We start from the raw sequence: 115343 nt of genomic DNA on the forward strand, positions 1-115343 counted from the left end.
CCCATATTACTAAACAGCAACAACTGACAGCTAAATGGTTTAACGAACACCTGACAAGATATTGACGGACAACACAGGACTTGGATTCCTAACAAACTGTCCGAGTCGGGGAACGGGAAAGCGGGAAAGTGAACAGTCAAGAGTCAACCGCTAAGAGTTTAAATGGGTGACACTCTCGCCTTCTCCCTCCCCCGCTCTGCCATAATGAGTCATTTATAGGCGTAGCAGCTTTATTGGTCTTCGCTCAACTCAGCAAATATTAAATTATATAAATAAAACTTGACTTGCGGTCATAAAAAAGTTACATAAAGCTTTTTCATGGAAGACAAATCGATTTTTTTGCTATATTGACCTGCAATTAAGATAATGATTGTGGTTAAGTGAGGAGTTGAACGGATGAAAAACTTGAATTGCTGGAACAAACCCGCCGCATTGCTGGGCGCGATCGCGATCGTAGCCGGAAGTTTGCAGGCGAATGCCATCGGTGTTGCTGCCCCATCAACATCCACTGTCAGTCAAGATGCTGAAAATATTTCCTTTGAAGATAGCGCCACGTTTCAAATAGCCCAGGCTGGCAACCTTTGCCGCAAAGTGACTCCCAAAGAAGGTTTGACGGTTCGTCAGAACCCAGACCCCAAATCCCCTAGAGTTGGCGGGGTACCACTTAACACGCAGGTAATGCTCTCCCAAGGCGCTAGTTCTGTTAAAGCCTCCGACGGTCGCCTCTGGATTCAAATTAGCGCTCCCGTCACAGGGTATGTGGCTAGCGGCTATCCCAACGACGAAAGTAATTTAGGTTCGTGCACAATTAGTCAAGCTCCTTCCCCAAGTCCGGCACCAGCACCAGCACCAGCGCCTGCACCAGCACCAGCGCCTGCACCAGCACCTACGCCAGCACCAACACCTACGCCAGCACCAACACCTACGCCAGCACCAACACCTACGCCAGCACCAACACCTACGCCAGCGCCAGCACCTGCACCTGCACCAGCAGCTACGCCAGCGCCAGCACCAGCACCAGCGCCAGCACCAGCACCAGCACCAGCACCAGCACCAGCGCCAGCACCAGCACCAGCGCCAGCACCAGCACCAGCACCAGCACCAGCGCCTGCACCAGAACCAGCACCAGCACCAGCGCCTGCACCAGCACCTGCAACGGGCCCCGTAAGTCTGTGCCGCCAAGTAGAACCTCGCGTAGCGCCGAGGGGTCTAGCTATCCGCACGGAGCCTTCAAAGACTGCTGCGGTTAAAGGTGGCGTAGCTGCTAACGGTCAAGTAACGCTTGTACCGAATTTCCAGTTAGTGAGAGATAAGAATGGAGAAGACCGCAATTGGGTTGAGATTTCAGCCCCTGTGGCCGGATTCATCTCGGCTGGAAATTTGATCATGTGCAAGTAAACTTGTGAGTTCGATCGCTCTTTTAGTCAAAAAGAGCGATCGACATCGACACCGAAAATAGTTTTAAGATTGTGGCGCAGCCGGGGAACAATGCGGAGCCCCGACTGCTTCCTGGACTTACGCATGAATAACTTATTTTTGTCGGGAAGCAGCGGTAGGGAATCTTTCTGGGCCTCTGTTTTTCGTCGGTGGCGTCAAGCCCTAGCTTGGTTCCTCGCAACGCACGCGGGATGGATGAATTTAAGCAAAAAGCCGATCGACCTTTCTACTGACAGCGCCCGCGGGCCCAATTTTGGTGTCCGCGATTTGGTTGACACTTCGATTGTCGGCCAATCCAGACAATTTCCCACTTATTTTGCCTGATTCTGAACTCAATGCGGTGTCGCATTGCAGCAAGAGAATCGTCAGCTAAACCGATGACTGTATGCACAATTACTGCTGCTTTTCGCGTCGGATATTCAACCGAAATTTGGTCGCTTTTTCTGCCTTCAGATTCTTGGTCACTGCTAAAGAGTTTTACTGCGAGATCTTTGGGATTGGAGACGGTAATTTTGCGATCGCCCAGGAACTGTTTGACGTTAATTGATTCGTAGTTCGCTCGGTCGGCGGGCTGCCCCATTGCTGCGATGGGAATTTGGATGCAGGTAAAAACAGCTAGGAGAAAGAGCGATCGCTTGAGACTTGATTTGTTCATTAGGCTTCAGATTGTGCCAAAAATTTTTGTCTCCGAGATGCGAAAGCCGCCAAGTCTGCCTCCGTGAATTGAGTTTGCTGCCACGAGGGGCGGGCAAGCAGGCGATCGCACCAAGCTTGAATTTTAGGATAGCCGTCTAGGGAAACATCAACCCAAGATAGCAAAGGCACGACAGTGCCGGCAACGCACTCGGCAAACGTGACACTGTTGCTAGCGAAAAAAGGGCGATCGTCCAGTAAGCCTTCAAAGAATTTCAACACAGTATTGACTTTTTCCTTAGCCTTTGCGATTTCCTGGGGTTGGGGAGTTCCCCATCCCATTTTTTCACTGCTTAGGGGGTAAAGTCCCGGCAGAAGTTCGTTAACCGTGACCAATTCTACCATCCTCACAACTGCCAAATCTTTCGGTTCTTTTGGCAGCATTGCCGGTTCGGGATACTTGGTTTCTAGATAATCAAGAATTGCTAGAGACTCGACGACAGTGAAGTCATCATCCACCAAAACAGGGATGCGGTGAAAAGGATTCATTGCCACAAATTCTGGATCTAAGTGATCGCCGTCCAAGTGGATTTCTACTAATTCAAAGTCGAGGTTTTTTTCGATGAGGGCTACCCACGCGCGGCGGGAGTTGGGGGAAATGGGAGTGTGGTAAAGTTTCATGGCAGGTGGGGGTGGTTATTCCAAGGTAATAAAAGCCACATTTTGATTATGCACTTAGGCGGATCAGTTTTTGCTGCCTTCTCTCAAAGTTATTCGAGAGCTTGTCGGAAATTACTCTGATCCTTTTACAGGCTTCCTCCGCCGTCATCGCCTCGCTAGTTTCCCACTCTGCAAAAGTCACTTCTAGGGCTTCAAATAGCGCTTGTTCATAAGCGATATTTTCCCGTCCAGTATTCTGAGCTAAACTTGTCGTCATGTCTGCGAGGAGAAGCTCTAAAAATTTAATATCATTCCCTAGATCGGCAGCCTCATCCTCATCTACATCTTCTATTACTTGCCAACGTTCTTTATAGGCATTTATTTGATGTTCAATGGCTTTTATAATAAATCTTAAATCTTTAAATGATAGATTCATATTATTTCCATTCCCAAGGAGGAATATTTAGAAATCCCTAACTAGGCAGTTGCTTGAAGAAGCATATCCTCTACTTGTCTAATTTGCTCCCAATCAATTTCTGCCACCCAAAGACTTTCCTCTTCAGAATATTGCACCACGCCATCTACTTCTAATTCTTCGCTATAGAGGGTGAGCAATTGACCATTTTGCAATTTAATATTTTGGCGACTCAAATCTTCAATTGTACCCACACAATTCAGACGAAGGCGACTCTGTTCATCAGCATTATGAAAGTCTGCAAAGATTCTAGGAGAACTCATATTTTTTACTACACTTAAGATGAATTTTTTGATGGGGGGAGTTACGCAACTGACTCACTTAGATGAGCTTGTAGGGTGCGTCAGACGAAGTGATGGATTAATATAACCAAGGTTTGAGGGTCTGACGCACCCTAATCTATGTGCCAGTTGCCTAAGTCCTAGATGGGTTAGGAATCGTTGGTATCAGCAGAAGACTTGTTTTTTCTGGTGTTAAGCCAGTCAGAGTTGCATGATTTAAACTTCTGCCAGAAGTACGGATGACATCTCCACCTTCCGAGCGAACCTTACTCACTGTGGTAAGACCAACTTGTCCATGAGGGATTGCTAATGCTAATTCTGCTACAGACAATTCTACTGCACATTCTACAGAAATTCCCGTGATGCCGCTGGGGTGGGTTCCTATAGCACGTTGAATATCTTCTGGATGATTACGACCACCACGAACTACTAAGGCTTCGTTGGGAATTATCTCTACATTTGTTTTAGTCATGTTCAAATTTGATTAAAATTTCTAGTTTTAATGTCACCGCAGGGTTGGGCTATTAGGTTGTGACCTTGCGTTTTGAGTAAAAAAATATATTATTTAATATCTCTGAAAAAAGTATTTAACTTATCTTCAGAGTTAAAGTCATGCGTACGCTAAAAGCACTTCCAAATATAACAGGGCGGACATTATTGCCCGCCCCATCAAACTAGCGATTAGTCATCAAACGATCGACTTAGTAATCGAAGTCGCCGCCGCCCATGCCGCCGCCAGCGCCAGCTGCAGCAGCGCCATCCTTCGGTTCAGGCTTGTCAACGACGATACACTCGGTTGTCAGCACCATACCAGCAATAGATGCGGCATTTTGCAGAGCAGAACGAGTCACCTTCGCAGGGTCAACAATACCAGCTTCAAACATATCGACAAACTCATTTGTCGCTGCGTTGAAACCAACGTTGAACGGCTTTTCTTTGACGCGCTCAGCAATCACAGCGCCATTCAAACCAGCATTTTCAGCAATCCGCTTCAGAGGAGCAGCCAAAGCCCGTGCCACAATCAAAGCACCGGTCAATTCTTCGCCCTTCAGGCTGCTGTTAGCCCACTCTTCCAATTGAGGAGTCAGGTGAGCCAAAGTTGTACCGCCACCAGGAACAATTCCTTCTTCTACAGCAGCTTTGGTTGCGTTGATCGCATCTTCAAGACGCAGTTTGCGATCCTTCATTTCTGTTTCGGTAGCCGCGCCAACTTTGATGACTGCGACACCGCCAGCCAATTTGGCCAAACGTTCTTGCAGCTTTTCTTTGTCGTAGGAAGACTCGGTTTCGTCCATTTGACGGCGAATTTGTTCGCAGCGGGACTTGACGGCGGCTTCGTTACCTTCGGCAACAATTGTGGTGCTGTCTTTGGTGATGGTGATGCGGCGAGCTTTGCCGATCATGTCGAGCTTGGTGTTTTCCAGTTTCAAACCGGCATCTTCGGTGATTAGTTGACCGCCGGTCAATACGGCGATATCTTCTAACATGGCTTTGCGTCGATCGCCAAAACCGGGTGCTTTAACAGCAGTCACGTTCAACACACCGCGCAGTTTGTTGACAACGAGGGTAGCTAAAGCTTCTTTCTCAATGTCTTCTGCAATGATCAACAGCGGGCGGCCGGAACGAGCTACTTGTTCGAGCACGGGTACTAAATCTTGTACCAGAGCAATTTTCTTGTCTGTCAGCAAGATGAACGGTTCTTCTAGAATCGCTTCCATCCGTTCGGTGTCGGTGACGAAGTAGGGAGAAATGTAGCCTTTGTCGAAGCGCATCCCTTCGGTGATTTCCAATTCGGTGGTCATAGACTTCCCTTCTTCCAGGGAAATCACGCCTTCTTTGCCCACCTTGTCCATTGCGTTAGCAATCATTTGACCGACTTCATCGTCGTTACCAGCAGAGATGGAGCCGACTTGAGCGATCGCTTTGGAATCTTCTACTTGTTTGGCGTGTTCGGCAATTTTTTCTACCAAAAACGTGGTTGCTTTGTCAACACCGCGTTTGAGGGCGATCGCATTTGCGCCGGCTGCTACGTTACGCAGACCTTCTTTGACCATTGCGTGAGCCAAAACGGTAGCAGTTGTGGTACCGTCGCCTGCTGCGTCGTTGGTTTTGGAAGCTGCTTGACGAATTAGAGCAACGCCTGTATTTTCTACATGGTCTTCTAGTTCGATTTCTTTGGCGATGGTTACGCCGTCATTGACGATCTGAGGAGCTCCGAATTTCTTTTCGAGAACCACGTTACGGCCTTTGGGGCCGAGGGTTACGGCCACTGCTTCGGCCAAAATGTCCATACCGCGTTCGAGGGCGCGACGTGCATTTTCGTTGTAGATAATACGCTTAGCCATAGTTTTTGGGGATGAGAGGGTTTGAGATTTTGGATTGGGGATGATGGATTTTAGTCATTTGTCCCGTGTCATTAGTTGTTTGGCGGCGTTCGCTTTAAACTAATGACTGATGACTAAGGACTGATGACTGATGACTAATGATTAATTAGTTAACGATCGCCAGAATGTCTTTTTCTGCAAGCAAGACGTATTCATCGGTGCCGAGTTTGATGTCGGTGCCGGCGTACTTCGAGTAGAGAACTTTGTCGCCGACTTTGACTTCCATTTCAGTGCGGCTGCCGTCGTCATTGCGCTTGCCGGGGCCCACAGCCGCGACTTCGCCTACTTGGGGCTTTTCCTTAGCTGTGTCGGGCAGAAGGATGCCGCCGGCGGTTTTTTCTTCGCTAGCGCTTACTTTCACGAACACGCGCTCGCCTAACGGTTTAACGGTAGAAACACTCAGTGATACTGCTGCCATAAATAAATCTCCAGATTACAGATCCTAGTCAGTCAGCGGTCAGGGTCGCTATAAAAGCAACAGCCGACTGCTTACAACTGACATATTAGCACTCTCGACTCCTGAGTGCTAATTTAGCTTTAGTCAGGGGCGATCGCAACTTAGTTGTCAGTACGGGTTCCCGAACAGAAAATGAGTTGGAGGGAAGCAGAGGGGGGAGTCGGGGCTGTGGTGATGACTTTAGACCGCTAACCAATTACTTTTGACTGATGAATACAATGACCGAAAATAACCAGGAATATTGCAGCCAAGGCTTGAGCGCTTGCGTCCAAAGCCTGGGAATCGCTCAAATCGAGCGACATATTTTTATCTGTGCCGACCAAACCGTGCCCAAGTGCTGCGATCGACAAACGAGTCTGGTGGCGTGGAATTACTTAAAAAAACGCTTGCAAGAATTGGGGTTGGACAAGCCAAGTGCCGATCGACCAGCCTGCGTTTTTCGCACCAAAGCCAATTGCCTGCGAGTGTGCGCGTCTGGCCCGATCATGGTAGTCTATCCAGACGGAGTGTGGTATCGCGACGTTACTCCCCCCGTCATTGAGAGAATTATTCAGGAACATCTCCTAAACTCAAAGGTAGTTCAAGAGTACGCTTTCTTGACTCATCCTTTGCCTGTGCCTGCTGAGGCGGAGCAAAACATCTAATTATAGCGCTGTTAAAGTACATGGGTATAATTAAAGGTTAAATTTAAGGTTAAGGGTGAGAATTTGAGACAGTTGGGCGTCGGGGCGATCGCACCTGCTACAGCTCAAAAAAACTGTAGTTAGGTGATTGTCTTCGTGCAGCTTCCCGTGTTCCTTGTGTTTCTCAAAAGGTACACCAAAAAAAATCGATCGGAGGAACTGTGAAATTTTGTGCAAAAATTTCTCAGTGGCAGACACTAAGCAGGTTGCCAAACTACACTAGAAACAGTTAAATACGTAAGTAGGGAGTCTGCTTAAATTTCTCTATATCAGAAGTATCATTTAAAACCGGGGCATTAACCTGAAATTGAACCGATCGAGATTAAATATTTAACTTGGGCTCTGTTAGGGAGTTTCCAATCAATCAAGGCTGATCTTGGTAGGGCGATCGTCCATTACAGGTTTCGGCTGCATTCCAGGTCGTAAGACACTCACGAACAGCCGTCAATTATAGGTTGGAAAGCGGTAATACCCGCCCCGCTTTCCCTCACCGCGATCCCTTCAGCCGACCGTCGTCCTCCACCCCCAGCCTGGTGGCGGGGGACTGACGGAAAAAACAGAAGTGAAAACAAGGAAGCGTGCGGGATACTTTAGCGGGAATAAACATGACAAAGGACAATAATTCAGGAGAGCAAAAACGGCTGATGCTGGTTGACGACGACCCCAACTTGATCTTGCTCGTCAAGGACTACTTGGAGTTTCGGGGTTACAACGTCATTACAGCAGAAAACGGCAGAGACGCTCTGGAAAAACTAGAACAAGAAGTTCCCGACTTGATTATCTGCGATGTGATGATGCCGGAAATGGACGGCTACACTTTAGTCAAACACATCAGAGAAGACCCTCGCACTAACTGGATTCCGGTTCTTTTCTTGTCCGCAAAAGGTCAAAGTTCAGACCGAGTAAAAGGCTTGAGCACTGGGGCTGACGTTTATATAGTCAAGCCTTTTGAACCAGAAGAACTGGTAGCCCAAGTGGAATCTTCTCTGAAAGCAGCATCGCGCTTGATTCGCCACTCAAATCCCGGTATGGAGAGTGGCCCAAAAATTAAGGCGCGCCGCAATGTCGAATTGACTCCCACTGAGTTAAAGGTGGTACAGTTGCTAGCCCAGGGTATGGCAAACCGCCAGATCGCAGACGTGATGAATGTCAGCCAGCGGACTATCGAAAGCCACGTCAGCAATATGCTGGGCAAAACAGGTCTGCACAACCGGACAGAGTTAGCTCGCTGGGCTCTTGAAAGCAAAAAGGCTTGAGCGGAGGTAGTCTGCGCTATGAAATCAGGGGAGCAAAATCTACTGCTATGCGCTTCGGTATGCCTGCTTGGCGGTACGGCTGTACGGCGGTAGTTTGAAGGCGCTATTAACCTTGACACGGCAGCCGGTATTGAGTTACTAGGCGTATAGTTTGTGAGGAACCCTCGCTCAAATGCAAGCAGGCTTAAAAGAACCCTCTGGCGGTAGAGCCGAAAATATGAAATACTGGGGAAATGGAGTTTTCTGAAGTTTAATCTATTGCCTCAGTTAGCTCCATGTTGCTAAAATGTGATATTTAGATTAACTTCTTTCTACAATTATTAGGTCTAAGTTTCTATGACAAACTTAATGAACCGCCTTTCTATTTTTGTGGACGGGAACAATATGTTCTACGCTCAACAAAAGAACGGTTGGTTTTTTGATCCTCGCAGGGTGCTCGAATATTTCAAAACTTCGCAGCCGAATGTCATCTTGATCAATGCTTTCTGGTATACGGGTCTGAAAGACCCCCAAGATCAAAGGGGATTTCGAGATGCTTTGATCAGTCTAGGTTACACGGTTCGCACTAAAATTCTTAAGGAATATTACGACGATGCTTCTGGCAGATATTCTCAAAAGGCTAATTTAGACATAGAAATTGTGGTTGATATGTTTAATACTGTGGATCAATACGACCAAGTTGTGCTGTTTAGCGGGGATGGGGATTTTGAGCGGGCGATCGAGCTGCTACGATCGAAAAATACTCATATTACTGTGGTATCAACCGAAGGAATGATTGCTAGAGAGTTACGAAATGCTACAGATAGGTATATAGACCTAAATGAAATTAGGGAACATATCGAGAAGATGGATTATTAGTCAGTAGTTATTAGTCATTAGTCATTAGTTATTAGTCATTAGTCATTAGTCAGCAGTCATTAGTCAGTAGTTATGGGTTAGGGGTTATTAATTATTCGTTATTGGCGCGAGACAGGGGACTGGTGACTGGAGGCTAAAAATCCAGAAAAACGGACAAGTAAAAATCAGGAAAACACTTTTTTAGAGCTATGAAAACTCAACCAAGTCAAGACCGGATTATTATTTTCGATACGACTTTGCGGGACGGAGAACAATCTCCGGGTGCATCTTTGAATGTGGACGAAAAGCTGACGATCGCTCGCCAGTTAGCGAGATTGGGCGTGGATGTGATTGAAGCGGGTTTCCCTTTCACCAGCACGGGAGATTTCGAGGCAGTCCAAAAAATAGCCCGCTCGGTTGGCACGGAAGATGGGCCGACAATTTGCGGTTTAGCACGGGCGAGAAAGGAGGATATTAAAACAGCAGCAGAGGCTCTGAAACCAGCAGTAAATTCGCGAATTCATACGTTTCTGGCTACGTCCGATATTCACTTGGAGTATAAGCTGAAAAAGACGCGGGCTGAGGTTCTGGAAATTGTGCCGGAAATGGTGGCTTACGCTAAGTCTTTTGTGGATGATGTGGAGTTTTCGCCGGAAGATGCTTGTCGATCGGAACCGGAGTTTTTGTATCAGGTTCTAGAACGGGCGATCGCAGCGGGTGCGACTACTGTTAATATTCCCGATACTGTCGGCTACACGACTCCGAGCGAGTTTGGGGCTTTGATTCGGGGAATTAAGGAAAATGTGCCGAATATCGATCGCGCCATTATTTCGGTGCACGGTCACAATGACTTAGGATTGGCTGTTGCTAACTTTTTGGAAGCCGTAAAAAATGGCGCCCGACAGTTAGAATGCACGATTAACGGGATTGGCGAACGGGCGGGAAATGCGGCTCTGGAAGAGTTGGTGATGGCGCTTTACGTGCGGCGTCAATATTATAATCCGTTCTTGGGCCGGCCTGCGGATTCTGAGGAACCGCTGACAAATATTGACTCGCGCCAAATTTACAAAACTTCGCGCTTGGTTTCCAATTTGACGGGGATGTTGGTGCAGCCAAATAAGGCGATTGTGGGGGCAAATGCTTTCGCTCACGAGTCGGGAATTCACCAAGACGGGGTGCTGAAAAATAAGCTGACATACGAGATTATGGACGCTGAGTCGATCGGCTTAACGGAAAATCAAATCGTCTTGGGCAAATTATCCGGCCGCCACGCATTTCACACTCGCTTGAAAGAGTTGGGTTTTGAAATGGCCGACGATGAGCTAAATAAGGCTTTTATCAAGTTCAAAGATTTAGCGGACAAGAAAAAAGAGATTACGGATTGGGATTTAGAGGCGATCGCCAATAACGAAGTGCACCAAGCACCGGAACTTTTCCGGTTAGAATTGGTGCAAGTTTCCTGCGGCGACAAATCTCGCCCGACAGCAACTGTCACTGTGCGGAATCCGGCGGGCGAAGAATTGACCGATGCTGCGATCGGCACCGGGCCTGTGGATGCGATTTACAGGGCAATTAACCGGGTGGTAAACGTACCGAACGAGTTGATCGAGTTTTCTGTACAGTCGGTGACAGCAGGCATAGATGCGATCGGCGAAGTAACAATTCGCTTGCGGCACGAAGGCAAAGTATTTTCCGGTCACTCAGCAAATACCGACATTATCGTAGCGTCTGCAGAAGCATACATCAGCGCTTTAAATCGCCTGTATCAGGCCTTGCAGCATAGTGCTGAAAAATCCTCGGAACAGCCAACTCAGATCAGAAATGAAGTTGTTGCAGAAGCACAGCGCTGATAAATTTCTTGTCAGCCATTTTTCTTGAAACAAACCGCAGACGAACCCAGATCGAAGCAGATAACTCTCAATTTATCTGCGTTGTTCCGGGTTTATCTGCGGTTTAAAATTACTTTTTTTTACTAATAACCAACTCTTGAAAAATGCAAGACGAAACTTTAAAAAAAGAGCGACAATTCCACGATGCTTGGGCATCTACAATCGATATTGACGGCATTCGAGTTAATGATTACTTTGAAGCTTGTACCGCCCCAGAAAATAGATTTATCGTCCAGCAAATGGGCGATATTACAGGCAAACGCCTGTTAGATTTAGGCTGCGGCGCGGGAGAAAATAGCGTTTATTTTGCTAAAAAAGGTGCGAATTGTGTGGCTGCGGACTATTCTCAGGGCATGGTAGAAGTTGCTCTGAAATTGGCTGAGAAAAACGGCGTCAAAATAGAGGGCTGCACCGTGAATGCAATGGCGCTGGATTTCCCGGACAATAGTTTTGATATTGTTTACGCTTCTAATTTGCTGCACCATTTGCCGGAACCTGAAAAGGCAATTCGTGAAATGCACCGCGTGCTGAAGCCTGGGGGTAAAGCTTGTTTTTGGGACCCGATGAAGCACAATCCCGTGATTAATGTTTACCGCAGGATGGCGACTGAGGTGCGGACGGAGGATGAAAGTCCTTTGGATATTAATATTGTGAATTTTGTCAAGTCTTTGTTTTCCGAGACGGCTTACGATACGTTTTGGCTGACATCGCTTTGGATTTTTTTGCGCTTTTATTTAATCGAAAAAGTGCATCCGAATGAGGAGCGTTATTGGAAAAAGATTATCATTGAACAAGAGAGATTGAAACCGGAATACTCTCGTTTAGAAGGGTTGGATGGCTTTTTGAAAAAGTTGCCTTTGATGAAGCGCTTGGCTTGGAATTTGGCTGTGGTGGCAACGAAGTAGTTACAAGAAGTACAATAAGTCAAAGCATTTAATTAAGAGGGTAATTATGCCAGAAACTATTACTGCTATCTACGAAAACGGGGTTTTTCGTCCCCTGAGTCCTTTGTCATTAAATGATGGGGAAACTGTGCAAATCACAATTGTAGCGGAAGTTTCGCAGGAAGAAGTCAAGGGCGATCGCGAAAAGGCGATTAAGTTGATGGATGTACAAAAATTGATGGGTTTGCCAACAAAACAGTTTAAGCTAGATGCAGCCGCAGAACAAAAGCGGCGCGAACTGTTTGAAAAACTAAAGGGAAGAGTGGGAAAACCTCTTTCTGAAATCGTTATTGAGGATCGTGGCCCGTGGTAAATGCCTATTTCTTAGACACCAGCGCTTTGGTTAAACGGTATGTGCCTGAATTGGGAAGTAATTGGATTCAATCAATTACTGTTCCTGCAGCAGGTAACTTTCTCGCGATTTCTCAAATTACTTGGGTGGAGGTATGCAGCGCTTTTTCACGCCGTCAACGAGAGGGTACTCTATCTGTCGATGAGGTTGACCAACTTATGGGAGATTTTCGCACGGATTTTGACAACCAGTATGAAGTTCTTGAAGTCGATCGCACTTTGATAGAAACAGCGGGCGCACTGGTGATACAAAACCCGCTGCGGGCTTATGATTCTCTGCAATTAGCGTCAGCTTTGCGCGTTCAATCTACTCTCGTTTCCGTGCCAGATACTCAACTAATTTTTGTTTCGGCGGACAATCGATTGCTGAATATTGCTCATTCAGAAGGGTTGGCGATTGATAATCCTAATAATTATCCGTAATCAAGCTGTGTGTAGTCAGGAATTCAAGTCCTCATAAAAATCAGAGAACTAAAGTCATTACTAGAAACTACTTTTAGTGCGATCGTTATTTATAGGATTTCTTTCAAAGTTTTAAGTAATATTTGATTCTGTTCCTCTGTACCTACACTAATCCGCAATTTGTCTTCTAATCGCGGCTGATTGAAGTATCGAATCAATATTCCCCGTACTTTCAGTGTTTGATAAATTCTTTCTGCATCGCCGTTTGGTGGTCGCACTAACAAAAAGTTGGTTTGCGAGGGCCAAACGTCAAACCCTAATTCCTTGAAGCTAACGGCTAGTTTTACTCTGGAAGCCTTAATCTTTTCCGCGTTGGCTATTTTGTGGTCTTGATCTGCGATCGCACCCGCCGCCACTGCATAGGCTAAAGCGTCCACATTATAGCTGTCTTTAATTTTATTTAATTCTGCCAGCAGCGCCGGATTTGCTATGGCAAAACCCAGCCTCAATCCTGCTAGGGAATAACCTTTTGAAAGCGTCCTCAAAACTATAACATTACTGTACTTTTTTGTCAAGTTCAAAGCATTGTCTTCGGCGAAATCTACATAAGCTTCATCGATAACAAGAATGCCCGATAACTCTTTAGCCAGTTTCTCCAAATCTGCAACAGATATGGCTGTTCCCGATGGACTATTGGGTGAGGCTACAAAGGTCACTGCCCCTCTGGCTGCTATTAGCAAATCGACTGGTAACTTGTAGTCATCTGGATAAGGAACTTCCACAAATTCTGCATCTTGAATTTGTGCCAAAGTGCGGTACAAGACGTAGGTAGGCGCAGGACAAACAATCTGTTTACCTGATTCCCCCACCGCGCGAACTATCAAGTTTAATAAATCGTCGCTGCCGTTACCTACAACAATCCAATCGTCAGCAACTCCAAAAACTTTACTAGCAGCGATGCGAAAACTTTTGCCAGTTGGATCTGGATAGCGCCGCAGCATTTCTCCGTCTATTTCCTGAAGCACGTTTAAGGCTTTCGGAGAAGGCGGATAGGGATTTTCATTAGAATTTAATTTAATAATTTTTGTGCCTAGCGGTGGCTGTTCCCCCGGCACATAGCCAGACATTTCGTGGATGCTTGTGCGAAAGTAATTCATCTATTAATTGAGTTTTGTGGAACGGGCATCTTGCCCGTTCTTGATAATGGTGCAAGATATCAAGTTAAACAAATTATATCAAACAATTAGTGACGATCCGCGTTATACCCAAATCAATTAACTTTTGCATATCTGCTCGATCGTCCACCGTCCAGGCCACAATGTCAACTCCCTGACTCCGGCTTTCTTGAATTAGTGCGGGGTTGTCCAGCAACACGCGATACTGGCTGCTAATCAAATTATCGTGATGCGTTACAGCTTGAGCTAATTGAGTTTTGTACGCTTCTAGATTAGCAACAATATGCCCGATCGCCAAATCGCCAGATAGCCGCCGCACTTGTTCCAGAAATCCAGCTTTAAAGGAGGTAATAACGCATTTGTGTTGGATTTCTTCGCCCTTCAAAGTATTGACAAAAGCCGCGACATCTGCGTCAGACCACTCGCAGTGAGGTTTCACATCAAAGTAAAGAAATTTGTCAACATTTTTGAGTATGGTTAATGATTCTTTTAAAGTAGGAATTTTTTGTTGTGAAAATTCATCGCTAAACCATTTTCCCGCATTAAGTGTCTGCAATTCAGACAGGGTTGTTTCCCTAACTTGGCCAGAAACTCCAGTGATTCTATCTAATGTGGCGTCGTGAAAAATCACTGGTACGTTGTCGGCGGATAGCTGGATGTCAAATTCGATCGAATGAGCTCCACGGGCGATCGCCCGTTCAAAAGCTGCTAAAGTATTCTCGGGGGATCTCGCCGAAAATCCCCGATGTGCGATAATTTCTACATTCACTGTCTTGTACCCTCTAAAAACTCTGCCACAGTTTGATTAAAAGTTTCTGGTTGAGTCAAAAAAGACCAGTGATTCCCCGGTACTTTTGCAACGGTAAGATTTTTTAAGTATCTATGGTATGGCTGCATTTGCCAAGCCATGCGATTTACGCCTTTTTCCGGCTGTACAAACAAAGTCGGGATATCAATATTTTCCGTTAAACCGGCAACTTTCATCACTTCCGCAAATATCTGATTTCTGGCTGCAATCGTAAATTTACTGCCCCAATTTCCGTCTGATTTTTGTTCGATTTGGTGTTGGAATACCATTTGCTGCACATCACTCCAATCTGCATATTCTCCCGATTGTTTGGCTGCTGCTTCTGCTTGGGCTAAAGTCGCAAACGGGCCCACACATTTGAGACAGTCTAATTTTCGGTAAACAATTGGTAGGGTGAGTTTCATCGCGGCGGGCAGTTTGGTGATGAAGATGGGGTCTACTAAAATCATACTGCAAAAGCGATCGGGGTTTTGCCTCGCCCAAATCGCTGCTAGTTTTCCCGTCCAAGAATGTCCTAAAATGTGTGCGTCAGGCCAGTTGAGATGTGCCATCAAAGCTTCTAAATCTGCGATCGCACTTTCAAAAGTATAGCCTGTTTTAGGTTTGCTACTTTCTCCGTGACCGCGCATATCGGGCGCTACAATATGATAGCGGTTCGACCAATAATCGCCCAAGCTACTCCAGACACACGCACTATCTGCTAAACCGTGTAACAACAGCAAACGCGGAACTTTTTCTAGCCCTGTCTTGGGCTGCCATTCTAGGTAAGACAGTTTGATTTCTGGCAAGTGCAAGCTGTTGCGTCTTGGCATGATTAGGGGGTTTTTTAGTTGGATAAATTTGAGGAAATTTAACCTTATTTATACTATTTTTATGAACAGGCAAGATGCCTGTTCCACAAAAAATGAAGTTGATTGGACTGTTTTCCTCAACAGAATTTGCGACGGATTTCACACATACTAAGTCTTCTTGTGGGGTGGGCTTCTAACCCGCCCTTCTGACCTAATTTTTCCTTTTTAAACTCAACAAAATAAACTGAGTTTTCTGTGCTTCATCGAAATTGTCATCGCTGACCAAAACTACACTCTGGCTGCCGTCTGGCAAGCGTGGCCCGAGGGTCATTCCCTCTAAATTATATAGCGGAATTCCGAGTTGGCTCAAGTCTAGCAGCAACTTTTTCCTAACAGGTTCTATCATTGCAGTTCGCCCTTTGAAACTCTGGATTCTCGAAGTATCTGTAGCCGCCCCAACGGCTACTTGATAAATCCTAGCGCTGTATCCCGACAGCCCAAAAGAACGTTCTAAACTCAGAATCTGACCGCCGCCGATTGTTACTAATTCTGTTAAACCGTTCAAAATAGTCATGGGAACTTGGTCTAGTGTGTAAAGATTTTCTGAGACTAATTGCGGTGTTTTATCGACGATGACATAATGTAAAAGACGGAGTTTGCTTGCCTGTTCGGGGTCTAAATCTTGCATTAACGGCGCTTCCGTAGCTGCGAACAAACGAAACGGATCAAGACCGCCCGGACTAAAGGTTTCTGGGTCGATGGTTAAAGATTCAAAACCTAAATTGTCCACCACTCCTTGCTTCTGTTTTTCATCGCTGGCATCGGGAATATAGCGCTTGGGTATCGGTAAATTTCCCCGCAATTTCCCGGTTTTGATGTCAAATTCTCCGAGGAAAGGAGGGATGCCAACATGAGTAACACCTTCGCTGGCGACAAATACTGAGTTGCGGGGAGAAAGGGCGATGCCTTCGGGATTGATGGAACCCCAAGAGAATGTTTCACCCTCTGCTTTTTTGAGGGATGTAACGCCTTCAACGGTAACTTTTTTCAGGCGAATATTTGCTGGATCGCTTGATGTGAGGTCGAGTCTGAGACTGTAAAATCTCGCTTCTCCGTTTTCGCTGGGGTCGTCGGAAAGAGCGTAAAAGCGATAAGCTTTGGAAGTGACGGCGCTAATACCTTTGGGGTCGTAGGTAATTCCTGATAAACCGCCGACTGGTGCTCCTTCAAAATTCATTTTTGGCAATTGGTACTCGCCCAAAAAGTCCAAGGACATTTCTGGAAAAGAGCGGTCTTTTGCAACTGCGGGAGGGGGGGCGCAAGCTGTGCAAACAGTTAAGAGAATAAGGGCTAGACTAAATAAGCGTAAAATACGTTGGCGAAGCCCTCGAAGAGGATCGCCCAGCGTCTTTAAATCCCAATAATTGCTCAGTGCGGTGACTTTTATTTTGTTGCTCTTGTTGAACAGTTTGCTTTTGTGCCATCTTTGTGACATAATTTATACCGTTTTGTAGATATGCAAAACTTGATGTTTCCAGAAGAGATGCCGAATCGCGGCAACCAAATTTTGAGAATGAGAAGTTCTGTGCCAATTGGGTGCTTGCTTTTCTTGTGGCTGTGTGCTGGTTCTATTGCTAGCGCCCAAACTAATCCACCAGGCCTCGATCAATTTTCTCCTAATCCTCTAGAAATTACCACACCCGATCCCCTAGCTCCCGCTAACGAATCTTTGAGCAGCACTCAGCGGGACGAACTGACAGCGGCTTTGGAGCAGTTAAACTTAGAAGCAGCGGCTAAACTGGAAGCTGGAGACGGCGCTGGTGCTTTTGAAATTTGGTTCCGAGAATTGCGGCTGCGGAGGTATCTGGGCCCGGCGGCGGAAATTGCTGCTTTGAGTCGGGTGGGAAGTGTTGCTTGGAGTAACGGTAAAAACCTGGAACTACAGCTTATTACTAAACGGTTGCAAGCAATTCAAAAAGAAGTCAAATCTCAAGAGTTGCTCCCCGCCTTGGCTGCGGCTTTTCAGCAGGTGCGCGCTAAAGGCCCAACTGTAGAAGTTTACCAAGAAATTCTCGAAAATGCGCGCCAAAACCAAGATATATTGGCTCAAGGTCAGATTTTGAAGGCGATCGGGCTAATTCACATCAATTGGTTGAGTTACGATAAAGCGGCTCCGGTGTATGAGGAATTGGCAACTTTAATTCAGGAAAACCGCGCTTTATTTGCTGCTAATTCTGCTGTGCAAAATTCTGCTGTAGTTGCGGGAAACGGCGCGCCACCACAGCCTGTAACTCCTCCAACAGAGGTAGATGCTCTGAGACAGTTAGCTTACGTTTACCAGCAGTCGAAACAACCCCTAAAGGCGATCGCAGCCAGGGAAAAACTAGGATCGGTGTATCTTAACTTACAAAACCCGAGTGCTATACCAGCGCTCAAAATTGCGATCGCCAGTGATTACCAAACCATAGGTCAAATCAATTTAGCAGCTCAATACTATCAGGAAGCCTACAATTTAGCCGTTCCCATTCAACAGTATGCCCAAGCTAGCGAAGCTTTGGATAAATTAGCTTTACTTTATCGATCGCAAAAGCAATGGGAGCCGACTTTGCGGATTTATCAAATGCAGTTGCTGTTAGAAGAGCGGGCTTACAATTTCTACGGATTGATGAATACTTATGACAATATTGGTCAAGTTTATCAAGAGATGAAGGCTTACGATAAAGCTTTGGAATCCTATCAAAAAGGGTTGGACGTGGCTAAAAGATTGGGACACAGACAAGAGTATTTTGCTAAGAAAATTCAAAAAGTTAACAAGCAATTGCAAAGGACTTCGTAGTTGTCAGCAGGCAATAATGCCAATTGGCGATGCGAGGAATTTAAATGCAGTAAGGTGCGCCTAGCGCACCCTACAAAACTACTTTTGATTGGTAACTTTCTCGCGAGAGGGAATAATATACTACATCTGTTTCGTAGTAATGAGCATTTTTTTCATATTTCATGCCAACTTTCTGTATCACCCGCTGCGAGGCGATATTTTCTGGGCGGGCGATCGCAACTATTCTATCAAGCTGTAATATTTTAAATCCATAATTTAGACTAGCCAAAGATGCTTCTGTCGCCAATCCTTGATTCCAATAAACTTTGTCTAGTGCATAGCCCAGCTCAACTTCCGGTGTTTTGTCCAGAAAACCCAGTCCGCAGCGACCAATCATTTTACGGTCTATTTTATGCACTACCGCCCACATTCCAAAGTTATTTTCTTCCCAACGTTTGAGCATGGTATGAATGGCGATTTCTGTTGCTTCTCTACTTCTAACTCCTGTGAGGTATTTCATGATTTCCGGATCGCTATAGATGCGGGAAAGATCGTCTAAGTCGTCTGGCGTAAATTGTCTCAGATACAATCGGGCTGTCTCTATCTTTTGCATGATTAATATAATTTTTACCACTAGATTATGATACGAGTTTTGATAAGTCTTGCTACCAACATTGTGGTGGGATTTCCTTCTAGGTAAAGTATGAGAGTCTTGCGATCGAATAATATACTCGATGGCGAGCGCGATTGTCAAAGTTATGCTGGTATTTCATCCCCATTTTTTCCATTACCCGCCGCGAGGCGATGTTTTCGGCATCTGCAACTGCGATAATTTTTTCTAAATTCAATACTTCAAATCCATACTTGATGCTGGCCGCTGCAACTTCCGATGCTAAACCTTTCCCCCAATACGCTTTTGCTAACACGTAACCGACTTCTACTTCAGATGTTTCGCGTAAGAAGCGAAGCCCCCCGTCGCCGATCAATTGGTTATTTTCTTTATTGACAACAGCCCACAAACCGAAAGCGTGTTTTTCCCAATCAGCGATTATCTGAAATAAATCTGCTGCTGTTTCTTCTCTATTTCTGACGCCTTCGCTCAAATACTTCATCACTTCTGAATCGCTGTAGATGCGGTACAGCTCATCTAAGTCATTTGGCGTAAATTGTCTCAGATACAATCGGGCTGTCTCTATTTCTTGCATAAGTTATACCAAAAAAGTCTAATACACTTTCATTGGGGCGACGGTGAAAGGTAAAATCAATTTCTTCAATGCAGTGAACTGCATTTTGAAAACCCAGCATTTGACCCAGCAAATAAAAGCCGTGGAAAACTCTATGTCTAAAGGCATAAAGTGGCAAGTAGCGGGTATCCGCAATTCTAATAAATATGCGTGACTGAGCGCTGTATGGTTGGATAATTTGCTAGAGCTGTAGAAGATTTCCTACTTTGACTGACTCTATTTGCTACAATTATTAGTTGGATATATTGTACAGCTTTTTTGCTCAAAGCTGAGCGAACTGATATCGCCAACCCGCCCTACAAGCCGCGCAGCGAAAAAAAGCTCCATATCCTCAGCCAAAGTCCCCAAATTTAGCAGCATAATAGCTTCTGCAATCTAAAATCTAAAATCGAAAATCGAAAATCGGATGACAATTTCCTCACCAGTAGCAGACACCAAAAACAAATCCGGCCAGGAAACAGACTGGCGGTTATTTCTGAGGTTGGCATCTTACGCAACCCGCAGCAAACGCTTGCTGATTATTTCGATCGCACTATTAGTACCGCTAGCAGTCTCAGGAGCAATTCAACCGATTCTCATCGGACAGGCAATTTCGGTAATTCGCTCGGAACCTACCTACGAATTCTTGCGGGGAGTGCCTCTATCTGGTGCATTGAATATTTTGGCTATTTTGCTGATGCTAACTATAACACTTAGATTAGCACTGCAATCACTTCAAGGCTATTTAGTCACGAAAGTAGGGCAAATAATTACTACAGATATTAGAAATGATTTGTTCGCCCACGTCACATCGCTAGCAGTAAGATTTTTCGATCGCACTCCTGTCGGTAAATTGATGACTCGCCTCACCAGCGATGTAGAAGCTTTGGGAGAGGTTTTCTCTTCAGGGGCGATCGGCATTGTCAGCGATTTATTTTCAATTTTAGTAATTGCCATTTTCATGTTTACCATGCAGTGGCAACTAGCTTTAATGTTGGTGCTGATGATGATACCAATTACCGCAGTCATAATTTATTTCCAGTACCAATATCGCATAGCAAATTACAATACCAGAGAAGAACTTTCCGAACTCAACGCCCAACTGCAAGAAAACCTGACGGGTATTGGTGTAGTGCAGCTATTCCGCCGCGAAAGATTCAACTCACAATTGTTTCGCGTCACCAATAAACGCTACATTAAAGCAGTTGACAAAACTATATTTTACGACTCAGCCGTATCTGCGACATTAGAATGGATTGCTTTAGTGGCGATCGGCGGGGTTTTGTGGATGGGCGGCCAAAGAGTTTTAGCCGGTAATCTTAACTTCGGTACTCTGTCTGCATTCATTTTATTTGCTCAGCGTCTCTTCGATCCGCTGCGGCAATTTGCCGAGAAATTTACTGCAATTCAAGCAGGATTTACCGCCGTCGAACGGATTAGCGATATCCTCAACGAACCGATCGAAATTAAAGATCCAACCAGCGCGAAGAAGGAAGAAGGAAGAGGGAAGAGGGAAGAAGGAAGAGGGAAGAGGGAAGAAGGAAGAAGGGCAGGTTATTCACCATTGTTGATAACTGGACATCCAGAGGCAACTGCTTACAACTTGTCTCCGTTCGATCGAGAATTGGCAGATAATCATCAAAATGGAGCAAGTTCAGAATATCGTTTATTGCCTAACAATCCCAAATTACCCCCCAACCCCCCGAAGCTTCGGGGAGGAGAAAATGCCAAATCGCAGAATTCTGAATCGGGAGAAATCCAATTTGACAACGTGTGGTTTGCTTACAAAAAAGACGAATATGTCCTGCAAAACCTCAATTTCACCATCAAATCCGGCGAAAAAGTAGCATTAGTCGGCCCCACCGGTGCGGGCAAAAGTTCGATTATTCGTCTCCTGTGTCGCCTTTACGAACCTAGCCGAGGACGGATTCTGGTTAATCATGTCGATATTCGGGATTTGCCTCAAGCAGAGTTACGCAGACATATAGGGGTAATTATCCAAGATGGCTTTCTATTTGCTGGTGACGTGAAGAGCAATATCAGCCTGGGAGAAAGTTACTCGATTGAGGAAATTCAAGCAGCAGCAGAAAAGACAAATGTTGCCCGTTTAATCGAACAGTTGCCTCAAGGTTATGACACGCAATTGCGGGAACGGGGGACGAATCTTTCGGGGGGACAAAAGCAATTATTAGCGTTTGCTCGCGCCGCCATTCGCAATCCCAGTATCTTAGTTCTAGACGAGGCAACTGCTAGTTTGGATGTAGGGACGGAAGCTTTAATTCAAGAAGCTCTAGAGCGTTTGATGGCGGACAGAACAGCGATAATTATTGCCCACAGGCTCTCGACTATCCGAAATGTCGATCGTATTTTAGTGCTCAAACGCGGGCAGTTAGTAGAGTCTGGCAGCCACGAAGAATTGTTGCAGCTAGAAGGTTTGTATGCCAGTTTGTACAAGTTGCAAATGCTGGGAAGTTAATATACTGAGATGTTGCACCCTTCTCAATAAGCTTTTTATGAACAGGCTTTCCGGCCTGTTCCACAAGACAATTCACTCTTTGTGGAACAGGCCGGAAAGCCTGTTCTTGAGAATGGTGCAAGATGTGAGTATAGGAAGGAAAGCACGACACGGATTTTTACACAGATACACGGATGAATTATCGATCAGATGGCCAATTATCCGAATACGCAGATACCCGACTTCTTCAAGAAGTCGGGTATCTAAAAGAATTTGAAATCTCAAATCTCAAATTTGAAATCTCAAATCGGCTCACTTGCCCGAAATCATTTTCCCCAGGGTTTCCGGCAGGTGAATTATATGTTGAAACAACTGGTTGGGCCCGATGCCAAACAATAGCTGCATCGCCAGAACAATTGCCGCTAAACCAATCGCTGTCCCAATGCTGGCTTTCAACACTTTAAACGCCCAATTAAAGACTAGCCAAGATACAAGTAACGAAGCAATTAAGATAATTAGTTCTATTGGCATATAACATTTTTAACTCTATTTAAAGTCTACATAAATTACGTATCAATACCATAGAAACCGGGTTTTTTATCGGGGTTAAAGGTTCAAATGCAGTATTTCGGTAAATACCCGGTTTCTGGTTCAAGACTACTCTACTTATTACTTTAAGCAATACTGCCGCGCTTCCGTGTTTCCTTATAAGAAATTCCGACATTTTTTAAGCCGGCTTTAATCATTTGCTGCTCTAACAAAGCGAAAAAGCGACTTCGATCGCCCCCCGTGACTACCGCTTGATTATGAGCTTCTGCTAGCGTCACCGGATAGCCGCCGCCTTTGTGTACTTGAGCCAGCATCATTCCTAATGCTAAATCTAGCTGTGCTGTATCTTGTGCTACCCATTCCGGCACTTCTATTCTAGCAATTTCTGTGCCAACGTGAACGTAACAGAAATAGACGGAATTAAGACCGTACAAATCTAAAATTCGAGCTTGGGATTTCCACAAAGGGCTTCTTTGTCCGGGTGACAGGATTGTTGCCCACAATATGGCATCGCGCAAAGGTTCAAATTCTTGACAAGGTGCTTTTTCGGCGAAAGAAATTGTGGCGGCAAATCCGACGTTCGGGCAATTTGTCATGCAGTCTGGTACTTCGTGGGTGCAAGCTTCAAACCGTAAAAAAGATAAGCTTTCGCTGCTGCGAGAAGCGCTTAAGTATCCTAACAGCGGAATTCCTGCTAAACGCAACTTGTCCCAAGCTTCTAAAATTGGCAGCAAAATTTGATCGCGCGCTTCGCTGGGTAACTGTTCCAAAAACCAATAAATCAGGGAACCGTCTACCATTGCTAAAGCTGGCGCGGGCAATTTATTGTCGTTAACTTTTGCCCAATTGCAGCCCATTTCTGCTAAGGCAATTGCTTCGGAAACTGCTCGCCGGTATCCCATCCATTCTTCGGTTCTAATTCCCCACTGTCGCGAACCGTACAAGTCTTCGGGTTTGTAGAAAACCTCGGGTACGCTGTCTAAAACTGGGTGGCGGCTTTGTCCGTAGTGCAGCATGACTGTGCCGACGTTTAGCAGGTAACAGTAGGCTATTTCGTGATGGTTGGGGGAAATTTGCGAGCCGTCTGTGGCAAAGACTGTGTGAGCTGCGGGGGGTGCGGTGATGTAGGTGCGCTCGGACAATGGCTCGATCGGGGTGGCAGCATTAAATAAAGTGCGATCGCGCCAATTCTCTTGCAATTCCACCAATTTTTCCTGTTCGCCTGCCGCCTTCAACAGCAAATTCTGAGCCACTTCCAAACGCTGGCGAGCCGCCTGAGCTTCCACATTCAAATGTTGGCTCATTCCCTGCATTGCCTTGGCTGCTTTAGTTAAATCGAGCATTGGTTTTAAGTCTCAATATTAGAAAGCTTTCAAGCTGAGAAATTATCAACACACTTTTCAAATTTTGGATTCCGAAGCTTGCTTTTTTTGTCATCAACCGGGTGTGATAAACTAAAATCTTTCGTGGCCGCCCGCAGAAACTGTAAAAAAATCGGTTTCTCAGGTCAATAGTACCTCCAAGACTGTATAAAAAAAATCAATATAAAAAAATCAATTTTTTTTATCTAGATCCTTGCTTGTGTCGGGAATTCCTGTTATTATATATCTTATAATGGGATGGTTGGATAAATAATACTTTTGCAACCATCCCATTATATTAAAATACCATGCCAGCGCCTCAAAAGTCAACAAAAAAGATGTAAAATTGTGGAATTTTTTTGCCTCTGAAAAGTGAAAAAAATTCCCCCTGCCAACAACTCTAACATCAACATTCGAGCGGCAGCCAATCGGCAAAATCTTCGGCAAACTGGGACAGAGAAAGCAATTGAACTGGTGGATTTTGAGCCACAGATTCCCGTTCGGGCAAAGTATTGTAACCCCAATCAGCCAAAAATAACCTCACCTGAGATAAATCCGGCTGCTGCTTCACCGACAGCAAAGTTTTTAACCGATCTTCCACAAACCAAATAGTCGAATCTTTGCCAGATGCAGCCAAAAATTCCCGCAAGATTTGGTGTTTAGGCTTGTTGTATTCCTTGCCAAAAATTAACTCCGACGGCATTTGTACGCCTGCTAGCTGCAACAGTTCCCGCACAAAACGCCCTTCCTTTGTAGTGACGATCGCCACTTTCACCGAACTCTCCTGCAACGAGTGCAAGCGCTCGGCCACCCCTGGATAAAAGCGGTGCAAAGACAGCCACCCCGATAAATCCTCAGCAATCCAATTATCGCGCAATCCGTCTAACATAGCACCGACAGACTGCGCTTTTAAATTATTTTCGGTCAACAAATACGGTACTATATTGGGCCACTCTAGCAAAATTTGCTCTGGGGAAATTCCTGTCAGTAGGGCGCGGATCAGCAGCGGCATTTCCCAACCGGTTTCGATGGCGGGCCGCACTCGGTAAAAACTCAAAGCTAAATCTGGATCGGGCACTGTTTCGACTGGTTTCCAGATTTGACAGTAGGCACGCCAAGCGGTTTGGAAATATTCGATTAGTCCGTCACAAATCACACCGTCAAAATCAAGAGCAAGAATTGTCGGAAAATTATTAGCCATCAATCGATTTTAGATTTTAGATTTTGGATTTTGGATTTTGGATTGAAGAATTGAAGAATTGAAGAAAGCGACCTTACTGAGGAATACCAGGACTTGTTATCGGATACTATTTTTTGGTTGTACCAGGATAAAGACGGGGGCTTGTACCCTGGCTGGTTTCGGTCACTGGATTAAAGAATTGAAGAATTGACTATGCAAACACTCAGCAGTGATTGGTCAAGAGTCGTTATTCCAAAGACTGAACTAGCGGTTGAGCGGCAATCGATTCTAGTCCTTGGGACTGCAACAATTGCGTCCACTCGGCCGTCAGTCGCGAATCATCGGGGGCGAGGTTCCGCATTTGGGCGAGAGTCGCAAGAGTCTCGTACCAAATCCCGTTCTTAGCATAAGCAATCACCTTAGCCATAGGGTCTGGATTTGCCAAATCGTTCTTGAGATTGGCCTGGGGTTCAATTCGCTGCATCCATCCTTTAACAATATAATCTCCAGAACGCTCCAGAGGATCGCAGGCTAGTGCAAAGGACCACACATATCGCTTACCAACCTCAATATTTTTTGTCTGGTCTTTCTCAGAAAGGCTAACTCCCACAATTCCGGCTTTGTCATTTTTGATAGTAGTTTCGTAGACTACTTCGGATTCATCTTCGTTTAGCAAAACAAACTCTACTTGAGCTGCGGGTTGAGAAACATATACAAAAAATGTTGGCGATTCTGTTAGCGTTAAACCAATATTGCTTTCAGGTATTAAGGGAGTAATGAATAAACCATCCCGTAACTTACAGCCTCGATGCGTCCCCCCTTGCCTGTTGTCGGGGGCTGTTACATCTGGGGGTGTGAAATTAACATTCTGACTCAGCAGAATGGGTGCAGGCACAGCCTGCATCGGTGTAAGCAAACTGGGGAGAGTAACGGCGATCGCCAATACAGTCATCGCCAATGCAGTAAAATGTATAAAACGTTTCATTTTTCCACCAACTTGTATAAATATTTATAGAGCGAATCTCTAATGTTAACCCGGAGTTTTAGCTCCGGGCGCGATCGAGTAAATGGGTCAATTTTCACCTCGCCATCGGCAGACCGACAAAACTTCCAGAAATAGCGAGATTTAAAGAGGCCCAACCAGCGGTTGAGCTGCAACTGATTCTAGTCCTTGGGACTGCAATAACTGCGTCCACTTGGCTGTCAGCGTCGCATCCCCGGGTGTCTGGCGCCGCATTTGGGCTAAAGTAGCGATAGTTTCGTACCAAATCCCATTTTTAGCGTAAACGTTGAGTCTAGTCATTGGGTCGGGATTTGCCAAATCACTCTTGAGAGTTGCCGCGGGTTCAATTCGCTGCACGAACCCTTTAACAACTGAATCGGCAGAGCGGTCTTCGGGGTCGCAAACCATCGAAAATGACCATACATATCGCTTGCCAACTTCAAGGGATTTGTTGTTGCCCACGGTAGCAGGAATACTAACTCCAACAATCCCGGATTTGTCAACTTTAAATGTTTTTTCGTAGACAACTTTGTCTTCCTTTTCGTTGAGCAAAGTAAACTCTATTTCGGGCGAGGTGTTAGGAATATAGACAAAAATTGTCGGAGAATCTGTTACGGTTAAACCGATATTAGTGGGAGGCACTAAAGGAGTAATAGATAAACCCGCTGGACAAAGCTTGCTGCCGCGATGTGTCCCTCCTTGTCGGTTGGCGGGGGCTGTTACGTCAGGAGGCTTGAAATTAACATTTTGACTCAGTATAAGTGGCTGAGATTGTGCGCGCATCGGTGTAAGTGAACTGGGTACGGTAGCTGCGATCGCAGATACGGCGACCGCAAGTGTAGCCCGATGTATAAAACGTTTCATTTTGGTGTACCTTTCACTATAATTCCAAACACAGGCATTCGCTGATGGCGACAAATATTTTTGAGCTGCTAGTCGAGGCCGCAGATACACAATTTAAACCTTGACATATCATCAATAACATTAATTAATTCGAGCGGCAAGTGGATTCTCTGTCGGCACAATCAGGTTGCCTAGGTCGCAAGTATCATTGGATACAGTTGCTCACCACGTAAGGTAAATTTTTGTAACAAAGTGGTCGGAGTTTCCGAGTGTTCTAAGATGGAGAAAGTCTCCAGCAGGCGGCAAAGGTGAAACAACTGCGGTTCCAGAAACAAGTCAAACTTATATGCTGGGATAATGAGTAAAATATCTAAAAAAATTCGATCGGCAGCGGCTCAATTGAGTCAAATGTATAAACCATCACTAGCATTGGCTAAGTCTGTATTAATTGCCAGCGCGGCAGTAACATTATCCTTGATGGGAGCCAGACTGCTAGGAATACTCGAACCAGTAGAATTAAGCGCTTACGACCAAATGGTGAGGTGGCGTCCCGATGAACAGCCAGACTCGCGTTTGCTAGTTGTGGGGATTACCGAAGCAGACATTCAGAAACTGAAACAGTGGCCGATATCCGATCGCAAAATAGCTGAAATCTTACAAAAACTAGAAAAAATGCAGCCGGCAGTCATCGGTTTAGATGTACTGCGAGACGTACCATTAGGAGACGGGCGCGAGGAATTAACTAAAATTTTACAAAAAAGCGATCGCATTATCGGGGTATGTTTAGTCACCGACGGAAGCCCGGACAATCCCGGTTCTCCACCTGCGCCGGGGCTGCCAGAAAACCGGGTGGGATTTGCAGATTTCGGAGTCGATGCCGGGGGCATACTCCGCAAGGCTTTATTATTTATGAAACCGCCGACAATTGAGGGCAACTCCTCTGTCCAAAAACATCTTTGCAATGACAATTCTCAAGTTTTAGCTTCCTTCAACCTCCACATAGCACTCCGCTACCTGCAAGGGGAAAAAATCTATCCTCAACTTGCACCAGATCAATCTTTATGGCTGGGAAAAACCCAATTAAAACAACTAGCAAGCAATGACGGAGGATACACACATACCGATGTCAGGGGATATCAAATATTAATTAACTATCGTTCCAGGCGGCAAGTTGCCAACCAAGTCAGAATTACGGATGTTTTAGAAGGGAAAGTTGACCCGAATTTAGTTAAAGATAAAATAGTGCTCATCGGTTACACCACAGAAAGCGTTAAAGATTTCTTTTATACTCCTTACAGTGGGCGAAAGCAAAGCAACCAGTTCATGCCGGGGATCGTGGCACACGCACAAGTAGTCAGCCAAATTTTGAGTACAGTTTTAGACAACAGACCGATGTTTTGGTTTTGGCCGGAATGGGCAGAAATCTTGTGGATTTCGGCATGGTCAATTGTGGGAGGAACCGTGGCATCGCGGATGGCTCACCCAGCGCAGTTGGCGCTGACATTCGCAGCCATGCTGTGCGGGTGCTGCGCGATCGGGTTTGGGATTTTTCTGTTGGGAGGGTGGGTGCCTGTGGCAGCGCCAGCCTTAGCATTAATCCTAACTGGCGGCAGCATTATATCAGCAGAGAGATTTAATAAAGCCGGATACGCGAAAGCAATTAGCGATCGAGTAAAACAAGTCTTCAAAATCGAAATAGACCAAGCCAAAAAAGAACAGCAAGTTGCAGAAATCACAGAATCGGATTTCTTTAAAGAATTGCAGCAAAAGAAAGATAAACTGAGGATTAGTAAAAAAGAAACCTCTGAAAAAGCACCTTCCGATTCCCAAGAAATAACTGCAGATGCCGCAGAGCTTGCCAAGGCCGAAAGTCAGACAGACGACTACTTAGCTCAGTTGCAGGAAAAAGCCAAACAGCAGAAGCAGCGCGCCGCCGTGAGTGAATCGGAAAGCAGCTCACCAACGGGTGCGATCGATGCCGGCGGCGGTGCTAGTTCAGCCGAAACCAAACCTGATGACGAGTTCAGCGATTTGCAAGCCAAAGCCAAACAAATGCGGCAGCGCAGGGGCGCCCAAAAGAGCATAAAAGATGAAAAAATTGATAGTTTAACTGACAAGGAGGATTTGGGGGGCAAGGAAGAGTGACAGACAACTCGACTGCATCGAGAATTGCATCATAATTATTGATTCTCGCCGTTTCTTACCCTCATACGCAGATCATGTCCAAAATCATCTCTGTCCACTCTTACCGGGGCGGAACTGGCAAATCGAACACGACAGCAAACCTGGCATCTATTATCGCTCGCGGCGGAAATCGGGTCGCCATTGTGGACACAGACATTCAATCACCAGGAATTCACGTGCTGTTCGGTTTCAGCGAGAGCAACATGGATCACTGCCTGAACGATTACCTGTGGGGCCGGTGCCCGATCGCCGATACGGCCTACAATGTGAGTTCGCTGCTGCCCAAATTAGCCACTAACGGCAACCTCTACCTGATTCCTTCGAGCATTAAAGCAGGGGAGATAGCGCGAGTTTTGCGCGAAGGCTACGACGTGGGACTGCTTACCGACGGCTTTGAAGAACTGATCGACGTTCTGAACTTAGACTACCTATTTATCGACACGCACCCGGGGCTCAACGAAGAAACCCTCCTCAGCATCACCATTTCCGACATCCTGCTGCTGATTTTGCGTCCGGATCAGCAAGATTTTCAGGGAACGGCTGTCACGGTAGATGTGGCCCGAAAATTAGAAGTTCCCAAGATTTTGATGACGATCAACAAAGCCCCCGAATCCCTGGATTTCGAGGATTTGAAGCAGCAAGTAGAGAGTATTTACAACATCCCAGTGGCAGGGGTGCTGCCCCACAGCGACAAAATGATGCTGCTCGCCAGCAAGGGAGTGTTTGTGCTGCACTTCCCTAACGACCCTCTAACTAAGGTTGTGGAAGGGATTGCGAAACAGATTGTGGGATGATTGGTGTAGCAAGAGCCGATCGCCCGCTCAGCAGTGAGTGTCGATCTCAATTCCTGCGGAGCGATGTCCTCCTGGGTATCCGGCTGCTAGCGGCGGAGGAACTTTTAAAGCCGACAATATTTGGTTAAAGAGTCATGAGAATGGCGACAAAATGAGATACAAATAGATTATGAGAATTTGTTAAAAAACTTTAGGAGGAGAACTCATGGATTTTGACTTCCGCATACTAATAGTATTGATGCCCGTATTGTTGGCGGGCGGCTGGGCTGCTTACAACATCGGCACTATAGCTCTCAAACAAGTGCAGAAATTTTTGAACAAGCAAGCTTAAACTCAGCCTCTTTTCAGGTAATTTCGCAGCCGACTGTTTTTTGAGATACAAAACAGTCGGCTGATTTGTGCATTGGCTCTGCTTAAGTGATGGGTGATTTTTGGTGGGCAATTTACGACTGCAGAGAGATGGGGCGAAAAAAAAAGAAAAGTTATATTTAAAAATTAAGCAGAAACCGGGTGCGATCAAGCACACTACTTTGTTCCAGCAAACGAGCCTGGGTAAAAAAACCTAGCTGTGAAAGCAGGGCGATCGCGTAACTCCGGATTTTGATGTTTTGGACTCTACTAAAGGGTTGTGAGTAGAGTGCCATAAAAATATTTGGCAAGCACGTTCTGCCAGAAAATATGAGACAATCACAAAAGTATTTGCCCTGACAATTACCCTCAAAACTGCGAAGTTTAACTTGTAGGGAATATCGGTCAAATTGTCAATGTTGAATTCCTATATCTTTAGGTAGATTATGCTTTTTCCCCGATCGAGCGGCATATTACTTCACCCCACATCCTTTCCCAGTCGATTTGGCATTGGGGACTTGGGAATGGAAGCATATCGGTTTATTGACTTTTTAGTAGAGAGTGACCAGCAATACTGGCAGATATTGCCGCTGGGCCCGACAGGATACGGCAATTCTCCTTATTCGTGCTATTCAGCAATGGCGGGAAATCCGCTGCTGATCAACCCAGAACTGCTGCGGAACGATCAATTGCTCGCAGATGAAGACTTCGCTAATTTGCCAGAATTTCCGCTCGATTATGTAGACTTCGAGCCGGCGATCGCCCTGAAAGTGTCTTTGCTCAAAAAAGCTTGCGAAAACTTCAAAGCCAAAGCATCGCCGGTTCAGCAAAGAGAATTCTCAGCTTTTTGCGAAAGCAAAGAGAGTTGGCTGGAAGATTATGCCTTCTTTATGGCACTAAAAGACAACTTTGGCGGTGTTAGCTGGAACAATTGGGAACCAGAAATTGCCCGTCGAGAACCAGAGTCGCTAGAAAAGTGGCGCCAGCAGCTAAATGCTGAGATTTATTACTACAAATACGTCCAGTTTGAGTTTTTTCGTCAGTGGACGGAGTTGAAACGCTATGCCAACCAGCGCAACATTCAAATTATTGGTGACATTCCGATTTATGTAGCTCACGACAGCGCGGATGTGTGGTCGAATCCCCACTTATTCTGCTTGGATGAAGCCAGCAGAGAACCAGCTTTAATGGCCGGAGTTCCCCCTGATTACTTCAGCAGTACAGGTCAATTGTGGGGCAACCCCGTATACAATTGGGAGAAGTTGCAAGCAACTAATTTCGAGTGGTGGGTGCAGCGTTTTGAAGCGATTTTCTCTTATGTAGACGTGACTCGGATCGACCACTTTCGAGGATTTGACGCTTACTGGGCTGTGAAGCGCGGGCAAGAAACGGCGATGTACGGAGAGTGGATTAAAGCGCCGGGAACAGCTTTGTTGGATCTAATTAACGAGAAGTTTGGCAACTTGCCGATTATCGCTGAGGATTTAGGGGTAATTACTCCTGAAGTGGAAGCTTTGCGCGATCGATACGAGTTTCCAGGAATGAAGATTTTGCAGTTTGCTTTTGGCGCTGGTCCGGGCGATCCTTTTTTGCCTTTCAATTACGATCGCAACTCCGTAGTTTACACCGGCACCCACGACAACGACACGACTGTCGGCTGGTTTAATCAACTGCAAAACTACGAAAGAGATGAGGTTTTGCGTTATTTTGGCTGCATCGATCCCCAAGGAATTCACTGGTCTTTAATCCGCATGGGTTGGATTTCTATTGCTAATATGGCAATTGTGCCGTTTCAAGATTTGTTGGGTTTGGGTACAGACGCGCGGATGAATTTTCCGGGGAAACCAGAGGGAAATTGGGGCTGGCGGTATCGGCCCGAAGCTGTGAATTGGGAAGTGGGCGATCGGCTCAAAACTATGACTTACATCTCCGGGCGGGCTCCTAATAAAAATTGATCGTCGGGAAGGGGTAGTTGGTAATGGGTAATTGGTAATTGTTAATGGGTAATATAGCAATCCTTGCATGAGCCGTAATTTTTTTACCCCACCCCAACCCTCCCCGAACCCGCTCTGAGAAAGTAAGAAATTCACCAATGATGCGAGGATTGCTATATCATATCTGTTAGCATCGGAATTATTGCTATCTCTATTCTCGACCTCTGCGTGAATCAGCGTCAATCCCTTGTCATTTGCGGTTAATAAATTATCTTTTTTTTACCGCAGATACAGGCAGATCAACAGGGATTAACCCAAATGAATGCTCTCAAATGCGGTTGCACCATCCCTCCATAATTGTTGACCCTTCGGCTTCGCGGTTCCTGCCCTTCGACTACGCTCAGGAACCGCCCAGTCGAAGGGCAGGGCATCGCTGTTGACTGGATTTGACTATTCCGATGCAACCGCATTGGAGATAAGGGGTAATTGTTAATGGGTAATTGGTAATTGGTAATTAGTGAATCAAGAAGGACATTCTAATTAAAAGCTGTGGACGGCCCGCTATTACCTATTCCCGATTACCCATTAACAATTACCCATTAACACTCAACCTTCATTCTTGGGCGGTGCTGAAGGCTTGAGTTCGTTTGCTTTAAAAACAACTTCTTTGGCGACTCCAGGATCTCCGAGTTGTTCGGCTTCTCCGTTATTAACAGCAATCATTACCCCGCCGGCGTTACCTGCTACCACTACCAATTGCTTTTGAGCTTCCCAAGTGCGAACAGTCCCTGAAGGCAAAATTCCCTCAAACTCTGTTTTGCCATCAACTTCAACCTGCATCCACGATTCTGCTTTAAAAGTGACGCTAACCATCACTGGTTTATTGCCAGATTGATTTAAATTTTGACCGCTTTTTGCTGCTTCCACAGCGGTGTAACTATCCGGTTTCTGATTGTTTGAGGATTTAGATGCCTCAGCAGCTAAACGGGCTTGTTCTTTCTGCCCAAGGGCGAGTTCTTCTGCTCCCGCACCGTTTTTTGCGGTAACAGAACCGCTCATCAACTGAGATAAGACATTGACCGAACAGATAATTAGAAATGTGTAAAAGAGGTAGAGGTGCATCGGCCGTAACTGAGGCCTATCTTGCCAGGATAGCTTGGTTCTCGATCGGGCCGGCGGTTCGATCGGGAAAAATTCGGCAAAGTGACTTGGGTCCAAACCCATTGCTTCAGCGTAGCGCTTGATCAAACCCTGAGTGTAGACGGGTTCGGGAAGTTGGTCGAGTTGACCGTCTTCAATGGCTTGCAGCAGATTCCGCCGAATCATTGTTACCACGGCTACTTTGTCCAAACAAATCGACTGCTGTTCGCGGTACTGGCGGAGTTGAGCCCCAATTTCCGCTAGCTTCTTCTGAGCTGGTTCTGGCTCTTGGGAGTGCAGTTTCTTCTTAGTTGTTTGGAAGAATAAAAACAATAAATTCTTTGTCATATGCTGTGCTCCTGGGAATTTACTGGCACGCTTATTGATGTTAGGTTGACTAGATTCCATAAATAAATAATTTCCGCATCTTCTAGGGGTCGGCAGCAGCCTGGTGGCAATATTGGCGCACCGGGCCGCTGCAATTGAATCGGGCCGATGGCTGTGCGGTGCAGGCGCACCACGGGATATCCCAACTGTTCGGCTGTTCGCCGAATCTGTCGGTTTCTGCCTTCTGATAGAATGACTTCTAACAGAGTTTGGTCTCGCGCGCGATCGAGAACTCTAACTTTCGCGGGCAAGGTCTTTCTGCCTGACAAGACAATGCCCTGACGCCACGTTTGTAGTATGGGTTCCGGGGGATCGCCAGCTACCCAAACCTGATAAGTTTTGGCGATCGAGTGACGTGGATGGGTCAAAGAAAATGTCAGCTTACCATCATTGGTGAGCAAGAGGGCGCCGGTGGAATCTGCATCTAAGCGTCCTACAGGGTGGATGCCTTGACCCGATCGCAATTTGGGCGGCAGCAGGTCGAGAACTGTCGATCGGGCTCGGGGATCGCTGCAAGTAGAAACTACGCCTGCCGGTTTGTTAAGCAACATATAGATCTCTGCCGGTCGATCCGTTGGTTTCACCGGGACTCCATCGACTTGGATGAGATCGCGCTCCGGATTCGCTTTTTGTCCTAAACGAACAATATTGCCATTAACTCGGACTCGTCCAGCTACAATCATCTGTTCTGCAAGACGGCGAGAGGCAATGCCCCACTGGGCGAGGATTTTTTGCAGCCTTTCATCAGACATGACGGGAGTGTGGAAACCCCCAACTCGCGAGCGGTGGGGGAGGAAACACGACACGGTTAATTGCTTAACCTTACTACTAAGGCTCAATTCCTGGTTGGGAATAAATTTATAATGCTGACCAATCATTACAGCACGCCGGGCCTGATGCAGATTGTCCTGATGGCATGACCCTGAATGTTGTGCAAAAACTACGAGGAAAAGACTCGCGGTAGGCACAGGCTTGCACCGTTACTGTGCGGCTGCTTTGAGAGGTGTGGGTTTGACCGGACCCTAAACCAACACTACCATAAATCCCGTACTGCTGGTTAAATTTATACGCTCGAATGCGAATTTTTCCTCCGGAGGGCACAAGTCGCGAACTAAGGAGAGATCCCGAGGGGAAAAGGATGAGAATTTTTCTGCTTCTGTCATTGCTGATTCGAGATATCTGCTTGCTTCTTTCATTAATCGGACTTGAGTTCATCAACCCGGTTTCTACGGCAAATCACACGTTGACGGCGGTAGATCTGTGCAGAAAACGGGTTGATGAGGCCGAAAGTGCAAGTTCTAGTTAAATTTCTGTGCTTGAATATTAAGGTTTATATTCTGAAATTGTTTATGACTGTCGATCGAAACTCTCTTCAATTTGACAATTTAGATAGCGCTGCTGGCTCTGGTGGGACTGTTAATCTCGGCGAGGAGCCGGAGAGACCTTCGCCGAGTCAAGGCAGCCGGATCGCGAGCGCGGTGCTGTCGCCGGCGGTGCAGTTGTGGCTGCGATCGCAAGTTCAGCAGGTGCACGAGTTGAAGGTGAAAATTGAGGGGAGCGATCGACAAATCTTCAGCGGTGCGATCCCCAAAGTCACGGCTACGGCTCGCGGTGCTGTGTATAAAGGACTACACCTAACGGAAGTTGCCATAGAGGGCTGCGGCATTCGCATCAACCTCGGTCAAGCTCTCAAAGGCAAACCCCTGCGCCTCCTGGAATCCGTTCCCGTGGCAGGCGTTTTGAGGCTCAGCCAAGCGGATTTGAATGCGTCGCTGAAAGCGCCTTTACTTGCTGATGCTTTGAGCGAATTTTTGCTGCCAATGGTGCCGCTGACAGATAGGGAGCAGTCGCTGAAGTTGCAAAATTCGCAGATTGTAATTGAGGCGGGTTTGTTGACGCTTTCGGCGGCAATTTTGCGCGCTGGCGGTAGGCAAATTCCTTTGCTATTGCGGACTGGTTTGCGGATGGCCAGCCCTCGCGAATTGATGTTTGAAGCACCAGAAATCGAAGTCGATGGAGAATTAAAGAACAGTGATTTGCATGGTTTTAAAATTGATTTTGGGCCGGAAGTTGAGATAGAAGAATTGATTTTGAGTCCGGGGGAGATTGTTTGTCGGGGGGGAATTAGAGTTTTACCTTAGTTAGTTAACTGTTGACTGTTGACTGTTAACTGTTGACTGTTGACTGTTGACTGTTGACTGTTGACTTTAACCTGGTTCCTCGGCAAAGCGTGGGAATATATACCCCATGCCCAATTCCCCATGCCCAATTCCCAATTCCCAATTCCTAATTCCCAATTCCCAATTACCGATTAATTAAAAAAGAGTCGATCGCGGGCAAAAATAAAGTCACAAAATAGTAGACTAAGGGCGCGGTAAAAACATAACTGTCGGTGCGATCGAGAATGCCGCCGTGACCGGGGATCAACTGCCCCGAATCCTTGACGCCGGCGTCTCGCTTCATCATCGACTCAGTTAAATCTCCCAACAGGCTAGCAACCCCAATCAACAGACCAAAAGCAGCCCCCGTATACGCCCACCCCGGCCAATGTAAATACCAAGACCCAGCGGCGGCGACGGCGATGCTGCCGCAAACTCCAAATATGGCACCTTCAACGGTTTTTTTGGGGCTGATGTGGGACAGGCTAGTGCGGCCGAAGAATTTGCCGACAAAATAAGCCCCAATGTCAGCGGCCCAGATGCAGAGGAAAGCCAGCAGCAGCGAAGTCAATCCTAAAGATATGCTGCTGGAACTTGTCCAAGACGGCGACGGGTAAATGTTAACGGGCAAATTGCTTGCTACTGCTTGCGAAAGTTGGGTTGTAGCAAGATTGGCTGGGTCGAGACCGACTCGCAGCCGTACCCAATAGCTGGGCAAATAACCCCCGTAGAACAATCCTAAAATTGAAGCGGCAATATCGGCGATCGTCGATAATTTAGGTTGGAACAGTAGGTAAAAACAGATGAAGGTTCCAGCGAGGGGAAACATCGCATCTACGAGTTGCGGTGCAAGGGCCGCCGTAATTAGCAGAACTTGACTGACAACTAAGGTAGTTTTGGCAGCGGGTGCAATGCCTTTAGCCCTGGCTAATTGAAAATATTCCAATTGACCTAGGTAAACGATGATCCCGAAGCCGACGCTGAAGTACCATCCCCCCATAATAATCATTCCCAAAGCAAGGGCGATCGCAACTATTCCACTCAGGATACGAGACCAAGGCATAAAATGAATTTCTCTTGCAGACGGCGGTGGGTAATTCGATTTTAGATTTTAGATTTTAGATTTTAGATTCTAGATTTACTCCACAGATGAATCTGGGAGATTGAACTAGAGTCTAAAATTTTGGGTGGTTCACGACGATTGTCGGCGGCTTGTATCCGTTTTTGGGCGGTGTCATTCGACGCAAGGATGCAAGGATGCAAGGATGTAAGGATTGTTAGGGTACGGTTTCCTCCCTTGCACAGCCAAGCCCAATACCCAACTGGCGATGATCCAAAATCTCAACTCAGGGGGTCAATCCAGCTATGGTCGCCCTTATTCTAAGTATGAAGGTTAATTGAACGTAAAAAAGGTTAAGAATTACATTTTGGAATGGGCATAGGGCCTAAAAGCATGGGACATGGGGCATTGGAGGCAGACCCTGGAAGGGGATGGGTAACAAATAACCAATAACAACTCTCAACTCTCAACTGTCAACTAACTTCTAATCGAGCTTTTCGCCACTGAGAATAAATATGGGATTGACGGCGGCAAAGGTTTGACTCAGGCCGCGAGTCTCCAAGCGGTTGACGGCGGACTGGACTACTTCGATGTTGCGGACTTGTAACTCGGCGAACCCTTCGGAAAGGGCGTAAAGATTCTCTAAATTCGATGCTGTGGCGACAACTCTACCGTGGGGTGGCAAGTACCGCCAGACTTCTTGGAGAATGGCTTTAATGGGGCGACCTCCTTCGATGCAGACTCGGTGGGGGGGTTGGGGCAAGTTTGCAAGGCATTCCGGGGCACTGCCTTCTATGACTTCTACGTTGTTGAGCTCGAATCGATCGCAATTTCTGCGAATCAAGCTTGCTACTTCTTCGTCCCTTTCGACGGCAATAATCCGACCTTTGGGACACAGCAAACCTGTTTCTACGGCGATCGTACCAGTACCTGCACCGATGTCCCAGACCACTGAATCTGCTTGCAGCCGCAGGTGGGAGATTAACAGCAGTCGGACTTCTCGCTTACTCATGGGAATGCCCGGTAAACGTTCAAATAAGTCATCCGGGATGCCTGGAGTGACGTAGGGCCAAAGCATAGTTATATTTTTGATTTTTGATTGAAGCAAGACGGCAGTTGGAACTCGTGGAAGAATTAGTAGAAATTCTGCCAATTTCCTCCAAGCCTTAATATTTACTGTCGCACAACCTTGAGAGTTTGGAGGCCGGGATCGCTGCAACCTGTGATTTTTCCGCCGGCGGCAAGGATTTGTTGCAGGTAGTCAACGGCTGCTGGGGTAATGATTTCACCGGGCATCAGGACTGGTATTCCTGGGGGATAGGGACAGATGAGTTCGGCGCTGAGTCGATCGACTGCTTTGTCTGCGGGTACTGTTTCCGCTGGGAAAAAGAAAGCCTCACGGGGGGAGAGTGGGGGAGAGGGGGAGAGTGGGAGATTGGGAGATTGGGCAAATCTTCCATCGGACATCGGACTTCTTCTCTCGGACTTCTTCTTTCGGACTTCTTCCTTCTTCCTAACATCCGTTACATCCGTTACATCCGTTACAGAATCCGTTGCCGAACTTCCTTCTTCCTTCTTCCTTCTTCCTTCTAAAAGAGTACAAGCTCTAACTAAATTGTCAATATCTAATTCTGTATTTCCCAAGCTGATAATAAATGTTAAATGTCTGGGCATGGGAAGTTCTGCGGTGACGCAGAGTTGCGAGTGCAGAATTTCATCGGCTGTAAATCCTGTGATTCCTAAATCCGATACTTTTACTGTTAGCCTCGTTCGGTCTAATGCTGCAAAACCCGGTGTATTTAACGGTTCTAAAACTGATAAGCCGGGAATTTGACTGATGCGCGATCGCGCTTTTTCTGCTAGCTGTAAAGTTTGCGCCATTAACTCTTTGCCGTGGAGGGCGATTTGGTGGCGGGCTGCGTCTAGGGATGCTAATAGTATGTAACTCGGACTGGTAGATTGTACTAGCTGCAATGCTCTATTTAATTTTTGGATATCTATGCGATCGCCCTTGATGTGCAGCATCGATGCTTGTGTCATTGCACCGAGGGTTTTGTGGATTGATTGTACTGTTAAATCGGCGCCGGCTAATAGTGCTGGTTCTGGCAAGTTTGGATGAAAGTTAAAGTGCGCGCCGTGGGCTTCGTCTACTAATAACGGTATGTTGTATTGATGGGTAATTTGGGCGATCGCCCGCAAATCGCCGCAGACGCCGTGATAGGTTGGGTAAACTATCATTACTGCTTTGGCGTCGGGATGTTGTGCTAATGCTGCGGCTGTAGCTTCTGGGGTGATGCTGTTGGCAATATCCCATTCCGGGTTGTACTCTGGATTGACAAAAATCGGAATTGCACCGGATAAAATTAAACCTGAAATCGCCGAGGAGTGGATATTTCGAGGTAGGATAATTTTATCTCCTGGGCCGCAAGTTGCTAAGATGGCGGCGATAATTCCGCAAGTCGAACCGTTGGCCAAAAACCGAGTTGATTCTGCTCCAAATGCTTCGGCGGCTAAGTCTTGAGCTTCGGCAATTGCACCTTCTGGATTAAAGAGATTGTCTAACTCGGGTAATTCGGGCAAATCCGCTCGAAATACTGCCGCACCGAATAAGTCAATTAGGGGTTGAGAGATTCCTTGTCCGCCTTTGTGTCCGGGGGCATAAAATGGGGCGTGCGGCTGATTTGTGCGATCGCGCAAAGCATCTAATAGGGGCGTTTTTGTTTGACAGTTTGCTGGTGACACGATTAATCTTGATTGCTGTATTTGATATTTAAGTAGAGCGATCTGAAAAAACCCTAATATCTTGTAGGGGCGCGTTGATCCAGTATCTTTACTCTCAGGCAGTTTCTTGCTGTACTCACGCGCCCTCCCCATATAATGTTTATTCGTAACCACCTACTTAGTTTAATGCCCCAGGCCTAATTTTAGGCAGACGTAATAGTTAATTATAGCTATTTAGATAGATGTATCCGCCGCCCTCTTGAGTTTAAAATTATAAGATAAAACAATACCACAACTCAGTTATTTTTGTTTGAAAATCTAGCTAGAAGAAGTGGCGACAAAATGTTTTTGGAACATCTCTATTAGCGAGCAAAAAACTAACATGATTTTTCCCAACCCTAGTCCGTTTCCCGGGCCGCAGATTCCCAGTACCGAACCGGGGCTGCCGACTATACCCGCATCGCCACCAGTGCCGGGCCCCGTACCCGAACCGATTCCCGGGATAGTACCGGAACCGGTACCTGCGCCAATTCCGCAGCCAATTCCCGAACCGGTGCCGGAAACTGTACCTTCTCCGATTCCTCAGACAGTGCCGGAGCCTATTCCTCAGACAATCCCTGAACCTGTTTAAATTATGTAGGTAGGACTTACGCACATATTCCCGGTTTTTGCGAAAAATCTGGGGTTTGGCTAGGAGATATTCGCGCAGAAACTGGGTTTCTCACGCCGCGTCCGTAAGTCCTGTCCGATATATTGCTGATACTTATGATATTTTGATACAGTGATATGTTTCTAAATAGCTATGCTTACTGCCGGAATTGTCGGACTGCCTAATGTGGGCAAATCTACTTTGTTTAATGCTCTGGTTGCTAATGCCAAGGCGACTGCTGCTAATTTTCCTTTCTGTACGATCGAGCCAAATACGGGTATCGTGGCAGTGCCAGACGAACGGTTGAAGGTGCTGAGCAATATTTCCAATTCCGTGCAAACTGTGCCGACGCGGATGGAATTTGTGGATATTGCGGGTTTGGTGAAGGGGGCGAGTCAGGGGGAAGGACTGGGAAATCAGTTTTTGTCTCACATCCGGGCCGTAGATGCGATCGTCCACGTTGTCCGCTGTTTTGAGAATGATGATATCATTCACGTTGCCGGTTCTGTCGATCCGATCCGAGATATTGACATTATCAATCTCGAATTAATTCTAGCAGATTTAGCTCAAATTGAACGCAGGCTCGATCGCACTCGCAAGCTAGCCCGCAACAATAAAGAAGCTCAGGCCGAAGTGGATGTGCTCGAAAAATTAGTGGTGGTTTTGAATGCCGGGAAACCAGCGCGGCAGTACAGTTTCACAGATGAAGAATCTGAATTAGTTAAAGGTTTGGAATTACTGACCAACAAACCAATTATCTATGCTGCTAACGTATCTGATGACGATTTAGCAACTGGCAATAGCTATGTCGAACAAGTGCGGGAAGTAGCAGCTAAAGAAAATGCTAAGGTTGTCATAGTTTCGGCGCAAGTTGAGTCAGAATTGGTGGAGTTATCCGAGGAAGAACGAACGGATTTCCTAGAATCTCTGGGGGTAAAAGAAGGTGGTTTGAAATCTCTGATTCGAGCTACTTACGAATTATTGGGTTTGCGGACTTATTTTACTAGCGGCCCAAAGGAAACTCGCGCTTGGACGATTATCGCGGGAATGTTAGCACCGCAAGCTGCAGGGGTTATTCACTCTGATTTTGAACGGGGTTTCATCCGGGCCGAAACTGTAGCTTATGAAGATTTGGTTGCTACGGGCGCGATGAATGCGGCTAAGGAAAAAGGCTTAGTTCGCAGTGAAGGAAAAGAGTATGTTGTACAAGAGGGGGATGTGCTGTTGTTCCGATTTAATGTTTAGCTTTTTTTCCAGGAGATTGGCACATGAATATCGACATCTTTTCGCTGGCAATTGCTTGGCTGGTAACTTCGGTGAGCTTTTTTATTATTTCCAAGTTGCCCATCGGGGTGGACATTGACACTTTTGAAAGAGCGATGATTTCGGCGGCGGTTTTTGGATTGCTGAATGCTTTGGTGCGGCCGCTTTTTGTGGTTTTGGGCTTTCCATTGGTGTTGGTAACTTTTGGTTTGTGGATAATTGTTATCAACGCGATTATCTTTGGATTGGCGGCTTGGCTAGTGGATGGATTTCGCTTGCGGTGGGGAATTTGGAGTGCTTTGCTGGGTGCTATAGCCCTCGGTTTTATCAACTCTTTGCTCTCTGAGCTGTTGCGGACTCTGCCTAGTGTAAGGTAGATCCGGGTAATGCGGGGGGCGGAAGGAAGGGGCGGGTTTATTCATCCTGTTAGTTATGGCAAATATTTCAGGTGAAACCCGCCCCTAAGGCAAATATTTTAGGTTTAATTCCCCCATATCAGGTATGTATTTTTGGGTATTGGTTGAGTTATTAGCCTTCGCAGTAGTCGATAAATTGCTCTGGAACGAGGCGCAATTCCCCCGATCGAAAGCGCTCGCTCGGCATCCAAAGTGCGGTAAATACCCCCTCTCCGTCTGCAAAGGCTAGACTCTCCAATTGATAAAATTTGGGATCGACAAATTCGCACTGATAGAGTTGTATTAGTTCGTGTCCGGCTTGGCCATTAAAAATAAAAAAATTTTCCAAACACGCCAAATATTTGATATTTGTTAACGCGGCTTGAATTTCTTCTTGAAACTCTCTTTGCAAAGCGTCGATGCTGTGTTCTCCGAATTCTATGCCACCGCCCAGAGCTCGGTAAAATGTGTCTTGTTTAACGGGATCTTCGCATTCTGACACGAAAATGCGATCGCCCGATCGAATTAATCCTAAAACAATTACGCGAATTATACCTTTTTGCATAATTAATTATCAGTCATCAGTCAGTCGATTTTAGATTTTAGATTTTAGATTTTAGATTTTGGATTGAGGATTGAGGATTGAGGAGCGTGAATTAAATCATTTAAATAGGCTTGTGGGATGGGCGTCTCGCCCGTCCGTTATAGACGGGCGAGACGCCCATCCCACAAGAACAATCACGCATTGCAGTTTATTTAATTCTCATTCCTTACTTGCAGCATGGAATCTGGGAGCATGAACCTTAGTCTAGGGCTTATGGGAATTTAATTATTTAGGGTGCGGGTTCCGTACCTTACTATTGCAAGTCGCGAGGGCGGGCACGGGGACACCGCCCCTATGGTTAATTATCAGCAGCAAAAGCCTCTCGACGGCGAGTGTTGTCAACGGGCCAGTTTCTATTTTCCCCGCCAATAATGAGTTTTTCAATCGTTACGAATTCTTTGCTGAGTTGCTGGAAAACATTAATCAAAACATCGAGGCCTATCGCATCGCTAGTCCCCAAATCAAACCAGCAGCGAGCCCAAGAACCTTGATACTCCATTTCTCCCATATTGTGCATCAAAGCCATCATGCTTTGGTCGGCTAGATTAACATCGTAATTCATCTGACTGATATCTAAGCCTTCATCTTGAACCTGCAAATTTTCTGCATTAAATCCTCCCAGTTTTCCTAAGAAAAACCAAGAGTCAAACACTTCTTCAACATACTGTTTTTCACCGTTGGAAGGCACGTTGCTGAACTTCAGCCAAATCCAGAGGTCAAAGGGGTTAAACTCGCGAAACTCTACTTGCATAGTTTTTTGGTGTTTTTATAGTGGTGGTAAGGCCGCCGGCCCCCAGACTCCATCTGCATCTCTAATTTTATCGCGCATGGGGTCGCAGGCGCGAGATTGGCTGTCGAGACGGTTACGGGTTCTGCACTGCTGAAAGAAGATTTCGGCTACTAAACTGCGCGGCAGTTGGTCGGGTTTTGCTAAGGCGGCGTCGAAGTTTTTTCGGGCTTCCTCAAGTAAGGTTTTGTTGCCGTTATTCCCCTGGGATTGGGAAAACAATATTTGTGCTTTTAGATAGAGAACTTCTGGATTGTTGGGTGTTTCTGCTAGGGATTTGTTGACAAATTCTAAAGCGCGATCGTACTTTTTTAAGTCTCGATAGCCTACTGCCATGCCGCGATACGCTAAGTAGCGAGGAGAGGCTTTTTGTTCGAGTCTTTGAATGGCTTCGTTGGGGTTGGAAAAGGGCAGGTTTGTGGCTAGAATTAAGTCCATGTAGCCTTTGATCAGGTTGAGTTCGGGGTCGTTGGGCGCTATTTTATCGGCGGCATCTAGGTATTGAAATACTACTCGCAATTTACTCACCGCTTGGGGCGCGCCTTTGGCTGTTCCTTCTTTTGCTATAATGGTCGCCCCTTCTAGAAAGTGGCCTGCTGCTGTGTAAATGTTACCGCGCAATGGATTAGTTTTCGTCAATTTTTCGCCGACTTCGCGGGTTTTCTGTGCGTAGGAATTCATCGAGTTTAAGTCCTGCTCGATATATGATAGGGAGGCTGCCATCGCATAGGCTAGCGGTTCGTTTGGTTCGGCTGATAGTGCTTGTTGAACTTGAGTTTTTGCTTGTTTGTAGTTTCCTTGCTGAAACATTGTTTTGAAAGCGGTTTCGGTATTGGGCCCGATCGCCTGCGGATTGCTGTTGCGAAAGGGATCGCCCGCTACTGCCGAGTTAATGCAGATGCTGAGGGCGATCGCTCCTGCACAGGCGATCGCCCGCACTGTCTGTTTAGAACTTAACATTTGCTTGCCCAGCGATGCTAAAGGAGTTTTCGTCATCGTCAATTCTCTCAATGGAATATACTGTAAACTAGAAACAAGAGAGTTAAATTCTCAAACTCTCGGGCCGCGACCAAAAAAAGAGTGAAATTTGCTTGATTTTTTCTAGCTGTTGCAGTATATTTTAATAATGGAAGTGTCAGTTTTAATATATGAACAGACAGATTTCCATTATTAAAATATACCATAAAAACACTTAAAAATCAAACGCCTATGCTGAAAAAAGCTGAAAAAAAAGGAAATTTTTGTTAAGATTTATGTAAAATAATTGTGTGCGATCGGCAACAACCAGAAACAGCCTTAACTATCAATAGGACAACCAAGAGTTCCCTCATCCAACAATAACTATTTTTCTGACTGCCAACTGCCAACTGCCAACTGCTAACTGCCAACTAACAACTGCCATTAATGCTTTATCTAAAAAACTTAGTATATCATCCTACCGCCTGTCCGAATCCTATTCTGAAAAATATTAACTTAGAACTTGCCTCGCAGCAAATGGGGCTGATTGTGGGTCGCAGCGGTTCTGGCAAAAGTACGCTATTAGAAATATTAGCAGGTTTAGCGGAAAAAACTAGCGGCGACATCCGTTGGCGGGAACAGGAATTAACACCGGAACACTTGCAACAGTTAGGAGGTTTAGTGTTCCAGTTTCCAGAAAGGCATTTTTGCGGAGGCACAATTTTAGAAGAATTGCGGTTGGGGCATCCTGAATTGAGACAAGAACAAATTAACTCAGCAATGGCAGAAGTGGGGCTCGGACATTTACCGCTGGGCGCTTCCCCCCACGCTTTGAGCGGCGGGCAACAGCGCAGGGTAGCCTTGGCGGTGCAGCTAATTCGGCAGCCGCATTTGCTACTTTTGGACGAACCGACGGCGGGTTTGGATTGGTCGATGCGGCGGCAGTTGGTAAGCTTGTTGAGTAAGTTAAAAAGTCACTGGACTTTGTTGATTGTTACTCACGATGCTAGCGATTTGTTGAGCGTTGCTGACCGATTTTGGACTCTAAACCACGGGGATTTGCAGGAGGTCGATCGGGCTAAGTTAGAAGCTAAGGAAACGAGTTGCGTTTGAGTCTTTTGGCGTTTCCAATGGTTTCCAGGCGAATAGAATTCGCGTCTATACAAACGAAGTCCGCCTACGCGGACAGCAAGAAAAAAGTGAGAATCGAACTAGATGATAAATGAGATTAAAATGCCTGTGTTGCCCCAGATGAACGAGTTGTGGCAAAAAACGCTGAATTGGCAGCCGGATGAGTCGCAGCAACAACAATTTCAGCGACTTTATGAGTTAATTGTCGAGGGAAATCGCTCCTTGAATTTAACTCGAATTACGGAGCCGATGGAGTTTTGGGAAAAACATTTGTGGGATTCTCTGCGGGGAATTGCCAGACTGCTGCCCGCTAATCACAATTCGGCGGAAAATCCCGAATTGTCCGCCGGTTCGGTGCAGAAAGCGATCGACATTGGGACTGGTGGGGGTTTTCCGGGGTTGCCAATCGCGATCGCCCTGCCGCAACTATCAGTTACGTTGCTCGATTCTACTCGCAAGAAAATTGATTTCTTGGAAACAGTTTTGCCGTCTTTAGGCATAGAAAATGCTGCGACTTTGTTGGGGAGAGCCGATGAAATTGGCCGACAGCCACAGCACAAACAAGCTTATGATTTAGCCGTTCTCCGAGCTGTTGGAGCCGCTCCTCTCTGCGCTAAATGCGCGCTGCCTCTGCTGAAAAATGGCGGTTTGGCGGTACTTTACCGTGGGAATTGGACGGTGGAGGAAGAAACCGAGTTGCAAAGGGCGATCGAGCATTTGGGCGGTAAAATTGAGTCGGTCGAAGCATTCACAACGCCGACGAGTCAGGGGGCGCGGCACTGCGTTTACTTGCGGAAAGTTGTACAGCAGTTCGATCGTCCCGTGCGCTAGCTATAGCCGTTTTTCCATACTAACTATGCTTGCCAATAAGATTGCACTTGTCATAGGTAGCTCGAAAGGAATTGGTGCTGGCATCGCCCTTGAATTAGCCAAAGCGGGTGCAGATATTTGTGTCAACTATTGCGATTCCCCAACATCTGCACTCGAAGTAGTTAACCAGATTCACTCTGTCGGGCGTCGCGCTATAGCGATTCAAGCAGATGTCTCACAGCGTGACCAAGTGGAAAGGATGGTGGAGACGTGCGAACAAGAACTCGGTCATATCGATATTCTAGTGACAAATGCGATCGCCAGCGTCCGAAACACTTTGCTAGAAACTAAATTTGAGGATTTACAGCGGACACTAGAAATAGGCGTGTATGGTGTGTTTCACATCTGTCAAATAGTCGCCCGCCGTATGGTGGAAAGGAAGGCCCTCGGCTCGATTATCCATATCTCATCCCCGCACGCTCATTTTCCGTATAAGGGTGCGATATAAGGGTGCGATTGACTACAACACCACCAAAGCAGCCTGTCATCACCTCGTTCTTTCGATGGCGAATGAATTGATGTGGCACAAAATTCGGGTCAACCTCCTAGAACCTGGGTGGACTGATACTCCGGGTGAGCGACGCTGGTATAGCGACGAATTGCTTGAGTCGTTCAGCAACCGAATGCCTCTTGCTAGGATGGGATGCCCGGAAGACTTAGGCAAAGCAGCAGTTTTCCTAGCATCTGATGCAGCTAGCTACATCACCGGCAGCGTGTTAAAGGTAGATGGTGGATTGTACATTGAGGGCAGCCCGAGTTTGACAGCAGAATCTCAAGATAAGTAGGTAGGCGGAATCTGAGATCTTGCACCATTCTCAATTACTTGTTTAGGAACAGGCAAGATGCCTGTTCCACAAGAAAACTCATTCTTTGTGGAACGGGCCGGAGAGCCCGTTCTTGACAATGGTGAAACATCTCAGTGGAATTAAACTGAACCATCTAACAATATGGAAACAGGGCTCAGTCAGCCATGCTTAAGGCTCAGGATATTTTACAATCGTTTACTCCATTGCGTTTTACAGCGCCTATCTACTTAAAACCGCGTTTGTTGTTAGGCTATTTGCGATCGATCGCAACAACAAACTTTGTGGAACTAGGCGCTCGCCTGTTCGTAGCGCTTGTTAATTGCCGCCCAATTAACAACATTCCACCAAGCTTTTAAGTAGTCGGCGCGAAGGTTTTGATATTTGAGATAATAAGCGTGTTCCCAAACATCGTTACCCATAATTGGATAGTTGCCATCCATCAAAGGAGTGTCTTGATTTGCCGTAGTTGTAATCTCAAGTTTGCCAGCTTTATTGCGGACTAGCCAAACCCAACCGCTGCCAAAACGCTTAGTGCCGGCATCGTTAAATTTTGTTTTAAAATCGTCAACACTGCCGAAATTTTGCTGAATTGCTGTTGCAATTGCCCCTGTGGGTTCGCCGCCGCCGTTGGGACCCATGATTTCCCAAAACATACTGTGATTTAGGTGTCCGCCGCCATTGTTACGCACGGTTGTGCGAATATCTTCAGGCACTTTGCTCAAATCTCGCAGCATATTTTCAGCACTCATATTTTTGAGTTGCGGGTATTTGCTGACAGCATCGTTAAGGTTTTTAACGTAAGCGGCGTGGTGTTTGTCGTGGTGAAATTGCATTGTCCGCGCATCGATGTGCGGTTCTAAAGCATTGTATTCGTAAGGCAAAGGTGGCAGTGTAAAAGGCCCGGGGGTTTGGGCTATTTTTGGGCTTTCTGCAACTGGACTTGCTTGCGATACATTATTTCCTGACGCTTGGCAAGCACCTGCGGTAATAGCTCCCACGGTGGCAGTCACTAAATACAAGAAATCTCGGCGTTTAAGAGTCATAAAAAGTACCTAAGTGAATTATTAACTGTTTTATCTCAGATTAAAGCAAAATGGGAGTGAGTTGAGAAAAAAAGTGCTATCGCCCGAATGGATGAGACGGATGGGCGATGGTTGTGAGAGTTTCTCAAGTATAGGCTAATTGTGTGCGCGTAACTAACTCACGTGCTCCGGTTCCCAACCCGGTTTCTGTCTCGAAACCGGGTTTTTTTTTGATTATTTTTGGGACAAGCGCTGGATGGCTTCGCCTCCAAAAAGCCGATCGGCTGCTTGAAGAATACCGGGAATTTTAGCAGCGTGGGGACTGTGGGCGAGAGGGCGGCGCAAGTCTAATTCATCGAGGCGATCGGCTTTTTGGCCGGGGAACCAGTGGCCCCCATTACCTAAAAGGTTGTAGCGCATCTTGCAATAGTCGATCGTATCGTAAGCCTGCGCCAAATTCCACAGCAACAAAATCACATAAATATTAATACCTCCGGGAGTATTTTCTATAGTTGGTAAACCGACGTGCCAAGTGTTAAACCAATCTTCTCCTAATTTATCAATGGCTGCTTTTTCTAACTTTTTTAATATCGGTGGCAAAATTTCATCGACTTTATCTAACAATTCTACAGCTTTCAGATGCTCGTTAAAATCTTCAGGTTTGGCTGCGCCTAAACTCAAAGTATGTACTTGCGGCTGCGACAAACAAAACAAATCATTAAACACCATCGGACTCAGCGGATAGCACAAGTCTACCAATTTTTGTGGCGGCCTGTAAAGCTGACCGCCTTTGTCGGAAGGACTGATAATAAAAACGCCCATATCGTGACGTTTAGCAGCTTCAATTGCCTGCCAATTAATTTGATTGATGTAGTACCAATGCAAGTTAAGATAATCGAATTGATTAGTTTCAATTGTTTTGACAATCACATCCGTCGGGCCGTGAGTGGAAAAACCAATAAACCGAACTTTGCCTTCTGCTTGCAACTTTTTCGCCACATCCATGCAGCCACCTGGACGCATAGACTCCTCTAGCAATTCCCATGTATTAATGCCGTGTAGTGACAGTAAATCGACGTATTCTAGTTGCAAATAAGCTAAGGATTTCTCAAATTCTTCGCGAAACTCTTGGGAGTTCGGTTTGGGACTAACTTTCGTTTGCACTATCAACTTTTCGCGGGGAAAGTTCGGCAAAATTCGCCCTAATTGCATCTCGGAAGTGCCGTAACCGCGAGCAGTTTCTATGTGATTGATCCCGCATTCAACTGAGTAGCGAATCGTCGCTTCTAGATTTTGTTGATTGTCTGGGGGAATTTCATTGGCTGGCACGTCTTGCCATTTGTACTGATATCTCATGCCACCGCAGGAAAAGACGGGCATGGATAATTCTGTGCGACCGAATCTGCGATATTGCATTATCATAATCAAAGTTAAAGCTATAGCATAAGGAAGAAGGAAGTTCGGCAACGGATTCTGTAACGGATGTAACGGATGTAACGGATGTAAGGAAGAAGGAAGAAGGGAGAAGGAAGATGTAACAATCGCAAGGGTTTCACTGATTAAGAAATTCTTAATAGTCTTGACGGTTGCTATAGGATAAGAAACCTTGTTTTTGGTATTTTTGCGGGTTGTAACTCCCATATTGCAGTATTTTCCTGAACAGGCAAGATGCCTGTTCCACAAAGAGTTTTTGCAGTATTCTCCTGAACAGGCAAGATGCCTGTTTTACAAAGAGTTTTTGCAGGCAGCATTCTTCTGAACAGGCAAGATGCCTGTTCCACAAAGAGTTTTTGAGAACCAGTGGGCAGTTTTGACTATTTAGAAATCTCCCGTACTACTGGTTTTCCGTCTTTGATTTCCCCGACTAAAACCAAATCTGTACAGTCTACAAACAAACCATTTTCTAACACACCGGGAATGTTGTTCAAGCTTTTTTCCATTTCGCCGGGGTTGGCAATGTCATCAAATTTGACATCAATTACCATATTACCTTGATCGGTAATTACGGGGCCTGCTTTTTTCACACCCATGCGGAGTTCGGGTTTGCCACCCAATTTTTCAATGGCGCGCATCACTGGTGTTAATGCCATCGGTATAACTTCGATGGGGACGCGAAAAGTCGAACCCAATTTATCTACGATTTTGGAACTGTCAACTACTACAATAAATTGAGTGGCGAGGTAATCGACTACTTTTTCGCGGGTGTGGGCTGCGCCGCCACCTTTAATTAAGTTGAGGTGGGGATCTACTTCATCAGCGCCATCAATAGCCACATCAATTCTGTCAATTTCATCTAGTGTTGTCAGCGGTACTCCGTACTGTTTGGCTAACACTTCTGATTGAAAAGATGTCGGCACTCCTTTGATATCTTTGAGTTGACCGGATTTTATGCGATCGCCCAATGCTTGAATAGTATAAGCTGTAGTTGACCCCGTGCCAAGCCCGACAATCATACCAGATTGTACGCGATCGGCTGCAGCAAAGCCGACTTGCTGTTTCATCAATTTTACGGGATCTTGTTCTGTGGTCATGTTCGGTACTCCTTAATAGTTTTAAGATTATACCATTGAATGAAAATCGGATTTCTCGATACCTACACTTGGGATTACAATATTGAAACTCCTTACTGCAAACCTTTGGGTGGTACTCAGTCGGCTATTTGTTACTTAGCTGAGGCGTTGGCTGCACAGGGAAACGAGGTATTTTTGCTCAACAATACTTCCGAGTCGGGGATATGGCGTGGCGTTGATTGCAGGCGCAGGGTGGGGGACAAATCTAATTTAGAATTGCTGCGATCGCTCGATTTTTTAGTTATAGTCAATATAGTCGGCAAAGCGCTGGAAGTTAAGCAGCTTTTGGGGCACCGAACAAAGTTAATTTTGTGGATTCATAACGAACCGGGCTTTGTATTTCTCCAAGATTTCAATAATCACCGAGAAATCAATGCTTGCGATGCTTTTGTATTTGTCAGCGAGTGGCAACGCGAGCAATTTCGCCAGCGCTTTGGGATTGAATTCCATCGCAGTTGTGTTTTAAGAAATGCGATCGCACCGTGTTTTGCTAACATTTTCGCCGATAATATTCCTATCCTCTCTCATAAATCTCGACCGCCCGTTCTAGCTTACACCAGCACTCCATTTCGCGGACTCGATATTTTGTTAAAAGTCTTTCCCGAAATTCGTCAAGCTGTCCCCGGAACCAGATTAAAAGTATTTTCAAGCATGAAAGTACACCAAATAGACGACAATGATAACAAGCTTTTTTTCGGTCAACTTTACCGCCAGTGTCAGGAAACAGAAGGCGTCGAGTACATCGGTTCCGTACCGCAACCCGAACTCGTCCGGCAACTGCGTTCAGTCGCGGTTTTAGCTTACCCGAATACCTATTTAGAAACCTCATCTATTGCGGTGATGGAGGCGATGGCCAGTGGTTGCCGGATTGTAACGAGTGAATTGGCAGCTTTGCCGGAAACAACTGCTGGATTTGCCCGTCTAGTTTCAATGTCAGGGGTGGAAAATTTTGCATCGATAACTAATTGGAAGCGTGCGGGCCAACCAGATTGGGAGGGATATACAAGGCGGTTTTTAGAGGCGATAGTCGGAGTTTTAAATGAGGGCACGGGTGCGGGTGGCGCAACTGCTGAAAATCATCTGAGACAGCAGGTAGAATATATAAATCGAGGGTGTACTTGGTCTGTGCGAGCCCGAGAGTGGGTAGAATGGTTGAATATTATTAGTGTAAAAACTGTAAGAGTGGCAGAGCAAATGATCGGGAATTCTTTAGTAGGTTTAGAGGCAGTGAGAGATTATTTTCAAAAGGGAAATTGGCTGAAAGATCGAGGTGATCTCGGTGGCGCAATCGAGAACTATCAGAAAGCTTTAGAGTTTAACCCAGGAGATGCAGAAGTTCATAAAAAGTTGGCAGAAGTTTATGTTTTGCAAGGAGAATTTGAAAAGGCGATCGCCTCTTGCAATGTCGCTCTTAAATTTCAACCCAATTTTGCTCCTGCTTACTTAACAATAGGCAATGCTTTGCAGAGTCAAGGCAAGCTGGAAATGGCAATTGAAGCTTACTTGCAAGCTTTAGAAATTCAGCCAGAATTTGCTGAAGCCAGCGCGAACTTGGGCAGTATGTATTATAAGTTAGGGCAATTGGAACAGGCGGCAAATCATTACCAAAAAGCTCTGGCGATTAATCCTGAATTGTCTTCGGTTAATATGATGCTGGGCAGTGTTTTGCAGCAGCAAGGAAAGTTAGATGCAGCAATTACTTGCTATCAAAAAGTGCTGCAACAGCAACCGGGAGATGCCAGCGCTGCTGAGAAACTATCGAGTTTGCTCGCACAACAAGAGCAGGAAACTACCGACAGCAACTTTATCGAATTAGAAACAGAATCAGGCGAACAGCAACCAGTATCTGTCAACAAAGATGAAGGCTACGGCTTGCAGCCTTCGAGCATCAATTTGCCGCCAGCGCCCACCACTGAGACTTTAAATACTCCCTTTACAAACCCCGCCGAAGTTTCCCAACAAGTTACCTCGCTCAATGTTCCAGATAGCGGACAAGTTGCTAATTTTCAAGAAGTAGAACCGTACAAAAAACTCGCCGAAAACTTTTTAGTTCAAGGTAAAATTAAAGAGGCGATCGCCGCGTGTCAGCAAGCGATAAAAGTTCGACCCGATTTCCTTCACGCTTACGTCACTTTAGGCAATGCCTTGCAAGCTGAAGGCAAAATAGAAGCTGCGATTCGTTCATATTCTCAAGCCCTAGAATTGCAGCCAAATTTTGCGGAAGTGCGGGCCAATATCGGCAGTATGTATTTCAAAATGGGGCGTTTGGAAGAAGCGATCGCCCATTACCAGCAAGCCATTGCCCTCCGCCCCGATTTAGCGGGAGCTCACTGGAATTTAGGAAAAGTATATCACCAACACGGCAACATTGAAGCAGCGATCGCCTGTTTTAAAAGAACATCCGAACTCAACCCGCAGCTAGTCGGTGCAGACTTCCACTTTAACTTAGGTAATCGACTTTTCAGCCAAGGAAAGCGCGAGGAAGCCATCGAAAGCTACGAAAAAGCGATCGCCATTAAACCGGATTGGGCCGAAGCTTATGGTAACATCGGCAGCGCGCGATCGCAACAAGGCAATCTCGACGCCGCCATCGCTTACTATCAGAAAGCTGTAGCTTTAAAGCCGCAATTAGAAGTTCTGCACTTCAATATAGCCAATTCTTTTTTGCAGCAAAACAAGTACGACGAAGCAATTACTAATTACCACAATACTCTGAAAATCAAGCCCGACTGGCCGGAAGTTCACGCTAACCTCGGCAGTTGTTTTTCCATGCAGGGGCGGCTAGAAGAAGCTTTAGCCAGCTATCAGCAAGCCCTGGCATTAAAACCGAATTGGGCAGAGGTTTACTGCCGGATGGGACACATTCAGAAACAAGATAAGCCGTTGGAGGCGATCGCCAATTTTGAAAAAGCGATCCAATGCAACCCCAAATATAGCGAAGCCTACCAACAATTGTGCGACTTGCTAAGCCATTCCACAAACCTCGCCGGAGCCCGTAGCATAGCCGACAAATACTGCGAAAACTGCGGCGATGTCGCCCCAGTCATGTCAGCCACAGCCTACGTTTTTTCCTACCTGCAATCCGGTGTCAGCAAACAGGCAATTCAGAAACTCGAAGAAATCGAAAAACTCTGCTACGAAAAGGTCGAAAGTTTTACCACAATCGAACTAAAACTGCTCTACGAAATCTTCCTGTTTGCAGTTTCTCACCTGCGAGACAATCGCGAAAAGAATGCCAGTTTCTACAGACTCATTGCAAAAGAATACTACCAAAAAGCCGTCCCTAAGCGCCAGGATATTAACAGAAACAACCGAGCCAATTACCAAACAAAAGAACAGCGTCCTTTAAAAATCGGCTTCCTTTCCAAACACTTCCGCCGCCACTCCGTAGGCTGGTGCAGCGAAGCTTTAATTCGCGAATTAAGCCACATCACCCCCCACGTTCACCTTTACGTCACCGGGAAACTTAACCGAGATGAAGTTACGCAGCGGTTTGAAGATATGGCGGGCAAGTTTTACTGGCCTAAAAAATATCCCAACGGCTTTGCTGATGGCGGTGAAATCTTCGCCGAAGTAGCGCAAGACAACTTGGATGTTTTGATAGACTTAGACTCGATGACAGTCCCAACAAATGTCGAAGTGCTCTACCAATATCCTGCGGGAATTTGCGTGTCTTGGCTAGGATTTGACGCGCCCTACATTTCAGATAATCACTACTTTCTGTGCGACGAACACACTCACCCCCCTGGTGTGGAAAAAAATTACTTAGAACAGTTAGTAAGATTGCCAGTTTGTTCGGTAGCAATTGGCGCACTGCAAAGCATTCCTGTGAATCGAGAGGCGATTAGAAATGCTCTCGGAATTGGCTTGGATAAAATGACTTATCTGTGCGTTGCACCAGGGAGAAAAACTAATCCCGAAATGGTACGAGCTCAAGTTAAAATCCTTAAGGAAGTACCAGATAGTTTGTTAATCCGCAAAGGTCAAGGCGACCCCGATATTATTCACAGCACTTACCGCGAAGAATGTGAAATTCAGGGAGTAGATTTTGGTCGGATTAAGTTTATAGGGCAAACCAGAAGTGAAGAAGAACACCGCGCTATTTATTATGTAGCCGATGTGCTTTTAGATTCCTATCCTTACAACGGGGGGACTCACAATTTAGAGGCTTTGTGGGCGAATTTGCCAGTGGTAACTCGATCCGGCGACCAATATCTTTCGCGCATGGGTTACGCTTTTCTGAAAAGTGCAAATGTTGATGTTGGTGCGGCGTGGACTTGGGAGGAATACACGCAGTGGGGAGTTAAGTTTGGCCGCGATGCTGGTTTCAGAAATGCGGTGAAAGAGCATTTAATAAAATCTAAGCAGCCAGAACATCTCGCACCTTTGTGGAATCCTAAAAAGTTGGCTGAGGATATGTATGAGGTGTTTCAAAAACTTTTGTCAGTTGACGGTTGACGGTTGACTGTTGACGGTTGACTGTTGACTGTTGACTGTTGTCAGTTGTCATGAGAAGGAAAAATTTCCGCATCTCTCAGTCTTCCCCGCTTTCTATTAAGTCTTGTAACAATCTTCGTGGAAATAGGTAAAAATTCCGCGCCGAGTCTGATAGATAAATAGCTGATTCATAGTACCGCGATCGCACTAACTTTATGCCAGTTAGGGCGATCGCTTTTTTTGTGGTGCCAGTTTGAAAAAAGAATGCAACTGTAGACAAGCTTCAAACGACCAGCTTCATCAGTCATTCCCAATTCTAAAATCTAAAATCTAAAATAACCTGACTACTGACTAATCGCCACTCGATCGCGCCCGCCAGACTTAGCTCCATAAAGCGCCTTATCAGCAGCTTCAATCAGCATTTTCGGCGAGTTTTGACCTTCAGAAATCGTCGCCACCCCCATGCTGAGAGTCACGCAATCGCTGACAACAGACTTAATGTGGGGAAGTGCTAAGGCTTTGACGCGACTGCGGATTCCCTCAGCAACAGCCTGTGCAGCCACGAGATCCGTATTTGGCAAAATTACCGCAAATTCCTCGCCGCCGTACCTAGCAGCCAAATAGAGGCGTTCTGGGGGTGCGTTTGTGCAAGCATCCCCGATCGCCCGCGCCACTTGCTGCAAACAAGCATCCCCGGCTTGGTGGCCGTAATTGTCGTTGTAAAGTTTAAAACAGTCAATGTCGCACATAATCAAAGATAGCGGTTCCGAAGAGCTCGACTGCTCCCATTCTCGGTTGATCACCTCGTCAAACCGGCGACGGTTCGCTAGTTGAGTCAGACTGTCCAAATTCGCCAACCCGTCCAACCGCTGGTTGGCAGCAGCTAGCTGCTGGTAAAGTAAAGATTGTTCGATCGCGATCGCCACTTGAGTGCCCAACTGACTCAGCAAATCCACATCAAACTGCTGCCACTGGCGGGGTGCCGAACAGTGGTGGGCTATCAGCAAACCCCACAACTTCGGCACTTGACAAGAACCGTTACCTTCCCTAGGTTCTATTCCCTGCTGGACAATCGGCACTACCAAATTTGCCTTCACCTGACACGCCTCCAAAAAATTAAGGTGACACTGGCTCAAATTAGAAGTGTGAACATCCTCTATGGCGCGAATGCGGCCCTTTAAATACTGTCCGATGTAAGTAGTGGCAAAACAGCAATCGTCAATTCCCATCCCTTTCAGTGGAATCCATCCTTCTGCAACCGACTCCACCACCACATCTCCGTTCCAGTCGGGTCGGAAGCGGAAAATCAGCACGCGATCGGTTACCAAAAACTCCCGCACTTCCGCTACTGTAGTGTTGAGAATATCTTGGAGATCCAGAGAAGAACGGATGCGTGATTGAATCTGTGCGATCAGGCGTTCCCGTTCTATTTGTTGTCGCAGCGCGACTTGGGCTTGCTTACTTTGAGTAATGTCTCGGCCTTCGGGCAGCAACAATACTATTTTGCCCGTTTCATCCGCGACCGGTTTTAGAGAAAAATCAACAGTTGCCGTCCGATTTATACCTTGAACTTCCACTTCATAGCGGACAAATTCACCTTGTGCCGATCGAGAAATCGCCTCTTGCAACTGTTCCTGAACTTCCTCAGAATCTCCCCACCAAGGCAATAGCCAAAACGGTTTATTTGCCACATCCCGCAGCTTAATTCCCGCGAAATCCAGAGAAGTTTGGTTAGCTTCCAGCAGAGTGCCGTCCGGTTTCAACAAGCTCACAAATTGGAAAGAAGAATCAAAAATTGCTCGAAAGCGCCTTTGAGAATCTCCCAACATTGCCGTCACCTTTTCGCGAGAGGTAATATCGCGGAAGCGCCACACCCTGCCAATAATATTTTGTCCGACTCGAATTGGCTGCGTGTAGCGCTCAAAAGTGCGGCCATCTTTAAATTCTAAAATATCGCAACCTTCCGACTCTGCATCGCTATAAAATTCTTTAACTCTCTGCAAAAAAGCCCTCGGATCTTTAACTTGCTTAGTCAGAAATGCCAGTCGCACTGTTCTATCCATTGAGTTTCTAACTTCTTCATAAATTCCCCACATTTGAACTAACTTTTCGTTAAAACTAATCAGTTCTCCGGCGGTAGTAACGGCGAGAATGCCGTCGGCAGTTGCTTCCAAGGTAGCGTGCAGCAGAGAGCGCGATCGTTCTAATTCTGCTGCGGTCAATTTGCGTTCCGTGAGGTCTCGGACTGCTTTCACCTGTACTAAACGACCTTCCCAAAATACGAATTTGCTGCGAACGTCAGCAGGAAAAGCAGTTCCATCTCGCTTAAGAAAAATAGTTTCACAGACGGTATTGCTGGCAGCAGAAATCATTTGCGGCGCCTGTTTGTATGATTTCGGCGACAGTAGTTCCAGCAAGCTCATTCCCACCATTTCCGCAGGTTCGTAACCGAAAAGTTCGGCAAAATTACTGCTAACGCTCAAAATTGTGTCGCGGTCAGCCACGGCAACTGCTTCAAAATAAGCTTCGCATTCGAGCAAGCGCGCTGCTGAGTGGCTGCTGCTATTTTCGCCAGAGGAGTAGCTGTTGTTAATTAGCTGTTGCAGTTGCGTATTTGCGGAGTACAAAGCGGTCATGGCTTGCCTGTACATAGCAGTACGTTTCTCGACTTTTTCTGCGAGGCGATCGCGATATTCTCGCAGTTCTTTTTCGACTCTAATTAAATCAGTAATATCTACTGCAAACACGATGACGCCAGCGACTTGACCTGTTTCGTCGCGGTAAGGTATTTTATCTGTCCGCACCCAGCATTTTTGACCGGAGGCTGTTGGTAGCAATTCGACTTGGCCCTGTTTGGGAACGCCAGAATGGATTACTTCCAAATCTTCTAAATAATATTGCTCTGCTTCGTCTGGATAGATTTCATAAAAAGATTTACCTTCTAATTGAGCTGCGGGCACACCTCTCGATGCAGCGGCGGCTTGATTAATTCGCAGTAGGCGACTTTCGGTATCTTTGAGCCAAATCATCGCCGGCACGGAATCAAAAATAATTTGCTGTTCTTGTTGCTGTCGGCGTATTTCTGCTTCTGCTTGTTTTCTTTTATTTATTTCTTTTTGCAGTTTTTCGTTGGCTTTTTTGAGTTCAGCAGTGCGTTTTTCTACTCTCTGTTCTAGTTGATCGTAGTATTGGGTTAGCAAGTTTTGCTGCTGTTCGTGCCGTATTGTTTCTAATTTTAACTTTTCGCTAGCTGACAAACTTGCGGATACAAAGTCTGCTAATATTTGGGTGAATTCCTGTTCTTCTTCCGTCCAATCACCGTCGGAACCGTGGCGTTCGGCGCTGACTATTCCCGCCATTTGACCTGCCAGCACAATCGGTACGTTTAACAGGGAAGTCGTGTCCCGATCGGCAAAATAAAGACCGACAAGTTCTTGTGTTCTCGGATCATTTTCGGCGGCCACCGTTGCGATCGCCCTTGCGGATTTTAAAGCTTGAAAATATGCCGGACAGTCGGCGGCTGTGATGATTATTTGTACGGAATGGAGTTTAGTATTTTGTTCGTACAGGTCGATGCAGTGAAGCTGCGTTTTGTCTTCGCCGTACAGCCAAATACTGGCTCGATCGCAGTTGACAATACTGACAGCGGTTTCTGTTACTTCGCGGATGAATTTTTCTAGATTGTTGCGTTCTTTAAGTTGACTTTGGGCTAATTTTGCGATCGCCAAAGTTGGACTACGCCAATTTTCTTCTCTGTGCTTGGGCCGCGCCGATAGCGTGAATGACTGCGAAGCCGCATTAATTTCTTCGCAAACTAACAGTACCGCCGGCCGTTGGAAATTGCCAAGTGAGCGACCATTAGTGTTTTCCTCTATTTTCCAATCTACCGCAGGCATTGCGCGCGCGGTTGCTTTTACCCAGATAATTCTGCCGTCTTTGCAAGTCAAGCCGCCTTCCCAATAGGCAACTGTTGGAGTTTGCTTACCGTTTTCCTGCTGTGCCAATCCGGCAAATTCACTTTGCATTTTTCCTTGATATTGGCAGGAAAATATGTTAAAAATTGAATGACAAATTAATTCCTGCGATTTGTAGGCTAGTCTCGCCTCGCCGAATTGATTGAGGGAAAAAACTCTTCCCAAAGCGTCTAGAACAAAGTAAATGCCCGGAAAATTGTCGTAGAGAGTTCTATACCAATCCTGTTCGACTTGTTTGCTGCACGACTGTTTTGCTGCTGCGAACTCGCCGTCAGTGCGGGTCAAGTGAGAATTGTTGGTTTCTGGGTTGCTTGAATTAATTTTTTTAGCAAACACTTTTGGCTTAACTCGACTGTAATTAATTTTACTTTCTGGAATTTAACTTTCTTATGAAAGTAAATTAAACCTGTTGTTTTAAAAAAGTTACAAGTTGTAACAAAATTACAACTTGTCCAGCGTGCTGGTTTTCGCTTCCCAATGCAACCACTTTGTTTGTTTGTAGTTGGTAGACCGTCTCTCGGCAATATTTCCCGCTAGTTGCAATGCCAGCGGGTTTAGCTACAATTACTCGGTCTGTACTTTTAGCATCCTAGACAATGGAAAAAACCGGCAATCAATAGTTTTAAGTATATATGATAACACTCAAATATCTAGTATTGGGACTGACCTATTTGGGATTCGGTTTGGGATATTTGCCGGGGTTGCGAATGAACCGGGCGGCGGTGGCAATTGTCGGGTCAGGTTTTGCGGTGGGTTTGGGAATACTCGACCTGAAAACTGCTTGGGAGGCGATCGACCCCAATACGATCGTTTTTTTGCTGGGAATGATGATCGTTAATTCGGCTTTGGGATCATCGGGCTTTTTTCAACTTGCTTTGGAGTTTTTAACCGGCTTTACTCGTTCTCCTTTCGGCATTCTGGTGGCCGTTACTTTTGGCAGCGGCATTCTATCGGCATTTTTTCTGAACGACACTACTGCTATTTTGCTGGCCCCTTTAACACTCAGTCTGACTCGCTCTTTGTCTCTCAACCCTATCCCTTATCTTTTAGCTTTAGCCGGAGGAACTAATTTAGGTTCGGTGGCGACTGTGAGCGGGAATCCGCAAAATATTCTCGTCGGTTCTTTTTCGGGAATTAGTTATTTGGAATTTGCCCGGTCTCTCGCACCAGTAGCTTTAATTTGTTTGCTGGTTCAAGTAGCTTGGCTATACTTGCTTTATCCAGAACTGCGTTCTTGCAAATCTTTGCCGGAGATTACTCAAGTCCGGTATCGCTTGTTCAAGCCTTTACTGGCAAAAAGTTTGTGGGTGACAGCAGGACTTTTGGTAGCTTTTTTAGTGGGTGCACCTTTAGCAGAATCTGCCTGGATAGCTGCCAGTATATTGTTAATTACTAGGCGTGTCAAGTCCGATCGCATTTTGCAAGGCGTTGACTGGAATTTGCTAGTGATGTTTGCGGGATTGTTTGTGGTGACTAAAGCAACTCAACAACTAGGTTTGTTGGACAACTTAACTCATTTGACTGGTACACCGCTGAGTTTGTTGGGAGTTACCGTAATTCTTTCTAACTTAATTTCTAACGTACCGGCGGTGTTAGTTCTGCAATCAGTGATTGTCAAAACAGATACACAAGCTTGGCTGTTGTTGGCGGCGGGTTCTACTCTGGCGGGGAATTTAACTTTGTTGGGTTCCGTGGCTAATTTGATTGTAGCTGAGGTTGCAGGGAAATCAGGCGATCGGCTGACTTTTAAAGAACATTTGCGCTTCGGGCTGCCGCTGACTTTCGTTACTTTGGGAATCGCTTATTTTTGGCTCTACTAAAAGAGGATAATCATGAGGCTATGATCCTCATACGATAAAATTTTAGCCTCGCGCTTTTACCTGTGCGAACTGGATTGGTTTTCAGGAACCGCAGAGGGCGCAGAGGGGAGAGGAGAAGAGAAGAGATGAGAGAAAAAGATGTAGGTTTACAGCCGATCGCCGATTGCGGTATAAAGTCTTTAGGTATCTGTTTTGGACACAATTGTAAAAGTCGCGATTTTCCAAGGCTCTATCTTAAATCCTCCTCCTTCTGACAACTTTTCCGACAAATTGCCCGGTCGTTCTAACAAATCTACTGGCCCTACAATTTCTAATCCCAAATCACTATTCAATTCTAGCACAGCCTGTTTACCCTCAGATTCGCAACAGCGCAAAATCCACACATTAGAATCCTCTTCCGATTGTTTAAACGCCATCAAAACTAAATTGTCCGCCGACAAATCCAAGAACTTGCCAACTGCGGGTAAACTCTTGTTTCGATTTTCTCCTAACTGCGGCAATACCTTTACTAGCAGCGGCAAATTCAACTCATAGCCGCGCCGAACTGTGCCGGCCTCTTGCCAATTTCCGCTGTGGGGATAGACGGCACAAGTAAATTCGGAAACTCCTACATCTGCTTGTTCGTCCGGCCAAGTCGAACCGCGAAGCAATGTCAGCCGAATTTGATTTGGTTGAAGGTCGCAACCATATTTGCAATCATTGAGCAAACTGACTCCAAAACCGTCATTGCTGATATCAGTCCAGCGCAAAATCGGCACTTCCCATTTGGCTTTTTCGGCGGGCGTCTGTGGTTTAGTTGTGCGTGCGATCGCACCGCCGGGAATTTCGCAAGTTGCAAAATCTGCTTCTACATTTAACCCAAAGGCTGCTTTGACTAAAACGTGAGTTTCTTGCCAATCTGCAACTGTCTTGATTTTCAGCAGCGGCGCCCCTATTTCTACTATATAATCTTGGCAAAACTCCGATTGGCCAATTTGCCGGACTACTCGCAAAATCTGCCGTATTTCTCCCTGTGCTATCCAGGAAATATCTTTCAGTATCGGCGCTGGTAGTTGATGTTTTTCATAATTTGGGTCTATGTTCCAAGCATCCCAATATTGGCCGCTGTCTTGAAATGCTTGCAGTTGATTGCCGCCTGCTGCATTCAAGACTTCTCGATTATTTACTTTATCCCAAATGCTGGATAAATCCCCGGTTTTTCCGTCTACTGTTGCCCGAATAAATTCATTTTCTAATACCATTTCTGTGGCTACAAAAGGCGTTTCTTGACTAACTGTGTTTTTTTGTGCTATACCGTATGTAAGTTTTGATAACTCTGTCTTTTTTTCTGTTTCTGGGCTGGCGGACGCATTATCCACAGTTTGAGCGTCTTCGCGACACAGCCAAAACACCTGGTAGCCAACGGCGGGGAGATTATTTGCCCAGAAGAATAGTTTAGATTGCGATTCGAGTCGATCGCCCCTGACAATCTGCGACACCAATCGCCGTCGGGAAAAATCGTAAATTTGCCAAACTGAATCAGCGGAATCGGGAAGCGGTACAGCGACAACCTCAGAGCGCGACCAATTGAGAGTATTGAAAATCAAAATCGGTTGAGCGTCGGGCTGCGGAGGATTCGGCAGAGAAATTTGAGCCGAGATTGCATCCAAAGATTTTAACAGAATTTCGCGACAAGTACGATCGACCTCGGCAAAGGCTAGATTAGCATCCGCGTAGACTTGGGCGATCGCAGAACCGGGCAAAATATCGTGAAACTGGTTAAACAAAATCTGTTTCCAAGCTGATTCTAACTCGGATTTCGGATAAACCGCACCAGTACAAATCGTTGCCAGCGAAGACAACAACTCCGCTTGGTAGAGCAATTCTTCGCAGCGGCGGTTTTGGCGTTTTTGGTCGGCGCGAGTCGTGTAGCAACCCCGGTGGAACTCTAAGTAAAGTTCGTCTTTCCAAACAGGCAGAGTGCGGGGAAGAGTTTTGAGTTGTGAGATGGGATGATTTGCATCCGAAATTGCCGATAAGTTTGACAATTCTCGCGCCTGTAAATTCTCCTGATTTTCGGATTCGGGAACATAGCTTTCGGACTTAGTTGCCGCAACTTCAGGCAAAAACTGACTCTCAATCAAAGACAAATAATCAACCGCTTTCGCAAACTCCAACTTCGGGAAAAAAGGCGACATTTTCCAGCGTTTCGCCACCTCCAACATATCACGAGTCGGGCCACCGCCGTGGTCGCCAACCCCAGGCAACCAAAGAGCATCTTGCAAACCAGTCTTAGCTTGCCAGTCAAAAGCATAACTTGCCATTTTCACCGATTCTATACTTTCGCCAATTGGAGCAGACATCATGCTAAATATTTTAGTACCGTCCAATCCTTCCCACCAAAATGCACCGTGGGGAAATTCCGTTGTATCATTCCAACGCAACTTTTGCGTCACAAAATAATCCACTCCACCTTGCCGCAAAATCTGAGGTAATTGCCACCCAAAACCGAAAGTATCCGGTAGCCAAGCCACCCGCATCAATTCCCCAAATTTTTCTTTTGCATAATGCTGTCCGTAAAAAACTTGCCGCACCATTGATTCAGCGGAAATCAAGTTTAAATCCGGTTCTACCCACATCCCGCCGACAACTTCCCAACAACCCGCCACCACCTGTTGTTTAATCGCAGCAAATAAGTCGGGCCGATGTTCTTCCATCCAAGCATAAAGCGCCGGAGTTGAATGACAGAAAATTAAATCGGGAAACTCCGATTGTAATTTCAATACCGACTCAAAAGTTCGCTTTGCCGCTTCCCAAGTTTCCGAGACAGGCCACAGCCAAGCTAAGTCTAAATGAGCGTGACCGACCAAATAGATTTTACTTGTATATATAGATGTCAGCTCACCACTTTCTCCTATATATATAGATGTAGAATTGCTATTTTCTCCAACCTCAAAAACCCCCTCCCTTCTTCCTCCCTCTGCGCCCTCTGCGCCCTCTGCGGTTCCCTCATCTAAATCCCCAGAAAAAGATGTCAGCTCGCCACTTTGTCCTATATATATAGATGTAGAATTGCTATTTTCTTCAACCTCAAAAACCTCATCTCTTCTTCCTCCCTCAGCGGCCTCTGTGGAACAGGCGTCCCGCCTGTTAATTTCTGCGGTTCCCTCATCTAAATCCCCCGAAAAAGCCCGCAGATATCCCAGTAAATTGTGCCGCAAAACAGACAGTGAGCGATCGAACTTTTCGCGATCGCCCACGGCCGACCAATCAATCAAATCCATCGCCAAATCAATCTCAGATTTCAGCGTTTCCCCCTTGACAAACCAGGGGCGACTTGCTATTATTTCGGTGGAGAGGTATTGGGAATTTACATTTTCTAAATTTTGAGTTAGCGAATTTTGCAAAATCTCTAATTCGGCAGCCACAAAACCCGGATCAAAACAAGAAGAGTCAGCAGCTTCGTACAAACAAATCGATCGCACTAAAGCACCGTTATCGTGACCGGGACTTACCAATCGCAAAATTACTAAAAATTCATCTCCGGGATTGGCCGACGAACTCAACAAAACTCGATCGGCAAAATCAAATAAATCTCCCTGTCCGACTAACTCCCCGTTCACAAAAATTTGAGCATCTTCTGCCCACCAAGTCAAGCCCAGTAGCAACCGCAAACCAACGACCGGATAGCCGTGCAAATTGTCAGGCATTACAAATTGCTGGCCCAAATACAAAACTTGCTTCCCAGACGGCCAAGCAATATGTCCTTTGCTGTTAAGTTCGGCAACCGGGCTGTTACAAATATTTACCGAAGAGACAGCCGCGTCAGAGGCGCAGTACCTCCAACCAGACTGAACCTCCACTTGGCTGAGGCGCCGCAACTTCTCGACAGTGGCAGAAATATTGTTGCTAGCAGGTGACACAGAAGCGCTCATATTTCGCTAAAATAGAAATTGTGTATTAATCAAAGATCGGATTGAACCGCGAAGACGCAAAGGACGCGAAGAAATAAAGGTTTCAGAGGGTTTGAAGCTGCGATTAAGATCTCGCTTTGATTTTACAGCAATATTTCGCAATGCCGGCGAGAACCAAAAATCTGAATTCAATAATAAAACTTATGTCTAACGGTTACTACGGCCCCTACCAAAGCCGACTATTAAATTTTATATCGAAACAGTCCCGCCAAGTCGCTGACAATTGCGATCGAACTTGGCGTCAAATTAAAGAAGCAACTCTCACCGCTACCCAAATTCTGCTTTATCCCGCTTATTTGCTGGTGCAAAGTTCCCGACTGCTAGGCCGACAGTTGCGGGAATCAAGTCAAAAAGTAGATTTACCGGAACTGCAAGAATTTGTCGGGGACGAAAATCCCGATGGGCAACAAAATTGGTATCAGGGGGAAATTTCCGAGGAAAGTTCGATCACGGAAATTTTACACCTCGCCGAAAATTTACTAAACTCGTCGCAAACAGCGAAAACTTTAGCCACCTTCCCGCTGTTAATTAATCAGGGAAATGCTGCTAACGATTTACCTCCGGCAATCACTTTTAAGGGACAAATCACAAAGCATCAAACCACTTCCGTCTTAGAGTACCCGCTTGCTAAAACTGGATTAGAACCGCAACCGAAAGTTGAGGGAATCGCCAGTTTTATCCCAGCCCGCACTTTAGTATTAGTGGGAAAAGAAAATCAGATTTTAGATATTTTGACACCCGAACAGCAGGAACTGCTCGAAGGTCGCATAACTTGGGAAGTAGCAAACAGCGGGTCCGAACGGCGGGAAATTACCCAAAAAGAATTAAAATTTAATCTCGGTTTGGAGTCGGCAGCAAAAAAAGCGCAGTCGCGGCCGATGCGTCGTTTTTGGGAATTGATGGCCTGGCTTCAGACGAGCCCGGTTGCTCTGAAAAGAAATCAGTTTGGAGAATCAATCCTCGCCGTTAAAAAATCGATCGACCGCAATGCCATCCTAGTTCAAAAAGCCCGCCCGCAAATCGAAGCAAAAACCGCACAGCAGTCAATTGCGGCATCGAATTCGATCGACCACAATACCCCAAAACTAGAAACTAATTTTAACAGCAAGTTCGAGCATCGACCCCCTACTCCTCTCTCCTTTGTTACATTACTCGATCGCGCCGCCGTCAACCTCGAAGAATTTACCCTCCCGCCCTCGGCAAAAACAATCGCCGCACCCACAGAAAACCCCGGAGTCAAAATTGACACATCCGGCACCGAAACCAATTTAGATTTTTCCGCCCGCGACATCCTGGAAAAATACGCTCGAAACATCGAACAAGTTATTTGGTCGTCAGTAGACCACCTCCTGGGCAAAGAAACGGCAGCCAGTGATAATACGGAGAAATCAGTCGCAATTCAGTATTATTTGAAACAGCGACAAGGACAAGAAAACACGCAAATAAGCCCAGAGGTCGATCGACCGTGGCTGAAATGGCAAGACTTATTCGGGGAAGCAGCACCGCAGCATTTAATCGACGCAAGTTCCGAACCTCAGGCAGCAGTGCCAAGCCGTGTAGCACAAGCGGGTTCAAAAGTCAAGGAGGAAATGGCAGAATTAGGAGAATTGGCCGAAGGTCGATCGACCGCAGTGTCAATATCCCCGTACCCCGAAGCACTTCACCGCCTGCTGGGGCAGCTAAAACAGAGCTTGCTGACAAAAAGCCCAAAAAGTCAACCCCAAACAGCATCTGATTTATCTGCTGATTTAGCAGTTACTCAAAAAAATAGCTCTGCACTCGCAGCAGAATCAACCCCAGGGCGCGCGCCGGAAACCCAAGTGCCAAAAAACACAAACCCGAACACCCGACAAAACAACCAATCCCCAGCAGCAATCACCGCGCAAACCCGCAGATACACCCCCGCAACCCCCGCAACCCCCGCCGCAGCCGAACCAAAAAATCAGCACGCAGGCGTCCAACCCGAGGGCGAATACTTAGAAACAAAAGCAGAATCGATGGGATACATTAAGCACCCCCTAGAACAAGTGCTCGAATGGCTCGATCGAGTCATGCTGCGGCTAGAAAACATCGCCGAGCAACTATGGAATTGGGCAAAAATCAACTTGCCAAAAATCCTCAAAAGCAAAGATAAAATTGACTAATCTTTAGCTTATGATAAAAAAGTTGCCGCAACAGCAGCAAATCAGCTCAGTATTATGCCATCTTTGGAGACTCCCACAGTGCTAACCCTCAAAATCGTAGTTAATGTAGTTGTTTTATTTTTTGTTTCCCTGTTCATATTTGGATTTTTGTCCAATGACCCGGCCCGGAACCCCAACCGCAGAGACATGGAATAAACAATTTATCCCGGCCACTTGCTGGGGGCGCGTCACCGCAGCCCCTGCAACAGCCGACAAACCAGCAAAAATTAGTTGAACAAAACTTGACCTCGCACCAGCAGCGAGGTTATCTTGTGGCGAAAGCAAGTTCTGAAAGCAGCCATATTCCGGCGCGCCAAAGCCACTGCAAATTTTAGATATCAGATGAATGTTTAAACAGTTGCCTTATTAGATGCAAAATTTTCAATAATTTGCACCCTATAAAATCTAAAATCTAAAATCTAAAATCGGATGACTTACCTATTGTAACTATGCCCTATCCGGTACCGCCACCAGAACCCTCTGCCCTCATCTACATCGCCAAGCCAAAAAAAGTCGCCCTCACTGTGGCGGCCGGCGATGGAGACACCCCCAGCAACCTCGCAGAAATACCGGAACCCAGCCCAGATATCGTTCAGCCACCGCAGCCACCGGCCCCAGCAGAATCCGCAGCAGCACTCCTCGACACCACCGCAGCCACCGACCAGCCTCTAGAAATCGCCGACCCCCTAGCAGCAGTGGAAAGCGGCGACGCAGTGGTGGGATTTCAGCGTCGGGCTCCTGTGGGAGAAGCCGAAACTGCGGAAACTCCGAAAGATTCCTCGTTTACTGCTTACCAATTGGGCTCGGTAGAAAATGCCGTTGCGATTCGCAATCGAAAACGAACCGCAGAGGCGCAGAAACAACAGGAGAGAAATGTTGTCGGAAAGCAGGAAAGTTGGTATCAGGCCCAAGGCCGGCAGTTAGAAGATAATCCTCCCGAACCTGCGGAGATTCCCGTTCCAGAAGCCGCGCCAGAACCAGCACCAAGCGGGCAACAGCAGTTCGACATTCCCGCACCCAGCCCGGCCCCCGCACCCAGCACGCCCCCTGCGCCGACACCGAAACCTAAACCAGCCGCGCCGGGAGTCCGCACCGCACCTTCTCAGCGGACGGTGCCTTTTCCGGTGAGTCCGGCCGATATTATTGAAGTTAAGGCCGACAGCCAAGAATTCGACGACAAGCAGCAAATTGTGACGGCGGTTGGTAATGTTGTTGTGCGGTTCCGGCAAACTGTGATTGATGCCGATCGAGCGATCGTCAACTTAGTCACCCGCCAAGTGGTAGCATCCGGCAATGTCGCCTATACCCGCGGCCAACAAGTAGTGCGCGGCCAGCGGATGGAGTTCAATCTCGGCCTCAACAGCGGCGCAGTCGAACAAGCCAGCGGCGAAATATTCCTGCCTGCAGCAGGTAGCGAATTGACCCCCACACTGCCGACAGATATTAGTGCTGGAACGATTCTTGAACAGCCGCTGAGCGATCGAATTACCAGCCAGCAGCCCCTGCGCGGAGTCAAATCCCCCGGCGCTGCTACAGTGACTCTCGGCGGTGGCGGACAGCTAGCAGCCCCCCGAGTGACCGGCGCCGTCAACCGCGTCCGCTTTGAAGCAGAACGCATCGAACTGCTGCCAGACGGCGCGAGGGTAGCAACCAACATTCGGATTACTAACGACCCGTTTTCCCCGCCGGAATTTGAATACAGGGCCCGGACGGCGACGATTAGAAGGATTTCGCCCACGGCAGAGGAATTAGTCACAACTAAACCCCGCTTGGTGTTCGACAACCGCGTGAAAATACCCGTGTATCCCCGCAGGCAAGTGTTTGACAGCCGGCAGCAGAGCGGCCCGTGTTTGACTTTTGGCTACGACGGGGGCGAAAGAGGGGGTTTGTATGCCGAGTGCGGTTTTGAGGTGTTGCAAAACGGGCCGGTGCGGCTGACTCTGACGCCACAAATATACCTGCAGCGGGTTGTGGCAGAGCACGGCGGTAATCCGTTTTCTCCCGACAGCTACGGGCTGAAAGCAAGGTTGGGCGCTAGTCTGGGCCCGCGCACGAGGCTGGACGGATCGGCCATATTTCTGAGTTTTGAGAATTTCCCGAACTTGCCGGAAGACAGCTTTAGGGGCAATTTGCGCCTGCGACAGTTGATCGGCACTCACACTCTGGCAGCAGAATACAGTTATCGCGATCGACTGTTTAACGGTTCTCTGGGCTATCAAACCGTGCAGAGCAGCCTCGGGGCAGTCCTCACTTCCCCAGTCATCCCACTCGGAGGCACTGGCATCAATCTCAGCTACCAAGCTGGGTATCAATTTATCAATGCTGACACCGATCGAGCAGACTTGCTCGAACCAGTGCGGGAAAACAACCGCGTCGATCTGGGGCGTTCCCAAGTCAGCTTCGCCGTAAGCCGCGGCTTCAACCTCTGGGAGGGCGAACCGCTGCCCCGCACTCCCACCCAGGGTTTGAGGTATACGCGGACGCCGGTGGTTCCTTTCTTGCAACTGGCCTTGGGACTCCGGGGAGTTGGCACTTATTACAGCAGTGGCGACAGACAAAATTCCCTCGCCGGCAGTGTCGGCATTCAAGGGCAGTTCGGTCATTTCTCCCGCCCTTTCCTCGATTACACTGGGTTTAACGTGACTTATACCCAGGTGGGGCGCGACGGTATCTCGCCGTTTTTATTCGATCGCTTAGTAGATTTGAGAGTTTTGTCTTTTGGGCTTGTCCAGCAAGTTTACGGAGGCTTTCGAGTCGGATTTCAAAGTGCTATTAATTTAGAAAGCGGGGAACCAATCAGTACGAATTACACTGTAGAATACAGCCGCCGCAGCTACGCAATCATTTTGCGTTTTAACCCTGAGCGTCAAGTCGGCAGCCTGACTTTTAGAGTTAGCGACTTCAACTGGAATGGGACTCCCGAACCTTTTTCCGGGGACGCGCGAACTGTAGAAGGAGGCGTGCGTTTATCCGATTAATTCAATGGGCTAATTGGGCATTGGTCATTGGGCATGGCGAATTGGGAATTGGTAATTGGGTAATTAGAACCAAAAGACAACAGTCAACAGTCAACAGTCAACAGTCAACAGTCAACAGACAACAGTCAACAGACAACAGTCAACAGATAACAGTCAACAGTCAACAGACAACAAATGACAGAAGTGACCGCAATATCTGCACAAGCAGCGGCTCTGCTGGTTCACTACGGTTTTGACCTAGGTGGCAAAAAAGCCGAGAAATTGGCGGGTGAATGGCTGACCAAGTATCCCGGCTATTGGCTGCGTTTAGCAGTGGTTGAAGCGCTTTATCAAGGCCGCTATAAGGCTGTTTCTGTGGGACAGCTATTGAGTATGTGGCATCGGATAGGTCAACCTCTCTATCATTTCAATCGCGAGTTTGAACGCTTGGTCTGCAATAATTTTCCTCAAAATTTAAACTGGGAAAGTGCTACTCAACTACCACCGGAAGATATAGTTTTATCGAACCCGGAATCGGAAGTAACTGTCGCAGAGTTAGATTTGCATGGGCCGTCAGAGGCGCAACTTGATGTGGCGCTTCATGCAGAAGTCCCAAACACAGATGCCGAGGAACCAGCCAAATTGTCCGCAACCGACGATCGCACAAAAGAAAATACAGAATTTGTAGTATATGAAGATGTGGCTGTTACCGCCCTCGCCGATCGAGCCGAAGCCGAGCAAAAATTAGAGGATAAACCTGTGGCCAAATCCTTCCCAGTTGTCAAACACACAGATTTTCATACCAAGTTAAAAGCCATTGCCCGAGAAGGCCGAAGAAAGAAGGGAGAAAGCAGAAATAGGGTGTAAACTTTGAGAACTAGAGAGTTATTTGTCACTCTTCAGTTTTGGGACTGACTCCCATCCGAATTTCCGAACAAAAAGATGCTTGTTCGGTACCGTTAGCTTGCTTAACAACGCTCGTCCGCAGTCGCAAGTTAGGCATGAGATACCACAGCCTTTCTTCTGCATGGAGGGTGTCTGATTCTGTAATCAATGTCAGTACGTCGTCGCCCATCACGTAGCGACTGTTACCCTTATCTTGCAAGACTTTGCCTTCGCTGGGATTGTCGGGATTTGGGACTATCGCTAATATTGTAGAACCGATTTGTTTAGGTTTGTCGCGATCGGGAACACCGTCCCAACTAATCCGAACGCTAGTTAGCCCAGTTGAAGCCGGGTTAATCGAGTGTTGTTGGCAAAGTTTGACGACATCTGCATCGCTCGCTGTCAGTATTTCTATTTTGAGGTCAGATTTACCGGCCTGCAATTCCCCAGAATTGAGATTGTGTACGGTACGCTGGGAAAACCATTTGCCTGCACTTAACTCGAAAAACTCGATAACATCCATGAAATTTGTCTCTAAACTCAATAGTGCTTTATTTGCGATCGTGACTTGCGCGCTATGGAGTCAGAAAGCCGCTTTCTTCCTGCGTACCTAGCGGTCAAACCAATGATTTTGTCTAGAAACCCGGTTTAAGAGTGCAAGTCGTTTTCTATATTTTAGAGGAAGGGGGCGCACCTGCAAAGCTTTCTGAGAGCTTTGGGTGAAACAAATTGCAGATGCCGTTGAGGTAGCAAACCCAACCAGGGGGACATCTGCCTCGCTGATGCGGCCGACTTGACAGAAAATTAGAGCATCCGCCATCATGTTTCGTTATAAAAAGTCTTTTTCGCACTTTAAATAAGGATTGCGATACCTAAAAATTATTAAGTTTGACAGTGTTGATCGATCGACTATCGTCGCCCAAATACCAGCTATGCTAAGAAAAACAACGATATATGTGAGCTTTTGTCGATCGATCGGTAAATTGGGCGTTGTTGAGTTGAATTATATTGGCGGCGATTTATTGTAATCGCACTGCTTGAAAATTCTCAAAGCAGACTTCGACTAAAAAACCAGCAATTCATCAAACCATCACCAAACCGAGGACAGCAAGCCCGTAGCACATAGCATTCAAATATGTCATGCTAAGTCAAGAGAAAAGATTCTCGATCGGCTTTTCGGTAGGGTGCAGCTAGCGATCGTATACATTTAAAAAAGACATCCGTAAATTTATGAGCGAGTTTACACAAGGGCTGGATAAAATGCAGCCTGCAGAACAGACGCACTACCTGGGAATATTGCCCAGTCAGTTAGCAGCGACTTCAGACTCCGAAAAATTATACAGCTTACTAACAGATTACAATTTTATTGAAGCCAAGCTGTCCACATCCGGAGTACAAGCACTAATAGAAGATTACGATTTAGCAACAAGTCCCGATATTATAATTTCAGACCAAAAAGCCGAACAACTCAAATTAATCCAAGAAGCAATTCGGCTGTCTGCCCACATTCTAGCCACAGATAAAACCCAACTACCCACCCAACTAATTGCCCGCTTGATGTGCTTTGAAAGTCCAGAAAATCAAGCACTGCTAGCACAGGCACAACACCAAACAACCCCCTGGCTGCGACCGCTAACGCCCAGTTTTACCCCTCCTGGCGGGAGATTGCTACGCACCCTCACCGGACATACAGATTGGGTACAAGCTGTAGCAATCACCCCCGACGGTAAGCGGGCCATTTCTGCTTCCTCCGACCACAATCTCAAAATTTGGCACTTAGAAACAGGAGAAGAACTTTCCACCCTCAAAGGTCATCTTACCTACGTCAATGCTGTAGCTGTCACCCCCGACGGTACTAAAGTAATTTCCGGTTCTTGGGACAATACCATTAAAATTTGGGATTTAGAAACTGGGACAGAAATCTTTACCTTTGCAGGCGATACTTTTGCCGTAGAAGCAGTAGCAGTAACTCCCGACGGCAAGCGAGTAATTTCAGGTTCTTGGGATGGCAGTATTAAAGTTTGGGATTTGACAAGTAGGGAAGTAATTTTTAACTTCAAAGGTCATAGCAGTTTTGTCCAGTCGGTAGCAGTAACTCCTGATAGCAAACGGTTAATTTCCGGGTCGGGAGACAACAGCATGAAAGTCTGGAACCTAGAAACCGGAAGAGAACTTTTTACTCTCACGGGTCATGAAGACTGGGTAAAAAGTGTAGCAGTTACTCCCGACGGCGAACTCATAATTTCCGGCAGTTACGACGGAACTGTTCAAGTTTGGAGTTTGTCTGAAATAAAGCAACTTTTCACTTTAGGAAAACACAGCAGTTTCGTTCAAGCTGTGGCAGTCAGCCCCGACGGCAAACGAATAATTTCGGCTTCCGGCGACAAAACGCTGAAAGTTTGGAATCTGGAAACAAAAGAAGAACTTTTCACTTTTACCAATCACATCGCCCCAGTGAATGCTGTGGCTGTTACCCCCGATGGCCAGCGGATAGTTTCTGGTTCCTCTGACAAAACTCTCAAAGTTTGGCACTTAGAAATAGGCAAAGAAAATTTATCATTTGCAGGTCACGATGACTGGGTAAATGCTGTAGCAGTGACGGCGGACGGTACGAAAGCGATTTCCGGTTCAGGAGACAACAGCATTAAAGTCTGGAATCTCAAAAACGGACAGGAAATTTTTACTATTCCCGGTCATAAAGATTGGGTAAAAGCGATCGCAATAACACCGGATAGCAAGCGAGTAGTTTCGGGTTCCGGTGACAAAACTGTGAAAGTTTGGAATCTAGAAACCGGACAAGAAATCTTTACTTTCACGGGTCATACAGACTGGGTAAATTCTGTGGCAGTCACTGCGGACGGAACGATGGCGATTTCCGGTTCGGGAGACAAAACTATTAAAGTTTGGAATCTAGAAACAGGAGAGGAACTTTTTACTTTTTCAGGTCATGAGGACGGGATAAAAGCTGTGACCGTTACTCCCGACAGCAAGCGGATTATTTCGGCTTCCGGCGACAAAACTCTGAAAATTTGGAGTTTGGGAAAAGAAAAGAATATTTTCGCATATTTATGGAATTTAGCCGTCAAAAATCTACTTTTCACTCTCAAAGGTCATGAGAGTTTTGTGAATGCTGTGGCGGTTACGGCCGATGGCAAATGGGCGATTTCGGGGGGGCGGGAACCCAATTTGAAAGTTTGGGATTTGTCAAGTAGAAAAGAAGTTTTTACTTTGGCAGGTCATGCTGATGCGGTAACATCTGTGGCGACTATGGGAACCAAGGCAATTTCTGTTTCGGACGATAATACTCTCAAAGTTTGGGATTTGTTAAGTCGAGAATTAATTGCTAGTTTCAGGGGAGATAGTGCTTTGAAAGCTTGCGCTATTGCACCTGATGGGGTGACCATCGTAGTGGCGGAAGCTTCGGGACAGGTGCATTTTTTGAGCTTAGAAGAGGGGAAATAGTCATTAGTCATTAGTCATTAGTCATTAGTCATTAGTCATTAGTTATTATGCCGATCGCACTTTTGCTAAAATTTAAAAGTGCGATCGCTCTTTTCCCCCATCTAGTTTACAATTGTTCCGGGTCAATTCCCATCGCTCGCAGTCTTTCTGCCAGTAAAGCAGCCCGCTGTTCGGCTTGTTCTGCCCGCAGTCGTTCTTGTTCTGCCCGCTGTTCGGCTTGTTCCAAGCTGCGAGAAACCTCCTCATAACTTGTAAACGGTTCGCCATCAGGGCGATAAATTTGCAACTCTTCACCCGACAAATCAAAGCGAATTCCCAGTCGGGGACTGACCCAATTTTCGATCGCATCAATTACGTCCAAACGCCCCTCTGAACGCATCCAACCGCTAAAATCGTTGCGTTCCGGGTCGTACAGGTAATATTCCTCTACCCCGTGGCGATCGTAAAATACCTGTTTTTTATTCATTTCTGTTAGCCTGTTACCGGGAGAAAGAATTTCAAACACTACTTGGGGCGCGATATTTTCTTCTTCCCACTGCTTGTAAGAACCCCTATCTCCTTTCGGTCTGCCAAAGACTACCATCACATCCGGGCCGACGCGAATCTTGTTATCTCCTTCGACGGGATACCACAGCAAATCCCCCGCGACAAATACATTCGGGTCATCGGCAAATAGCCAAGCTAAATTTTGTTGGATGATGAGTATCCAGCGAAATTGTTTGGTATTGTCAGACATTGGTTGGCCGTCGCTGTCGGGGTAAATTACATCAGATTTTTGAGGGGATTTGAGTTGAGTTACCATAACTGTTGTCCGGGGTTAAGGACTGTTGAATTTAATTTTAGCTGTTTCGGAAACTAAAAAGTGCGATTCTCTGCGGGATAGCTACGCCGCGCGTGCTTTTTCATCCAACCAAAAACACCCCAATTTCTAAGTTAATTCGTCTGGGTTAATTCCCATTTCTCGCAACCGTTCCACCAAAATCTGCCCTCGGCGCCGTTCCTCTTCTAAAGCAGTTTCTGCAAGTTCTGCCCGCTGGCGTTCTTCTTCTAAACTGGTTTCTGCAAGTTCTGCCCGCTGGCGTTCTTGTGCTGTTTGCTGGCGTTCTTCCTCTAACAGTTGACAAATCTCAACGTAGGAGAAAAACCTCGTTCCATCCGGTCGATAAATTTGCAATTGAGAACCCGATAAATCGAAGCAAATTCCCAATCTAGGACTCGCCCAATTTTCCATTAATGCGATCGCATCTAACCCGTCTTCTCCCCGCAGCCACCCTCTCAGTTGGTTATTGCTAGGATTGTAAATGTAATATTCTTCAACTCCGTGGCGATCGTAAAATAGCAACTTCTTCTCCATTTCATCCTGCGTGTTGCCAGGAGAGAGAATTTCAAACACAACTTGCGGTGCAATTCCTGACTCATTCCACTGCTGGTAAGAACCGCGTCTCCCTTTCGGTGTGCCGAACGCAACCATCACGTCGGGGGCATTAACAATATTCGGTCTTCCCTCGATTGGATACCAAAACAAATCACCCGCTACGAATACCTTCTCGTCATTAGCATACATCCATTCTAAATTTTGTTCGATGACGAGAATCCAGCGAAATTGGTCAGTATTATTTGCCATTGGTAAGCCGTCGCTGTCGGGGTAAATAACTTCTTGCTGAGTAGGGGATGGGATTTGAGTTACCATAACAGTTGTCCGGGGTGAAAGACTGTTGAATTTAATTTTAGCTGTTTGGGAAGGGTTAGAAGCGCGATTCCCTACGGGATAGCTACGCCGCGCGTGCTTTCTCAAGCCAATAGCCTATTCCTCTTTCTCCCCCTCTCTTCCTCTGCGCCCTCTGCGCCCTCTGCGGTAAAAAATCTCATTCACAAAAAAGCACATCGAAAATAGGGCGGACACCGCCCGCCCTACCCAACTACTTCCTCTGCAACTTCACCCCGCGAATCGAATAATCCAAAAGCTCAATTGGGTGCATTAAAGTAACTTCCTTTCCCTGCAACTCCAAATGCTTCTTAATTTGCAAAGAACAACCCGGATTAGAAGAAGCAATCAACTCCGCCCCAGTATTCAGCAAATTCTCCACCTTTTGCACTCCCAATTCATCAGCAATATACGGCTGAAGCATATTATAAACCCCCGCACTCCCGCAGCACAAAGCCGCATCCACAGGTTCTTTTAACTTCACTCCCGGAATTTGTTGCAGCAACAGACGCGGCTGCAAACTAATCTTTTGCCCGTGCAACAAATGACAAGCATCCTGATAAACAATTGTCAAATCTCCATCAATCAAAGGATTGAGTTTCGCCGTAATTCCCGCACTTGCCAAAAACTCTTGCACGTCCTTAACATTAGCAGCAAATTTCTCAGCTTTTTCCCGATATTGCGGGTCATCTGCTAAAATATGACCGTATTCTTTCAAAGTATGGCCACACCCAGCAGCGTTGATAATCACAAAATCAACGCCAGTATTTTCAAAGCTATCAATCATTTGTCTCGCCAAAGCTTTCGCCTGTTCCGCTTGGCCTTGGTGTTCCGGCAAAGCAGCACAGCATCCCTGACTTTTAGGAACCACCACCTCGCAACCGTTAGCCGTCAAAACTCGCACCGTAGCCTCGTTCACTGGCGAAAATAACAGCCGCTGCACGCAGCCTAAAATCATGCCGACTCGATAGCGTTTCTCCCCTTGTGCCGGAATTACCTCTGGTAAATTATCCCGGAAAGAATCGACAGTAACTTTCGGCAAAATTGATTCCATCGCCGCCAAGCGGGGAAATACTTTTTTCAGCAAGCCTGTTTTGCGGACAAGTTTTGGCAGTCCTAATTTTTGATAAATAAACAGCGGTACAAGCAAAGGCCGCAATCTGTGAGGATAAGGGAAGAGATTAAAAATCAGAGTACGAATTACATTGTCCGAAAAAGTGCGTGGCTGATTTCTAGTAACTTGGTGGCGAGTTGCGGAAATTAATTTGTCGTATTGAACTCCAGACGGACAAGCTGTTACGCAGGCCAAACAGCCCAAACAAGTATCGAAATGCTGTGAGGTTGCTTCGTTTAAAGGTGCGTCGCCTTCGTTAATTGCATCCATTAAATAAATGCGGCCTCTGGGCGAATCCATTTCTTTGCCAAGTACGCGATAACTCGGACAAGTTGACAAGCAAAACCCGCAGTGCACGCAAGTATCGATTAATTTCGGATCGGGCGGATTGTTGGCGTCGAAACCTGGGATTTCGAGGGTTTCTAAGTGGGGATTTTGTGCTAGAAAATTGCTTTCTTTGGCAGGTCTTAAATCGTCGCTGGGAACTTGAGATTTTTCTGAAGTTTGCATAATATATTACCTAATTGTTTTGGTTCGTAGTAAGGACTTTAGTCCTTTCAAATTGCCAGCCTAAATCCATCAAGCCAACAAAAACTTCTCTTCTCTTCTTTTCTCTTCCTTCGCGCCTTCGCGGTTTGTTAAAAACAAATCTAATTCACAAATAGACATCTCCCGCCAAGCCAGTATTGAACAGGCAGGATGCCTGTTCCAGAAGAATTACTCCAGAGCTCTAATGATTTAGACCGGAATTCAATAAAAACTGAACTCCTTACTACAAAATTTAAACTAAATACCGCTGATAAAACGATGTGGACTCAAAAGATTTTCCGGGTCAAACTGCTGTTTAATCCGCTGCATTAAAGCGATCGCACTTCCAGTATAGCCCCAAACATCTAACTGTTGCTTGATGTCGGTCGGCGCTGCTAAAACAGTCAGAAAACCGCCTTTCGCTTCGCACCCCCTGCGTACCTGCAACAGCGTTTGGGCCGTCGCCTTCTCAAACCGCAAAACCCCCAAACCGCTGCCTGCATGAATCCAAGCGTCCTGTACCGGCAATTCGTTAAGGGCCGTTACAGCTTCCGACGGTCTGATTCCTATTTTGCAAATAATTGCCGATTTTGTGCCAGAATCCCACATTGTTTCTGGCAATCTTTGCCATAACTGATGCTCATCATTCTCCCAGCAGCTAGCGCCTTGCAAACCAAACTTTTCGCCAACTTCCAGCAAGCGGGCTGATTGTTGTTTAACACTTTCTGCGATACTTTGAAATCTGACGATTAATCCCGTGCCCTTTCCTAAGCCTAATTGTGCTACTAAATCAGGTGACACCAAATCAACGGCTGTCGGAGTCAAAGCAGAGGATAATAAGATTTGAGCCGTTTGGGACAAAGCATTAATTTCCCCTGTCAGCACTACGGTTCCCGAGGATTCAGGCAGCGGATAAACTCGGAAAGTTACTTGACTGATGACGCCCAAAGTGCCGTAAGCACCAGTAAACAGTTTCATCAAGTCGTAACCGGCGACATTTTTAACAACTCGACCTCCGGCTACCGCAATTTTACCGTCCGATCGCACAAAGGTAATTCCCAATAGCAAATCGCGCACCCCGCGATAGCGATGCCGCAAGGAACCCGCATCAGCAGTAGCGACAATGCCGCCCAAAGTTGCCTGTTGCGGATATGCTGGGTCGATCGGCAAAAATTGACCTGCTGCTGCTAAAATTTGCTGCAAATCCGCAAACTTCATCCCCGCTTCCGCAGTCACGGTTAAATCGCCCACAGCGTGCTGTACAAGTCGATTGAGGCGCGAAGTGCTGACAGCCACAAGCCCGGCTGCATCAGGAGATACCCCTAAATCCCCCTTCAAAAGACCCACTTTGACAACATCTTGCTCCCCCCTTGTTAAGGGGGGCTGGGGGGGATCGGAGTCTAATTTTACTAAACCGCCCCAATCAAGTTTGCTGCCACTGCCACAAGGCAAGACTGCACAGCGAGTTTGCCCAGCCCAAGCAATGACAGCCGCCAGTTCTTCCTGAGTATTCGGGTAAACGGTACAATCTATTTTCGTGTCGGGGGCAACTGCTTTTTCTACCCGTTCTTGCCAACATGGCTCTGTATCTTGCCAGCGACAGATGCCAGCAGTCCCGACAATACTTTCTAATTCTTGTGTGCTTACGTAATTTTCGGTAGAAAAAGATTTCATGAAGGTTATCAGACGCCCGGTAAGAAAAATTATCAAAACACTGCCTAAAACCATTAAATATTAATACGGGGCCGATATTCAAAACATGAAAAAACAAATGTCTCAAAACCGAATTTCTCTGGGAATTACCGGTCTCAACGAAGTGATTGGCGGTGGCCTAATTCCTCAACGCTCTTATTTGGTGCGCGGCGGCCCGGGTACTGGCAAGACTACACTGGGCTTTCACTTTTTGGCAGCAGGTGTGGCTGTGGGAGAAACGCCCCTGTTTATTACTTTAGGAGAACCCGAAGCGCAATTGCGGGCCAATGCCACAAGTCTCGGTTTTGATATGGAAGCGATGGCGTTCCTGGATTTGAGCCCATCGTCAGAATTTTTTACAGAAGTTCAGACTTATGACATTTTCTCCCCCTCCGAGGTTGAGCGAGAACCGACTACACAAAAGATTATTGAGCGAGTCCAAGCTGTCAAGCCACAACGGGTGTTTTTGGACGCAATCACTCAATTTCGCTACTTAGCTGCGGATGAGTTTCAGTTTCGCAAGCAAGTTCTGTCTTTTCTGCGGTTTTTGGTGGAAGGGGGGGCGACGGTGGTGTTTACCTCCGAAGGCACATCAAGTGCTCCCGACGACGATTTGCAATTCATCAGCGACGGAGTAATTTATTTAGAACTATTGAAAGAAGGACGCGCCCTGTCTGTCACCAAGCTGCGAGGCTCCAACTTCCGCAGCGGCCGCCATTCGCTGCGCCTGACTCAGGCTGGTATGGAGGTATTTCCGCGACTGCTACCGGACAACTATCAACAGGATTTTGTTGCTGAAGCAATTTCTTCTGGGGTTCCAGAAATTGACGAACTACTGCACGGGGGACTGGAACGGGGGACAGTGACGGTGATTACCGGGCCTAGCGGCGTTGGTAAAACGACGGTGGGCATTCAGTTTATGAAGGAAGCAGCAGGAAGGGGGGAGCGATCGGTAGTTTACATTTTTGAGGAGTCAACTTCAACTCTGCAGCGCCGCTGCGAATCAGTTAACATCCCGGTTGGGGCGATGATGGGGCAAGGAAGTCTTTCCGTGATACCCGTGGAACCTCTGCTGTACTCGCCGGATCAGTTTGCCTGTATGGTACGCCAGGAGGTAGAGCAGGAAAAGACGCGGATTGTGATGATTGACGGTATTTCTGGCTATCAGCTTTCGATGCAGGGGCAAGATTTGGTGCACAATTTGCACGCTTTGTGCAAGTATCTCAAGAATATGGGAGTCACCGTTATCTTGATTAATGAGATAGAAGCCATTAGCGGAGATTTTCGGCTGACCGAGATCGGGATTAGCTATTTGGCGGATAATCTTCTGTTTATACGCTATCTGGAACGCCAACTGGAGAATAGGACAGAAATCCGCAAGGCGATCGGAGTAATTAAAAAACGAGTCAGCAATTTCGAGAGAACTCTGCGAGAACTCCAGATTACTCGCTACGGCATCAAAGTCAGCAAACCGATAGGGGGGCTGCGCGGCATTTTGAGTTCGGCGCCGGTGTGGATTGAGGGGGGAGTAGATGAAGATTGAATCGGGATTTGTGCTGCTGTTTTGGGGCAATTGCAGCTAATTTGGGAGCCGTGAATCTACTAATTAGTAGGGGGGCACCTCACCACTAGCTTTAGTGCGCGCACCGCGCACCTCACCACTCGCCTAAGTTCTGGAAAACTTAAATATATTGGTAAATTTGTGTATTTTTCGACTTTTATAGCAGTTTTCGCTTCTATGAAATACAGTATGGGGACAGGGCGCGGGGCCGTGTCCCGTGTCAGATCATCTGTACTTCACTCAACTGAAAACCAATGTAATCCCTCGCCGGAAAGTAAGCTAATACCAGATAAAAAAAGAATCCAACTTTAGACCACATCCCAACCCATATATAATCAGTCGGGAGCATCTCAATGAAAGCAGCCAAGCCCAAAATTGGAGTTAGGAGCCAGGAGTCAGGAGTCAGGAGGAAAGAGTCAGAAGGAAGCAGGAAGAAGAAGTGTTTTTACAAATATGAGATGCTCCCAATCAGTCACTCCCCCTTCTAAAATCTAAAATCTAAAATCTAAAATCTAAAATGGTTATAACCCGTATTCACAGGAAGCTGATAAATGACTGGCACTTCAATAATTTTAGCCGTAGACCGCAATCAGCGAAACTTGGAACTATTAGCACAATTTCTCAATAAAGAAGGATACCAGATGATCGCGGCTTATAACTTTGAAGAGGTTGCACAAGCTATCAGTCAGCCTGCTAGGATCGGGATGGCTTTAGTAGATATTTCTGGTTTCGATCGCCGGATTTGGGAGTGCTGCGAACAACTGCGAAATCACCAAATCCCTTTTCTGATACTCTCGCCCAAACAAAGCGCTGCTATTCAGCACGAAAGCCTCTGCCACGGTGCTCGGAATATGTTGGTAAAACCTTTGATCGTTAGAGATTTGCTGGGAATTGTTCACAGCTTGCTAGGAGAACCTGCGTGAGTAACATTTTATTGCTTGTCGAACAGAAAGAAAATCGCCGCTTGTTATTAGAATGGCTAGCAGTTTATTATGAGGTAGTGCTGCCAAACTCAACCGAAAATAGTGATGATTTTTTACCCTTTAATCAATCTTTTGACCTGGCGATAATTGACGGTATTGCCCTGAAACGCCATTGGCAATGGGTGGCCGCCCAAAAAGAGGCAGAGCACCCGGTATGCTTGCCTTTTCTTTTGATTACATCACGTTCGGATGTAGGGATGGCAACGCAGTTTATTTGGCAAAGTATTGACGATTTGATTATCGCTCCGATCGAGAAGATCGAATTGCAAGCGCGGGTGGAGATTTTGCTGCGATCGCGCCAGTTGTCTTTAACTCTCAAATTGTCTCACGACCAACTCGATCGCACTCTGCAAACAGCCCAGGAACTCAACGAGATGAAAACATCTTTGCTGTACATGATTGCCCACGACGTTCGCAATCCTTTGAATTTTATTATCGGCACTACACAACTTCTTAAAAAGTACAAATTGACATTAACAGAGGAGAAAACAGAAGAACTTCTAGACAAAACTCAAGCCGCCGCCAAAGGCATCGATCTGTTATTAGATGATGTTCTGCTGCTGGGGCGTGTTGAGTCAGGAAAAACCGGGTTTTCCTTGCTACCGATAGACTTAGCAAAGTTTTGTAATGAGTTAGTAGGGGAATTTCAGAACAGCCTGAAGTTGAAACCTGAAAATGATCGGGTGACGCTAATTTTTATAAATAAGCATCCATCCGCGATGGCGTGTTTGGAGGTAAGCTTGCTCCGGCGCATTCTGGGCAATTTGCTGTCAAATGCTATTAAGTATTCTCCCCCAAATACCGAAGTAATCTTTGAATTAAAAGTTACTGAAACTGAGGCTGTTTTTTCGGTACAGGATGCAGGAATTGGCATACCTGCCGCCGACCAAGAACGGTTGTTTGATTCATTTTACCGGGCTAAAAATGTCGGTCGAATTCCCGGTACTGGACTGGGGCTGAGCATTGTTAAAAAATGCGTGGACTTGCACGGTGGCGAAATTACTTTGATCAGTGAAGAAGGCGTCGGCAGTATATTTACAGTAACCCTGCCGATCGCCAAACCTGCAAAAAATCAACTCTCGCCTGCAACGCCTTAAACTAGATGCAGGCCGTATATTGGGATAGTCATCGATGAATTTGACGATCGGGTGAGGCTATAGGTGGTAGTGTGACCATGAGATGTATCCTCAAAAAACTGATAACAGCCGATCGTCAAGTGATGAAATTGAGCAGCGTCGTTCCAGAAGTGATCAACGAGCGGGATAACTGGCGATCGACGAGCGGGAGAATTGGCGATCTTTCCTCAAAGCTCGATCGACCTCGTAATAAATGTTGAACGCACCCAAAAATAATTAGATACTATACAAAACTTATCCCGAGTTGCCAGACTTTATATTTCTGAAAAAAAGCGACCCAACAACCGTCACATCTTAGAGGATCTGATGAGTATTTTAACACTTTAAAAGTGGTTAATCAACTCTTTTATGAATTATTGTCGGACTACAATCAATCAAGAGTTGAAGAGCGATCGCCTGAGCTTTCAGGCCCAGAGTCCAACTGTTCAACTATTAATGGTTGAAACCTGATATTTCCCGGTTCAATTGGCACTTTTCTCCACCAAGCTGGCAACAAGAGCAGCCAAAACTTACCCAAAGACACAGAACGCTGCTCGCGAACAAAAACCAAGGGCAGGAGAGCCGCCACTCGTAAGACGGCTGAGAGGGCAAACACCCCTGGCAAGCCACCGAGATTGGTCAAAGTGGCGATAAAGCCACCAAGGGTGATTCCGATTGCCCCAGCGACACCAGGAACCGCCGCGGCGATCGCAAAGTATATCGACTGATTCAACAGTGGTGTCACAGACATCATCAAATTACCACTGCACAGGTCGATCGCCGCCCACGTTGCACCGCCGATGATGTGCAACAGCGGGAACCACACCCATATAAAAATTGGAGCCGTTCCAGCTTCTAGCCAGAGCAGAGGGGTCAGAGCCACCAAGATTCCCACTACTATCATGATCGGGCGATTCCCAACCCGGTCAGCCAGTTTGCCCCAAAAAACCAGCAGCAGTAAGTTAGCACCCGCTCCTAAGCTGTTGTAGAGCGTTACCACACTCACATCTATACTTAGGTTATCCAGCAGATAGAGGTTAAAGAAGGGAGCGCTGATGTTAACGGCAAAGCTCCATAGAGCAGAGTAAAGCAAAAACTTTAAAAAATTGGGTTCCTTGAGAAAGCTAAAAATTGTCCCTATGGATGATTTTTCGCCTGTATCTAAATGCGTGACGTGTACAAGCTTTGGGTTCACATCGCTCATAAAGAACTGAAAACCTAGACTGATGATGCCAAGCACAATTCCTAAAACCAAGATGGCACTGTAACCTTGGAGCCTTCCACCGGGCCAGTTCGATACCACTAGAGCCAGCAACGGCACACCAATGAGATTCGTCAAGCTGACAGCACTATTGCGAAAGCCAAAATACCGCCCGCGCAACCGCTGAGGTACTAAAACCGCCAACCAGCTCAAGAAGGAAGCACGACCCAAAGATTCTAAGACTTGAGTTACCCAGATGATTGCCAATGTCAACTGCACTAGCTGAGATCCAGCGAGATGAAATGAGCCTCCCAACCACATTGCTGGCACGAGAATCAGCCACAGCAGTCGCGACATTCCGAAAATCCAGAGGGAATACCAGTGGCGGCTCTGCAGTCGGTCTCCGATATAAGCTCCCAAGGGTTGGAGCAGATTTACCAGTTGAGGAATGGAGGCGAGCATACCAATTTCGACTGGGCCAGCCCCTAAATCCAGCAAGAAATTACTGAGCAACGCACCGCCGATGATGCTGTAAAAAAGCGTAGCGAAGACACTCTCCAAAGTTAGTGCTCTGAGGCTTGACCGAGTTTCAGGTTTGGAAAGTTTTAGAGGCGAATTGGTCAGAAGTACCGTCTCTGGTATGGCTATATCCTCTTGGATTTCCTGAAGAGGGAGAGGATTCGTTCCTACTAAGCTGTAATCTTCTTGTGTTTCGAGCATACTGGATAGCCAATAGATGAGCTGCTACGCAGCTTAATTGTATAATATAAGGTTAAGTATTTTAAGGAACACAGCCTAGAGATGCAAGCTAAAAATCATTTCTCTCAAAAGCCAAAAGAAAGATTACTTAAATAAATTAGAGAAAATAAGAGTGCCCAAATTAGAGAATAATTCTTAATTGCATTATTAATTAATCAATAAAAAGCTAAGTTTTTATGAATTTTCTATGCGCCAGTAGGTTACGGGATTTTTCAGGGTGAACCCGATAAAATAGAGACATTTTCACATGGAAAAAGTCAAGGTAACTCTCAGAGACCTACTTGTTAGTATGAATAAAGGTTGGTAAAAATGAGAACCCAATCAAAGTTCTAAAGGAGCCAGAGCGTTCAATAACTCTTCTAGGATAAATCGCAGCAAAGATTGAGTTGCTAATATTAAACCTAATCGGGATTGGGCTAGTTTGGGCTGTTCTATTTTAACTTCTCCCCAAATTCGACATTGACTGTAAAAAGTCTGAAATGCTTCGCTCAAACACTGGGCTAATTTGAAATAATTGACAGGTTTTTCGAGTTTGTTTATCTGAATATTAGGATATAAATTGTCTAGCACTGTTAACAGTTGGGATATTAAACGGCGTTCTGCTGGGTGCACTAACCGCAGTCGATCGCCCTCGTCAATCCAAGGGATAGGATTTGGACTCGCCAGCGACCAAATTTGCGGCGCTGTAGCCACATCGGGCTGGGCGATCGAAATTATGCGATCGCGGTGGGCCATTCGCAGCAGGGAACAGCAGCGCGCGTGGCTGTACTGAATGGGAAACAGTCGATCGGCACACACAACAGAAGATAATATTTTAGATTCTGGAACTGGGAGGTTCGTTTGAGCTAAACGTTGCAACCAGACGGCTAAACCTGCATCAGTCAACTCCATCTCAATAATTCCCGCCGGCGCGACTTTAACTGCGAAATCTGGGTAGCACAGCGGTTCGAGTGTTTCTGCCAACTGTGCCGCAATTGTCTGCGGTGTCTGCTGCCAAGTTTTAGCCAATTTCAGGGCGATCGCAGACACATACAGCACCCGCGCGCTATCTTTACTTCGATTTAACGGAAATATTGCAGCATTCTCAATAAGCTTGTTATGGGCGGGCAGGATGCCCACCCCACAATCAAATTCACTCTTTGTGGAACAGGCATCTTGGGCGGACAGAATGCCCACCCCACAATCCAATTCACTCTTTGTGGAACAGGCATCTTGCCTGTTATTGAGAATGGTGCCACCTATGAGATTTAAAGGAATTTGGGCCAGTGTTCCCTGCTGGGCGATCGCGCTTTGGAACTTGGAAAGCAAGAAACACTTCAGTGTAACTTCCGGGCACTGCTCCATATTTGCTGTATCCATATCAGCTCATCCTACCGTAAGAGCAATGATCCACTGTTACCGCTTGCACTGTTCTTGTACGTTAAACTGCGGAGGTCAGAGATAGTTGATCGGCTTCCCCAAGCGGGGCTACATCGAATTAATGCGCTTTTTAGCGATTTTTTTGCTAAATAATAATAATTTACGACAAATTTTTTGCTGACCTCTACCATTTTGATGTATTTTTTGCTACATTGAATGTTTCGGTAAAACACAGAAAAGTCAGCACAGTTAAGAAGCGTGCAAGCTCGATCGGGGGTTGGTTGTCTCACTTTGTATCGCACTGCTGGCAGAAGCTGTTTTTCTCACTATTAAATATATCCCAGAGCCTCACTTATGCAATCAACTTCCACATCTGTAGAGAGTATCGATCGACCTTTTATCACTTGGCAGCGAATTATCGACTGGGCCCAGGAACACTACCGCTGCCGCACTTTTAGCAAAGATGAGCGGATTCCGGCAAGACCCGGACTGCTGTATTTAGTCCAGAAAGGTTCTGTGCGGCTCGTAGGTAGCGCTCAAGTTAGCGCTGCTGCGGCGAAGTCAAAATCCGCTGATAAAACTACAGAAGAAGCTTTTTTGGGCTTCGTTGGCGCCGGTCAGCCCTTTGAACTGGTGGCTCAGTCTCCGTTTACTCTCCAAGCTTACGCTCATGCCGATCAAACTCACGTAGTGTGGATGTACTGGCACGACTTGGATAATTGGCCTCACTTTCGTAGGGAAATTTTGGATGCGTTTCGCTACCAGCACCAGCGGAAACTTCTCTGGCTGAGCACTTTGGGACAGCGCCGGACGATCGACCGACTGTTGGGATTTCTCACTTTGTTGATTGAGGAGTTCGGGGAACCTTACGTAGGTGAGGGCGAACCGGATGTGGTTCGGGGCTACCGGCTGCCTTGGGCCTTGACTCACGCTCAAATTGGCAGCGCGATCGGCTCGACGCGGGTGACTGTGACGCGCTTGATGGGTAAGTTGCGATCGAAAGGTTTGATTAATACTGAGGATGATAATTTAATCTGTTTGCCGGCTAAGTCTAACCCCCAAAAGACAAAAAACCAACAGCAGGACTTAGAAGATTCCCTGGAAGATTCTCTGGAAGATTCTCTGGAAGATTCCCTGGAAGATTCCCTGGAAGATGAAGATTCTCTCGAAGAATCTGCATAAAATTCTGCGGGAAATTGCCACCAAACAGCGCGTCACTATTAGTTTCGGGCGTCGCGCTCGTTCGCTCGACAGTGTACGATGAATTGTGTAAATTTTTCCCGTTCTCCAAAGGTGCGACTGACAATGACCGATGACAAGCAAAAATCTTCAATCCCGAACAATCAGCAACGGGTGGTATTCTGCGACTTTGACGGGACGATAACTGTTGAAGAAACTTTTGTCGCAATGCTCAAGCATTTCGCACCGGAACTGTCGTCTCAACTGATGCCTGAAATATACGCTAGAAGGCTGAGTTTGCGATCGGGAGTGCGGCAGTTACTAGAGTCTATTCCCTCTGAACGTTACGGGGAAATTGTGGAATTTTCTAGGGGAAGGCTGATGCGGCCGGGATTGTTGGAATTGCTGGATTTTTTGGACGAGAAAAAGGTAAATTTTGTGATCGTGTCCGGCGGTCTTCGGATTATGGTAGAGACGGTAATGGGCGATTTGGTACACCGGGCGAGCGTTATTTACGCTGTGGATGTGGACGCTAGTGGCCCTCGCTTGCAAGTCAATTCTGAGTTTGAGGGAGATGAGGAATTGGTGTCTAAGGTGCGGGTGATGGGGCAGCACCCGGCCGAAGAACAGGTGGCGATCGGAGATTCGCTGACGGATTTTAATATGGCTTTGCAGGCTTCGTCGGTGTTTGCGCGCGATCGGCTTGCCCAGTATCTAGACGAACAGCAAAAGCCTTATACTAAATGGGATAATTTTTTTGATGTGTTGGAAAGTTTGTCCCAGAAATGGAATTGAAACTATAGCCTTTTTCAACAAAGGCTATATGTGTATTGGTAAAGTGGGCAGTACCCCGCCTAGGTTTACATAAGCCCCCGACTACTATTGTCAATAAGCCTTTCACGGGCGGGCGAAGAAGTGTTCAACCCACAAAAAAAATTACTCTTTGTGGAACAGGCATCTTGCCTGTTATTGAAAATAGTACAAAATTTCACTATTAACCTAAAAAGTAGATAAAAAACTGAGGATTTGTAAACAATGAGTGGCGATTTGAGATCGGATTTAATTGCAGCAGCCAAACATTTTTACGATCGCGGTTGGATGGTTGGGACTGCTGGCAATCTTTCAGCCCGCTTACCAGATGGCAGTTTTTGGATTACTGCTAGCGGCCGCGCCAAAGGGCAGTTAACTGAACAAGATTTTATCAGAATGAACTCAGACGGCGCAATTGTCGAGCAACCTGTTCCCGACAGCCGCCCTTCGGCCGAAACCAGCATTCATTTAGCCGTTTACAATTGTTTTCCAGACGCTAAAGCTTGCTATCACGTCCACTCCATTGAGGCAAATTTAGTTTCTCGGCTAACAGCAGGAGATTCAGTGCCTTTACCGGCGATCGAAATGGTGAAAGGTTTGGGGGTGTGGGAGGAAAACCCGCAAGTGTCGATACCCCTCTTTACAAATTATTTAGAAGTCCCTAAGATAGCCAAGGAAATTTGCGAATTCTTTGCCATTTGTGCGCCCTCTGTACCCGCTTTGTTAATTCGCGATCACGGTATCACAGTCTGGGCAGACTCGCCAGCCGCTGCCTACAATTATGTAGAAATTGTAGAATACATTTTTCGCTATACGATCGCAGCCCGCCAATTAAATTTAGATTTGAGATGGGATAGCTGAGATTGAGCGGTGCATGAAGTTGGAGGCTTGGGAATTTGAGATTAGGAAACGAGCAAACATCGAGAATAGGCAACAATTATGGCTAAATATACCAGAATTTTATCGATAGATGGAGGGGGAATTAGAGGGATTATACCCGCGCAAGTTTTAGTTAGCATTGAGTCAAAGCTGCAACAGAAAAGTGGCAACCCAGATGCGAGAATAGCTGACTATTTTGATTTAATCGCGGGCACAAGTGCGGGAGGCATTTTAACTTGCATCTATTTGTGTCCCGATGCCGAAAATCCCACCAGACCTCGGTGGTCAGCCCAAGACGCTGTTAATTTTTCGATTCAGAGCGGCCGCGACGTTTTTAAGAGTCCATTTTGGAAAAAACTCAGATCTATAGACGGTTTGATAGATGAAAAATATCCCAGCGATAGCTTAGAACAATTCTTTTTGGAAAACTTTAGAGATTGCAAACTCAGCGAACTGCTAAAACCTTGTTTAATTTCCAGTTACGACATCGAAAGGAGAAAAGCTCACTTTTTCGATCAAATAGATGCTCAACAATATCCAGCCGAAGACTATTTTATTAGAGATATCGCCAGAGCCACATCTGCTGCTCCTTCTTATTTTGAAGTTCCCAAAATCTACTCTTTGACAAACGAATCCTACGCTTTAATTGACGGAGGTGTATTCGCAAACAATCCGGCACTTTGTGCCTATGCAGAAGTTAGACATAAATTCAGACTTCCAGACAATGGCCCCGGCAGAGGCCCGACAGCAAAAGATATGGTAATTTTATCGCTGGGGACAGGAGAAGCTCAGAAAAAATTTCCCTATGAAGAAGTGAAAAATTGGGGTCAAGTTGAGTGGGTTCAGCCTTTGATTAATATCATGATGACGGGAGTTGCTGAAACTGTAAATTATCAACTAATCCAAATTTATGATGCGGTTGAAAGACCCAATCAATATTTGAGAATTACTCCCGATTTGATCCACGAACAACCGCTGCCGATTGATGATGCCTCCGAAGAGAAGATATCGGCACTGCTGAGAATTGGCCAGGAGCAAGCCGACAAGAATAATGAAGAGTTGGATAAGTTTATCGACTTATTACTTGCGGAGTAGTCCTAGGGTTTTAGATTTTAGATTTTAGATTGGGAAATGAGTGATGATTACCACACAATCAATCACTGCCAATCTAAAATCTAAAAAGTTAGAGCACACCAACCGCAGGTCAAGCCGACTGAAAATATATGTTGACAAATCGTGCAATAGGCGATTAAAAGTTTTATTTTTGGGTTGATAATTGCCCTTGTCGGTTGCGGTTAGGGATTGACGACGCTGGGCGGAGGGAAAAAAGTAGACCAAGCTGCCACGGCGGCCGCGGTAACTTCTTGGGTGTTGATTTTTGTGGCGGATTTATGTTTATCGCTGTTGATGTTTCACGAGTTGGGGATTCCTAGAAGTTGATAATCTTGGCGATTTATAGCACGAGTCATATCCATTCCGGTTGCACTCCTCATGATTGTTGACTGTTGACTGTTGACTGTTGACTGTTGACTGTTGACTGTTGACTGTTGACTGTTGACGGGCGGGTCGAAAAACTGAATGGTTGAGTGTTAACTGTTGACTCGATTTTATTATTCCGATGCAACCGGAAACGATTCAGGAGTCAAGATGCTTAAATATTAAGGGTTTCAAGAATCATCAACGCCCTACGCCGCCAAGGCGATTGCTATAAAATCAACATGAAGATTTTTTAAACCGCAGATAAACGCAAATAAACCCTGATGCAATTTGATCAGCGTTTATTTGGCTTCATCCGCTGAGCTCTGCGGTTTAAGACTCTCAACTTTAGATGGTAGATTGGAGAAAGGAGGGCGATACACTCGAATTGCCTGAATAGGCACTTTCCCATCTGTTTCGGGGACGATTTCGAGGATGTGTTTGGAGTTGCTCAAATTCTGAGCCAATGTTGTAGAATACTCGCGGCTTGAATCTTTAATTTGTGGAGGAACGTATGAATCCACAAACATTGGTCGCACCTGCCAGGAAATTTCAAAGCCTTTAGGCGTCGGTTTTTTAGAGTATTCATAAGAATTTTTCAGCCACCAGTTTCTCGGTTCAATCACGACGCGGCCCGACTTTGAGACAAACATTTCGTCGTTTGTACCGCTGCCGTCGTAACCTGTTTTAGAACCTACAACGTCAAATTTAAACTTGCTGGCGTCGCTGTTAATCTCAGTAATTATCGCTTTCCAATCTTCGAGGATTAGCGGTTTTTGGCTGGATACTTGGAGAATAGCGGGCCAAGGAACGCCAAGGGTAACGCTAGGTCTGGTGATGCTGTAAAGTTCAGGAAATTCTGAGGGTTTTTTGCCGTCGATCGCAATTTTAGCAGAAATTGCCTTGCCGTTGAAGGTTTTATCGGCGATCGCATCTATTCTATTTCCTTCAAATTCTAAAACCAACTTGCCATCTTGCCACTTAATATCCCTGCCCACTGTATAGGTTTTCACTAAATCCTGCTGCGGTTGAGGAGAATTTGGCTTGTATCGCAGATGCGGTTTTATGAGAGCAGCTAGGAGAAAATTTCCCCAATCGTTGAGGTGAATGTTGTCGCTCAATAGCTGTTTGGGCTGCAAGCCATTATCTTTCAAATACCGCATCCAAGGTTCACGAATTTCGGCGATTTCGCAGCCGTATTTATCGGCCAACTCAGGCAGCCATTTAGTAGAATGAGTGTTGTGCCATTCGTATCGGCTGACTGAATTTGGATCGTCGCTGTTGCCTGTCGGCATCCAGTCGATGTGGTCTGAATGCAAGAGTATTTCGCTAGCAGTGCGGCTGCGGACATTGGCAATTATGGCTTCGTAATCTTCACCGCCTCCGTAGACGTGAAAAATTAGCAAGTCTGGATAAAAAGGATACAAATCGTGTTCGCTGGGACGGATTAAAAGCGGGGCGGCAAATCCTCCGATTGCCCGATTTTCCACAATCAAATCTGCATTGGGAAATCGCTGTCTCAAATCCTTTACTACATCTTTCCACCAATCTTGTTCTGTGATAGATTGACCGTAAAATAGGATACGCACTTGGCGGCGGTCTGTTGGAGTGCTAGCTGCAAGTAGCCCCATCGTCCTTTGAATCCTCGCTCCAAAAGTAGCATTATTTTCAATAGGAGCGGGTGGGGGGAATGGCGTATCGGCCGCTATTTTTTTGATCAGCGGAACTAACAGAAAGCTCAGACACAAAAAAAGCAGCCACAAGTAGCGATAAATCTTGGATTTTCTGCTATTTCCTTGGTGTTTTGCCATTGTTTTATTTTTCCCTGTCTGTTTCACTTCGCTCAAGGCGACTGTGGGATGAATGCTACGCCTCTATCAGTAGCGGTAGCCTGCTTATGGGCGCACCTCACCAGTAGCTGTAGTTTAGCCTGTATGGAAATATATTACCAACTTGAGCCAGACAAAAAGTGATATAATGCCAGCTAATTAATTGCAGGAGATCGATCGCACGTCAAATGGATTACAAAACAGCCCGCAGTTTTCTGATCGACCAAGGAACCGCCCTGGAAACCAAGAAAAATCCCGACGCCTTCCTGATGCGTCTCAAACAAGGTCAACCGCCCGTACCCGGACAGGTGACATCGATTTTATTAGCTTTAAAAATATTGTTTGAGGGTTTGCAAGAATCTCCAATGCTCGATCGACAATTAATCTCGGCACTGCATTTACTGTCAGTAGAAGGTTTGCAGCAATTTGAAGCTGGACTCCGCAGAGGAGTTTCTTGGCCACCGCTGCTGAAAGAAGACTTAAATCGAATTGCGATCGCAGTCAAGAATATCTTTTCCGGCGTCTGGCAATAATTTAACTCAGTCAACTCCGATGTTTAATAATAGAAATTGTCAAACTATACTACTCGCGAAAGCTTTCGAGGGAGGCCAAAAGAGCTGGCAGTCCCGCTAGCGCGGCCGACACCAGAGCCTCATCTTTGTAAACTCGCGATCGGAGAATACGGGTACTTTTAGACGCAGAGGTGAAAGAGCCTCGCCGTTGGAAATTTCCGGTTTCAACCCGCCCTAAATTTTTTGTTTCTCCCGTCACACAAAACATAGCAGTATCCTCAATTAATCCCTAGATATGCGCCCGTAAACTTTCTCAGGGCTTGCTCAATATTTTTATTATTACTCAGATAGGTAACAGAGATGAAACCATGAAATAATTATTCACGATAGCTAGGGATCAACTTAAACTACATAACTACTTTTATTGATTTGTTACACGGCGCGTTTGTTTAAGCCGATCGCCCACAGCGACTCAGACACCAGCCACCAGCCAGCAAAATCACCGATTTCACAAGGGGAACGCGGCTCAATGATGCTACAGCACTTCCGGATGTTATGAGGTACAGTAGCAGCAATTAGTAAACCAGTTTTTGAGATGTTTCGGATTAATTAAGTCAAGAGCCACAGCAATTATCGTGTCAACCATTTTAGTGCTGGTTGGTGAAAACTGTCGCAATAAAGATTTAAGTTGCGACCACCATAATTCAATCGGATTAAAATCAGGAGAGTATGGGGATAAACATAAAATAGAAGCACCCACCACGGCAATCATCGATGTAATTGAATCTACTTTATGCGCTGGTAAGTTATCCATCACTACTACGGCTCCGGGCCACAATTGTGGCACTAAACATTTCTCGATAAACACCTCAAATGCTTTGCTATCCATCGAGTTGTCCAGGGTCATTAATGCCACTACTTTCGTGAGGCTAATTGCACCAATTACTGTGACTTTCTTGCCTCGATAAAAAGGTTTGACCGCATAGGCTCTAGTTCCTCGTTGCGAACGTGCATGAGTTCTGGTTAAACCTAGCAATACTCCAGTCTCATCTAAAAATACTAGATTTTTTGGCTCGATATCCTTGACTTTTTCCCAATAGTCTAACCTTAACTTCATCACTCTTTCTGTGCCTGCTTGGCTACTCCTGACTGTTTTTTTTTACGATTTAATCCCAACTTCTGTAAGGCGCTACACATGGCTGTTCTGCCTACCCAATTTCCTGTCTTTTGGGCGAACAACTCACACAATTCTACCAAAGTTGCATCGGGATGTGTGACCACTATTTCTCTTAACTCTTGTGACGCATTATTCAAATGACTGAATCTGGGTTTACCCCTCGGTTTAGGCTGTAAATTCCCCTCTATTTTTTGTTGCTTGACAAGTTTTTGAACTAAGCTTTTACTGCAGGCAAATATTTCTGCTGTTTTTCTGATCGACAGCTTCTGCTCGACATGGGCTGCTACTATTTTGGATCGCAAATCTACTGAGTATGCTTTCATTGGTATATTATTTTTAGTCGATTCTATTGTACCTCATAACATCCGGAAGTGCTGTAACTCTTAGTCCAGCAACAGTTATAAGTCAAATCAAGCCGACTGTCGAAATCTTGCGCGACGGAGACTACCGCTACCGAGACTCCTTTGCGATCGATCGACCTTTCAGAGAAATCCAATTTCGCAAACAAGACAGATACATCACCGGCAGCGATTCAGACAAACGCACGGGCAAAACTTACTGCTTCCGGGGCATCCCCCAACAAAACAACATTATTAACATCACGGTAGCGATCGAAATTTCCCCAAAAACAGCACAGCAAACCGAGTGGAAATTAGCACCGGGAAGCCCCATTAATTTCGACAGGCTTTATCCACTGCAAGCTGGGCCGGGATTAGAATTGTACAAATGTTTGACAGCATTTTTACCCAAATTGAATGATTAGTTATATCAATTCCGGTTGCACTCCTTATGATGTTGACTGTTGACTGTTGACTGTTGACTGTTGACTGTTGACTGTTGACTGTTGACTGTTGACTGTTGACTGTTGACTGTTGACTGTTGACTGTTGACTGTTGACTGTTGACTGTTGACTGTTGACTGTTAACTGTTGACTGTGAATCGAACAATTAAAAATTGCGCCGAGATAGGTGGCGACTTGTAAAAATTATTCATGAATTGCCTTCTAATTTATCATTTTGATGCAGCCGGAAACGATATTATTCGTTACTTGTTAATGGTTATTTCCTAATCGCTTTGGCTTGTTAATAACCAATAACATTTCTTAACAGTTAACAGTCAACCGTCAACCGCCAACATTTAAATTCCTAAGAACCAGCATTTTCCAATTCTTCCCGCAGCATTTCCCGGTAGACTTGCGGCAAACGAGAACTCATAGAATTGTTCTCAATTCCATATCCCAAACTCGTCCAAGTTCCCGAAAGCATCCGCAATACCTCAGTTAATCTTTCCTGCCGCAACATCTCAGGAATATCAGCTTTCCAAAACTTGCGATCGCTCAACCAAGCATAAACCACAGCATCCTGATCTTCTGGTTCAAAACTGTAATCTTCCCAGAATAAAAAATTAGCACGACGCGCCTGATAGCGCTTAGCCTTCTCCTTCCAAGTCGTCGTCAGAAATTGATACCTGCCCGCAGCGGTAGTACACTTGCCTCGATTCGGGCCATTAACAATCTTCACGCACCAGTCAGGATGGCGGCTCAAATCTAATATATATTTGCCACCGTAAACAACGTGATAAGGGCGAGAAACATTCGACTCGCTAGCAGAAATAGTACGCATCAGCGCCCGAATGTAAGGATCGCCCGTTTTCATAGCCAGCGGCGGCAATTTTCCCAGCCCGCTTGCCGACTGCGACAACTGCTGATTTCCCCGCAAACTGTCAACAAAAAAAACACCGCTGCCAATCACAGCGCCGATTAAAAGTATAAATCCGAGAATTTGAATCTCTGATCGCCTCAGCAAACCTCTTTTTCGACGGCCAAATTTCTCAGCTTCCAGCAAAGTCATTTCCATTTCCGAAATTTCAACCCATTTTCGAGCCACCCGCATCCGGCGCACCCGAAAATCGTATTGATATAGGGGGGCCGCTAACAGCGTTAAACTTGATAAAACCCCCGCCAATTTAATCAGCCAGAAATCTAATTCACCGGCTATGGCAACATTTGTCAGAGTAGATATTCCTGTTAGTAACTCACCAGGATTGAACGATCGCGCTGGCCAATAAAAAATCGCAAGTTGCACCAACAGCGCCAGATTAAATGCAAAAAAAATCACTACAACAGCATTCAAGCCTTCTCGCAAGTGCGATCGAATACCAGTGTGCCTGCGCTTGAACTTGCGCGCAACGCGCCAGCGCCCCGGCAGCATAATTAGTAAGGGATTTAAGATTTTGACGGCGAACAAGTGAAACACAAAAAACAAAGGCAACTGAATCAGCCAAGCCGCCAGCAGTAGACTCAGAAAGCCGATATCGTCGCTGACAAAAGGAATGCCCCTGCGAAGGACAAAACTAAAACTCTGAGCGAGAGCAAATGCCCTTAACCACGAAATCGGATAGGGGAACCAAGCTGGCCACTTGAGAGTTTTCATGCTGAGAGAGGGAAATTTCAACGGCGAATCATAAAACTATTAAGATTTTGCCAGATTTGGCGATCGGAAAATTGTTGTAGGGTGCGTCAGCCCAAATCTTTGACCCAAATCACATCTTGCACCATTCTCGATAAGCCTTTTTTGGGCGGGCAGGATGCCCACCCCACAAGAAAATGCACTTTTTGTGGAACAGGCATCTTGCCTGTTTTTGACAATGGTGCAACATCTCCGATCCAAATCAAAGTGTTTTTGGTCTGACGCACCGAACCCAAGCGAGGCTAATTCAATCAAATCACACTAGCAAACAACTCCTCAAAACTCTTTTGCGGAGCCTCCGGCTTCGCCACAATTTCCACAACCTTGTTGCGAGAATTCGGCTGAAACAGCGCCTCCACGCACACTTGGGCTACCTTGGTGCGGGGAATGCTGCTCTCAAACATTTTGTCGGCACCAGTCATGACGATCGCATCTGAATTATCCTCATTTTTGAGACCGCCCGGACGGACGATCGTATAAGTTAGGCCGCTTTTTTGCAAATACTCCTCGGCTTGCTTCTTCCAAACCAGAATTAGCCAGAACAAATTCAGCGGGTGAAAAAACTGAGAGACGCACAGAGAAGTCACAAGCACAAAATGCTCAATGCCCTTAGCCTTAGCTGCATCCACCAAATTTTTAGTACCTTCCAAATCCACCTTATAAGGCGCTGTCGGGTCAAAACCAGGGGCCGCGCCTGTCGCACACAGCAATACCGTACTATCGCCGATGGCATCGCTTAGGGAAGTCGCATTTAATACATCCCCCGTCACTAACTCAGCCTCCGGTGGTAAAATTTGTCTAGCTGTCTCTAGATTTCGGACTAAGGCACGCACGGGAATACCTCGCTTGACCAATTCTGCGACGATGCGGCGGCCAGTCTGACCTGTGGCTCCTGCTACAAATGCTTTCATAAGTCGGGTTATGCTGGATTAGGGTAAGTTTTGTTACTATCAATTTCTCAATTGTAGGGAGGAAACTCCCTTAACACATCCCCAACCGGATCGATTGGCGTGTATAACAGGAGAGCATACGATGAAGCAGGATTCCGCTGAATATCACACTGTTGAAGCTTCTGACGAAAATTACTACCCAGATGCGAGTTTCCGACAGCCCGAAAGTGCAAGCGCGGATGCAGGAGAGGAAGTTGAGCCGATTTGGTTTCACACGCATTTTGAAGACAGCATGGAGATGTACGCCGATGCGGAGACGGTGGCGAAGCATTTGAACAACCACAAGACTTGGTTTTGCCAGTGCGCTTCGCCGATGAAGGCCGAGCCGCTCGGAGAAAACGGCTATGATTTATTAATCGGGCGTTTTGGGGCTTTCGGCTACCGCGTTGAAGCGAGAATTGGTTTAGAGTTGCTGCCGCCTGACGCTGAAGGCTGCTATTTGATTAAGACTATTCCGGTTCCGGATTATACCTCGCCTGGGTATGAAGTGGATTTTCGATCGGCAATGAAGCTAGTGGAGATGCCGTCTCAGGAGTTTGCCGCCGATTGGCCGAGTTCGGAACGTGCTAAGCTACCGCCTGCGATTACCATTACTACCTGGAAGCTAGATTTGGCTGTGGGGGTTTGCTTTCCCAAGTTTATTCGATCGATGTCTCAGCCTTTGATAGAAAAAACCGGCGATGCGCTTTTGGAAAAAATTATCAAACAAGTTAACCGGCGCTTGACTTATAAAACTCAGGTTGTTTTTCACGAAAGTTTGGGCATTCCTTTTCCCAAAAATCCTAAGAAACATTAACAATACTTCTGCTCTAAGCTGTACTGCATTTAAATTGTATGTTAAGTGCGGGATCTCCTGCCCAACCCCTACTCCCCACCAGAGTAAAGATTTATTTTACTCTGCAATTTAAATGCGGATGAGCTTAACTCACATTTGTAGGGTGTGCACTGCACACCTTACTCATAAGTGCGATCGCAATAACTCATACCATTGCAGATTTTAGACTTCGGCGTGACTGCTCAGTCGCACAATTTTAGATTAAATAATTGGGAATAACTGATTGGGTATGGGTGGGGAACACGAGCCTACAGTTGCTTTTTTGAAACTGATATCACTGTCTCCGGGTGCTTATGGCCCGCCTTACCCCTATTTTTTTGAGCCCAACACTTGCTTGAGCAGTTAATCCAAATAACCAAGTTATTGCTAATAAAATTTAAGTGTAAGGTCATGATTGCATTTGACTTATAGCAATCCTTGCAGGAGTCGTAATTTTTTTGCCCCACCCCAACCCTCCCCGAACCCGCAGGGAGAAAGTAAGAAATTCACAAATTATTTAGGATGGCTATATGCTGATTTCTTATCAGGGGAATTAGTTTTTATTATGATGGGTCAATTTAGGACAGGGTTGGACACAATAATTTCAAGTCAGATGCCATCAACTTCGACAGCATTGTTATTAAAAGATTTGGCTTTTATCATCATGCTTTCCGTCCTTATTACCTCAGAATTAAGCAGTGTAGCCGATGCAGTCGAAAAGCCGTTCCGATCGCCCTCGGAAATCAGCAAGTGTTTCAGATCACAAGGCTGATCGATCGCCCTCACTGCCCAAAAACCTAAAATTATGTCACATTAAGTAAAAGGTGATCAAAGCAGTCTTGCCATATCCGTAGAAAGTTATGACAACAAAACTAAGAGCTAAAGACACAAAGAAAATGGAGATAGATTGGCAGGAGTGGAGGGGAAACCAAGAACTAATTCTCAATCAAGTAGACAATGCGATCGCTTTGTTCGACTCGTCTGACTGCTTAGTTTTGTTTAACAAAAAATTTGCCCGAATCTGGGAACTGTCCCCAGAATGGCTGGAAACAAAGCCGAAGTGCCACTTGCTGTTTGCGGAAATTGTCGATCGGGGTTACTTGTCTGTTCAGCAGTGGGAAGAGTTTCAGCAAGCACTGGAAACATCTCAGGATCAAAGTTTATCATTTTATTTCGAGCAAGCCAATGCGGTTTGTTTGGAGGTGTGCGCCACGATTACCAACAGTGGCGGACGGCTGTTTACCTTTCGAGATGTTACGGTATATCAAAACTCCCAAGCTAGTTTGAACGCAGAAGTCAGGCGGCTGAGCTTTCTTTTAGGTTTAACCGAACGCCTGCAAAACTCTGAGAGTTTGCAAGAAATAGGTGAGTTTGCGCTCACCTATCTGGTAGAGGCAATGAATGCAGCTTTCGGAGATGTCAAGGTGATTAGTGGCAAGGGAAACGACCGGCAAGCGTCGGGGATTTGCAACCAAGTTTCTACTCAATTTTTGGCTACTTACGGGGAGCCTGTTGTCGCAGGAATGCAAGAATTGCTCGACAAAGGCATTCCCTACGGCATCGGTTTGCTGTGGGAAGTGGTGAAAACTGGTAAACCTTTCTTTGTCGAGGATTATGCCCAAAATCCCAATGCCGTGCCGGAATTTCGGCATCCGGGAATCGGACAACTGGGCATTTTTCCGATCGCAGCTACCAACGGCGCGATCATCGGAGTGCTGACGCTGGAGTCCCGCAACATCAAAAAACTGCAAGCCGCCGTCCACCAAGAAGTGCTGGAGGCTGCTTGCCGGACTCTGGGGGCGGCGATCGAGCGGGCTCAGACACAAGAGAACCTGCGCCAAGTTAACGAAGAATTAGAGTATTCTTCTCAGTTGAAATCCGAGTTTTTAGCCTCAATGTCCCACGAATTGCGGACGCCTCTCAACAGCATTCTCGGCTTTTCTGACTTGCTGCTGCGACAAACAGCCGGACAATTGAGCGATCGACAAATCAACTATGTAGATCTGATAGAAAAAAGTGGCCAGCACTTGTTGCAGCTAATCAACGATATTCTTGATCTTTCTAAAATCGAAGCGGGGAAAGTAGAACTAAATTTACAGCCTGTTCGCGTTCAAGAACTCGCTACAGACTGTCTGAAAATGATGCAGCCGCGTGCAGAGAAAAAGCGAATCAGTGTGGCTTTAGCACTGGACTACCGCATTACTAAAGTTTGGATCGACGAACGGCGAGTGCGACAAATTGTGATTAATTTACTTTCCAATGCCATCAAGTTTACCCCAGAGCAGGGACAAGTTAAACTCAGCGGGCGTCTGGTCTACGGCAGTGAAATAAACGGCGACTACCGGCCCGATTGTTCTCCTGTAAATGCCAGCACTCCTTATTTTTGTTTTGAGGTGGAAGACTCCGGCATCGGCATTCCTCAAGACCGCTGGCACTTGCTATTTAGACCTTTTCAACAGGTGGATTCTTCCCTGACTAGGCGCCACGAAGGTACAGGTTTGGGTTTGGCTTTGACTAAGCGATTGGCAGAATTGCACGGGGGGACTGTTTCTTTTCAATCTGTTTGCGGTCGGGGAAGTCTTTTCCGGGTTTGGCTGCCTTTGACGGAGATGCGTCAAGAGTTGGGGAACTTTGCTTCTTGTGCCTTAGATTCTAAATTAGTCCCTGGTTCTGCGATTGCTTTACCAATTGGCAGGAAGCGGATTTTGGTTGTCGAAGACCAGCCTTTTAACCAAATGTTAATTTCTGAGGTGATGGAATTGGAGGGGTACGGGGTAGAGATACTCGCGGATGGGAAGGCGATGGCCGATCGTATTCTCGCCGCCTCTGCGGCCCCGGAGTTGCTGCCGGATTTGATTTTGATGGACATTCAGTTGCCGGATGTTGACGGCTTTGAGTTGATGCGTCGAGTTAAAGCAGATCCTGTCTGGGAGTCGGTACCGATGATTGCGGTGACGGCGATGGCGATGCCTGGCGATCGCGATCGATGTTTGGAAGCGGGCGCTTCTGGTTATTTGAGTAAGCCGCTGGATTTGAATTTAACGATCGCTACTATCCGTTCTTTTCTCAACTAACAATAATTATTTGCAGTTCCAGCAGTGCCATTTATTACAACTCATAACCAGAAAGGTTAAACTCAATAGTAGATAAATATCTATAGGACTTGTGCAGAGTTGCCGGATAAACCCGGTTCCTACTCAAATGTTGCACCATTCTCAATCAGTCTTGGGTGGGATCTCCTGCCCAACCCCTAATCCCCACCCGAAAGCTCACTCTTTGTGGAACAGGCCAAAAAGCCTGTTCTTGATAATGGTGCAAGAGGTAAGTTCCTACTAAAAACCTCGAATTTAATAACGAGAAATACAGGAATCACCCAGTTTTCAAGCCTCTACACGCGCCAGTCCCAAGCTAAATTCAATATATTTTATCATATTCCATGTCAAACAAGTCGCCCTGCATCATGTTGGTTGATGACGAGCCAGCTAATCTGATTTTACTGGAAGAGTTATTGCTCATGAAAGGATACACCACAGTATCAGCGCTCTCTGGCGATGAAGCGCTCTCCCTCGCCCGCGCATCTCGACCTGATTTAATTTTACTAGATATTATGATGCCGGAGATGGACGGTTTTGATGTGTGCGAGATCCTGCGGAAGGATACGGCATTGCAAACTGTACCGGTGATTTTTTTGACTGCCCTCGATGACGATACCTCTCGCATCAAAGGGTTAGAAATGATGGCAGATGATTATTTAACAAAGCCTTTTAACAGTCGCTTGCTGCTGGCGAAAGTTGAAAATATTTTGCAGTTGAGTCAAATGCGATCGCAAGCTGTATCTTCCCAATTACACCAGCAAGTCAAAGAGCAAAGCAAACGCCAAATCGCCGCCGCTTGGGAGGCCAACGAATATCTTTCAGAAAAATTTCAGCTATTTGTGCCAGAACAACTTCTCGGACGAATTGCGCCGCAAGGAATAGAATCTATTCAGTTGGGCAATGTCACCGAAGAAGAGCTGACTGTTTTATTTTGCGACATTCGCGGGTTTACTGCGATCGCCGAATCTCAACCAGCTCGCGAGACTTTTGAATGGTTGAACGCTTTTTTTACTAAAATGAACGAGTGCATAACGTGTCACGGCGGGTTTATTGACAAATACCTAGGTGATGCAATCATGGCAGTATTTGACAAGCAGAATTCTCACGCTATGGATGCGATCGAAGCTGCAGTAGCCATGCAAGAAACTTTGCAAGAATTTAATACCAGTCGCCACAAATACAATTTAGAATCTCCCGTCAATATTGGTACGGGAATTAACACAGGTATCGGCATGATCGGCACTTTAGGTTCTGATCGCCGCATGGACTCTACAGTCATCGGCGATGTAGTAAATACAGCTTCTCGGTTAGAAAACTTAACTAAAATATACGGTTGCCAAATTATTGTTAGCGAAAATGCGATCGTTCATGCGAGAGAATTTCTAAATGGCATAAGCCCCAACTCAAAATCAAAAGAAAGTCTATTATTAAAGTGCGACTTGGAAGTGGAAACACAGGAGACTATTATTTCTACTTCTGGGGGAACTGCTACAGACAGCGATTTGCCAAGGAACAATTATTACTATCGCTGGATCGATCGAGTAACCCCGCGCGGGAAGCAGCAAGCTATTGAAATCTACGAAATCTGGGCAGCCTCCTGTCCCGACTCTGAAGCAAAGCAGCTTACCCAGAGTTTATTTGACAAAGGAATTCAAGGATGGCAATCAGAAAAAATTATCGCCGCATTGGGATATTTTCAGCAACTAATTGAACAAAACCCTGCGGATACAGTCGTCAGTTTTTATATAAATCGCTGCAAGGAAAAACTAGGTTTTATACCTGTAAATAGCAGCTCAGAAGGATTTAACTTGTAGGGCGGGCTCGCGAGCCCGCCCTAAAATAGTTTAGACCTATGGCAAAAGTCTCCAACTATCCTGCGTTGCGTCTGTGGTTTCCCTATCAATGAAAGATTTATCCAATAAGTCTACTCTAATTGGAGTTCGCATCAAACAGTCGTCAAAACTTGCTCTCTCAACTTCCCGATCAACTCATTCACACCCCCCGCATTCAAACGGTAACTCAAAGGATGACCGATTAAATAAGCCGAACTTTCAAATAAAACATCAATTTCCACCAAACCATTTTCTCGCAAAGTTTTGCCAGTCGAAACCAAATCCACAATTGCCTCCGACATACCCGTAATCGGCCCCAACTCCACAGAACCGTAAAGCGGCACAATTTCCACCGGCAAATTCAAATTGTGAAAATATTCTCTTGCACAGTGTACGAACTTAGAAGCAACTCTACCGTGAGGAGGCAAATCCACAGTTCGTCGATAAGAACTAGATTCCTTCACCGCCACCGACAGCCGACATTTGCCAAATTTTAAATCAATTAAATTGGCAACTTTCGGCTTTTTTTCCCGCAAAACATCATAGCCAGCAATGCCCAAGTCCGCTTGACCGTATTCCACATAAACCGGCACGTCGTGGGTTCTTACTAGCAAAGCTTTGGCACTGCCGGTCGGGTCATATATTTGAAGTTGTCGGTTAGAGGAATCGAGAAAAGCACTGAAGTCTAATCCAACCGATTTAAACAGCCGAATGCTATCTCCTAACAATCCGCCTTTGGGAAGTGCAACAGTAATCATGTCAATTTTTAGAGGATAAATTGCTCAATTTTGGAAGGGGCGATCTCGGCACAAGCAGAAACAGCTTTTACCAAACTAAGAATAACACATAGAGTTCATAGCGAAAAATAAATTTTGGGTATTGCTCGATCCTTTGTTTGAGGATATATTATATTTAGTAAGTTTTTATAGACTCACATTTTTAAATGGCGGTCAGTATGGAAAACAATCAAGAGTTTGAGAGTCAAGAAGTTGACGGAGAATTTCACAGTGTAGACCCGGATTCCCTGAAAATTACAATAGATGAAATCCTCTCAGGCGGTGGTGTAGAGAGGGAGGAAATGGACTATACAGTAGCTGTACCTACCGCTAACCACGCCCGTGTTCCCAGGGACAGAGGCTTCTCGCTTCATGTGCAACCAAGCGTCTTCGATCGCACCCCCCGATCGCAGTTTGCAGAAAAACGCGGAACGCTGGGAGGCTGTTAAGGTAAAATGCTTGCACAGGCGGGTGCACAGAACTGGACGATCGCACGATAGTCATTGTGTATCACGTCTTTGTGTATTCAACTCTAAAACTTAAAATTTAACGGGCGATCGTAAATAGCTGACTGCTAAACTATGACCGAATTGACACTTGTTATTGGTAACAAAAATTATTCCTCTTGGTCGCTGCACGCTTGGTTGGCGATGAAACAAGCTGGACTGGAATTTGCAGAGGTGAGAATCCCCTTAGACTGGCCGACAACCAATGAAGAAATTCGGCGCTATTCTCCATCGGGAAAAGTGCCAGTTTTAATAGACGGTGATCTGAAAGTGTGGGAATCTTTAGCAATTTGCGAATACGTTGCCGATCGCTTTGCAAAAGATTTGTGGCCGACAGATGTAGCGGAACGGGCGATCGCCCGTTCCATCTGCGCCGAAATGCACGCGGGGTTCCAAAATTTGCGCGAAAATATGCCGATGGACTGCCGCAACCGCTATCCGGGAGAAGGGATGACTCCCGGTGTCGAAGCAGATATCGATCGCATCTTTGCCATTTGGCGCGAATGCCGCCAAAAATTCGGGACAGGCGGCAATATGCTATTCGGACAGTTCACAGTTGTTGACGCTATGTTTGCACCCGTTGTCATGCGTTTTGTGACCTACGGAGTCAAATTAGATTCAGTAGCAAAAGCTTATGCGGATGCGATTTTGGCATTACCTGCCATCCAGGAATGGGTAGCAGCAGCTTCCAGCGAAACTGAAAGTATTCCACACGTTAAAATTTAGGAAAAATCAGTTTACTTAACCTAAAATCTCAAATCTCAAATTTGAAATCAGGATGCGGATTCTTTTAGTTGATGATGAAGTTGAGTTAACTGACCCTTTGAGTCGAGTCTTAAGCCGCGAAGGTTATACAGTTGATGTGGCATTTGACGGAGCAAGTGGCAGCGATTTAGCAATGCAGGGTAATTACGATTTGCTAATTTTGGATTGGATGCTACCGAGACAAACTGGACTGGCAATTTGCCAGAAGTTGCGATCGCAAGGACGGAGTACGCCAGTGCTATTTCTCACCGCCAAAGATACCGTAGACGATCGCGTACAAGGACTTGACGCCGGTGCAGACGACTATTTAGTCAAACCTTTTGAACTGCGAGAACTCCTCGCCAGAGTCCGCGCCTTGCTGCGGCGGCCTCCTACTTTTGATGCCGAGGTTGCTGTCGGGCGGCTACAAGTTGCAGATTTACAGCTAGACTACGACAATCAATTAGCTTATCGGGGCGATCGTACAATTGATTTATCCGAAAAAGAATGTCAGTTATTAGAATACTTAATGCGCCATCCAGGTCAATTGCTAACACACGAACAAATCCACCAGTATTTGTGGAGTGAAGCAGAAAAACCCAGCAGCAATGTATTAGCAGCTCAAATTCGCCTGCTGCGCCGCAAAATAGAAGCACCGGGCGAATCTGTCCTAATTCACACAGTCTACGGCAGAGGCTATCGCTTTGGAGAAGCCAATTAAAAATAATAGCAATTGTACAAAAATCCCTCTTCCCTCTCCCTTCTTCCCTCTTCCCTCTTCCCTCTTCCTGACATCCGTTACATCCGTTACAGAATCCGTTGCCGAACTTCCCTCTTCCCTCTTCCTTTATCGGGAAAGTGTGCACCCTAAACCCGCCCTTACCGATGTTGACAAACCAAAGTAATTACTGTCACCTCCGGCGGACAAAATAGCCTCCCCGGCGCATAAGTCCCCAAACCGCGATTCACGTACAGCAAATTACTCCCAACCTGATGCAAACCGCTAGCCCATTCCCAGTGAGTAACTACTCGATTGCAAGCCGACAGCAAAGGAATGAACTTTCGGATTCGTTTAGGAATCAAATAGCCAATTTTTCTGACCCAAGCGTACAAAGGCCCGATACCGGGAATAACGATTTGACCGCCGTGAGTGTGCCCAGACAACTGCAAATCAATCCGCCAATTTTGCAGTTTTTCAGCAGTATCGGGATTGTGAGACAAGACAATCCGAGGAATCGCGGGATTTATTGATGCCATTACAGGTTCAGGCGCAAAATCGCCCGACCAAAAATCTGCCAACCCAACTAAAGCCAATTCTGACCCCAAAGGATAGATTGCTTCGTTGTACAAAACCCGAATCCCGACGCTATTTAAAGCATTAGAAACCTCTGTTTTTGCCCTCGGCCAATAGTGGTCATGATTGCCCAAAACCGCGTAAATTCCCAGCCGACTTTGCAAGTTTTTCAATCGCTGCACTAAGGTGTAAATAGGTGCGGGATCGTAGGTAATAAAGTCACCGGTTAAAAAAATCAGGTCGGGTTCGGCTTCATTGGCCGCAGCAATCGCCTCTTCTAGCAGCCCTTCCGATAGCCGCACCCCGTCATAGTGAAAGTCAGTAAGCTGTACAATTTTAGTACCGGATAGATTTGCTGGAAGATTGGCGATCGGTATTGTTAAATACTCTACTCGAAGTTTTCCAGTTAATAACCTGTGCATAAATCTAAGGTTTATTGATGACAGAACGCCACCTCTAGCTTAGCAAATAAACAGGCAAGACTGCCAAAGTAGATATTCTTCCCTTTTCCTCCTGTCATCCGACTAATGACTAATAATTGCTGACTAATGACTACAATCCTAGATGCAAAAAGTGGGATTACCTCAATAGAATTTAAACATAAATTCCCCATCTTTATTTAGGATTTACTGCAAAATTGTTTGGGTCTTACGCGCCCAAATACTAAGCTGTTCTGCCTTTAAATTGTATGTCAAAAAAAATTAAAGTCTTGTGGGGTGGGCGTCCCGCCCGCCCTGAATATACAATTTAAATGCGCGACAGCTTACAGCATTTTTATAATATTATGACTTGCGTAACAATCTGTTTAAAACGCTATCAATCCTCTTCAGACTGGCATTTTCCGCCCCGCATCTATATTCTTTGGGCAAATGTCAAAGCTCCGACTTGTGCCGCATCCCCATCGCATCGGCATACCACACGGGGATTGCTCCTACCAAATACTATCTTATGAGTAATGATTTATTACTGAGTAGGTGGAAATAAACATGGCGTGGGGGAGGCCGGGTTTTGCATTAATAATAAACTGTGGCTAGTATATATTATTGCGTTACCCGCCCCTAAGATATTTTATTTTTTTGTCCACTCTGCCTACTTGTTAACTAATAACTTCTGACTTGTGCTGCTTTTTCTCAATATACTGCTGGTGGTAATCCTCGGCCATATAAAATTCAGCAGCAGGTTTGATTTCCGTGGCAATATCTTTGTCGTATTTACCGGAGATTTGCAATTTTTGTTTGGAGACGCGAGCGGCTTTTTCTTGTTCGGAATTATGATAAAAAATCACAGACCTGTACTGTTCGCCTCTGTCGGGGCCTTGGCGATTGATTTGGGTTGGGTCGTGACAGTTCCAGAATACATCTAGCAGTGTTTCGTAACTCACCTGCGATCGATCGTACTCTATCAGCACAGATTCAGCGTGACCCGTCACTCTGGCGCAAACATCGAGGTAGCAGGGGTTCGGCCAGTGACCTCCTGTATAGCCCGCAGCCGTTGAGACGACCCCCGCAACGGCGCGAAACTTGTGTTCAACTCCCCAAAAACAACCGGCGGCAAATGTGGCTTTTTCCATCGTGTTACTCATCGTATTGCGCTCAAACTTGGCAATAAATTATGCTTGACATATTCCCATTAGTGTGCATTCCCAAACTAATCGCGGCTGTACGTAGTTTAGCAAATATTGTCGTGCTTTCTCCAAGGGTTCTAAGGGCGATCGACTAATTCCCCCTGCCAAAAATTGCTGCCAGTAACAGTGTTGTAAATAATCGATTAACCACAACTGAGATTCAGTATCTAAAGTTTTATCAATTTCCTTGGCCAATTCCAAAGCAGACCGCAGATTTTGAGGCAACTGCTTCACCTTTTGCAGCAAATCATCGGGTATTGATTGCAGTTGCTGCCAAATAGAAATTGCCTCCCCAGGACTGCCTTGAGCCATCCCCAGTACCTCGGGATGGGATAAAATCTCTGCGAATCCGGCTTGCTGCAAAACTTGTGCCATTGCTTCGGGATTCAGCCTAGAAAACTGGATTTTTTGGCAACGGGAAATCAAAGTTGGCAGCAAACCTTCCACAGTCGGAGCAATTAAGATTAGCGCTGCTTTTCCCGGTTCTTCCAATGTCTTCAACAAGCCGTTAGCGGCTCCCTCGCCCATTGTTTCTGCTTGTTCCAGAACTACGACAGAACGCGCCGCTTCTAGTGGCGGTCGGCTGAGAAAATCACCGATTTCTCGAACTTGTTCTAAACGAATTTGTGGCGGTGCTTTCCGCTTTAAACCGGCTTCCTCTGCTTCCTTTTGTGACAGGCGTTTACCTTGGTTCATGTAAGTTGGTTCTACCCAAAGTAAGTCTGGATGATTGCGCTGCTGCACGCGATTTTGTACAGAGGCTATGAGTCTGGTTTCGGGAAGGTTGGCTGAGAATAAAAGCTCGATGAAACACTGAGCAGCTAAACTTTTGCCGATGCCGTTAGAGCCGACAAATAAATAACCAGGAGCAATTCGGTTTCGCTGGACTGCTTGTGTTAGCAATTCTACTGGTCGCTCTTGTCCGATTAAGGATGTGAAATAATTCATGTTGGCGGAAGAAGGAAGTTCGGCAACGGATTATGTAACGGATGTAACGGATGAAGGATGAAGGAATAAAATCTAGGGTTTTAGCAATTAAGAACGTCTTAAGCGTCGGGGGTGGTTGCTATAATACTAAAAGGTTATTGTGGTTTAATGGAGTGCTAAATAATTGTTTTGAGTTAAGAAGGTTAAATTGTAAGTTCCCGAAGCAGGGCAAGGCAGGGTCGTGTTTCTACATCTTATTTAGCGCTATTTTTCAGAAGTGGTATTATTTAAAATATCCCCAAGCTTCTAACCTGCGAGTTACAAGAGTTTGAATTTCCTGAGCGACTTCATATTCAGGGCGATCGGCATTTATCCGGACAATTCGGGATTTATTTGCCTCTGCTAACTCCGCAAAACCTTGCTGCACAAGGCGGTGAAACTTCAAATCAGCTTGCTCGATCCGATCGCACCCTCCCCGGGCCCTTACCCTCGCCAAACCCGCCTCCACATTAATATCCAGCCACAAAGTCAGATCGCTTTCCAAGCCGCCGGTGGCAATGTCATTCAACTGCTTAATTAAATTTAAGTTAAGACTGCGGCCGTAGCCCTGATAAGCAATCGTAGAGTCAGTAAAGCGATCACATAAAACAATCGTTCCTTTCGATAACTCGGGTTTGAGAAAAGTTTCAACGTGTTGAGCGCGATCGGCAGCGTACATGAGTAATTCTGCTCGATCGGATACAGATTCGGCCCCATCTTGTTTCAGCAACAAATGTCGCAGTCCCCTTCCCAGCTCAGTACCCCCCGGTTCGCGAGTAGCCACCAAGCGGACTCTCAGACAGTAACTTGCTTGCAAAAACTGTATCAACCGCTGCATTTGCGTAGTTTTACCCGCACCTTCAACCCCCTCAAACACGATAAGTTTGCCCTTCATTGCCCTAACTTTCCACCTGAATAAAATAAATCCATATTGTTCTGTTCATCGGTTCTAGGTTCGGTATGATAATAAAGTCTAAATGCCTCACGGCTGGAGTTTTTTATGGCTCGTTATACTGGTTTTTTTATCGTTGCCGTTCCCATCGACCGTCTGCGTCAGTCCCTGATTGAAATTTTAGAGTCATGCAATCTTGATATTATCTACAATACAGGAGATTCCGTCATGGCTCGCGAGCTCCCCGGTCAAGTTTCGATTGCCAAACTTGTCACCGCAGAAGTCCTAATTGAGAAAAACACGGCTAGCGACTCAGAGGTTCGCATGAACTTCGTGATTAAAAACGAGGAACTGCCCCTGCAAACCAACAACCACTGCCGTCAAATGTTTGAGCTAGTGAGTCGTTCAATTATGAACAACAATAACTGGCGACTTTTGGAAAGTATGGCACTGTAGCCATCAGTCAGTCAATTTGAGGTGTGAGATTTTCGCTTGACTCTACAGATGAATCAGGGGGTTCTAACTAACGTGGAAACTTCTTGGCTCTCGGCTCATGGTGTGAGGGGTTTGTCTCCCTCTTGGGAGGAGGTCATTAGTCATTAGTTTCTAGCTAATGACCGATGACCTCCGAGTTTTATCTGCAATCCCTAAATTTAAGCTCGAAATCCGCGTCGCAGCAGCAAAGAATTTGTAACAACGCTAACAGAACTAAACGCCATAAATGCTCCGGCGGCCGCAGGACTGAGTAGAATTCCGGTTGCAGGCAGCAAGATACCCGCTGCTACCGGAATTCCCAGAGTATTGTAACCAAAGGCCCAAAATAAATTTTGGCGAATCTTATTAAAAGTAGCGCGCCCCAGCTCGATCGACTCAACAACATCCATCAAAGCATTTCGCATCAGCACAATTTGAGCAGTCTCAACTGCGACATCAGTACCGCAGTGCAAACCAATACCGACATCAGCTTGAGCCAAAGCCGGGGCGTCATTGATACCATCCCCCACCACAGCCACTTTACAGCCTTGGGCTTGCAAAGTCGCGATCGCCCTCGCCTTCCCCTCCGGCCGCACTTCGGCCAAAACATCAGCCGCCGCCAAACCTAGCTGCTGCGCCGTCGCCGCCGCCGCTGACGCCGTATCCCCCGTCAGCATCATCACCCGCAATCCCATGCCCCGCAAACGTTCCACCGCCTCCTTAGCATCCGCCCTCAGAGTATCTTTTAGCCCGATTACCCCCAGCAAAACGCCCCCAGAAGCCACGTAAACCGCCGTTTTGCCTTTGCAAGACCCCGACAATTCCGTCGCCACAGCGACCCCCTGCTTCTTCATCCACTCGGCATTCCCCGCGAACACCCGCCGGCCCTCCACCAAAGCAGAAACCCCGAATCCCGGTTCCGTGCAGAAATCCTCAGCAGCTAGCATCGGCAAACCTTGCTGTTGAGCTTCCAGCAAAATCGCTGCGGCGATGGGATGACAAGCGCCCCTTTCCACCGCCGCCGCAATTTGCAGCAGTTTTGAGTCAATTGTGGAACAGGCATCTTGCCTGTTGTCAGAAACTCCATCAATTGTGGAACAGGCATCTTGCCTGTTACCAGAAACTCCATCAATTGTGGAACAGGCATCTTGCCTGTTATCAGAAACTCCATCAATTGTGGAACAGGCATCTTGCCTGTTGTCAGAAACTCCATCAATTGTGGAACAGGCATCTTGCCTGTTATCAGAAACTCCATCAATTGTAGAAATTGTGGAACAGGCATCTTGCCTGTTGCCAGAAACACCATCAATTGTGGAACAAACATCTTGTGTGTTGCCAACATTAATATCCGAGTTCAAATCCCACTCCGAATGCTGGAAAATCGGCAAATAATCTGTGAGTGTGAGATTTCCGGTTGTCAGAGTGCCAGTCTTGTCAAAAACCACCGTATCTAATTGATGCACCCGTTCTAAAACATCACCACCGCGAATTAAAAGTCCGCGCTCCGCCCCGATGCCAGAACCGACTAAAATTGCAGTTGGGGTAGCCAGTCCCAAAGCGCAAGGACAAGCAATCACTAAAACTGCGATCGCCAATTTCAAACTTAACAGCAAAGGCGATTGATAATGGATAATTGGCAATTGATTTCCCATATTCATTGCCCCGTGTCCCATATCCATTGCCCCCTGTCCTACAAGCACAGAAGGCCAAATATGAGTGCCGGCAAAATACCAAAATAGGAAAGTTAAAAGCGATATCCCCATTACCCCATACACAAAATATCCCGCCACAGTATCAGCTAAATTTTGAATCGGCGCTTTGCGAGTTTGGGCGGCCTGCACCAAAGCCACCATTTGAGCTACAGTTGTTTCCTTACCGGTGCGAGTTGCCCGGATCACAACTGCCCCGGATTTATTGATAGTTCCCGCCGCAACTGTATCTCCTGGTTGCTTCAAAACCGGCATTGATTCGCCAGTCAGCATCGACTCATCTATGGTTGTTTTGCCTTCGCAGACTTCACCGTCTACCGGTATTTTTTCCCCTGGCAAAACTTGCAGCCATTCTCCGACTCGGACGCGATCGGCGGGAATTTCAATGTATTGTGGATCGTAGACCTCTGATGTCGAGGTTAAAGGCAATTCTTCCGATCGCACATCTAAAGTCGGGAGTTTAAAATCAACTAAGCGGGCTTTCGCCGGTTGCAATGCGATTAAAGCTTGCAAAGCTGATGCAGCGCGCCGTCTGGCTTGCTGTTCGAGAGTTTTGCCCAACAAAATAAAGCCCAGCAGCATCACCGGTTCGTCAAAAAAGCACTCCCATCCCATCTGTGGAAACAGCAGCGCCGCGTTGCTAGCGGTGTAAGCTGTGACAGCGCCTAAAGCTACTAAAGTATTCATGTTGGGTGCATTTCGCCATAAACTGCGGCACCCGTCAACGATAATCGGGCGACCCGGTAGCAGCAAAGCTAGGGTGGCGAGTCCCCAGTGGAACCAAATATTGGTGAGAATTGGGGCTTTTGTGCCGAGTACGTGACCTAAACCCGATAGAATAATTAGGATAAGGGCGATCGTCAATTGCTTGATTTGCTGTCGAATTTCTTGCTGTCGCCGTTCAATTGTTGCCGCTTCTGCTTCCCGCTGATTTTCACCTAAACGAGACTGAGAGGGAAATCCATTATCAGTCAACTTTTTCGCTAAAGCCTCTGCATCGACAGCCCCCGGTTGACACTCAACCGTCGCTACTTCTACGGCTAAGTTAACGCAAGCTGAAATTACGCCTGAATACTGCATGAGTTGGCGTTCCACAGCTTTCGCGCAGCCGGCACATTTCATCCCCCGACATCGAAAGTAACAAGTTCTGGCGGTGATTCGTTAACTGGTAGGATTTCTGGTTGAATTTCGGGGATTGTTTTGGGCAAAAATTGCATGGTTTTTTTGGTATTGATTAGAATATTTGGGTGCTTTTGAAAGAATTTAATGCACTGTTTAGACAAATGTCTATATTTTGATAATAGATAAATATTGTGGCATCTTCCAAAAGTGTTAGTTTTTTTTAATTCTTATTAGTTGCAGGCGGTTAAATCCGCAGTCCGCCTGGGGTTTCAACTACTTTCTGGCTGCGAGTTTAATGCTAAGACACACTTGGAACACCGGCTTGCCGTTTCCCTACTTGATATAATGAGCGAATTGCCGAGTTAGTATCCAGCTTTTATTTGACGAGTTTAGCGATGACAGAAACACCCAAATTTTATATTGTCAAACGTCCTGCCGGTAATTGCGAGATTTTGCCGTTGGCGCAACTTGAAGAACAAAACTCCACTATTATTGAAAAGTGGGGTCCTTACGATTCCCCTGAAGATGCCATCGCCCGCCGCATCGGATTAATTCGCGCCGGCAAATGCCAGCCCCAATGACGAATTACTATTACTTTCCTCCGCATCGCGAAAGCTAACGTGATATCAAATCTATTAGCAGCGGGATTATTCCTATCTCTCTTCTCTTACTCTGCGTGAATCAGCGTCAATCCATTGTCATCTGCGGTTAATACATTCTCTTTTTTTAACCGCAGATGAGGGCAGATTAACACAGATTAACGCAGATGAATTAGATCAATTTCGGTTGCACCGGACGCATTGCAAAAAATAGCGAAGCATTCGAGTTTAAAATCTTGGCTTTTAGCCGTAAATCTTCCCCCGAATGCTCTTTTTAACTGAAACCTTACACAGGTTTTCTACTTAGATTTAGAAGGTGCTGCACTGGGTTTTGCTTGCGCTGCATTTGGTTTAAGTGGCGCAGCATTCGGTTTCGACTGCGCCTTATCCTTCCCTGTTTTACCAGTAACTTGCTGGGTCAAAACTTCCATAGCTTTCGCGTATTGCGGATCGGCCGTCGTCGCAATTTTATCGCGATCGCGCCTCAATTCCTGTTTTTGAGCGTCGCTGAGTTCTACCTTAAAATCTGGTTCAATCCCGGCCTTGTTGATATCAGTGCCCTTGGGAGTAAAATACTTGGCAATTGTCACTGCCAAACCGGCACCATTTCCCACGCCGCGTACTGACTGAACTAAACCTTTACCAAATGTCTTTGTGCCCACTAAAACCGCGCGCTTGTTGTCTTGCAAAGCACCGGATAGAATCTCGCTAGCACTTGCTGAACCGCCGTCTACCAGTACAACTAATGGTTTGTCTGAGAGCGCTGCCATGTTTGCAGTTTGTCTATCGGCTTCACCTACTCGATCGACCGTCGAGACGATCGTACCTTCTTTGAGCCACATCCGAGCAATTTCAATACTTCCGTACAGCAACCCGCCGGGATTGGAACGCAAGTCTAAAATATAGCCTTTCACCTTTTTCTGTTCCAACTCCTTAATTGCCGATCGCATTTCTGCTGCAGCATTCGCACTGAACTGATTTAAGCGAATATAGCCGACTTCTCCGATCGGACTTTTCTGCACCGACTGCCGCACAGGATGAATTTCAATTTTAGCGCGTTTCAGTTTAAAGTCTAATTCCTTCTTGTCCCGCAAAATAGTCAGCGTCACCTCAGTATCCACCTGGCCGCGAATCAAACTTACCGCTTGATTCGTATCCATGCCTTCTGTACTCTTGCCGTCAATCTTAATAATGATATCTTTTGCCAGAATACCAGCAGTAAAAGCCGGGGTATCTTCGATCGGCGAAATCACCA

100 protein-coding genes (1 of these 100 cut by a window edge) are annotated in these 115343 nt (G+C 46.2%); 50 read left to right on the forward strand and 50 right to left on the reverse strand.

The annotated features are described in order from the left end of the window. Positions 1–396: 396 nt before the first annotated feature. Positions 397–1398 (forward strand): SH3 domain-containing protein, encoded by a 1002-nt coding sequence (locus tag D0A37_RS01710; protein ID WP_242720386.1) that lies wholly within the window; start codon positions 397–399, stop codon positions 1396–1398. 265 nt (positions 1399–1663) lie between these two features. Here D0A37_RS01710 and D0A37_RS01715 read toward each other — a convergent pair whose 3' ends face one another. The 7 genes from D0A37_RS01715 to groES form a co-directional block, all read right to left on the reverse strand. Beyond that, complete coding sequence (locus D0A37_RS01715) at positions 1664–2092, reverse strand: hypothetical protein (RefSeq protein WP_242720388.1); 429 nt, start codon at positions 2090–2092, stop codon at positions 1664–1666. Beyond that, positions 2092–2751 carry a glutathione S-transferase family protein gene (locus tag D0A37_RS01720; protein WP_242720391.1) on the reverse strand — a complete coding sequence of 220 codons (660 nt, stop codon included), beginning with the start codon at positions 2749–2751 and terminating at the stop codon, positions 2092–2094. Before D0A37_RS01720 ends, D0A37_RS01715 begins: the two co-directional genes overlap by 1 nt. Positions 2752–2797: 46 nt before the next feature. Then, positions 2798–3166: a hypothetical protein gene (locus D0A37_RS01725; RefSeq protein WP_242720393.1), complete on the reverse strand. Its 369-nt coding sequence runs from the start codon at positions 3164–3166 to the stop codon at positions 2798–2800. A gap of 41 nt (positions 3167–3207) precedes the next feature. After that, positions 3208–3468 (reverse strand): hypothetical protein, encoded by a 261-nt coding sequence (locus D0A37_RS01730; protein ID WP_242720395.1) that lies wholly within the window; start codon positions 3466–3468, stop codon positions 3208–3210. A gap of 151 nt (positions 3469–3619) precedes the next feature. Then, complete coding sequence (locus D0A37_RS01735) at positions 3620–3958, reverse strand: flavoredoxin (RefSeq protein WP_242720397.1); 339 nt, start codon at positions 3956–3958, stop codon at positions 3620–3622. 229 nt (positions 3959–4187) lie between these two features. After that, the gene (gene groL, locus D0A37_RS01740) at positions 4188–5831 is read right to left on the reverse strand and encodes a chaperonin GroEL (RefSeq protein ID WP_015174510.1); all 1644 of its coding nucleotides are present in this window, start codon (positions 5829–5831) and stop codon (positions 4188–4190) included. 145 nt (positions 5832–5976) lie between these two features. Then, positions 5977–6288: a co-chaperone GroES gene (gene groES, locus D0A37_RS01745; protein ID WP_006633072.1), complete on the reverse strand. Its 312-nt coding sequence runs from the start codon at positions 6286–6288 to the stop codon at positions 5977–5979. A 257-nt stretch (positions 6289–6545) separates the two neighbouring features. Between groES and D0A37_RS01750 the strand changes: the two genes are divergently transcribed. From D0A37_RS01750 to D0A37_RS01780, 7 genes are all read left to right on the forward strand, one after another. Then, positions 6546–6971, forward strand: coding sequence for a (2Fe-2S) ferredoxin domain-containing protein (locus D0A37_RS01750; RefSeq protein ID WP_242725300.1), 426 nt, complete (start codon positions 6546–6548; stop codon positions 6969–6971). A 644-nt stretch (positions 6972–7615) separates the two neighbouring features. After that, positions 7616–8266, forward strand: a complete 651-nt coding sequence (locus D0A37_RS01755) for a response regulator transcription factor (protein ID WP_006633074.1) — start codon at positions 7616–7618, stop codon at positions 8264–8266. A 336-nt stretch (positions 8267–8602) separates the two neighbouring features. Next, positions 8603–9124 (forward strand): LabA-like NYN domain-containing protein, encoded by a 522-nt coding sequence (locus D0A37_RS01760; RefSeq protein ID WP_006633075.1) that lies wholly within the window; start codon positions 8603–8605, stop codon positions 9122–9124. A 188-nt stretch (positions 9125–9312) separates the two neighbouring features. After that, positions 9313–10953 (forward strand): 2-isopropylmalate synthase, encoded by a 1641-nt coding sequence (locus D0A37_RS01765; protein ID WP_242720399.1) that lies wholly within the window; start codon positions 9313–9315, stop codon positions 10951–10953. A 143-nt stretch (positions 10954–11096) separates the two neighbouring features. Further along, positions 11097–11897 (forward strand): class I SAM-dependent methyltransferase, encoded by an 801-nt coding sequence (locus D0A37_RS01770; protein WP_242720402.1) that lies wholly within the window; start codon positions 11097–11099, stop codon positions 11895–11897. 46 nt (positions 11898–11943) lie between these two features. Next, on the forward strand, positions 11944–12249 hold the full coding sequence (locus D0A37_RS01775) for an antitoxin family protein (RefSeq protein WP_242720404.1): 306 nt from the start codon (positions 11944–11946) through the stop codon (positions 12247–12249). Then, complete coding sequence (locus D0A37_RS01780; RefSeq protein ID WP_242720406.1) at positions 12243–12710, forward strand: type II toxin-antitoxin system VapC family toxin; 468 nt, start codon at positions 12243–12245, stop codon at positions 12708–12710. Before D0A37_RS01775 ends, D0A37_RS01780 begins: the two co-directional genes overlap by 7 nt. An 89-nt stretch (positions 12711–12799) precedes the next feature. Here the strand turns inward: D0A37_RS01780 and hisC are convergent, their stop codons facing one another. From hisC to D0A37_RS01800, 4 genes are all read right to left on the reverse strand, one after another. Further along, positions 12800–13846 (reverse strand): histidinol-phosphate transaminase, encoded by a 1047-nt coding sequence (gene hisC / locus D0A37_RS01785; RefSeq protein ID WP_242720408.1) that lies wholly within the window; start codon positions 13844–13846, stop codon positions 12800–12802. 73 nt (positions 13847–13919) lie between these two features. After that, positions 13920–14633, reverse strand: coding sequence for a glycerophosphodiester phosphodiesterase (locus D0A37_RS01790; RefSeq protein ID WP_242720410.1), 714 nt, complete (start codon positions 14631–14633; stop codon positions 13920–13922). Further along, the gene (locus D0A37_RS01795; protein ID WP_242720412.1) at positions 14630–15484 is read right to left on the reverse strand and encodes an alpha/beta fold hydrolase; all 855 of its coding nucleotides are present in this window, start codon (positions 15482–15484) and stop codon (positions 14630–14632) included. Before D0A37_RS01795 ends, D0A37_RS01790 begins: the two co-directional genes overlap by 4 nt. 190 nt (positions 15485–15674) lie before the next feature. After that, positions 15675–16958: an esterase-like activity of phytase family protein gene (locus D0A37_RS01800; protein ID WP_242720414.1), complete on the reverse strand. Its 1284-nt coding sequence runs from the start codon at positions 16956–16958 to the stop codon at positions 15675–15677. A gap of 21 nt (positions 16959–16979) precedes the next feature. Here D0A37_RS01800 and D0A37_RS01805 point away from each other — a divergent pair, with 21 nt between their 5' ends. After that, a complete protein-coding gene (locus D0A37_RS01805; RefSeq protein WP_242720416.1) occupies positions 16980–18299 on the forward strand; it encodes a tetratricopeptide repeat protein in 1320 nt (439 codons plus the stop codon). A 70-nt stretch (positions 18300–18369) separates the two neighbouring features. Here D0A37_RS01805 and D0A37_RS01810 read toward each other — a convergent pair whose 3' ends face one another. Beyond that, positions 18370–18891 carry a GNAT family N-acetyltransferase gene (locus tag D0A37_RS01810; RefSeq protein WP_242720418.1) on the reverse strand — a complete coding sequence of 174 codons (522 nt, stop codon included), beginning with the start codon at positions 18889–18891 and terminating at the stop codon, positions 18370–18372. A 79-nt stretch (positions 18892–18970) separates the two neighbouring features. Continuing rightward, positions 18971–19483 (reverse strand): GNAT family N-acetyltransferase, encoded by a 513-nt coding sequence (locus D0A37_RS01815; RefSeq protein ID WP_242720420.1) that lies wholly within the window; start codon positions 19481–19483, stop codon positions 18971–18973. Between the two features lie 445 nt (positions 19484–19928). Here D0A37_RS01815 and D0A37_RS01820 point away from each other — a divergent pair, with 445 nt between their 5' ends. Further along, the gene (locus D0A37_RS01820; RefSeq protein ID WP_242720422.1) at positions 19929–21977 is read left to right on the forward strand and encodes an ABC transporter ATP-binding protein; all 2049 of its coding nucleotides are present in this window, start codon (positions 19929–19931) and stop codon (positions 21975–21977) included. Positions 21978–22268: 291 nt separating this feature from the next. Here the strand turns inward: D0A37_RS01820 and D0A37_RS01825 are convergent, their stop codons facing one another. The 5 genes from D0A37_RS01825 to D0A37_RS01845 all read right to left on the reverse strand — a co-directional run bounded on the left by D0A37_RS01825 (position 22269) and on the right by D0A37_RS01845 (position 26913). Next, a complete protein-coding gene (locus D0A37_RS01825; RefSeq protein ID WP_242720424.1) occupies positions 22269–22487 on the reverse strand; it encodes a hypothetical protein in 219 nt (72 codons plus the stop codon). A 143-nt stretch (positions 22488–22630) separates the two neighbouring features. Continuing rightward, the gene (locus tag D0A37_RS01830; RefSeq protein ID WP_242720426.1) at positions 22631–23848 is read right to left on the reverse strand and encodes a DNA double-strand break repair nuclease NurA; all 1218 of its coding nucleotides are present in this window, start codon (positions 23846–23848) and stop codon (positions 22631–22633) included. A 424-nt stretch (positions 23849–24272) separates the two neighbouring features. After that, positions 24273–25067 (reverse strand): HAD family hydrolase, encoded by a 795-nt coding sequence (locus D0A37_RS01835; protein ID WP_242725302.1) that lies wholly within the window; start codon positions 25065–25067, stop codon positions 24273–24275. Between the two features lie 226 nt (positions 25068–25293). Beyond that, a complete protein-coding gene (locus D0A37_RS01840; RefSeq protein ID WP_242720428.1) occupies positions 25294–26031 on the reverse strand; it encodes a DUF928 domain-containing protein in 738 nt (245 codons plus the stop codon). Between the two features lie 141 nt (positions 26032–26172). Continuing rightward, a complete protein-coding gene (locus D0A37_RS01845) occupies positions 26173–26913 on the reverse strand; it encodes a DUF928 domain-containing protein (RefSeq protein WP_242720430.1) in 741 nt (246 codons plus the stop codon). A 336-nt stretch (positions 26914–27249) separates the two neighbouring features. Here D0A37_RS01845 and D0A37_RS01850 point away from each other — a divergent pair, with 336 nt between their 5' ends. From D0A37_RS01850 to malQ, 4 genes are all read left to right on the forward strand, one after another. Next, a complete protein-coding gene (locus D0A37_RS01850; protein ID WP_242720432.1) occupies positions 27250–29037 on the forward strand; it encodes a CHASE2 domain-containing protein in 1788 nt (595 codons plus the stop codon). A gap of 74 nt (positions 29038–29111) precedes the next feature. Further along, positions 29112–29870 (forward strand): MinD/ParA family ATP-binding protein, encoded by a 759-nt coding sequence (locus D0A37_RS01855; RefSeq protein ID WP_242720435.1) that lies wholly within the window; start codon positions 29112–29114, stop codon positions 29868–29870. A gap of 205 nt (positions 29871–30075) precedes the next feature. Continuing rightward, on the forward strand, positions 30076–30201 hold the full coding sequence (locus tag D0A37_RS01860) for a photosystem II protein Y (protein WP_242720436.1): 126 nt from the start codon (positions 30076–30078) through the stop codon (positions 30199–30201). A gap of 463 nt (positions 30202–30664) precedes the next feature. Further along, complete coding sequence (gene malQ / locus D0A37_RS01865; RefSeq protein ID WP_242720439.1) at positions 30665–32173, forward strand: 4-alpha-glucanotransferase; 1509 nt, start codon at positions 30665–30667, stop codon at positions 32171–32173. 585 nt (positions 32174–32758) lie between these two features. On the opposite strand, the gene D0A37_RS01870 is transcribed toward malQ, so the two are convergent. Together D0A37_RS01870 and D0A37_RS01875 are read right to left on the reverse strand one after the other, a co-directional pair. Further along, positions 32759–33640: a helix-turn-helix domain-containing protein gene (locus D0A37_RS01870; RefSeq protein WP_242720441.1), complete on the reverse strand. Its 882-nt coding sequence runs from the start codon at positions 33638–33640 to the stop codon at positions 32759–32761. After that, complete coding sequence (locus D0A37_RS01875; RefSeq protein ID WP_242725304.1) at positions 33637–34431, reverse strand: pseudouridine synthase; 795 nt, start codon at positions 34429–34431, stop codon at positions 33637–33639. Before D0A37_RS01875 ends, D0A37_RS01870 begins: the two co-directional genes overlap by 4 nt. Before the next feature lie 597 nt (positions 34432–35028). Here D0A37_RS01875 and D0A37_RS01880 point away from each other — a divergent pair. Then, complete coding sequence (locus tag D0A37_RS01880; RefSeq protein WP_242720443.1) at positions 35029–35820, forward strand: LmeA family phospholipid-binding protein; 792 nt, start codon at positions 35029–35031, stop codon at positions 35818–35820. A 163-nt stretch (positions 35821–35983) separates the two neighbouring features. Here D0A37_RS01880 and D0A37_RS01885 read toward each other — a convergent pair whose 3' ends face one another. The 3 genes from D0A37_RS01885 to D0A37_RS01895 form a co-directional block, all read right to left on the reverse strand. After that, positions 35984–36901, reverse strand: a complete 918-nt coding sequence (locus D0A37_RS01885; protein WP_242720445.1) for a phosphatidate cytidylyltransferase — start codon at positions 36899–36901, stop codon at positions 35984–35986. Positions 36902–37382: 481 nt separating this feature from the next. Continuing rightward, entirely contained in the window at positions 37383–37976 is a 594-nt protein-coding gene (cbiT, locus tag D0A37_RS01890) for a precorrin-6Y C5,15-methyltransferase subunit CbiT (RefSeq protein ID WP_006633100.1), read from the reverse strand. A gap of 95 nt (positions 37977–38071) precedes the next feature. After that, entirely contained in the window at positions 38072–39640 is a 1569-nt protein-coding gene (locus D0A37_RS01895; protein WP_242720447.1) for an aminotransferase class I/II-fold pyridoxal phosphate-dependent enzyme, read from the reverse strand. 361 nt (positions 39641–40001) lie between these two features. Between D0A37_RS01895 and D0A37_RS01900 the strand changes: the two genes are divergently transcribed. The 3 genes from D0A37_RS01900 (at position 40002) to D0A37_RS01910 (ending at position 41908) form a co-directional block, all read left to right on the forward strand. Continuing rightward, positions 40002–40250 (forward strand): hypothetical protein, encoded by a 249-nt coding sequence (locus tag D0A37_RS01900; protein ID WP_006633102.1) that lies wholly within the window; start codon positions 40002–40004, stop codon positions 40248–40250. Between the two features lie 171 nt (positions 40251–40421). Beyond that, complete coding sequence (gene ychF / locus D0A37_RS01905) at positions 40422–41513, forward strand: redox-regulated ATPase YchF (protein ID WP_242720449.1); 1092 nt, start codon at positions 40422–40424, stop codon at positions 41511–41513. A 29-nt stretch (positions 41514–41542) separates the two neighbouring features. After that, on the forward strand, positions 41543–41908 hold the full coding sequence (locus tag D0A37_RS01910; RefSeq protein ID WP_242725308.1) for a phage holin family protein: 366 nt from the start codon (positions 41543–41545) through the stop codon (positions 41906–41908). Between the two features lie 151 nt (positions 41909–42059). On the opposite strand, the gene D0A37_RS01915 is transcribed toward D0A37_RS01910, so the two are convergent. The 3 genes from D0A37_RS01915 to D0A37_RS01925 all read right to left on the reverse strand — a co-directional run bounded on the left by D0A37_RS01915 (position 42060) and on the right by D0A37_RS01925 (position 44313). Further along, complete coding sequence (locus D0A37_RS01915; RefSeq protein WP_242720452.1) at positions 42060–42491, reverse strand: NUDIX hydrolase; 432 nt, start codon at positions 42489–42491, stop codon at positions 42060–42062. Positions 42492–42828: 337 nt separating this feature from the next. Next, on the reverse strand, positions 42829–43281 hold the full coding sequence (locus tag D0A37_RS01920; protein ID WP_242720454.1) for a DUF3531 family protein: 453 nt from the start codon (positions 43279–43281) through the stop codon (positions 42829–42831). A gap of 15 nt (positions 43282–43296) precedes the next feature. Further along, a complete protein-coding gene (locus D0A37_RS01925; protein WP_242720456.1) occupies positions 43297–44313 on the reverse strand; it encodes a Sll0314/Alr1548 family TPR repeat-containing protein in 1017 nt (338 codons plus the stop codon). Positions 44314–44721: 408 nt separating this feature from the next. On the opposite strand from D0A37_RS01925, the gene D0A37_RS01930 reads away from it, so the two are divergent. From D0A37_RS01930 to D0A37_RS28835, 4 genes are all read left to right on the forward strand, one after another. Continuing rightward, positions 44722–45387 (forward strand): ABC transporter ATP-binding protein, encoded by a 666-nt coding sequence (locus tag D0A37_RS01930; RefSeq protein WP_242720458.1) that lies wholly within the window; start codon positions 44722–44724, stop codon positions 45385–45387. Positions 45388–45507: 120 nt separating this feature from the next. Then, positions 45508–46236: a 16S rRNA (guanine(527)-N(7))-methyltransferase RsmG gene (gene rsmG, locus D0A37_RS01935; protein ID WP_242720460.1), complete on the forward strand. Its 729-nt coding sequence runs from the start codon at positions 45508–45510 to the stop codon at positions 46234–46236. 25 nt (positions 46237–46261) lie between these two features. After that, entirely contained in the window at positions 46262–46723 is a 462-nt protein-coding gene (locus D0A37_RS28830) for an SDR family NAD(P)-dependent oxidoreductase (RefSeq protein WP_278187133.1), read from the forward strand. Next, on the forward strand, positions 46713–47060 hold the full coding sequence (locus D0A37_RS28835) for an SDR family NAD(P)-dependent oxidoreductase (protein WP_278187134.1): 348 nt from the start codon (positions 46713–46715) through the stop codon (positions 47058–47060). The genes D0A37_RS28830 and D0A37_RS28835 overlap by 11 nt, the downstream gene beginning before the upstream one ends. Before the next feature lie 308 nt (positions 47061–47368). On the opposite strand, the gene D0A37_RS01945 is transcribed toward D0A37_RS28835, so the two are convergent. Together D0A37_RS01945 and D0A37_RS01950 are read right to left on the reverse strand one after the other, a co-directional pair. Beyond that, positions 47369–48124: a Fe-Mn family superoxide dismutase gene (locus tag D0A37_RS01945; protein ID WP_242720462.1), complete on the reverse strand. Its 756-nt coding sequence runs from the start codon at positions 48122–48124 to the stop codon at positions 47369–47371. A gap of 213 nt (positions 48125–48337) precedes the next feature. Beyond that, positions 48338–49519 carry an aldo/keto reductase gene (locus D0A37_RS01950; protein ID WP_242725311.1) on the reverse strand — a complete coding sequence of 394 codons (1182 nt, stop codon included), beginning with the start codon at positions 49517–49519 and terminating at the stop codon, positions 48338–48340. A 190-nt stretch (positions 49520–49709) separates the two neighbouring features. Between D0A37_RS01950 and D0A37_RS01955 the strand changes: the two genes are divergently transcribed. After that, positions 49710–49862 (forward strand): hypothetical protein, encoded by a 153-nt coding sequence (locus tag D0A37_RS01955; protein ID WP_242720464.1) that lies wholly within the window; start codon positions 49710–49712, stop codon positions 49860–49862. A 55-nt stretch (positions 49863–49917) separates the two neighbouring features. Here the strand turns inward: D0A37_RS01955 and rpiA are convergent, their stop codons facing one another. Beyond that, a complete protein-coding gene (gene rpiA / locus D0A37_RS01960; RefSeq protein ID WP_242720466.1) occupies positions 49918–50634 on the reverse strand; it encodes a ribose-5-phosphate isomerase RpiA in 717 nt (238 codons plus the stop codon). 39 nt (positions 50635–50673) lie between these two features. On the opposite strand from rpiA, the gene D0A37_RS01965 reads away from it, so the two are divergent. Further along, positions 50674–55131 carry a tetratricopeptide repeat protein gene (locus D0A37_RS01965; protein WP_242720468.1) on the forward strand — a complete coding sequence of 1486 codons (4458 nt, stop codon included), beginning with the start codon at positions 50674–50676 and terminating at the stop codon, positions 55129–55131. Between the two features lie 323 nt (positions 55132–55454). Here D0A37_RS01965 and D0A37_RS01970 read toward each other — a convergent pair whose 3' ends face one another. Beyond that, on the reverse strand, positions 55455–59420 hold the full coding sequence (locus D0A37_RS01970) for a PAS domain S-box protein (protein ID WP_242720470.1): 3966 nt from the start codon (positions 59418–59420) through the stop codon (positions 55455–55457). 296 nt (positions 59421–59716) lie between these two features. Here D0A37_RS01970 and D0A37_RS01975 point away from each other — a divergent pair, with 296 nt between their 5' ends. Further along, entirely contained in the window at positions 59717–60904 is a 1188-nt protein-coding gene (locus D0A37_RS01975) for an anion transporter (RefSeq protein ID WP_242720472.1), read from the forward strand. A 179-nt stretch (positions 60905–61083) separates the two neighbouring features. Here D0A37_RS01975 and D0A37_RS01980 read toward each other — a convergent pair whose 3' ends face one another. Next, positions 61084–64818, reverse strand: a complete 3735-nt coding sequence (locus tag D0A37_RS01980) for an alpha-mannosidase (protein WP_242720475.1) — start codon at positions 64816–64818, stop codon at positions 61084–61086. Positions 64819–65000: 182 nt separating this feature from the next. Between D0A37_RS01980 and D0A37_RS01985 the strand changes: the two genes are divergently transcribed. The 4 genes from D0A37_RS01985 to D0A37_RS02005 all read left to right on the forward strand — a co-directional run bounded on the left by D0A37_RS01985 (position 65001) and on the right by D0A37_RS02005 (position 70864). After that, on the forward strand, positions 65001–67001 hold the full coding sequence (locus D0A37_RS01985; RefSeq protein ID WP_242720477.1) for a hypothetical protein: 2001 nt from the start codon (positions 65001–65003) through the stop codon (positions 66999–67001). Between the two features lie 78 nt (positions 67002–67079). Further along, entirely contained in the window at positions 67080–67196 is a 117-nt protein-coding gene (locus tag D0A37_RS01990; protein WP_039887172.1) for a photosystem II reaction center protein I, read from the forward strand. Between the two features lie 293 nt (positions 67197–67489). Continuing rightward, on the forward strand, positions 67490–70018 hold the full coding sequence (locus D0A37_RS28840) for a DUF3769 domain-containing protein (RefSeq protein ID WP_278187135.1): 2529 nt from the start codon (positions 67490–67492) through the stop codon (positions 70016–70018). Between the two features lie 174 nt (positions 70019–70192). Next, complete coding sequence (locus D0A37_RS02005) at positions 70193–70864, forward strand: hypothetical protein (protein WP_242720479.1); 672 nt, start codon at positions 70193–70195, stop codon at positions 70862–70864. Between the two features lie 25 nt (positions 70865–70889). Here the strand turns inward: D0A37_RS02005 and D0A37_RS02010 are convergent, their stop codons facing one another. Further along, positions 70890–71405 carry a phycobiliprotein lyase gene (locus D0A37_RS02010; RefSeq protein ID WP_242720480.1) on the reverse strand — a complete coding sequence of 172 codons (516 nt, stop codon included), beginning with the start codon at positions 71403–71405 and terminating at the stop codon, positions 70890–70892. 707 nt (positions 71406–72112) lie between these two features. Between D0A37_RS02010 and D0A37_RS02015 the strand changes: the two genes are divergently transcribed. Then, positions 72113–74344 (forward strand): hypothetical protein, encoded by a 2232-nt coding sequence (locus tag D0A37_RS02015; RefSeq protein WP_242720482.1) that lies wholly within the window; start codon positions 72113–72115, stop codon positions 74342–74344. Positions 74345–74450: 106 nt separating this feature from the next. On the opposite strand, the gene D0A37_RS02020 is transcribed toward D0A37_RS02015, so the two are convergent. From D0A37_RS02020 to D0A37_RS02035, 4 genes are all read right to left on the reverse strand, one after another. Next, positions 74451–75146 carry a Uma2 family endonuclease gene (locus D0A37_RS02020; protein WP_242720484.1) on the reverse strand — a complete coding sequence of 232 codons (696 nt, stop codon included), beginning with the start codon at positions 75144–75146 and terminating at the stop codon, positions 74451–74453. Between the two features lie 126 nt (positions 75147–75272). Beyond that, positions 75273–76034: a Uma2 family endonuclease gene (locus D0A37_RS02025; protein WP_242720486.1), complete on the reverse strand. Its 762-nt coding sequence runs from the start codon at positions 76032–76034 to the stop codon at positions 75273–75275. A gap of 229 nt (positions 76035–76263) precedes the next feature. After that, positions 76264–77673, reverse strand: coding sequence for a (Fe-S)-binding protein (locus tag D0A37_RS02030; protein WP_242720488.1), 1410 nt, complete (start codon positions 77671–77673; stop codon positions 76264–76266). Between the two features lie 276 nt (positions 77674–77949). Further along, positions 77950–79365 (reverse strand): FAD-binding oxidoreductase, encoded by a 1416-nt coding sequence (locus D0A37_RS02035; RefSeq protein WP_242720490.1) that lies wholly within the window; start codon positions 79363–79365, stop codon positions 77950–77952. A 97-nt stretch (positions 79366–79462) separates the two neighbouring features. On the opposite strand from D0A37_RS02035, the gene D0A37_RS02040 reads away from it, so the two are divergent. From D0A37_RS02040 to D0A37_RS02055, 4 genes are all read left to right on the forward strand, one after another. Beyond that, positions 79463–80926, forward strand: coding sequence for an ATPase domain-containing protein (locus D0A37_RS02040; protein ID WP_242720492.1), 1464 nt, complete (start codon positions 79463–79465; stop codon positions 80924–80926). A gap of 569 nt (positions 80927–81495) precedes the next feature. Beyond that, positions 81496–81867, forward strand: coding sequence for a response regulator (locus tag D0A37_RS02045; protein ID WP_242720494.1), 372 nt, complete (start codon positions 81496–81498; stop codon positions 81865–81867). Then, positions 81864–83024, forward strand: coding sequence for an ATP-binding response regulator (locus tag D0A37_RS02050; protein WP_242720496.1), 1161 nt, complete (start codon positions 81864–81866; stop codon positions 83022–83024). The genes D0A37_RS02045 and D0A37_RS02050 overlap by 4 nt, the downstream gene beginning before the upstream one ends. A gap of 77 nt (positions 83025–83101) precedes the next feature. Beyond that, on the forward strand, positions 83102–83263 hold the full coding sequence (locus tag D0A37_RS02055) for a hypothetical protein (protein WP_242720499.1): 162 nt from the start codon (positions 83102–83104) through the stop codon (positions 83261–83263). 170 nt (positions 83264–83433) lie between these two features. Here D0A37_RS02055 and D0A37_RS02060 read toward each other — a convergent pair whose 3' ends face one another. Then, positions 83434–84963: an MFS transporter gene (locus D0A37_RS02060; RefSeq protein ID WP_242720501.1), complete on the reverse strand. Its 1530-nt coding sequence runs from the start codon at positions 84961–84963 to the stop codon at positions 83434–83436. Positions 84964–85323: 360 nt separating this feature from the next. Beyond that, a complete protein-coding gene (locus D0A37_RS02065) occupies positions 85324–86361 on the reverse strand; it encodes a DALR anticodon-binding domain-containing protein (protein ID WP_242720502.1) in 1038 nt (345 codons plus the stop codon). Positions 86362–86715: 354 nt separating this feature from the next. Between D0A37_RS02065 and D0A37_RS02070 the strand changes: the two genes are divergently transcribed. From D0A37_RS02070 to D0A37_RS29270, 5 genes are all read left to right on the forward strand, one after another. Then, on the forward strand, positions 86716–87543 hold the full coding sequence (locus tag D0A37_RS02070; RefSeq protein ID WP_242720504.1) for a Crp/Fnr family transcriptional regulator: 828 nt from the start codon (positions 86716–86718) through the stop codon (positions 87541–87543). A gap of 123 nt (positions 87544–87666) precedes the next feature. Beyond that, the gene (locus D0A37_RS02075; protein ID WP_242720506.1) at positions 87667–88335 is read left to right on the forward strand and encodes an HAD-IB family phosphatase; all 669 of its coding nucleotides are present in this window, start codon (positions 87667–87669) and stop codon (positions 88333–88335) included. Between the two features lie 240 nt (positions 88336–88575). After that, positions 88576–89211 carry a methylthioribulose 1-phosphate dehydratase gene (gene mtnB, locus D0A37_RS02080; protein WP_242720508.1) on the forward strand — a complete coding sequence of 212 codons (636 nt, stop codon included), beginning with the start codon at positions 88576–88578 and terminating at the stop codon, positions 89209–89211. A gap of 78 nt (positions 89212–89289) precedes the next feature. After that, complete coding sequence (locus D0A37_RS02085; protein WP_242720510.1) at positions 89290–90324, forward strand: patatin-like phospholipase family protein; 1035 nt, start codon at positions 89290–89292, stop codon at positions 90322–90324. Positions 90325–90531: 207 nt separating this feature from the next. Then, positions 90532–90669 carry a hypothetical protein gene (locus D0A37_RS29270; protein ID WP_445242466.1) on the forward strand — a complete coding sequence of 46 codons (138 nt, stop codon included), beginning with the start codon at positions 90532–90534 and terminating at the stop codon, positions 90667–90669. 338 nt (positions 90670–91007) lie between these two features. Here D0A37_RS29270 and D0A37_RS02090 read toward each other — a convergent pair whose 3' ends face one another. After that, the gene (locus tag D0A37_RS02090) at positions 91008–92516 is read right to left on the reverse strand and encodes an SGNH/GDSL hydrolase family protein (RefSeq protein ID WP_242720512.1); all 1509 of its coding nucleotides are present in this window, start codon (positions 92514–92516) and stop codon (positions 91008–91010) included. 206 nt (positions 92517–92722) lie between these two features. Between D0A37_RS02090 and D0A37_RS02095 the strand changes: the two genes are divergently transcribed. After that, a complete protein-coding gene (locus D0A37_RS02095; RefSeq protein WP_015174589.1) occupies positions 92723–93067 on the forward strand; it encodes a hypothetical protein in 345 nt (114 codons plus the stop codon). Positions 93068–93599: 532 nt separating this feature from the next. On the opposite strand, the gene D0A37_RS02100 is transcribed toward D0A37_RS02095, so the two are convergent. Both D0A37_RS02100 and D0A37_RS02105 read right to left on the reverse strand, forming a co-directional pair. Beyond that, positions 93600–94163: an IS630 family transposase gene (locus D0A37_RS02100; protein ID WP_242715923.1), complete on the reverse strand. Its 564-nt coding sequence runs from the start codon at positions 94161–94163 to the stop codon at positions 93600–93602. Then, on the reverse strand, positions 94163–94546 hold the full coding sequence (locus D0A37_RS02105; protein WP_242715925.1) for a helix-turn-helix domain-containing protein: 384 nt from the start codon (positions 94544–94546) through the stop codon (positions 94163–94165). The genes D0A37_RS02100 and D0A37_RS02105 overlap by 1 nt, the downstream gene beginning before the upstream one ends. A 26-nt stretch (positions 94547–94572) precedes the next feature. Here D0A37_RS02105 and D0A37_RS02110 point away from each other — a divergent pair, with 26 nt between their 5' ends. Beyond that, positions 94573–94986 carry a hypothetical protein gene (locus D0A37_RS02110; protein WP_242720514.1) on the forward strand — a complete coding sequence of 138 codons (414 nt, stop codon included), beginning with the start codon at positions 94573–94575 and terminating at the stop codon, positions 94984–94986. 382 nt (positions 94987–95368) lie between these two features. Here D0A37_RS02110 and D0A37_RS29275 read toward each other — a convergent pair whose 3' ends face one another. Continuing rightward, positions 95369–96655, reverse strand: a complete 1287-nt coding sequence (locus D0A37_RS29275) for a glycoside hydrolase family 24 protein (RefSeq protein ID WP_445242467.1) — start codon at positions 96653–96655, stop codon at positions 95369–95371. A gap of 287 nt (positions 96656–96942) precedes the next feature. After that, positions 96943–97602 (reverse strand): NAD(P)H-binding protein, encoded by a 660-nt coding sequence (locus tag D0A37_RS02120; RefSeq protein ID WP_242720516.1) that lies wholly within the window; start codon positions 97600–97602, stop codon positions 96943–96945. 121 nt (positions 97603–97723) lie between these two features. On the opposite strand from D0A37_RS02120, the gene D0A37_RS02125 reads away from it, so the two are divergent. The 4 genes from D0A37_RS02125 to D0A37_RS02140 all read left to right on the forward strand — a co-directional run bounded on the left by D0A37_RS02125 (position 97724) and on the right by D0A37_RS02140 (position 103364). Continuing rightward, positions 97724–98437, forward strand: a complete 714-nt coding sequence (locus D0A37_RS02125; RefSeq protein WP_242720518.1) for a DUF1997 domain-containing protein — start codon at positions 97724–97726, stop codon at positions 98435–98437. 631 nt (positions 98438–99068) lie between these two features. Further along, the gene (locus D0A37_RS02130; RefSeq protein WP_242720520.1) at positions 99069–99227 is read left to right on the forward strand and encodes a hypothetical protein; all 159 of its coding nucleotides are present in this window, start codon (positions 99069–99071) and stop codon (positions 99225–99227) included. 88 nt (positions 99228–99315) lie between these two features. After that, positions 99316–101529, forward strand: a complete 2214-nt coding sequence (locus D0A37_RS02135) for an ATP-binding protein (protein ID WP_242720522.1) — start codon at positions 99316–99318, stop codon at positions 101527–101529. A 362-nt stretch (positions 101530–101891) separates the two neighbouring features. Next, a complete protein-coding gene (locus D0A37_RS02140) occupies positions 101892–103364 on the forward strand; it encodes a response regulator (protein WP_242720524.1) in 1473 nt (490 codons plus the stop codon). A gap of 131 nt (positions 103365–103495) precedes the next feature. Here D0A37_RS02140 and hisG read toward each other — a convergent pair whose 3' ends face one another. Further along, positions 103496–104140 (reverse strand): ATP phosphoribosyltransferase, encoded by a 645-nt coding sequence (gene hisG / locus D0A37_RS02145; protein WP_242720526.1) that lies wholly within the window; start codon positions 104138–104140, stop codon positions 103496–103498. A 197-nt stretch (positions 104141–104337) separates the two neighbouring features. Between hisG and D0A37_RS02150 the strand changes: the two genes are divergently transcribed. The 3 genes from D0A37_RS02150 (at position 104338) to rppA (ending at position 106129) form a co-directional block, all read left to right on the forward strand. Next, entirely contained in the window at positions 104338–104607 is a 270-nt protein-coding gene (locus D0A37_RS02150) for a hypothetical protein (RefSeq protein ID WP_242720528.1), read from the forward strand. Positions 104608–104739: 132 nt separating this feature from the next. After that, positions 104740–105390, forward strand: coding sequence for a glutathione S-transferase family protein (locus D0A37_RS02155; RefSeq protein ID WP_242720530.1), 651 nt, complete (start codon positions 104740–104742; stop codon positions 105388–105390). Positions 105391–105442: 52 nt separating this feature from the next. Further along, positions 105443–106129: a two-component system response regulator RppA gene (gene rppA / locus D0A37_RS02160; protein ID WP_242720532.1), complete on the forward strand. Its 687-nt coding sequence runs from the start codon at positions 105443–105445 to the stop codon at positions 106127–106129. A gap of 158 nt (positions 106130–106287) precedes the next feature. On the opposite strand, the gene D0A37_RS02165 is transcribed toward rppA, so the two are convergent. The 4 genes from D0A37_RS02165 to tmk all read right to left on the reverse strand — a co-directional run bounded on the left by D0A37_RS02165 (position 106288) and on the right by tmk (position 110187). Further along, on the reverse strand, positions 106288–107124 hold the full coding sequence (locus tag D0A37_RS02165; RefSeq protein WP_242720535.1) for a metallophosphoesterase: 837 nt from the start codon (positions 107122–107124) through the stop codon (positions 106288–106290). 674 nt (positions 107125–107798) lie between these two features. Next, positions 107799–108284 (reverse strand): peptide-methionine (S)-S-oxide reductase MsrA, encoded by a 486-nt coding sequence (gene msrA / locus D0A37_RS02170; RefSeq protein WP_445242468.1) that lies wholly within the window; start codon positions 108282–108284, stop codon positions 107799–107801. A gap of 27 nt (positions 108285–108311) precedes the next feature. Next, entirely contained in the window at positions 108312–109274 is a 963-nt protein-coding gene (locus D0A37_RS02175) for a DNA polymerase III subunit delta' (RefSeq protein WP_242720537.1), read from the reverse strand. A 262-nt stretch (positions 109275–109536) separates the two neighbouring features. Next, complete coding sequence (tmk, locus tag D0A37_RS02180) at positions 109537–110187, reverse strand: dTMP kinase (protein ID WP_242720539.1); 651 nt, start codon at positions 110185–110187, stop codon at positions 109537–109539. A gap of 105 nt (positions 110188–110292) precedes the next feature. On the opposite strand from tmk, the gene D0A37_RS02185 reads away from it, so the two are divergent. Continuing rightward, positions 110293–110640 carry a hypothetical protein gene (locus D0A37_RS02185; RefSeq protein WP_190659999.1) on the forward strand — a complete coding sequence of 116 codons (348 nt, stop codon included), beginning with the start codon at positions 110293–110295 and terminating at the stop codon, positions 110638–110640. Positions 110641–110837: 197 nt separating this feature from the next. Here the strand turns inward: D0A37_RS02185 and D0A37_RS02190 are convergent, their stop codons facing one another. Then, positions 110838–113489 carry a heavy metal translocating P-type ATPase gene (locus tag D0A37_RS02190; protein ID WP_242720541.1) on the reverse strand — a complete coding sequence of 884 codons (2652 nt, stop codon included), beginning with the start codon at positions 113487–113489 and terminating at the stop codon, positions 110838–110840. 395 nt (positions 113490–113884) lie between these two features. Here D0A37_RS02190 and D0A37_RS02195 point away from each other — a divergent pair, with 395 nt between their 5' ends. After that, positions 113885–114070, forward strand: coding sequence for a DDE transposase family protein (locus tag D0A37_RS02195; protein WP_242720543.1), 186 nt, complete (start codon positions 113885–113887; stop codon positions 114068–114070). A gap of 317 nt (positions 114071–114387) precedes the next feature. Here D0A37_RS02195 and ctpC read toward each other — a convergent pair whose 3' ends face one another. Continuing rightward, positions 114388–115343 carry the 3' portion of a carboxyl-terminal processing protease CtpC gene (gene ctpC / locus D0A37_RS02200; protein ID WP_242720545.1) on the reverse strand. Its footprint extends 400 nt past the window's final position, so the window shows 956 of its 1356 coding nt (coding positions 401–1356); its start codon lies beyond the right edge, outside the window — the gene reads right to left on this strand; it ends in the stop codon at positions 114388–114390.

Source organism: Microcoleus vaginatus HSN003 (genome assembly GCF_022701255.1).
Lineage (GTDB): Bacteria > Cyanobacteriota > Cyanobacteriia > Cyanobacteriales > Microcoleaceae > Microcoleus > Microcoleus vaginatus_B.

Coding starts and splice junctions, on each gene's coding strand:
- D0A37_RS01715 (WP_242720388.1), bottom strand. CDS start 2,092: ATGAACAAATCAAGTCTCAAGCGATCGCTCTTTCTCCTAGCTGTTTTT.
- D0A37_RS01870 (WP_242720441.1), bottom strand. CDS start 33,640: ATGACAAAGAATTTATTGTTTTTATTCTTCCAAACAACTAAGAAGAAA.
- D0A37_RS01830 (WP_242720426.1), bottom strand. CDS start 23,848: ATGCTCGATTTAACTAAAGCAGCCAAGGCAATGCAGGGAATGAGCCAA.
- msrA (WP_445242468.1), bottom strand. CDS start 108,284: ATGAGTAACACGATGGAAAAAGCCACATTTGCCGCCGGTTGTTTTTGG.
- D0A37_RS02010 (WP_242720480.1), bottom strand. CDS start 71,405: ATGGATGTTATCGAGTTTTTCGAGTTAAGTGCAGGCAAATGGTTTTCC.
- D0A37_RS01945 (WP_242720462.1), bottom strand. CDS start 48,124: ATGACTCTTAAACGCCGAGATTTCTTGTATTTAGTGACTGCCACCGTG.
- hisG (WP_242720526.1), bottom strand. CDS start 104,140: ATGATTACTGTTGCACTTCCCAAAGGCGGATTGTTAGGAGATAGCATT.
- D0A37_RS02055 (WP_242720499.1), top strand. CDS start 83,102: ATGAGATGTATCCTCAAAAAACTGATAACAGCCGATCGTCAAGTGATG.
- D0A37_RS01835 (WP_242725302.1), bottom strand. CDS start 25,067: ATGGCTAATAATTTTCCGACAATTCTTGCTCTTGATTTTGACGGTGTG.
- D0A37_RS01915 (WP_242720452.1), bottom strand. CDS start 42,491: ATGCAAAAAGGTATAATTCGCGTAATTGTTTTAGGATTAATTCGATCG.
- groES (WP_006633072.1), bottom strand. CDS start 6,288: ATGGCAGCAGTATCACTGAGTGTTTCTACCGTTAAACCGTTAGGCGAG.
- D0A37_RS01760 (WP_006633075.1), top strand. CDS start 8,603: ATGACAAACTTAATGAACCGCCTTTCTATTTTTGTGGACGGGAACAAT.
- D0A37_RS02045 (WP_242720494.1), top strand. CDS start 81,496: ATGACTGGCACTTCAATAATTTTAGCCGTAGACCGCAATCAGCGAAAC.
- D0A37_RS01980 (WP_242720475.1), bottom strand. CDS start 64,818: ATGAGCGCTTCTGTGTCACCTGCTAGCAACAATATTTCTGCCACTGTC.
- D0A37_RS29275 (WP_445242467.1), bottom strand. CDS start 96,655: ATGAAAACTCTCAAGTGGCCAGCTTGGTTCCCCTATCCGATTTCGTGG.
- cbiT (WP_006633100.1), bottom strand. CDS start 37,976: ATGCTTTGGCCCTACGTCACTCCAGGCATCCCGGATGACTTATTTGAA.
- D0A37_RS02035 (WP_242720490.1), bottom strand. CDS start 79,365: ATGAAATCTTTTTCTACCGAAAATTACGTAAGCACACAAGAATTAGAA.
- D0A37_RS01965 (WP_242720468.1), top strand. CDS start 50,674: ATGAAAATCGGATTTCTCGATACCTACACTTGGGATTACAATATTGAA.
- D0A37_RS02175 (WP_242720537.1), bottom strand. CDS start 109,274: ATGAATTATTTCACATCCTTAATCGGACAAGAGCGACCAGTAGAATTG.
- D0A37_RS02100 (WP_242715923.1), bottom strand. CDS start 94,163: ATGAAGTTAAGGTTAGACTATTGGGAAAAAGTCAAGGATATCGAGCCA.
- D0A37_RS02015 (WP_242720482.1), top strand. CDS start 72,113: ATGAGCGAGTTTACACAAGGGCTGGATAAAATGCAGCCTGCAGAACAG.
- D0A37_RS28830 (WP_278187133.1), top strand. CDS start 46,262: ATGCTTGCCAATAAGATTGCACTTGTCATAGGTAGCTCGAAAGGAATT.
- D0A37_RS01815 (WP_242720420.1), bottom strand. CDS start 19,483: ATGCAAGAAATAGAGACAGCCCGATTGTATCTGAGACAATTTACGCCA.
- D0A37_RS01810 (WP_242720418.1), bottom strand. CDS start 18,891: ATGCAAAAGATAGAGACAGCCCGATTGTATCTGAGACAATTTACGCCA.
- D0A37_RS02040 (WP_242720492.1), top strand. CDS start 79,463: ATGTCTCAAAACCGAATTTCTCTGGGAATTACCGGTCTCAACGAAGTG.
- D0A37_RS02130 (WP_242720520.1), top strand. CDS start 99,069: ATGCCATCAACTTCGACAGCATTGTTATTAAAAGATTTGGCTTTTATC.
- D0A37_RS02135 (WP_242720522.1), top strand. CDS start 99,316: ATGACAACAAAACTAAGAGCTAAAGACACAAAGAAAATGGAGATAGAT.
- D0A37_RS01925 (WP_242720456.1), bottom strand. CDS start 44,313: ATGACGAAAACTCCTTTAGCATCGCTGGGCAAGCAAATGTTAAGTTCT.
- D0A37_RS01755 (WP_006633074.1), top strand. CDS start 7,616: ATGACAAAGGACAATAATTCAGGAGAGCAAAAACGGCTGATGCTGGTT.
- D0A37_RS01795 (WP_242720412.1), bottom strand. CDS start 15,484: ATGCCAAGACGCAACAGCTTGCACTTGCCAGAAATCAAACTGTCTTAC.
- D0A37_RS01885 (WP_242720445.1), bottom strand. CDS start 36,901: ATGCCTTGGTCTCGTATCCTGAGTGGAATAGTTGCGATCGCCCTTGCT.
- D0A37_RS01800 (WP_242720414.1), bottom strand. CDS start 16,958: ATGTCACAAAGATGGCACAAAAGCAAACTGTTCAACAAGAGCAACAAA.
- D0A37_RS02025 (WP_242720486.1), bottom strand. CDS start 76,034: ATGGTAACTCAAATCCCATCCCCTACTCAGCAAGAAGTTATTTACCCC.
- D0A37_RS02140 (WP_242720524.1), top strand. CDS start 101,892: ATGTCAAACAAGTCGCCCTGCATCATGTTGGTTGATGACGAGCCAGCT.
- D0A37_RS01950 (WP_242725311.1), bottom strand. CDS start 49,519: ATGCAATATCGCAGATTCGGTCGCACAGAATTATCCATGCCCGTCTTT.
- D0A37_RS02085 (WP_242720510.1), top strand. CDS start 89,290: ATGGCTAAATATACCAGAATTTTATCGATAGATGGAGGGGGAATTAGA.
- D0A37_RS01975 (WP_242720472.1), top strand. CDS start 59,717: ATGATAACACTCAAATATCTAGTATTGGGACTGACCTATTTGGGATTC.
- D0A37_RS01900 (WP_006633102.1), top strand. CDS start 40,002: ATGATTTTTCCCAACCCTAGTCCGTTTCCCGGGCCGCAGATTCCCAGT.
- D0A37_RS01880 (WP_242720443.1), top strand. CDS start 35,029: ATGACTGTCGATCGAAACTCTCTTCAATTTGACAATTTAGATAGCGCT.
- D0A37_RS01805 (WP_242720416.1), top strand. CDS start 16,980: ATGCAAAACTTGATGTTTCCAGAAGAGATGCCGAATCGCGGCAACCAA.
- D0A37_RS01855 (WP_242720435.1), top strand. CDS start 29,112: ATGTCCAAAATCATCTCTGTCCACTCTTACCGGGGCGGAACTGGCAAA.
- D0A37_RS01725 (WP_242720393.1), bottom strand. CDS start 3,166: ATGAATCTATCATTTAAAGATTTAAGATTTATTATAAAAGCCATTGAA.
- rppA (WP_242720532.1), top strand. CDS start 105,443: ATGCGGATTCTTTTAGTTGATGATGAAGTTGAGTTAACTGACCCTTTG.
- mtnB (WP_242720508.1), top strand. CDS start 88,576: ATGAGTGGCGATTTGAGATCGGATTTAATTGCAGCAGCCAAACATTTT.
- D0A37_RS02105 (WP_242715925.1), bottom strand. CDS start 94,546: ATGAAAGCATACTCAGTAGATTTGCGATCCAAAATAGTAGCAGCCCAT.
- malQ (WP_242720439.1), top strand. CDS start 30,665: ATGCTTTTTCCCCGATCGAGCGGCATATTACTTCACCCCACATCCTTT.
- D0A37_RS02065 (WP_242720502.1), bottom strand. CDS start 86,361: ATGGATACAGCAAATATGGAGCAGTGCCCGGAAGTTACACTGAAGTGT.
- D0A37_RS01735 (WP_242720397.1), bottom strand. CDS start 3,958: ATGACTAAAACAAATGTAGAGATAATTCCCAACGAAGCCTTAGTAGTT.
- D0A37_RS02185 (WP_190659999.1), top strand. CDS start 110,293: ATGGCTCGTTATACTGGTTTTTTTATCGTTGCCGTTCCCATCGACCGT.
- D0A37_RS02030 (WP_242720488.1), bottom strand. CDS start 77,673: ATGCAAACTTCAGAAAAATCTCAAGTTCCCAGCGACGATTTAAGACCT.
- D0A37_RS01730 (WP_242720395.1), bottom strand. CDS start 3,468: ATGAGTTCTCCTAGAATCTTTGCAGACTTTCATAATGCTGATGAACAG.
- D0A37_RS02070 (WP_242720504.1), top strand. CDS start 86,716: ATGCAATCAACTTCCACATCTGTAGAGAGTATCGATCGACCTTTTATC.
- D0A37_RS28840 (WP_278187135.1), top strand. CDS start 67,490: ATGCCCTATCCGGTACCGCCACCAGAACCCTCTGCCCTCATCTACATC.
- D0A37_RS02020 (WP_242720484.1), bottom strand. CDS start 75,146: ATGGTAACTCAACTCAAATCCCCTCAAAAATCTGATGTAATTTACCCC.
- D0A37_RS01720 (WP_242720391.1), bottom strand. CDS start 2,751: ATGAAACTTTACCACACTCCCATTTCCCCCAACTCCCGCCGCGCGTGG.
- D0A37_RS02125 (WP_242720518.1), top strand. CDS start 97,724: ATGAAGCAGGATTCCGCTGAATATCACACTGTTGAAGCTTCTGACGAA.
- D0A37_RS01820 (WP_242720422.1), top strand. CDS start 19,929: ATGACAATTTCCTCACCAGTAGCAGACACCAAAAACAAATCCGGCCAG.
- D0A37_RS02155 (WP_242720530.1), top strand. CDS start 104,740: ATGACCGAATTGACACTTGTTATTGGTAACAAAAATTATTCCTCTTGG.
- D0A37_RS02150 (WP_242720528.1), top strand. CDS start 104,338: ATGGAAAACAATCAAGAGTTTGAGAGTCAAGAAGTTGACGGAGAATTT.
- rsmG (WP_242720460.1), top strand. CDS start 45,508: ATGCCTGTGTTGCCCCAGATGAACGAGTTGTGGCAAAAAACGCTGAAT.
- D0A37_RS01825 (WP_242720424.1), bottom strand. CDS start 22,487: ATGCCAATAGAACTAATTATCTTAATTGCTTCGTTACTTGTATCTTGG.
- D0A37_RS02095 (WP_015174589.1), top strand. CDS start 92,723: ATGGATTACAAAACAGCCCGCAGTTTTCTGATCGACCAAGGAACCGCC.
- D0A37_RS02190 (WP_242720541.1), bottom strand. CDS start 113,489: ATGAAATGTGCCGGCTGCGCGAAAGCTGTGGAACGCCAACTCATGCAG.
- D0A37_RS01860 (WP_242720436.1), top strand. CDS start 30,076: ATGGATTTTGACTTCCGCATACTAATAGTATTGATGCCCGTATTGTTG.
- D0A37_RS01775 (WP_242720404.1), top strand. CDS start 11,944: ATGCCAGAAACTATTACTGCTATCTACGAAAACGGGGTTTTTCGTCCC.
- D0A37_RS01875 (WP_242725304.1), bottom strand. CDS start 34,431: ATGTCTGATGAAAGGCTGCAAAAAATCCTCGCCCAGTGGGGCATTGCC.
- D0A37_RS02120 (WP_242720516.1), bottom strand. CDS start 97,602: ATGAAAGCATTTGTAGCAGGAGCCACAGGTCAGACTGGCCGCCGCATC.
- tmk (WP_242720539.1), bottom strand. CDS start 110,187: ATGAAGGGCAAACTTATCGTGTTTGAGGGGGTTGAAGGTGCGGGTAAA.
- D0A37_RS02090 (WP_242720512.1), bottom strand. CDS start 92,516: ATGGCAAAACACCAAGGAAATAGCAGAAAATCCAAGATTTATCGCTAC.
- D0A37_RS01770 (WP_242720402.1), top strand. CDS start 11,097: ATGCAAGACGAAACTTTAAAAAAAGAGCGACAATTCCACGATGCTTGG.
- groL (WP_015174510.1), bottom strand. CDS start 5,831: ATGGCTAAGCGTATTATCTACAACGAAAATGCACGTCGCGCCCTCGAA.
- D0A37_RS01710 (WP_242720386.1), top strand. CDS start 397: ATGAAAAACTTGAATTGCTGGAACAAACCCGCCGCATTGCTGGGCGCG.
- ychF (WP_242720449.1), top strand. CDS start 40,422: ATGCTTACTGCCGGAATTGTCGGACTGCCTAATGTGGGCAAATCTACT.
- D0A37_RS02060 (WP_242720501.1), bottom strand. CDS start 84,963: ATGCTCGAAACACAAGAAGATTACAGCTTAGTAGGAACGAATCCTCTC.
- D0A37_RS01930 (WP_242720458.1), top strand. CDS start 44,722: ATGCTTTATCTAAAAAACTTAGTATATCATCCTACCGCCTGTCCGAAT.
- D0A37_RS01750 (WP_242725300.1), top strand. CDS start 6,546: ATGACCGAAAATAACCAGGAATATTGCAGCCAAGGCTTGAGCGCTTGC.
- D0A37_RS01985 (WP_242720477.1), top strand. CDS start 65,001: ATGTCTAACGGTTACTACGGCCCCTACCAAAGCCGACTATTAAATTTT.
- D0A37_RS01845 (WP_242720430.1), bottom strand. CDS start 26,913: ATGAAACGTTTTATACATCGGGCTACACTTGCGGTCGCCGTATCTGCG.
- D0A37_RS02005 (WP_242720479.1), top strand. CDS start 70,193: ATGACAGAAGTGACCGCAATATCTGCACAAGCAGCGGCTCTGCTGGTT.
- hisC (WP_242720408.1), bottom strand. CDS start 13,846: ATGAATTACTTTCGCACAAGCATCCACGAAATGTCTGGCTATGTGCCG.
- D0A37_RS02165 (WP_242720535.1), bottom strand. CDS start 107,124: ATGCACAGGTTATTAACTGGAAAACTTCGAGTAGAGTATTTAACAATA.
- D0A37_RS01920 (WP_242720454.1), bottom strand. CDS start 43,281: ATGCAAGTAGAGTTTCGCGAGTTTAACCCCTTTGACCTCTGGATTTGG.
- D0A37_RS02195 (WP_242720543.1), top strand. CDS start 113,885: ATGACAGAAACACCCAAATTTTATATTGTCAAACGTCCTGCCGGTAAT.
- D0A37_RS01765 (WP_242720399.1), top strand. CDS start 9,313: ATGAAAACTCAACCAAGTCAAGACCGGATTATTATTTTCGATACGACT.
- D0A37_RS01840 (WP_242720428.1), bottom strand. CDS start 26,031: ATGAAACGTTTTATACATTTTACTGCATTGGCGATGACTGTATTGGCG.
- D0A37_RS02075 (WP_242720506.1), top strand. CDS start 87,667: ATGACCGATGACAAGCAAAAATCTTCAATCCCGAACAATCAGCAACGG.
- rpiA (WP_242720466.1), bottom strand. CDS start 50,634: ATGACCACAGAACAAGATCCCGTAAAATTGATGAAACAGCAAGTCGGC.
- D0A37_RS01850 (WP_242720432.1), top strand. CDS start 27,250: ATGAGTAAAATATCTAAAAAAATTCGATCGGCAGCGGCTCAATTGAGT.